At 41.9% G+C, this 115343-nt stretch carries 105 protein-coding genes, 1 tRNA gene, 1 pseudogene, 1 riboswitch and 1 other annotated feature (2 of these 109 running past the window's edge); of the genes and pseudogenes, 51 read left to right on the forward strand and 56 right to left on the reverse strand.

The window, feature by feature from the left end:
• Positions 1–236 carry the 3' end of a cob(I)yrinic acid a,c-diamide adenosyltransferase gene (gene cobO, locus H0913_RS10065; protein ID WP_154603742.1) on the forward strand. The gene continues 355 nt to the left of window position 1, outside the view, so the window shows 236 of its 591 coding nt (coding positions 356–591); its start codon lies beyond the left edge, outside the window; it ends in the stop codon at positions 234–236.
• 32 nt (positions 237–268) lie between these two features.
• Here the strand turns inward: cobO and H0913_RS10070 are convergent, their stop codons facing one another.
• From H0913_RS10070 to rnm, 4 genes are all read right to left on the reverse strand, one after another.
• Complete coding sequence (locus H0913_RS10070; protein ID WP_232368779.1) at positions 269–1189, reverse strand: hypothetical protein; 921 nt, start codon at positions 1187–1189, stop codon at positions 269–271.
• Positions 1190–1642: 453 nt separating this feature from the next.
• Positions 1643–2560, reverse strand: coding sequence for a 23S rRNA pseudouridine(2605) synthase RluB (gene rluB / locus H0913_RS10075; protein ID WP_036956541.1), 918 nt, complete (start codon positions 2558–2560; stop codon positions 1643–1645).
• A gap of 196 nt (positions 2561–2756) precedes the next feature.
• Complete coding sequence (locus H0913_RS10080) at positions 2757–3377, reverse strand: L-threonylcarbamoyladenylate synthase (protein ID WP_154638435.1); 621 nt, start codon at positions 3375–3377, stop codon at positions 2757–2759.
• 250 nt (positions 3378–3627) lie between these two features.
• A complete protein-coding gene (rnm, locus tag H0913_RS10085; RefSeq protein WP_154603740.1) occupies positions 3628–4500 on the reverse strand; it encodes an RNase RNM in 873 nt (290 codons plus the stop codon).
• 187 nt (positions 4501–4687) lie between these two features.
• Positions 4688–4789 (forward strand) — a sequence feature (Trp leader region).
• A 26-nt stretch (positions 4790–4815) separates the two neighbouring features.
• Here rnm and H0913_RS10090 point away from each other — a divergent pair.
• The 5 genes and pseudogenes from H0913_RS10090 (at position 4816) to trpA (ending at position 11449) form a co-directional block, all read left to right on the forward strand.
• Positions 4816–6390 carry an anthranilate synthase component 1 gene (locus H0913_RS10090; protein ID WP_181477200.1) on the forward strand — a complete coding sequence of 525 codons (1575 nt, stop codon included), beginning with the start codon at positions 4816–4818 and terminating at the stop codon, positions 6388–6390.
• Positions 6390–8020: pseudogene (trpD, locus tag H0913_RS18655) on the forward strand (bifunctional anthranilate synthase glutamate amidotransferase component TrpG/anthranilate phosphoribosyltransferase TrpD). The gene H0913_RS10090 and the pseudogene trpD overlap by 1 nt, the downstream one beginning before the upstream one ends.
• Before the next feature lies 1 nt (position 8021).
• Positions 8022–9398, forward strand: a complete 1377-nt coding sequence (trpCF, locus tag H0913_RS10105; protein WP_181477202.1) for a bifunctional indole-3-glycerol-phosphate synthase TrpC/phosphoribosylanthranilate isomerase TrpF — start codon at positions 8022–8024, stop codon at positions 9396–9398.
• A 54-nt stretch (positions 9399–9452) separates the two neighbouring features.
• Positions 9453–10643 (forward strand): tryptophan synthase subunit beta, encoded by a 1191-nt coding sequence (trpB, locus tag H0913_RS10110; RefSeq protein WP_154603735.1) that lies wholly within the window; start codon positions 9453–9455, stop codon positions 10641–10643.
• Positions 10643–11449 carry a tryptophan synthase subunit alpha gene (trpA, locus tag H0913_RS10115; protein ID WP_154603734.1) on the forward strand — a complete coding sequence of 269 codons (807 nt, stop codon included), beginning with the start codon at positions 10643–10645 and terminating at the stop codon, positions 11447–11449. Before trpB ends, trpA begins: the two co-directional genes overlap by 1 nt.
• A 397-nt stretch (positions 11450–11846) precedes the next feature.
• Here the strand turns inward: trpA and ompW are convergent, their stop codons facing one another.
• Positions 11847–12494, reverse strand: a complete 648-nt coding sequence (gene ompW / locus H0913_RS10120) for an outer membrane protein OmpW (protein WP_036956531.1) — start codon at positions 12492–12494, stop codon at positions 11847–11849.
• 407 nt (positions 12495–12901) lie between these two features.
• Here ompW and H0913_RS10125 point away from each other — a divergent pair, with 407 nt between their 5' ends.
• The gene (locus H0913_RS10125) at positions 12902–13657 is read left to right on the forward strand and encodes a YciC family protein (protein ID WP_154603733.1); all 756 of its coding nucleotides are present in this window, start codon (positions 12902–12904) and stop codon (positions 13655–13657) included.
• 90 nt (positions 13658–13747) lie between these two features.
• Here H0913_RS10125 and H0913_RS10130 read toward each other — a convergent pair whose 3' ends face one another.
• Positions 13748–15502, reverse strand: coding sequence for a SulP family inorganic anion transporter (locus H0913_RS10130; protein WP_181477203.1), 1755 nt, complete (start codon positions 15500–15502; stop codon positions 13748–13750).
• A 266-nt stretch (positions 15503–15768) separates the two neighbouring features.
• Between H0913_RS10130 and H0913_RS10135 the strand changes: the two genes are divergently transcribed.
• On the forward strand, positions 15769–16329 hold the full coding sequence (locus H0913_RS10135; RefSeq protein WP_154603731.1) for a septation protein A: 561 nt from the start codon (positions 15769–15771) through the stop codon (positions 16327–16329).
• A 189-nt stretch (positions 16330–16518) separates the two neighbouring features.
• Positions 16519–16944, forward strand: a complete 426-nt coding sequence (gene yciA / locus H0913_RS10140; RefSeq protein ID WP_181477204.1) for an acyl-CoA thioester hydrolase YciA — start codon at positions 16519–16521, stop codon at positions 16942–16944.
• Positions 16945–17007: 63 nt separating this feature from the next.
• On the opposite strand, the gene H0913_RS10145 is transcribed toward yciA, so the two are convergent.
• Both H0913_RS10145 and H0913_RS10150 read right to left on the reverse strand, forming a co-directional pair.
• Positions 17008–17745, reverse strand: coding sequence for a TonB family protein (locus H0913_RS10145; RefSeq protein WP_036956526.1), 738 nt, complete (start codon positions 17743–17745; stop codon positions 17008–17010).
• Between the two features lie 124 nt (positions 17746–17869).
• Positions 17870–18043, reverse strand: a complete 174-nt coding sequence (locus H0913_RS10150) for a YciY family protein (protein WP_132496008.1) — start codon at positions 18041–18043, stop codon at positions 17870–17872.
• A 281-nt stretch (positions 18044–18324) separates the two neighbouring features.
• Between H0913_RS10150 and cls the strand changes: the two genes are divergently transcribed.
• Both cls and H0913_RS10160 read left to right on the forward strand, forming a co-directional pair.
• A complete protein-coding gene (gene cls, locus H0913_RS10155) occupies positions 18325–19785 on the forward strand; it encodes a cardiolipin synthase (protein ID WP_036956524.1) in 1461 nt (486 codons plus the stop codon).
• A 45-nt stretch (positions 19786–19830) separates the two neighbouring features.
• Entirely contained in the window at positions 19831–20163 is a 333-nt protein-coding gene (locus H0913_RS10160) for an HI1450 family dsDNA-mimic protein (protein WP_154603729.1), read from the forward strand.
• Positions 20164–20210: 47 nt separating this feature from the next.
• Here H0913_RS10160 and H0913_RS10165 read toward each other — a convergent pair whose 3' ends face one another.
• The 8 genes from H0913_RS10165 to H0913_RS10200 all read right to left on the reverse strand — a co-directional run bounded on the left by H0913_RS10165 (position 20211) and on the right by H0913_RS10200 (position 30335).
• A complete protein-coding gene (locus H0913_RS10165; protein WP_181477205.1) occupies positions 20211–21578 on the reverse strand; it encodes an SMI1/KNR4 family protein in 1368 nt (455 codons plus the stop codon).
• Between the two features lie 204 nt (positions 21579–21782).
• Positions 21783–22781, reverse strand: coding sequence for a murein tripeptide/oligopeptide ABC transporter ATP binding protein OppF (gene oppF / locus H0913_RS10170; RefSeq protein WP_154603727.1), 999 nt, complete (start codon positions 22779–22781; stop codon positions 21783–21785).
• Positions 22778–23767 (reverse strand): ABC transporter ATP-binding protein, encoded by a 990-nt coding sequence (locus H0913_RS10175; protein ID WP_154603726.1) that lies wholly within the window; start codon positions 23765–23767, stop codon positions 22778–22780. Before H0913_RS10175 ends, oppF begins: the two co-directional genes overlap by 4 nt.
• An 11-nt stretch (positions 23768–23778) precedes the next feature.
• Entirely contained in the window at positions 23779–24687 is a 909-nt protein-coding gene (gene oppC, locus H0913_RS10180) for an oligopeptide ABC transporter permease OppC (RefSeq protein WP_154603725.1), read from the reverse strand.
• Positions 24688–24702: 15 nt separating this feature from the next.
• Entirely contained in the window at positions 24703–25623 is a 921-nt protein-coding gene (gene oppB, locus H0913_RS10185; protein WP_154603724.1) for an oligopeptide ABC transporter permease OppB, read from the reverse strand.
• Between the two features lie 82 nt (positions 25624–25705).
• A complete protein-coding gene (gene oppA / locus H0913_RS10190) occupies positions 25706–27292 on the reverse strand; it encodes an oligopeptide ABC transporter substrate-binding protein OppA (protein WP_420720245.1) in 1587 nt (528 codons plus the stop codon).
• Positions 27293–27440: 148 nt separating this feature from the next.
• Entirely contained in the window at positions 27441–29072 is a 1632-nt protein-coding gene (locus H0913_RS10195) for an ABC transporter substrate-binding protein (RefSeq protein WP_154603723.1), read from the reverse strand.
• A gap of 618 nt (positions 29073–29690) precedes the next feature.
• Complete coding sequence (locus H0913_RS10200) at positions 29691–30335, reverse strand: YchE family NAAT transporter (RefSeq protein WP_036956506.1); 645 nt, start codon at positions 30333–30335, stop codon at positions 29691–29693.
• 523 nt (positions 30336–30858) lie between these two features.
• Between H0913_RS10200 and adhE the strand changes: the two genes are divergently transcribed.
• From adhE to H0913_RS10240, 8 genes are all read left to right on the forward strand, one after another.
• Positions 30859–33519 carry a bifunctional acetaldehyde-CoA/alcohol dehydrogenase gene (adhE, locus tag H0913_RS10205; RefSeq protein WP_154603722.1) on the forward strand — a complete coding sequence of 887 codons (2661 nt, stop codon included), beginning with the start codon at positions 30859–30861 and terminating at the stop codon, positions 33517–33519.
• Between the two features lie 389 nt (positions 33520–33908).
• A complete protein-coding gene (locus tag H0913_RS10210; RefSeq protein ID WP_181477206.1) occupies positions 33909–34487 on the forward strand; it encodes a fimbrial protein in 579 nt (192 codons plus the stop codon).
• A 93-nt stretch (positions 34488–34580) separates the two neighbouring features.
• Positions 34581–35288, forward strand: coding sequence for a molecular chaperone (locus H0913_RS10215; protein WP_181477207.1), 708 nt, complete (start codon positions 34581–34583; stop codon positions 35286–35288).
• Positions 35263–35835 carry a fimbrial protein gene (locus tag H0913_RS18895; RefSeq protein ID WP_154603719.1) on the forward strand — a complete coding sequence of 191 codons (573 nt, stop codon included), beginning with the start codon at positions 35263–35265 and terminating at the stop codon, positions 35833–35835. The genes H0913_RS10215 and H0913_RS18895 overlap by 26 nt, the downstream gene beginning before the upstream one ends.
• Positions 35836–35877: 42 nt before the next feature.
• Entirely contained in the window at positions 35878–36405 is a 528-nt protein-coding gene (locus H0913_RS18900; RefSeq protein WP_181477208.1) for a fimbrial protein, read from the forward strand.
• 10 nt (positions 36406–36415) lie between these two features.
• Positions 36416–37117, forward strand: a complete 702-nt coding sequence (locus H0913_RS10230) for a molecular chaperone (protein WP_154603717.1) — start codon at positions 36416–36418, stop codon at positions 37115–37117.
• Between the two features lie 13 nt (positions 37118–37130).
• Positions 37131–37871 (forward strand): molecular chaperone, encoded by a 741-nt coding sequence (locus H0913_RS10235; RefSeq protein ID WP_181477209.1) that lies wholly within the window; start codon positions 37131–37133, stop codon positions 37869–37871.
• 43 nt (positions 37872–37914) lie between these two features.
• Positions 37915–40482 carry a fimbria/pilus outer membrane usher protein gene (locus H0913_RS10240; protein WP_232368780.1) on the forward strand — a complete coding sequence of 856 codons (2568 nt, stop codon included), beginning with the start codon at positions 37915–37917 and terminating at the stop codon, positions 40480–40482.
• Positions 40483–40493: 11 nt separating this feature from the next.
• Here H0913_RS10240 and H0913_RS10245 read toward each other — a convergent pair whose 3' ends face one another.
• A complete protein-coding gene (locus tag H0913_RS10245; protein ID WP_154603715.1) occupies positions 40494–41669 on the reverse strand; it encodes a hypothetical protein in 1176 nt (391 codons plus the stop codon).
• A 291-nt stretch (positions 41670–41960) separates the two neighbouring features.
• Positions 41961–42590, reverse strand: a complete 630-nt coding sequence (locus H0913_RS10250; RefSeq protein WP_154603714.1) for a thymidine kinase — start codon at positions 42588–42590, stop codon at positions 41961–41963.
• A 524-nt stretch (positions 42591–43114) separates the two neighbouring features.
• Here H0913_RS10250 and hns point away from each other — a divergent pair.
• Entirely contained in the window at positions 43115–43525 is a 411-nt protein-coding gene (gene hns, locus H0913_RS10255; RefSeq protein WP_006661675.1) for a histone-like nucleoid-structuring protein H-NS, read from the forward strand.
• Between the two features lie 377 nt (positions 43526–43902).
• On the opposite strand, the gene galU is transcribed toward hns, so the two are convergent.
• Together galU and rssB are read right to left on the reverse strand one after the other, a co-directional pair.
• Positions 43903–44832, reverse strand: coding sequence for a UTP--glucose-1-phosphate uridylyltransferase GalU (galU, locus tag H0913_RS10260; protein WP_154603713.1), 930 nt, complete (start codon positions 44830–44832; stop codon positions 43903–43905).
• Between the two features lie 157 nt (positions 44833–44989).
• Entirely contained in the window at positions 44990–46006 is a 1017-nt protein-coding gene (rssB, locus tag H0913_RS10265) for a two-component system response regulator RssB (protein WP_154603712.1), read from the reverse strand.
• Positions 46007–46122: 116 nt separating this feature from the next.
• On the opposite strand from rssB, the gene H0913_RS10270 reads away from it, so the two are divergent.
• The 3 genes from H0913_RS10270 to H0913_RS10280 all read left to right on the forward strand — a co-directional run bounded on the left by H0913_RS10270 (position 46123) and on the right by H0913_RS10280 (position 47784).
• Positions 46123–46602, forward strand: coding sequence for a YchJ family protein (locus H0913_RS10270; RefSeq protein ID WP_181477210.1), 480 nt, complete (start codon positions 46123–46125; stop codon positions 46600–46602).
• 89 nt (positions 46603–46691) lie between these two features.
• Positions 46692–47540 (forward strand): formyltetrahydrofolate deformylase, encoded by an 849-nt coding sequence (purU, locus tag H0913_RS10275; RefSeq protein WP_154603710.1) that lies wholly within the window; start codon positions 46692–46694, stop codon positions 47538–47540.
• 159 nt (positions 47541–47699) lie between these two features.
• Positions 47700–47784 (forward strand) — tRNA-Tyr (locus H0913_RS10280).
• Between the two features lies 1 nt (position 47785).
• Here H0913_RS10280 and H0913_RS10285 read toward each other — a convergent pair.
• Positions 47786–48661 (reverse strand): LysR family transcriptional regulator, encoded by an 876-nt coding sequence (locus H0913_RS10285; RefSeq protein WP_154603709.1) that lies wholly within the window; start codon positions 48659–48661, stop codon positions 47786–47788.
• A 455-nt stretch (positions 48662–49116) separates the two neighbouring features.
• Between H0913_RS10285 and xthA the strand changes: the two genes are divergently transcribed.
• A complete protein-coding gene (gene xthA / locus H0913_RS10290) occupies positions 49117–49929 on the forward strand; it encodes an exodeoxyribonuclease III (RefSeq protein ID WP_154603708.1) in 813 nt (270 codons plus the stop codon).
• 60 nt (positions 49930–49989) lie between these two features.
• Here xthA and H0913_RS10295 read toward each other — a convergent pair whose 3' ends face one another.
• Positions 49990–50592, reverse strand: coding sequence for a DJ-1/PfpI family protein (locus tag H0913_RS10295; RefSeq protein WP_154638424.1), 603 nt, complete (start codon positions 50590–50592; stop codon positions 49990–49992).
• A 96-nt stretch (positions 50593–50688) separates the two neighbouring features.
• Between H0913_RS10295 and H0913_RS18905 the strand changes: the two genes are divergently transcribed.
• Positions 50689–51234, forward strand: a complete 546-nt coding sequence (locus H0913_RS18905; RefSeq protein ID WP_181477211.1) for a TetR/AcrR family transcriptional regulator — start codon at positions 50689–50691, stop codon at positions 51232–51234.
• Here H0913_RS18905 and H0913_RS10305 read toward each other — a convergent pair.
• From H0913_RS10305 to H0913_RS10315, 3 genes are read right to left on the reverse strand one after another with little or no spacing between them, the layout of a single operon-like run.
• Entirely contained in the window at positions 51226–53166 is a 1941-nt protein-coding gene (locus H0913_RS10305; RefSeq protein WP_181477212.1) for a DNA topoisomerase III, read from the reverse strand. The two genes, H0913_RS18905 and H0913_RS10305, sit on opposite strands and share 9 nt — an antisense overlap.
• 3 nt (positions 53167–53169) lie before the next feature.
• The gene (gene selD / locus H0913_RS10310; RefSeq protein ID WP_154603703.1) at positions 53170–54213 is read right to left on the reverse strand and encodes a selenide, water dikinase SelD; all 1044 of its coding nucleotides are present in this window, start codon (positions 54211–54213) and stop codon (positions 53170–53172) included.
• A 30-nt stretch (positions 54214–54243) separates the two neighbouring features.
• Complete coding sequence (locus tag H0913_RS10315) at positions 54244–54795, reverse strand: NAD(P)H nitroreductase (RefSeq protein WP_154638422.1); 552 nt, start codon at positions 54793–54795, stop codon at positions 54244–54246.
• A 262-nt stretch (positions 54796–55057) separates the two neighbouring features.
• Between H0913_RS10315 and sppA the strand changes: the two genes are divergently transcribed.
• The 3 genes from sppA to pncA all read left to right on the forward strand — a co-directional run bounded on the left by sppA (position 55058) and on the right by pncA (position 58804).
• Positions 55058–56911 carry a signal peptide peptidase SppA gene (gene sppA, locus H0913_RS10320; RefSeq protein WP_154638421.1) on the forward strand — a complete coding sequence of 618 codons (1854 nt, stop codon included), beginning with the start codon at positions 55058–55060 and terminating at the stop codon, positions 56909–56911.
• 229 nt (positions 56912–57140) lie between these two features.
• Positions 57141–58160 (forward strand): asparaginase, encoded by a 1020-nt coding sequence (gene ansA, locus H0913_RS10325; RefSeq protein WP_154603699.1) that lies wholly within the window; start codon positions 57141–57143, stop codon positions 58158–58160.
• A gap of 23 nt (positions 58161–58183) precedes the next feature.
• On the forward strand, positions 58184–58804 hold the full coding sequence (pncA, locus tag H0913_RS10330; RefSeq protein ID WP_154638514.1) for a bifunctional nicotinamidase/pyrazinamidase: 621 nt from the start codon (positions 58184–58186) through the stop codon (positions 58802–58804).
• A 62-nt stretch (positions 58805–58866) separates the two neighbouring features.
• On the opposite strand, the gene H0913_RS10335 is transcribed toward pncA, so the two are convergent.
• Together H0913_RS10335 and msrB are read right to left on the reverse strand one after the other, a co-directional pair.
• On the reverse strand, positions 58867–59160 hold the full coding sequence (locus H0913_RS10335) for a YeaC family protein (protein ID WP_181478744.1): 294 nt from the start codon (positions 59158–59160) through the stop codon (positions 58867–58869).
• A gap of 148 nt (positions 59161–59308) precedes the next feature.
• The gene (gene msrB, locus H0913_RS10340; protein ID WP_154638420.1) at positions 59309–59722 is read right to left on the reverse strand and encodes a peptide-methionine (R)-S-oxide reductase MsrB; all 414 of its coding nucleotides are present in this window, start codon (positions 59720–59722) and stop codon (positions 59309–59311) included.
• A gap of 356 nt (positions 59723–60078) precedes the next feature.
• Here msrB and gapA point away from each other — a divergent pair, with 356 nt between their 5' ends.
• Together gapA and H0913_RS10350 are read left to right on the forward strand one after the other, a co-directional pair.
• Positions 60079–61074: a glyceraldehyde-3-phosphate dehydrogenase gene (gene gapA / locus H0913_RS10345; protein ID WP_006658762.1), complete on the forward strand. Its 996-nt coding sequence runs from the start codon at positions 60079–60081 to the stop codon at positions 61072–61074.
• Positions 61075–61321: 247 nt separating this feature from the next.
• Complete coding sequence (locus tag H0913_RS10350) at positions 61322–62212, forward strand: D-hexose-6-phosphate mutarotase (RefSeq protein WP_154638419.1); 891 nt, start codon at positions 61322–61324, stop codon at positions 62210–62212.
• 94 nt (positions 62213–62306) lie between these two features.
• Here H0913_RS10350 and H0913_RS10355 read toward each other — a convergent pair whose 3' ends face one another.
• The 4 genes from H0913_RS10355 to fadR all read right to left on the reverse strand — a co-directional run bounded on the left by H0913_RS10355 (position 62307) and on the right by fadR (position 66779).
• On the reverse strand, positions 62307–63059 hold the full coding sequence (locus H0913_RS10355; protein WP_154638418.1) for a MipA/OmpV family protein: 753 nt from the start codon (positions 63057–63059) through the stop codon (positions 62307–62309).
• Between the two features lie 166 nt (positions 63060–63225).
• On the reverse strand, positions 63226–64293 hold the full coding sequence (gene alr, locus H0913_RS10360; protein ID WP_154638417.1) for an alanine racemase: 1068 nt from the start codon (positions 64291–64293) through the stop codon (positions 63226–63228).
• Between the two features lie 38 nt (positions 64294–64331).
• Positions 64332–65633: a D-amino acid dehydrogenase gene (locus H0913_RS10365; RefSeq protein ID WP_154627039.1), complete on the reverse strand. Its 1302-nt coding sequence runs from the start codon at positions 65631–65633 to the stop codon at positions 64332–64334.
• A gap of 429 nt (positions 65634–66062) precedes the next feature.
• Positions 66063–66779, reverse strand: coding sequence for a fatty acid metabolism transcriptional regulator FadR (gene fadR / locus H0913_RS10370; protein ID WP_036956460.1), 717 nt, complete (start codon positions 66777–66779; stop codon positions 66063–66065).
• Positions 66780–66999: 220 nt separating this feature from the next.
• On the opposite strand from fadR, the gene nhaB reads away from it, so the two are divergent.
• Together nhaB and dsbB are read left to right on the forward strand one after the other, a co-directional pair.
• Positions 67000–68550, forward strand: a complete 1551-nt coding sequence (nhaB, locus tag H0913_RS10375) for a sodium/proton antiporter NhaB (RefSeq protein ID WP_036956457.1) — start codon at positions 67000–67002, stop codon at positions 68548–68550.
• 166 nt (positions 68551–68716) lie between these two features.
• Positions 68717–69232: a disulfide bond formation protein DsbB gene (gene dsbB, locus H0913_RS10380; RefSeq protein ID WP_036954894.1), complete on the forward strand. Its 516-nt coding sequence runs from the start codon at positions 68717–68719 to the stop codon at positions 69230–69232.
• Positions 69233–69297: 65 nt separating this feature from the next.
• On the opposite strand, the gene H0913_RS10385 is transcribed toward dsbB, so the two are convergent.
• The 3 genes from H0913_RS10385 to H0913_RS10395 all read right to left on the reverse strand — a co-directional run bounded on the left by H0913_RS10385 (position 69298) and on the right by H0913_RS10395 (position 71298).
• Positions 69298–69603: a DUF333 domain-containing protein gene (locus tag H0913_RS10385; RefSeq protein ID WP_154603691.1), complete on the reverse strand. Its 306-nt coding sequence runs from the start codon at positions 69601–69603 to the stop codon at positions 69298–69300.
• Between the two features lie 56 nt (positions 69604–69659).
• On the reverse strand, positions 69660–69992 hold the full coding sequence (locus H0913_RS10390) for a DMT family transporter (protein WP_154638416.1): 333 nt from the start codon (positions 69990–69992) through the stop codon (positions 69660–69662).
• A 106-nt stretch (positions 69993–70098) separates the two neighbouring features.
• Positions 70099–71298 (reverse strand): sugar transporter, encoded by a 1200-nt coding sequence (locus tag H0913_RS10395; RefSeq protein ID WP_154603689.1) that lies wholly within the window; start codon positions 71296–71298, stop codon positions 70099–70101.
• A 238-nt stretch (positions 71299–71536) separates the two neighbouring features.
• On the opposite strand from H0913_RS10395, the gene H0913_RS10400 reads away from it, so the two are divergent.
• Positions 71537–71758, forward strand: coding sequence for a DUF2594 family protein (locus H0913_RS10400; protein WP_036954881.1), 222 nt, complete (start codon positions 71537–71539; stop codon positions 71756–71758).
• A 272-nt stretch (positions 71759–72030) separates the two neighbouring features.
• On the opposite strand, the gene H0913_RS10405 is transcribed toward H0913_RS10400, so the two are convergent.
• From H0913_RS10405 to H0913_RS10435, 7 genes are all read right to left on the reverse strand, one after another.
• Positions 72031–73482 (reverse strand): YfcC family protein, encoded by a 1452-nt coding sequence (locus H0913_RS10405; protein ID WP_154638415.1) that lies wholly within the window; start codon positions 73480–73482, stop codon positions 72031–72033.
• A 42-nt stretch (positions 73483–73524) separates the two neighbouring features.
• Positions 73525–74655 carry a M20 family metallopeptidase gene (locus tag H0913_RS10410; protein WP_181477213.1) on the reverse strand — a complete coding sequence of 377 codons (1131 nt, stop codon included), beginning with the start codon at positions 74653–74655 and terminating at the stop codon, positions 73525–73527.
• 874 nt (positions 74656–75529) lie between these two features.
• Positions 75530–76414 carry a protease HtpX gene (gene htpX / locus H0913_RS10415; RefSeq protein WP_036954871.1) on the reverse strand — a complete coding sequence of 295 codons (885 nt, stop codon included), beginning with the start codon at positions 76412–76414 and terminating at the stop codon, positions 75530–75532.
• Between the two features lie 190 nt (positions 76415–76604).
• Positions 76605–77360: a cell envelope biogenesis protein TolA gene (locus H0913_RS10420; protein WP_154603686.1), complete on the reverse strand. Its 756-nt coding sequence runs from the start codon at positions 77358–77360 to the stop codon at positions 76605–76607.
• Between the two features lie 224 nt (positions 77361–77584).
• On the reverse strand, positions 77585–79630 hold the full coding sequence (gene prc, locus H0913_RS10425; RefSeq protein ID WP_154603685.1) for a carboxy terminal-processing peptidase: 2046 nt from the start codon (positions 79628–79630) through the stop codon (positions 77585–77587).
• Positions 79631–79649: 19 nt separating this feature from the next.
• Positions 79650–80336: an RNA chaperone ProQ gene (proQ, locus tag H0913_RS10430; RefSeq protein WP_154603684.1), complete on the reverse strand. Its 687-nt coding sequence runs from the start codon at positions 80334–80336 to the stop codon at positions 79650–79652.
• Positions 80337–80446: 110 nt separating this feature from the next.
• The gene (locus H0913_RS10435; RefSeq protein WP_154638411.1) at positions 80447–80929 is read right to left on the reverse strand and encodes a GAF domain-containing protein; all 483 of its coding nucleotides are present in this window, start codon (positions 80927–80929) and stop codon (positions 80447–80449) included.
• Positions 80930–81060: 131 nt separating this feature from the next.
• Between H0913_RS10435 and yebS the strand changes: the two genes are divergently transcribed.
• The 3 genes from yebS to H0913_RS10450 all read left to right on the forward strand — a co-directional run bounded on the left by yebS (position 81061) and on the right by H0913_RS10450 (position 84985).
• Positions 81061–82287 (forward strand): membrane integrity lipid transport subunit YebS, encoded by a 1227-nt coding sequence (gene yebS, locus H0913_RS10440; protein ID WP_154603682.1) that lies wholly within the window; start codon positions 81061–81063, stop codon positions 82285–82287.
• Positions 82262–84601 (forward strand): MlaD family protein, encoded by a 2340-nt coding sequence (locus tag H0913_RS10445; RefSeq protein WP_181477214.1) that lies wholly within the window; start codon positions 82262–82264, stop codon positions 84599–84601. Before yebS ends, H0913_RS10445 begins: the two co-directional genes overlap by 26 nt.
• 150 nt (positions 84602–84751) lie before the next feature.
• Positions 84752–84985 (forward strand): DUF1480 family protein, encoded by a 234-nt coding sequence (locus H0913_RS10450; protein ID WP_036954855.1) that lies wholly within the window; start codon positions 84752–84754, stop codon positions 84983–84985.
• Positions 84986–85319: 334 nt separating this feature from the next.
• Here the strand turns inward: H0913_RS10450 and H0913_RS10455 are convergent, their stop codons facing one another.
• From H0913_RS10455 to ftnA, 4 genes are all read right to left on the reverse strand, one after another.
• Positions 85320–85667 (reverse strand): DUF2511 domain-containing protein, encoded by a 348-nt coding sequence (locus H0913_RS10455; protein ID WP_181477215.1) that lies wholly within the window; start codon positions 85665–85667, stop codon positions 85320–85322.
• A 44-nt stretch (positions 85668–85711) separates the two neighbouring features.
• Positions 85712–86608 (reverse strand): copper homeostasis membrane protein CopD, encoded by an 897-nt coding sequence (copD, locus tag H0913_RS10460; RefSeq protein ID WP_181477216.1) that lies wholly within the window; start codon positions 86606–86608, stop codon positions 85712–85714.
• 1 nt (position 86609) lies between these two features.
• Positions 86610–86996, reverse strand: coding sequence for a copper homeostasis periplasmic binding protein CopC (gene copC, locus H0913_RS10465; RefSeq protein ID WP_181477217.1), 387 nt, complete (start codon positions 86994–86996; stop codon positions 86610–86612).
• Between the two features lie 217 nt (positions 86997–87213).
• Complete coding sequence (ftnA, locus tag H0913_RS10470; RefSeq protein WP_006658792.1) at positions 87214–87717, reverse strand: non-heme ferritin; 504 nt, start codon at positions 87715–87717, stop codon at positions 87214–87216.
• Positions 87718–88008: 291 nt separating this feature from the next.
• Here ftnA and H0913_RS10475 point away from each other — a divergent pair, with 291 nt between their 5' ends.
• Positions 88009–88239 (forward strand): DNA polymerase III subunit theta, encoded by a 231-nt coding sequence (locus H0913_RS10475; protein WP_154603677.1) that lies wholly within the window; start codon positions 88009–88011, stop codon positions 88237–88239.
• A 66-nt stretch (positions 88240–88305) separates the two neighbouring features.
• On the opposite strand, the gene yebF is transcribed toward H0913_RS10475, so the two are convergent.
• Together yebF and H0913_RS10485 are read right to left on the reverse strand one after the other, a co-directional pair.
• Positions 88306–88671: a protein YebF gene (gene yebF / locus H0913_RS10480; protein WP_036954829.1), complete on the reverse strand. Its 366-nt coding sequence runs from the start codon at positions 88669–88671 to the stop codon at positions 88306–88308.
• Positions 88672–88873: 202 nt separating this feature from the next.
• Positions 88874–89053 carry a YoaH family protein gene (locus H0913_RS10485; RefSeq protein WP_036954826.1) on the reverse strand — a complete coding sequence of 60 codons (180 nt, stop codon included), beginning with the start codon at positions 89051–89053 and terminating at the stop codon, positions 88874–88876.
• A 138-nt stretch (positions 89054–89191) separates the two neighbouring features.
• Between H0913_RS10485 and pabB the strand changes: the two genes are divergently transcribed.
• The 8 genes from pabB to mntP all read left to right on the forward strand — a co-directional run bounded on the left by pabB (position 89192) and on the right by mntP (position 97543).
• Positions 89192–90562 (forward strand): aminodeoxychorismate synthase component 1, encoded by a 1371-nt coding sequence (gene pabB, locus H0913_RS10490; RefSeq protein WP_181477218.1) that lies wholly within the window; start codon positions 89192–89194, stop codon positions 90560–90562.
• Positions 90555–91115, forward strand: a complete 561-nt coding sequence (locus H0913_RS10495; protein WP_154603675.1) for a CoA pyrophosphatase — start codon at positions 90555–90557, stop codon at positions 91113–91115. The genes pabB and H0913_RS10495 overlap by 8 nt, the downstream gene beginning before the upstream one ends.
• A gap of 204 nt (positions 91116–91319) precedes the next feature.
• On the forward strand, positions 91320–92684 hold the full coding sequence (locus H0913_RS10500; RefSeq protein ID WP_181477219.1) for an L-serine ammonia-lyase: 1365 nt from the start codon (positions 91320–91322) through the stop codon (positions 92682–92684).
• A 677-nt stretch (positions 92685–93361) separates the two neighbouring features.
• The gene (gene manX / locus H0913_RS10505; protein ID WP_220127906.1) at positions 93362–94327 is read left to right on the forward strand and encodes a PTS mannose transporter subunit IIAB; all 966 of its coding nucleotides are present in this window, start codon (positions 93362–93364) and stop codon (positions 94325–94327) included.
• A gap of 77 nt (positions 94328–94404) precedes the next feature.
• A complete protein-coding gene (locus tag H0913_RS10510) occupies positions 94405–95205 on the forward strand; it encodes a PTS mannose/fructose/sorbose transporter subunit IIC (protein ID WP_154603674.1) in 801 nt (266 codons plus the stop codon).
• 13 nt (positions 95206–95218) lie between these two features.
• Positions 95219–96070: a PTS mannose transporter subunit IID gene (locus H0913_RS10515; protein ID WP_036953376.1), complete on the forward strand. Its 852-nt coding sequence runs from the start codon at positions 95219–95221 to the stop codon at positions 96068–96070.
• Positions 96071–96159: 89 nt separating this feature from the next.
• A complete protein-coding gene (locus H0913_RS10520; RefSeq protein ID WP_154603673.1) occupies positions 96160–96618 on the forward strand; it encodes a DUF986 family protein in 459 nt (152 codons plus the stop codon).
• Between the two features lie 153 nt (positions 96619–96771).
• A riboswitch (yybP-ykoY riboswitch) is annotated at positions 96772–96877 on the forward strand.
• An 84-nt stretch (positions 96878–96961) separates the two neighbouring features.
• Positions 96962–97543: a manganese efflux pump MntP gene (gene mntP, locus H0913_RS10525; protein ID WP_154638513.1), complete on the forward strand. Its 582-nt coding sequence runs from the start codon at positions 96962–96964 to the stop codon at positions 97541–97543.
• Between the two features lie 56 nt (positions 97544–97599).
• Here mntP and rlmA read toward each other — a convergent pair whose 3' ends face one another.
• The gene (gene rlmA, locus H0913_RS10530) at positions 97600–98421 is read right to left on the reverse strand and encodes a 23S rRNA (guanine(745)-N(1))-methyltransferase (RefSeq protein WP_181477220.1); all 822 of its coding nucleotides are present in this window, start codon (positions 98419–98421) and stop codon (positions 97600–97602) included.
• 111 nt (positions 98422–98532) lie between these two features.
• Entirely contained in the window at positions 98533–98745 is a 213-nt protein-coding gene (locus H0913_RS10535; RefSeq protein WP_154599210.1) for an acid-shock protein, read from the reverse strand.
• A gap of 281 nt (positions 98746–99026) precedes the next feature.
• On the opposite strand from H0913_RS10535, the gene H0913_RS10540 reads away from it, so the two are divergent.
• Complete coding sequence (locus H0913_RS10540; RefSeq protein WP_000082736.1) at positions 99027–100007, forward strand: IS5-like element ISEc68 family transposase; 981 nt, start codon at positions 99027–99029, stop codon at positions 100005–100007.
• 693 nt (positions 100008–100700) lie between these two features.
• Here H0913_RS10540 and H0913_RS10545 read toward each other — a convergent pair.
• Positions 100701–101438 (reverse strand): phosphatase, encoded by a 738-nt coding sequence (locus H0913_RS10545; RefSeq protein WP_154638512.1) that lies wholly within the window; start codon positions 101436–101438, stop codon positions 100701–100703.
• Positions 101439–101651: 213 nt separating this feature from the next.
• Entirely contained in the window at positions 101652–102890 is a 1239-nt protein-coding gene (gene alr / locus H0913_RS10550) for an alanine racemase (RefSeq protein ID WP_181478748.1), read from the reverse strand.
• A 617-nt stretch (positions 102891–103507) separates the two neighbouring features.
• Between alr (H0913_RS10550) and H0913_RS10555 the strand changes: the two genes are divergently transcribed.
• The 4 genes from H0913_RS10555 to H0913_RS10570 all read left to right on the forward strand — a co-directional run bounded on the left by H0913_RS10555 (position 103508) and on the right by H0913_RS10570 (position 105964).
• Positions 103508–103840 carry a hypothetical protein gene (locus H0913_RS10555; protein ID WP_154638403.1) on the forward strand — a complete coding sequence of 111 codons (333 nt, stop codon included), beginning with the start codon at positions 103508–103510 and terminating at the stop codon, positions 103838–103840.
• Positions 103841–103992: 152 nt separating this feature from the next.
• Positions 103993–104328, forward strand: a complete 336-nt coding sequence (locus H0913_RS10560; RefSeq protein WP_154603668.1) for a helix-turn-helix transcriptional regulator — start codon at positions 103993–103995, stop codon at positions 104326–104328.
• Entirely contained in the window at positions 104322–105638 is a 1317-nt protein-coding gene (locus tag H0913_RS10565; RefSeq protein WP_181477221.1) for a type II toxin-antitoxin system HipA family toxin, read from the forward strand. The genes H0913_RS10560 and H0913_RS10565 overlap by 7 nt, the downstream gene beginning before the upstream one ends.
• Before the next feature lie 101 nt (positions 105639–105739).
• On the forward strand, positions 105740–105964 hold the full coding sequence (locus H0913_RS10570; RefSeq protein WP_154638401.1) for a hypothetical protein: 225 nt from the start codon (positions 105740–105742) through the stop codon (positions 105962–105964).
• 165 nt (positions 105965–106129) lie between these two features.
• Here H0913_RS10570 and guaA read toward each other — a convergent pair whose 3' ends face one another.
• Together guaA and guaB are read right to left on the reverse strand one after the other, a co-directional pair.
• Complete coding sequence (gene guaA, locus H0913_RS10575; protein ID WP_154603664.1) at positions 106130–107707, reverse strand: glutamine-hydrolyzing GMP synthase; 1578 nt, start codon at positions 107705–107707, stop codon at positions 106130–106132.
• Positions 107708–107843: 136 nt separating this feature from the next.
• Positions 107844–109310, reverse strand: a complete 1467-nt coding sequence (gene guaB, locus H0913_RS10580) for an IMP dehydrogenase (RefSeq protein WP_036953269.1) — start codon at positions 109308–109310, stop codon at positions 107844–107846.
• A gap of 170 nt (positions 109311–109480) precedes the next feature.
• On the opposite strand from guaB, the gene xseA reads away from it, so the two are divergent.
• Positions 109481–110848, forward strand: a complete 1368-nt coding sequence (xseA, locus tag H0913_RS10585) for an exodeoxyribonuclease VII large subunit (RefSeq protein WP_154603663.1) — start codon at positions 109481–109483, stop codon at positions 110846–110848.
• On the opposite strand, the gene aes is transcribed toward xseA, so the two are convergent.
• The 3 genes from aes to H0913_RS10600 all read right to left on the reverse strand — a co-directional run.
• Entirely contained in the window at positions 110837–111805 is a 969-nt protein-coding gene (gene aes / locus H0913_RS10590) for an acetyl esterase (protein WP_181477222.1), read from the reverse strand. The two genes, xseA and aes, sit on opposite strands and share 12 nt — an antisense overlap.
• Before the next feature lie 159 nt (positions 111806–111964).
• A complete protein-coding gene (locus tag H0913_RS10595) occupies positions 111965–114226 on the reverse strand; it encodes a TonB-dependent receptor domain-containing protein (RefSeq protein ID WP_181477223.1) in 2262 nt (753 codons plus the stop codon).
• A 152-nt stretch (positions 114227–114378) separates the two neighbouring features.
• Positions 114379–115343 carry the final stretch of a S9 family peptidase gene (locus H0913_RS10600; RefSeq protein WP_181478750.1) on the reverse strand. Its footprint extends 1168 nt past the window's final position, so the window shows 965 of its 2133 coding nt (coding positions 1169–2133); its start codon lies off the right edge, out of view — the gene reads right to left on this strand; it ends in the stop codon at positions 114379–114381.

Consider the following 115343-nt stretch of genomic DNA (forward strand, 5'->3'; position numbering starts at 1 on the left):
CTCAATATGACTTGGTGATCCTAGACGAGCTAACCTACATGGTCAGTTACCATTATCTTCCTCTTGCTGAAGTAATGAATGCATTAAGTTGCCGCCCTGAAAATCAATCCGTCATTATTACGGGTCGAGGATGCCACCGTGATCTATTAGATTTTGCCGATACGGTGACAGAAATGCGCCCTGTTAAACATGCCTTTGATGCGGGGATCAAAGCGCAAAAAGGGATTGATTGGTAGCCACTGGCAACATACTCGTTAGCTGCCACAGGCTATTTCGGTGCTACATCCAGTTTTAAAACCCCAGCACTAAAAATAGCGGCGGTTTGCGACAAGAATTGCAAATATTTTTGTCGCTCTTCAAGACAATTATCTCCAGTTTCCCATTGGCTATAGAGCTCAGCCATATTCGATACGGCTACATGATATTGATTATAAAAGTTCTGTTTTTTTTCTGGGTCAGAGGATGCTCGGTAATCTTGAATCAGTGTGTTCACTTTCATCGCGTACTGCTGGATTTGCTGATCTTCAAAAACAGGAAGTGTGACAAGATAGTCAAATGTTAAACTCACCGTATTGTTTTGTACGGGTTCATTTTGACGCACAACCAGTTGCGTCATTTGCTTATCATCCGAAGAAATCGCCGTAATTAATTCTGAATAAGAGAAACACTTTGTTTTTATTTTACTAACTGTCGTTAGCGAATTTAATTCATCAGGGATCCGTGTTCCGATCGGGTAATCACAGTTGAATACGTTATTATCAATAATGAAATCATCACTACTCTCAACTCTCCCTTTTACTCGATAATCACCCACAGTTAATTCCTGTATGATTTTATTATGAATAGAGGGAATTCCATTATTACCGTATACAAAGCCATAAGAATAATAAAGATGCTTTTGGGGATTTAATATCCCCCCTTTATTACCAGGGTAAACCATAAAATAAATGTGCTGGCCTTCTCCGGTTGTCATGGAATGTAAGCCTTGCTTTAAATACAAGCTACCCACTGACGCTTTCGGGATCACCATCAGTTTATTATCAATAAAAAAAGAATAATTTTCCGACGAGTCATTACTAAAAAAGAAGCGCCCACTCTCTGAAGTATGTGGTTGATAAACATCACAACTTGTTATGCCAAAACTCAATAGTGCTGCATATTTCGCCGACTTTGCACATAACATAAACATTAAAACCTTTTATTGTTTCATTATGATAAAAATAGATTAGATGGACGAGTTGTACAATATAAAAGCCTCATAATGTGACAGATACCTTATAAACTCTTGATTGGCGTATTTTAAGTTTTAAATATCAAAATAACAAAGAAGTAAAAGTAATAAGTGGAATAACCCAGCCTGTTTTTACTTTATCACTTTCTAGTCAAAAAAAGACAACCAATAAATAATAATTTAAGATTAGGATAGTTTATTTATATTATCGGAAATGATTGTTTGATTTTAAGTCAATTTTTCCATAACAAACCAATTGCTAGATAAATGAAAACTGAATGAATTAATAATTGAAGTATTCAAAAAGAGTAGCAGATTATTTCGCTATTCTATTTAACTGAAACAAAAATAAAAAAGGCTATGGCAAATACCATAACCTTTATTTTTAACCATTCGAATAACGTTATACGATTAGATTCGAGTACGACGTTTAGCCGTTGGGCGTGAAGTTTGGCGCTTCGCAGCTGGACGAGATGCCACTTGAGTGTGACGTTTCACAGCACGGCGAATTTGGTTAGCTTTGATGCGGCGCTGATCACGCTCAACAGACACTTTACTTTCTGTTTCAACATCCAGTTCAACTAACTCTCTTAAATAGTTAGTTTGCTCTAAACCTAATTCAGTCCAACCACCACGTGGTAAACCTTTCGGTAAATCAATATCTCCGTAACGAACACGGATCAGGCGGCTCACTTGCACACCAACAGATTCCCATAGACGACGAACTTCACGGTTACGACCTTCAGTTAAGGTGACGTTATACCATTGGTTCATTCCTTCACCACCGCGATACGACACAGTTTTAAAGGATGCCGGACCATCTTCTAATTGCACGCCAGTGGTTAACTGACGAATTTTTGCATCCGTGATTTCACCAAATACACGTACTGCGTATTCGCGTTCCACTTCACGGCTTGGGTGCATTAAGCGGTTAGCTAATTCACCATCGGTTGTAAATAACAATAAACCACTGGTGTTCACATCTAGACGCCCTACAGCAATCCAACGAGCCCCAGTCAGTTTTGGTAAACGGTTAAATACCGTTGGGCGACCTTCAGGATCATGGCGCGTGCACAATTCCCCTTCCGGTTTGTAGTACGCCATCACGCGGCAAATTTCTTTTTCTGGCTCTTTTATCGCTAAGACTCGACCATCAAGACGAATTTTTGTGGAGGCTTTGACTTCAACACGGTCACCCAATGTTGCCATTTTGCCATCAACACTAATGCGGCCTTCTTTCAATAGACCTTCGATTTCTCGGCGGGAGCCATGCCCTGAACGGGCAAGAATTTTTTGTAACTTTTCAGTTTGTTGCGGTTTAGAACTCATGAGATCCTCAGCTGTCGCCTTCACAGGCGTCAAATAGCTTTTTGCACGATTAAAACACGTCTCACTCAATTAACAAGTCTTGCGTCATCGGCAAAAAGTGATGAATTTGAAAACCTGCGCATTATACACAGGTTTATTGTGATCCCCTATGACTAATCGTCTTTCCTGAAAGAATGCACCTTCAAGGAAGACTGGCTTATTCAAATGGGGTTGGGTCGCCAGTTCCGACACGGGCGACAACTGGTGTGTCGTCGGTAAAATCAATTACCGTGGTTGGTTTTTGCCCGATGTAACCACCGTGGATCACTAAATCCACTTGTTTATCCAGTAAGTCGCGGATCTCTTCTGGATCAGATTGGGTAAAATCATCTCCCGGTAAAATCAAGCTAGTGGACATTAATGGCTCACCCACCGCTTCTAACAGGTCGCGGGCAATAGGGTTTGATGGTACGCGTAACCCAATGGTTTTACGCTTTTCGTTCATCAAGCGACGAGGCACTTCTTTGGTGGCTTTTAAAATAAAGGTGTAATTACCCGGTGTATTGTTTTTGATTAAACGAAATACGGTGTTATCCACATGGGCATAATTAGAGATTTCGGATAGATCACGGCACATCAAGGTAAAGTTATGGTTTGAATCCAATTTACGGATACGGCAAATACGTTCTAGGGCATTTTTTTCTTCTAAACGACAACCAATGGCATAGCCTGAATCTGTCGGGTAGACGACAACACCGCCTTTATTCAGGATCTCAACGCTTTGGCTTATCAGCCTTGCCTGAGGGTTGTCCGGATGGATATAAAAAAACTGGCTCATAGTGACCTCTATAGTTGAGTATCGACAGCATCATCCGGTGAACGACCTAAAAATGGCACTATCTATCTGTTCTTGCAAAACAAAACGGTTCTTACAAAACACAATGGTCACAATAATATCTTTATCAAATAATATTGTGACTCAATAAAATAATTCATATACAGACTATTTTACACCCAAACCGTGATCCATCAACGAATTAGGTAATATTCTTACAAACTAGGGGGTTTTAGCTGCCCGTCAATTCACTTTATCCCTCATTCACTTTATCCCAGAGGGTCCAAACGGCTTGGTCATCATCAGGGAGCCATAAATTCCGCCCTAACTCAATCCACGAACAAGGGCGATGGAAGTCTGATCCAACAGAGGTTTTCAAGTTTGCCTCTTGTGCCAACTCTCCTAAAAATCGCTTCTCATTTGCTGGTTGCTGGCAATGAGAAATTTCCATCGCATCCCCTTGGCAGGCTTTAAAGTGATCGATCAGGCGTCTCAACCATTTATTCGATAATTGATATTTTGATGGATGCGCCAGAACCGCGACACCGCCAGATTGATGAATGGCATCCACGGCTTCTTGAATGCTGCACCACTGAGCAGGTACATAGCCAGTTTTTCCTTTCGCCAGATAGCGCTTAAACACATTATTGATGGTTTTCTCTTTGCCAATTTTGACAATATACTGCGCAAAATGCGCACGTGTGACCTGTCCGCCACCTGAAATCGCTTGGGCATTTTCCCACGCATCCTCAATCCCCGCCTTTTGCAAGCGACGACCTATCTCAATCCCGCGTTCTAGACGGCGTTGTGATTGCTGCGTGAGTAACGTTTCCATTGCTGGATGACTCGGTGAAAAATTCAATCCAACAATATGAATTTCAATATTTTCCCACAAGGTGGATATTTCAACCCCGTTAACTAATGTTAATGGACGTGAATTATCAGCAAGATACGCTTTGGCAGCAATTAAGCCATCACAAGTATCATGATCCGTAATTGATAAAATATTCACACCCATTGCTATCGCACGTTCGACTAACTCAGCGGGAGGCAATTCTCCATCTGATGCATTCGTATGGCTATGTAAGTCATAGCGAGTCATTATTGGCGTCGAATCTTGCGACATAGTGTTACCTTCTCCCTTTCGACTTAACGAAAATTAAAAATAAATACAAACTGCTATTGACACAAATCACGCGATCTAGTTTACTAGTACGCAAGATTGCTTGTATTCAAAAGAATTAGTATTCAAAAGCATTTAAAACTTAATTTGTTTATCCAGTGAGGCATGTATGACTATTTTCAATTTATCAAATCGTTGGTGGCGCGACTTCCCAAATTGGGCGGAAGCCGCACGCGCATAAATTGTTAATGCCTCAGTGCCGAACCCGCCCTCAACCAGCGGGTTTTTTTACGTCTAAAATTAGCTTAAGGCAGCAAAATGAACAAACAAAACACCACATTAGCACATTTTAATCATCTGGATAGCCCAATTAACTATCAACCGGATCCTACGTTGTTATTTAATCACCTGTGCCAGAATAAAGCCGCTACCATGCTGTTAGAGTCGGCTGAAGTCAACAACAAAGCCAATTTACAAAGCCTGTTAATCATCGACAGCGCATTACGCATCCGTGCATTTGGTCAACGGGTTGAAATTGAAGCGTTAACTGAAAATGGCCAAGCCCTATTGCCTTTAATTAATGTGCAATTAGCCGAGAAAGCAATTTCTCGCGATTTAACCACAAACCATCTGACCGTCATCTTTGCTCAACCAGAAAGCCAATTAGATGAAGATAGCCGCTTAAAAAGCGCATCATGTTTGGATGTATTACGCGCATTGCCTGCAGTGGCGCAAGCCCACTTCCCGAAACCAGAAATCCTGTTTATGGGCGGATTATTTGCCTATGACTTAGTGGCAAATTTTGAAGCATTACCAGAAGTCGCAGCCACAAACCAATGCCCAGATTTCTGCTTTTTTGTCGCTGAACACTATTTAGTGATCGACCATCAGAACCAAGCTGCGCGCTTAAAAAGCCTGTTATTTACCGCAGACACCCACATCGTCGAACAAGTAAAACAACGCCACAGCGACATTATCGTTGCGTGCCGCCCTTACTTACCCGCATTACCTCTGGGTGAACAAGACAACTTCAGCGTCACTATCAATAAAAACGATGAAGAATATGGGCGTGTAGTTAATACATTAAAAGAAGCCATCTACCGCGGTGATATTTTCCAAGTCGTCCCATCACGCAAATTCAGTATGCCATGTGCACAACCGTTGATTGCCTATCAAAAACTTAAGGCGCAAAACCCAAGCCCGTACATGTTCTATATGCAAGACAACGATTTCACCCTGTTCGGTGCTTCCCCAGAAAGCGCGTTGAAATACAGCAAACAAACTCGCATGGTGGAAATCTACCCAATTGCAGGTACTCGTCCTCGTGGACGTAATGCGCAAGGAAACATCGACTTAGATTTAGACAGCCGTATTGAATTAGCCATGCGTACCGATGAAAAAGAGCTGGCCGAACACATTATGTTAGTGGACTTAGCCCGTAATGATTTAGCACGAATTTGTGAAGCGGGTAGCCGCTATGTTGCCAACCTGACCAAAGTTGACCGCTACTCTTTTGTCATGCACTTAGTTTCCCATGTTGTTGGCACGTTACGCAGCGATTTAGATGTTTTCCATGCTTATCAAGCCTGTATGAATATGGGGACATTAACCGGCGCGCCGAAAGTTAAAGCGATGCAACTGATCGCAGAATGTGAAAAAGAGCGCAGAGGCTCTTACGGCGGCGCTGTGGGTTACTTTAATGGTAAAGGCGACTTTGATACTTGCATCGTTATTCGTTCCGCGTATGTCGAAAACGGCATTGCCACCGTTCAAGCTGGCGGAGGCGTTGTCCTCGACTCGTCTCCACAAGGTGAAGCCGACGAAACTCGTAATAAAGCCCGCGCGGTGATCCGCGCCATTGCCCAAGCCCACCAAGTTGAGGAGTTATTTTAATGGCTAATATCTTACTACTCGATAATGTCGACTCCTTCACCTACAACTTGGTCGACCAATTACGCTCTGGTGGTCATCACGTGGTGATCTACCGCAACACCGTTAATGCGGCACATGTTTTATCTGTATTGAATCAGCTCGATGATGCGATTTTAGTCCTTTCACCGGGCCCTGGAAAACCCAGTGACGCGGGCTGTATGCCGGAAGTACTTAAATCAGTAATAGGCACCATTCCTGTCATTGGCATCTGCTTAGGGCATCAAGCCATTGTTGAAGCTTATGGCGGAACAGTCTCCCCTGCAGGTGAAATTTTACACGGCAAAGCATCAATGGCGACCCACGATGAACAAGCCATGTTTACCGGCTTAGAAAACCCTATTTCAGTGGCTCGCTATCACTCTTTAGTGGGTAGCCAAATCCCTGAATCATTAACTATTTGCGCACAATCCAATGGCATGGTCATGGCGGTGCGCAATGATGAACAGCGAGTGTGTGGATTCCAGTTTCACCCCGAATCCATCTTAACCACCCAAGGAAAATTGTTGTTAGAAAATACGGTGGTATGGGCGCTTTCTTCCCCCAACAAAACAACATCACATTCGCACTAATGGGACACAGAGAGCCAATCATGCAAAACATTTACGATAAATTATTTAAGGCGCAAGCGTTAACTCAACAAGAGAGCCAATATTTATTTAACGCAATTATTCAAGGTGAACTCACTGAGCCCCAACTTGCTGCCGTCTTGATCAGCATGAAAATGCGTGGCGAACAACCACAAGAAATTGCCGGTGCTGCATTGGCATGCTTAGAAAACGCCCAACCTTTCCCACGCCCTGACTATCAATTCAGTGATATTGTCGGCACAGGAGGAGACGGCGCCAACAGTATTAATATTTCCACCGCCAGCGCATTTGTGGCGGCAGAATGTGGGATCAAAGTCGCGAAACACGGCAACCGCAGCGTTTCCAGTCGTTCAGGTTCATCGGATCTACTCGCCGCCTTTGGCATTGCCTTAGATCTAAGCGCTCAAAGCGCCCGTGATGCGTTAGACGAGTTAGGCTTATGTTTCTTATTTGCGCCGCAATATCACAGTGGATTCCGCCATGCCGCGCCTGTGCGTAGCCAATTAAAAACCCGTACTTTATTTAATGTTCTGGGCCCATTAATTAACCCAGCTCGCCCACCGTTAGCTTTAGTGGGCGTCTATCAAGATTCATTGGTTGAACCGGTAGCAAAAACCATGCAAATGCTTGGGTTTACCCGCGCTGCTGTGGTACATAGTGGAGGGATGGATGAAGTTTCACTTCATGCACCAACCCATGTCGCCGAGTTAAAAAATGGTGAGGTTCAGCAATATACTCTGACAGCTGAAGATTTTGGCTTAGCCCCTTATCAGCTGAAAGATTTGGAAGGCGGTACCCCAGATGAAAACCGTTTTCTACTGACACAATTATTACAAGGTCATGGTCAAGCTGCTCATGAAGCTGCTGTCGCCGCAAATGTCGCCATGTTGTTACGTATTAATGGCTACGAAGATTTAAAAGAAAACAGCGAACACGCACTCAATATTATTCGTAGCGGTAAAGCATTTGACCGCGTTCTGGCACTAGCTGCAAGGGAGCACTAAGATGAAAGGCACTGTATTACAAAAGATTGTGGATGATAAATTTGCCTATTTAATAGAGCGCAAACAGCGTCAACCGCTGGCAAGTTTTCAATCTGAAGTGCAACCTGCTCAACGAAATTTCTACTCAGCCTTACAAGCGAAGCGCCCTGTGTTTATTTTAGAGTGCAAAAAAGCGTCTCCATCCAAGGGGCTTATCCGTGAAGATTTCGATCCTGCAGTGATTGCGGGCATGTATGCCCCTTATGCTTCTGCAATTTCAGTTTTGACTGACGAAAAATATTTTCAAGGCAAAATGGATTATTTGACCATCGTCAGCAATACCGTGAAACAACCCGTTCTGTGCAAAGATTTCATCGTTGACCCTTATCAGATATACCTTGCTCGCTATTACCAAGCGGATGCCATTTTATTAATGCTGTCCGTATTAAATGATGAACAATACCTTGCCCTTGCCGATGTTGCACACCAACTGAATATGGGCGTACTCACCGAAGTGAGCAACGACGAAGAGCTGGAACGTGCGATAACATTGAAAGCCAAGGTGGTTGGGATCAACAACCGCGATCTGCGCGATATGTCTATCGATTTAAATCGTACACGTCATCTCGCTCCGCGTTTACCGGCTGGAACCGTGGTGATCAGCGAGTCAGGTATTCTTCAACATCAACATATTCAAAGCCTTGCGGATGTCGCGAACGGCTTCTTAATTGGTAGTGCTCTGATGGAGCAAGCGGACTTACCTCAAGCACTGCGTAACCTGCTGATTGGTGAGCATAAAGTGTGTGGATTAACCCGTGAACAAGATGCTAAAGCCGCATTTGCTGCAGGCGCTAACTTTGGTGGACTGATTTTTGCTGAAAAATCCCCCCGTAAAGTGACACTGTCACAGGCAAGGCAAATTATTCATGCTGCACCACTTAAATTTGTGGGCGTTTTCCGTAATCAATCCGCAGATTTTGTGGCGCATATTGCCCAACAATTGGCGTTGCATGCGGTTCAGCTACACGGTGATGAAGATAATACCTACATGGCACAATTACGTGAAATGTTGCCAACTCACTGCCATATTTGGAAAGCGCTGAATATGGCTGATAGCCAAATCGTCGATTATGACCCTGCGTTAATTGATTTACTGCTATTAGATAACGGCGCGGGTGGTACAGGAAAAACCTTTGATTGGTCATCAATACCAACAAATAGTGGCCACAAACTGATGGTGGCTGGCGGACTTAGCCCTGAAAACTGCCAGCAAGCCGCCCAACTCGTCTGCAATGGGCTTGATTTTAACTCCGGCATTGAAATCGAACCGGGTATTAAATCCGAACAAAAATTAAACCAAGTCTTTGATGCATTGAAATCAGCCCGTATGGCGATTTAGCACAAAGCCATATTAATCATACTGAACATATAAACTTAAAATGGATAATAAATAATGAGCAAATTAGATCCCTATTTCGGTGAGTTTGGTGGGCAATATGTCCCAGAAATTTTGATCCCAGCATTGAACCAACTAGAAGATGCCTTTATTGACGCACAAAATGACCCTGCGTTCCTAACCGAATTCCATGACCTACTTAAAAACTATGCGGGTCGTCCAACTGCATTAACTCTGTGCCGCAACCTGACAGCAGGAACCAAAACTAAACTTTATTTAAAGCGCGAAGATTTACTTCACGGTGGCGCGCACAAAACCAACCAGGTGTTGGGTCAAGCATTACTCGCCAAACGTATGGGTAAAAATGAAATTATCGCTGAAACGGGTGCGGGTCAGCACGGTGTCGCTACCGCCCTTGCTTGCGCCTTATTAAATATGAAGTGCCGTATCTACATGGGTGCAAAGGACGTTGAACGCCAATCTCCGAACGTGTTTCGCATGAAGCTCATGGGCGCCGAAGTGATCCCTGTACATAGCGGCTCTGCAACCCTAAAAGATGCTTGTAATGAAGCGCTAAGAGACTGGTCTGGCAGTTATGAAACCGCACACTATTTATTAGGCACGGCGGCGGGTCCTCACCCATATCCGACCATTGTGCGTGAATTTCAGCGCATGATCGGTGATGAAGCCAAACAGCAAATTTTAGATAAGGAAGGTCGCCTACCGGATGCGGTGATCGCCTGTATCGGCGGCGGTTCCAATGCTATCGGTATGTTCGCGTCATTTATTCCTGAAGAAAGCGTCGGATTAATTGGTGTTGAGCCTGCCGGTCACGGTATTGAATCAGGGCAACACGGTGCTCCGTTAAAACATGGTCGTGTTGGGATTTATTTCGGTATGAAATCCCCAATGATGCAAACCTCTGAGGGGCAGATTGAAGAATCTTACTCCATTTCAGCGGGGTTAGATTTCCCATCAGTGGGGCCTCAACATGCACACTTAAACAGTATTGGTCGTGCTGAATATGTTTCGATTACCGATGATGAAGCGCTAAACGCCTTTAAATTACTGTCACGCAAAGAAGGGATTATTCCTGCATTAGAGTCATCTCATGCATTGGCGTATGCCCTCAAAATGGCAGAGCAAAATCCAAATAAAGAGCAGTTGTTAATTGTCAATTTATCCGGTCGTGGTGATAAAGACATTTTTACGGTACATGATATTTTGACCAGCAAAGGGGAAATCTAATGACGCGTTATACTCAACTTTTTCAGCGTTTAAACCAACAAAATCAAGGCGCTTTTGTTCCCTTTGTCACGTTAGGCGACCCTGATGCTGAGCTTTCTTTAAAAATTGTCGATGCGTTAATTGCCGGTGGTGCAGATGCCTTAGAGATAGGCATCCCCTTCTCTGACCCTTTAGCGGATGGCCCGACAATTCAAAATGCCAATTTACGTGCCTTTAAAAGCGATATCACACCGACGTTATGCTTTGAATTATTAGCGCGTATTCGAGCCAAACACCCTGATATGCCGATAGGCTTATTGGTGTACGCTAACTTAGTTTTCACCAATGGGATCGACCATTTTTATCAGCGTTGCCAACAGGCTGGCGTAGATTCCGTTTTAGTTGCCGATGTACCAATGCGTGAATCAAAGCCATTTCGTGAATCAGCCATCGCCCACGGCATCGCCCCTATCTTTATTTGTCCACCAAATGGGGATGACGCACTGCTAAAAGAGATTGGAGAACATAGCCAAGGTTATACGTATTTACTCTCTCGCGCAGGCGTCACTGGCACAGAGCAGCGAGCGCAAATGCCATTAACCCATTTAGTGAGCAAATTAACCCAATATGGCGCAGCGCCAGCGCTTCAAGGATTTGGTATTTCAGAGCCAGCTCAAGTGACTGAAGCCATTCGTAATGGCGCTGCGGGGGCAATATCGGGGTCTGCTGTGGTAAAAATCATTGAAAATAACCTACAGCAACCACAAGAGATGCTCAGTAAATTAACGGAGTTTGTGGCAAATATGAAAGCCGCCACGCAGAAATAGTCGCCTTAATTTATTTTCTTCATTGTGTCAGAAAGCCATCCATATTTTGATGGCTTTTTTATTTCAAATAGCCGTTAATGTATTCAATTGCTTTTGTCAAATTTCTACTTCGAGGATAATATTTAAAATATATTAGGTAAAGTCACTCAGTCTAATTTAGTTTAAATATCTATCTTGGTATTTAATTATAGAATTAAATTTCCACTCTGATTATTGGTCTTTCTTGAAGTTGTGAACTCAATGTTAAATAAAATATACATAATTTAACATTGAGTTCTCTACTCATTATATTCTTTATTCTCTAAAAACGAAAAATCCGGGAATATATTCCCGGATTTCTTTACTGCTTTCTAATCCATTAGCGAGCAAGAATAAACTTGCTTAAGTCCTTAAAAAATTAGAAGCGGTAACCCACGCCAAACATAAATACAAATGGGTCTAAACGAGTATCAACTTTAACGCGGTCTTCACCTGCTTTGAATTTAACGTCAGTGTCAATATTCATCCACCAAACAGAGGCGTTTAACATCCAGTTTTCATCAAGCATGTAGTCCATACCTGCTTGCGCTGCAAAGCCCCAAGAGCTTGACAGGTCTAGGTCAGACAGACCTGCTTCTTTACCAGTGCTATTAAATTTCTCATCAAAGAAGAAGGTATAGTTCAAACCTGCACCTAAATAAGGACGCAGTTTATCTTCTTTGCCACCGAAGTAATATTGAGCCATCAGAGTTGGTGGTAAGTGTTTAACTGTTGCGATATTTCCTGTCGGGCCTGTACCAACTTTATGCTCAAAAGGAGTCGCTGCTAATAATTCCACACCAATATTATCGGTGATCATATAACCGAAAGTTAAACCTAATTGGGTATTATTATTTGCATCAAAATGACCTAAATTTGCATTGCCTAATTTAACGTCATCGCCACCAACATTTGGTCTTACCGTAGCCGTACCTGCACGGAATAAAAAGTCGCCAGCTTCATGAGCAAATGAAGCCGCTGGAGCTAAAGTTGCAGCAGCCAATACAAGCGCAGTGAGTTTTTTCATTGTCAATCCCATTCCTATGTTTATTATTTAGCAAAAATATAGCCTATTCTTAAATTTAATATTCAAATCAAGATCACATCTTTTGCTAATTTATATATTTCGTAATAAAGCTGAGTTTATTATTCCATTACTGGTTTTTTCTATTTTGATTTGAATCAATTTTCATGAAATAACTATTAAAATAAGAAATGATTTTATATTAATGGCTAATTAAACTGCGATTTAAATATATATTTAAAATACACCTTTAGGATTATTCTTTATTAATAGAGATGCACTCATTTATTGAGTAGCGCACCTATTTAGGCTAACTCCCAGACTTTTCTTATCTTTCTCTACCTATACGTCCGATACTCAGTTACAATCACCGTCAAATTTTTATTCCGTTTGTAGATAGGAGCAGTTACATGTCCATTTCGGCCAACTCACTCTTTCGTGACAGCATCAACTTTTTTAAAAACCAGTTGAATGGCCTCTTCACCATTGTGTTAATCGCCACCGCAATCAGCGTGATTGTCTACGCAATGTTAATTCCTAATGAACGGATGATTGGCGTGTTACTTGAAGCGCAGAACCAGCTACTTGAAGCGGGTAATGCTGGGTTACAAAATTGGGTACTGAACTTACCTGAAGACGAGAAAAACAGCATTCTGCGTGTGTCTATGGGCTTGATTTTATCCGTAGCATTGGGAAGTTTGGTACTGATGTGCGGCGTGCTTTCTTATATCGCCAATTTATCTCGCGGTGAAGCCGTGAACGGGACTCAAGCATTGGTTTCATCATTACCTAAAGCCCCTGCGATGTTCCTGCTGCTGATTATCTGTTCCTTATTAATTCAGCTGGGTATCACCTTGATGGTACTTCCTGGTCTGATTTTGGCGATTGGCTTTTCTCTTGCTCCTGCCATTTTAATGAATGAAAAAGTGAATCCATTTAATGCCATGGGCAGAAGCTGGAAGCTGGCGTTTGCCAATTGGCGTATCGCTGCCCCAATGATTTTAATTTGGATGGCAACGCAAATGTTAGTGAGTATGCTGTTAAGCAGCCTGCAACTGAATCATATTGTGGTCAATGGCATTTCATTCCTAATCAACAACATGATTGCCGCTTTTGCCTTAATTTACTTTTTCCGTTTATATATGCTGAGCAGCAAAAACGCATAACGCATAACGCATAAATAGAAACAGATTTAATGATCAAAAAGGGCGTCTCTTCAAAGTGACGCCCTTTTGTTTTTCATCCTATCGATACCATTACTCTGACAACTTACTATCGACGCTTCCTTCCTCGCTCTCCTTGCGCTCTTCAACGCTTTTTTGCTGAATATGCTGTTTACTCTGGATCAAGCGGATAGCGAAATAGATATCTGGCACTACCAGTAAATCATCATCAGAACGACTAATTTTATTTTGTGATAACCAACGGTTTAGGGATGTTCTTCGCCCAGCCAACACCAGCGTTACCCCTTTCGCTTTTAATGACGTCACGAGCTCATTAAGTGCAGAGAAAACGCTCACGTCGTTATGGGTGAAGCTAACGGCAGCGTCCACAATGACCCACGCCGGACGTTTACGCTGGCTATCGATATGCTTATTTAAACGATCTTTAAAATAGTTAACATTGAAATAGGTCAACGGTGAGTTAAAGCGATAAATCAGCACCCCTTCAACCGCCTGAATATCATTATCAGGGTTCATAGAGTGCAACATGCCCTGTTCATCGACCCCTAATAATTGATCTGTTGGGCGGAATATCACCCGCAAAAATTGCAGCAAACCTAACAACACGGCAAAACCCACGCCGCTGATCAAGCCGACCACTAGCACTGCGCATAAAGTAAAAACGCATAAGAAAAAGGCTTGTCGGTTACGTTTACGCATAGAATAAATGCTGCGAAAGCTAATCAGTGAAAACGTGGATACTACCAGCACCATCCCTAATGCAGGCATCGGAATATAACCCAACAAATCCATCGAAAACAGCAACACCACCAAAATAGTAAGCGCGGCAATGACCGATACCATCTGCGTTTTACCGCCCATCATATCGTTTACAGCAGTTCGGCTACTGGCCGCACTCACCGCAAATCCTTGAGATAATGCAGACGCGATATTCGCCATGCCTAAGGCGCGCAACTCTTGGTCTGCATCCACGGTATAACCATTTTTGCTGGCAAAGCTTCGCGCCGTCATCATAAAGCTCACAAAGCTGATGACTGCCAAGTTTAAGGATGGCGTCACCAAGTCCCGCAATAAGCCGGGATTAAAATCCGGTGCCGCTATCGAGGGTAATCCATTACCCAGATTACCGACGGTACTAATGCCATATTGCTCAAGATTGAAAACAATGCTGGCGCTGGTTGCCAAGACCATCGCAATTAACAATGAAGGCCATTTACTGCGTACCCGTTTGATGACCATCGTCACCGTTAGCGTTAATACCGCCACCGTTAATGTCGGAATATGGGTTTCCGATAGCGCGAGCGGTAGCGCCACTAAACGCTCGATAAACCCAGAAGGCAGGGAATCAATACCAAAAATTTTGCCTAACTGGCTGACAATAATGGTCAGTGCGACCCCATTTAATAACCCTTGTAAAATCGGTCCGGATAAGAAATCGGCAAACATCCCCAGACGAAAACGTGCCGCAATCAGGCACCATATTCCCGTCATTAAGCTCATCACAATAATTAATTGCCAACGGGTGTTTTCATCCCCCATCGCCAAGGGCGCAACGGCAGCGGCGATCACCGCACAGGTTGCCGCATCCGGCCCAATGATTAATTGTTTAGAGGTTCCAAACAATGCATACATCAACATCGGTAAAATACAGGCATATAGCCCGACAATGGCATTGATCCCCATGAGTTCAGCATAAGCAATTGCCACAGGCAGCGCCACGGCGGCGACCGACAGCCCCGCTTTCACATCCGGTCCCAAGTTCGCCAACTGATATTGGCTAAAGGTTTGTAAACCGGGCATCAGATTAAATAATCGCGCCTTTATCATGGAAAAATCTCTAAAAATTAATCAGTTAATTTCTTGTGTAGACTATTTATATCCGAACTATTAAAGTTTATCTAGGACTAAGTCAAATAAGGGTAAAATAGTGCAAATTTGATTGGTTTACAGGCTTAATTCTTGGTAAAAGAGAGCAAACTTTTAACAATCTGCGCAAAATCAGTTAAACTACGCCACTACGTTTAAGTTGACTCTGTTTGAATTGACTCTATTTAAGCTGATTATGTTCACGTTAAGGATCTGAATCCACCGTTATGAAACAACTTATTGATTTTATTCCTTTGGTTATCTTTTTTCTCTTTTATAAGCAATACGATATTTATGTTGCTAGCCAATCATTACTGATAACCACCCCGATTTCCTTATTGGTCACTTACTTTATTTATAAAAAAGTGGAAAGAGTGGCAAAAATCACCTGTGCGATTGTGATGGTATTTGCAGGGTTAACGGTGTTATTTCATAGCGCTGACTTTATCAAATGGAAAGTCACCATCATTTATGCTCTGTTTGGTATTGCTCTGTTTGCGAGCCAATGGTTTACAGAAAAACCACTCATTCAAAGAATGCTGGGTAGCAACCAAGAAATTAAATTAGCAGACAGCTATTGGTTAAAATTAAATACCGCTTGGGGTATTTTCTTTATTGCTTGCGCTGTTATTAATATTTACGTGGCTTATTGGATGGCTGAGAGTGTCTGGGTCAATTTTAAAGTGTTTGGACTGACGGCTGGCACCTTAATTTTCACAATCCTTAGTGTGGTGTATATTTTCAAACACATGACTAAAGAGCCTCAGGCAGAAAAGCCAGAAGAGTAATTTATTTCTTCGAATTATTATGATGATAAATAAGCTGCGCACTTTCGCAGCTTTTTTATGCCTATCACAGTGATTTGTTACAATTATCTGTGACTGGATGTACTCTAGCGGTTTACTATACTTATGTTTGTTTGCTATAAATGAGCAACAAAATCATAGTGTTTAATTCCTTTTAATAAAGAGTTTGATATGCAATTACCTAACGGTGAACTCGTTTTACGTACTTTGGCAATGCCTTCAGATACCAATGCGAATGGCGATATTTTTGGTGGCTGGCTAATGTCTCAAATGGATATTGGCGGCGCGATTTTAGCAAAAGAAATTGCTCTGGGTCGCGTAGTAACAGTGGCAGTCAATGGCATTAAATTTCAAAAACCAGTTGCTGTTGGTGATGTTGTTTGTTGTTATGCTCGCTGCTTAAAAACAGGGAAAAGTTCCGTCACTATCAATATTGAAGTGTGGGTGAAAAAAGTGGCAACCCACCCTGTAGGTCAGCGTTATCAAGCTACTGATGCGGTATTTACTTATGTGGCGGTCAATGATGACAATACGCCTCGTGCATTACCTGAAGATAAGCAACATTTCGAGTTAGAAAGTTCACTACCTCAAACTTAATTATTCAGATACAGTAAGGGCGCTTCATAAGCGCCCTTTTTTGATCCCGATATTTCCTAGCATTTAAGCTTGGCTTACTGTGCCATCCACTTTGAAGTAAATTTCAGTGGTATAGCCTTTCGCTGGCAGCTTTTCATATTTCCAACGGTTCATTGCACGCTTCACATCACGCTCAAACATCCCTTTCGGTGACGCTTCGACAAACTCAATGTTCTGCACTCGCCCATCTTCATCGATGTCATAGCGTACTTTCACATAACCATTTTTTCCTAGGCGACGAGCGCGGTCTGGGTATTCTGGCGCTTGTTTACTTAATGCTTTTGGACCACGTTGCCCCGTAGATTGGTTAGATGCTGTTGCATTATTTTTGACGTTAGTATCAGTTCCGCGCGTGTTGGTGACTTCTTTTGGCGTAGTATCTGTATTTGTGGATGGCGTTTTGTTCATCGCCAGTTGTTTTTCAACGGGTTTAACTGGCTCTTGAACTTTTTTCGGTTCTTTTTTAGGTTCTTTCTTCGGTTCAGGTTTCTTTTTTACTTCTGGTTTTTTCTGCGGTAAGACTATCGCCGGTTCAACAATAGGCTCGGGTTCAATGATAGGTTCAGGTTCAACGACCGGCTCTGGCTCTGCCTGTGTTTCGGCTGGTGGAGTGGCGGCTGGTTCAGCAAACGAAAGCATTGCTATCGAGATTGGCTCCTCAGGTTGAGGAAATTTCGGTTGATTAAAAATCCACGCCATAGCCAAGCCCGCATGAATTGATAATGAAACAGCAATGATGACTAACAGTCTGATACCACGCATATGCAATTTTTACCCTACACCGTTTACTTATTGAATATGGCTAATAGTTTAAATGCAAATAGCAATCATATTCAATAAGGTTTAGCGAACAAAGTTAAAAATGTGAGTATAAACGTGAATACCCTTACTCAATCCACTGTGTAAATAACAGGGAATGACGACGTTTATAGATGTCCATTTTGCGGAGCGAATAAATGTGCATATTGCGGCGAGAGTGTCTTTCTAACCAACGGCGACGGCGGCGAACGACTTGTCTTAGCATTCTCCAGCGACCCACTTCTTGCCTACTGCGTCTCATCTTTTTAATCCTTATCAGGTGTGTGTTCGTAACAGCGAAATATTATATGCCTTTACTCACGAGAACCAAGAGGAAGTTATCAAGGAAAAAACAAAATCATCACGCAAAAAATGGAGTTGAACCAATTAATTTATCATTAATTGCACTTTTATCTATTTAACTCAGTTTTTATTCAGAACTTTTACTAAATTCTGGTATGTTTATTCTTAGTCTATATTTAATAAGACATATTTTCTTTTTTCGACTCTTTTTCTCTCTGTCAGTGAGGCTTGTTATCCATTATGGCAACCGTCTACACCTTAATGAGTTGGTTACTATTTTTTCTGTATTGGTTAATTGTGGCTGGGGTTACTGTTCGTATCCTCGTCACACGTCGCCCCGTCACCTCAGCGATGACATGGTTGCTGATCATTTATATCCTGCCACTGGTGGGGATCATCGCGTATGCTGCATTTGGTGAACTTCATTTAGGTCGACGTCGTATCGATAAAGCCCATCAAATGTGGCCTTCAGTTGCCACTTGGCTGGAAAATCTACGCCTCTCCAAACACATTTTTGCTAATGATAACAGCCCCGTTGCGGAGCCATTATTCCAACTGTGTGAGAAACGCCAAGGTATTGCAGGCGTCAAAGGCAACCGCATTCAATTACTGACCACCAGCGAAGACTCACTAAAAGCCATTGCCAATGATATTAATAATGCTAAGAACTCTATCGAAATGGTGTTCTATATTTGGCAACCAGGTGGGCTAGTCGATGAAGTCACTGAAGCCCTTCTCAATGCGGCAAAACGTGGTGTTAAATGCCGCATTATGGTGGACTCCGCAGGAAGCTGGCATTTTTTCCGCAGTGATTATCCCGATAAAATGCGTGCCGCAGGGATTGAGTTTGTCGAATCTCTAAAAGTCAACCTTATGCGTTTTTTCCTGCGCCGTATGGATTTACGCCAGCATCGTAAAATCGTTGTGATTGATAACTATATCTCCTACACCGGCAGTATGAACATGGTGGATCCGCGCTACTTTAAACAAGATGCGGGTGTCGGTGAATGGGTAGATATTTTAGTTCGTATGGAAGGCCCAGTGAGCACCACATTAGGAATTGTCTACGCCTTTGACTGGGAAATGGAAACAGGACAACGCATTTTACCGCCACCACCAGATAGCAATATCATGCCGTTCGAGCAAGATAACGGACATACTACCCAAATGATTGCTTCAGGCCCGGGTTTCCCTGAAGAACTTATCCAGCAATCATTAATGACGGCGATGTTCTCCGCTCGTAAGCAGCTGATCATGACCACCCCATACTTTGTACCAAGTGATGATTTGCTGCATGCAATTTGTACCGCAGCGATGCGCGGTGTTGATGTCAGTATCATCATGCCTCGCCATAATGACTCTTTCTTAGTTCGTTGGGCAAGCCGCTCTTTCTATACAGAATTATTGGAAGCTGGCGTGAAAATTTACCAGTTTGAAGATGGGTTGCTGCATACCAAGAGTGTCTGTGTTGATGGGGAATTAAGCTTAGTCGGTTCAGTAAACTTAGATATGCGCAGTTTATGGCTGAACTTTGAAATTACAGTCGTGATTGACGATAAAAGTTTTGGTAGCGATCTGACGCTGGTTCAGTATGATTATATGGCTCGCTCCACACGCTTAGATATTGAAGAATGGGAACAACGCCCGTTCTGGAACCGTGTAATTGAGCGCCTGTGCTACTTCTTTAGCCCATTATTGTAATTATAATAACTATCATCACCATTGCTTAACTGTTAGGAAAACGTCATGAGCCAGAACCCAAGTATTAACCTAATCGATGAAGATGAAATCATTGAAATTGCCTATGACCTTTTCCTTGAAGGTGCGATGGAGAACTTAGAGCCTGCCGACCAAGTGATTTTCGCTTTGCAGTTCGAAGAGTGTGGCGCGGCTGAAATTGTGCCATTCAGTCAAGATTGGCATATTCTCGCCACTCAAGGATTACCTTTAGCGCAAATGAGTGAAGTGGTGATCGGACTTGCTAAAAGCCCAGAGGATGAGATTGACGATATCTTTGCACGAATTCTTATCAGCCGGAACCCTAAGCACCCTTTCCAACATATCGAATGGAAACAGTAAGTAGAAATAAAAGATGGGGGAAATATTCCCTCATCTTTTATTAAACTTTATTCTGCTAAATCCAACGGCAAATAATGCTTCTTAATATAGAGACGCAGATTATTGCGAATATAATCACTCTTATCTAATGGGTATTTTTCCCACGCCGCCGCAATATACGGTTCCACCCCATCAGCAAATTCAGGTGAACGCGCGACAGCTTGGATAGCGGTTAATGCAACTTCACTCTTATCCGCAATCATATATTCAAAGTAATTAGCGACCTTTTGGCTAAAATTGACATCATGGGAAGCCGCATACAACGCACTGACGGCAATCTGACTATCAGCATGATTAAATAAGTGTTGGAAATCTTCCACTTTGATCGCTTGCAATTCCTTGAGGATATATCCCGCAAAGCTCACCGTATCTGCATGTTCGCACTGTGCTAATTTGGCTAAAATAGCCGATTGAAACTTCGCTAAATCCGCTTTTTGATACCAATAAATCAGCTGCAATCCACGATTAATTTGCGCAATATTTTGGCTCTCAAGCGTTTGGGCTAAATAGTCCGATGAAGCAGCAACGGAATATTTTGCTAATACTTCCAGTGCCTTCACATGGTAAACGTTGAGTATTTCGTTATCTAATATACGAGCGAGTTGCTCAATGCCCTTTTCCGATAATGACGGTAACTTTTTCAGTCCTTCTAGCGCCGCCAGCTTCGTTTTTTCATTATCTTCATGATGAAATAGGTTGAATAACGTAGTTTCATCACCGCCCATCCGATGTCCAAACCAACCAGTATCATATTGCTGAATAATTTCATCTAGCCAGCGTTCATACCAATCCAAGAAATGACTTTCATAAGCAAACTGATACGGTGTTGGCGAGTCACACCATTCGTGGGTATAAACCAGTCGCCCGGCATGTTTGCCCGTCACCACCAGCAGGATGTCATACGTACAGCCGCAAGTGCCAAGGTAAAACAGCCCTTGGTGAAGCAAACTTTCCCGTGAGTCGTACTCTTCATCACTGCAATCTTCCGCTAAGTGACTGAGTGTTTGCCACTCTTCATTGCTCATGGTTGGGCTAAGCACGCAAGGTAATGCCACCGCATCATAACGATTTTCACTGTCTTCAAAGCGCTCTATACCGTAGTAAGGGCCTGCGCCTCCATTACCCAATTGCGTCATAAATTGCACATATTCTTGGGGTAATTGCACACCAGTACGTCGCTGCCACTGTGCTATCTGTGCCATATCCAAAGGTGGATTGAGCTGGTAATGGTGGCTGTCCGCTCCGAACAACGCTTCATCGCTGTCCATTTGCTTAGCAAGGGGGAGTTTTTGTTGAATACGTTGGATTTGGTCATCTGCATAGCGCTGGTTGATGGCTTGCCATGCTTGATGGATCTGCTGCAAATGGTCACTCATTAATGGTTACTGCCCTATAAGTTTTAATTATTTATTTTTAATATTATCGTCTTTAATATCATTGCCTTTAATATCATAGCTAACTGATTATTTTAAGTAGCAATTAGGTTTGAATTCTCTGAAAATTGTTTAGCATAAAAAAGGCTCCGCTTTATAAATGATAAAGGGAGCCTTAATACAACAATAAAACGCAAATCTTATCGATTACAGTGGGTCAATTTTCAAACAAGACACTGCATGCTTGAAACTTCCTTCTAGTAATGGGCGGGTTTTAGCGCATTCAGCATCCGCACTTGGGCAGCGGGTTCTGAATACACAACCTGAAGGCGGGTTAATTGGTGATGGCAATTCCCCCTCAAGCAGCTCAATTTGCTTATTTTTTTCCTTATCTGGATCCGGTACTGGCACCGCAGACATCAATGCGCGCGTATAAGGGTGCAGCGGGTTGTTATACACTTCGTCGTAAGTTCCCAGCTCCACCGCATGTCCTAAATACATGACGAGTACGCGGTCTGAAATGTGTTTGACCACCGCGAGATCGTGGGCAATAAAGATTAAAGAAAGCTTCATTTCCCGCTGAAGTTCTTGCAGTAAGTTCACCACTTGCGCTTGAATGGAGACGTCCAGCGCAGACACTGGCTCATCACAAATCACCAATTTCGGCTCTAAAATCAGCGCCCGTGCAATCCCAATGCGTTGACATTGGCCACCAGAGAATTCATGAGGATAGCGGTTGATCAGATTGGGTAGTAACCCGACTCGCATCATCATTTTTTTCACTTTTTCAGTGATTTCTTTTTGTGGCATCTTCGGATGATAAGTTTTTAGTGGCTCCGCGATAATATCTCCAATCGTCATCCGTGGGTTTAAGGATGCTAGTGGATCTTGGAAAATCATTTGGATATCGCTACGCACATTACGCCACTGTTTGTCGTTCATGGTGAGCAAGTTTTGCCCTAGCCACGTCACCGTGCCACTGGTAGATTTCACCAAACCAATTAATGCACGTGCAAATGTGGATTTACCGCAGCCAGATTCCCCCACCACACCCAAGGTTTCCCCTTCGTATAAACGTAGTGTCACCCCATCGACGGCTTTTAAACTTTTATCCGGCTGCCAGAACCATTGTTGTTTATCTCTGATGGAAAAATGCACTTTTAAGTCATTGACTTCCAGCAGTACCTGCCTATTTTCTTGGCTCATACTAATTCCTCCACAGGCTTAAAGCAGGCACGTAAACGTGATTGTGCAAAACTGGCTAATTGAGGTTCTTGCTCTACACAGTGCTGGTTTGCATATTGGCAACGCGGTGAGAACGGACACCCTTTTGGTAAGCGTAATAAGTTTGGCGGGTTGCCTGGGATCGTGGCTAAGTTATCGTCATCACCATCTAAGCGCGGCACTGCCGCTAATAAACCCAGCGAATATGGATGAGATGGCTGATAGAAAATATCTCGTGCGCTGCCATACTCCATCGTGCGCCCCGCATACATTACGAGTACCTTGTCACACACACCAGCGACAACCCCTAAGTCGTGGGTAATTAAGATGATCGCGGTATCAAATTCCTGCTTCAGTTCATTCAGCAAGGTCATGATCTGCGCTTGTACCGTGACGTCCAAGGCGGTTGTCGGTTCATCGGCGATCAGCAATTTTGGTTGGCACAGTAGCGCCATCGCAATCATCACACGCTGGCGCATCCCACCAGAAAACTCATGCGGATACATATTCATGCGTTTACGAGCTTCTGGCATTTTTACCGCATCCAACATACGTACGGATTCTTCAAAGGCCTCTTTCTTACTCATCCCTTTGTGCAGCATCAACACTTCAGATAACTGCGTACCAATTTTCAGGTATGGGTTGAGGGAGGTCATGGGGTCTTGGAAAATCATGGAGATCTCTTCCGCGCGCATGCGGTTAAGCTCTTTCTCCTTGAGGTTTAAAATCTCACGGCCATTAAACATGGCGGAGCCACCTACTCGGCCATTTTTTGCCAGCAATCCCATCAAGGCAAAAGCGGTTTGGGATTTCCCCGAGCCGGATTCCCCCACAATTCCCAGAGTTTCCCCAGCACTCAATTCAAAATTGAGTTTATTCACCGCCGTCACATCCCCATCTTGGGTAGCAAATGTGACGTTTAAATCTTGCACCGATAATAAAGGGCTTTTGCGTGTTGAATGTTCCATAAATTAGCCCCTTAGCGATCTTTCGGGTCGAGGGCATCACGTAAGCCATCGCCGATAAAGTTAAAACAGAACAACGTGATAACTAAGAACCCAGCGGGGATCAGCAGTAACCACGGCGTGACTTCCATAGAGTTAGCGCCATCACTGAGTAAAGCACCCCAGCTACTGAGTGGCTCTTGCGTTCCTAAGCCAAGGAAGCTTAAGAATGACTCAAACAGGATCATACTTGGGACTAATAATGATGCGTAAACCACGACCACACCCAGTACGTTCGGTACGATATGACGCAGGATAATGTGGCGCGTGCTAACACCGCAGACTAACGCCGCTTCAATAAACTCTTTGCGTTTTAACCCTAATGTTTGCCCACGCACGATACGCGCCATATCCAGCCATGACACCATCCCAATGGCCACGAAGATCAATAGGATATTGGTACCGAATAACGTCACTAACAAAATAACGAAGAACATAAATGGGAAGGAGTTTAAAATCTCCAGTAAGCGCATCATGATGGAGTCGACTTTACCACCCACATAACCTGCCAGTGAGCCATATAAGGTGCCAACCACCACCGCGACTAATGCCGCCGCTACGCCGACCATTAACGAAATTCGTCCACCAATTGCCACGCGCACAAGTAGATCACGCCCTGAAGCATCGGTTCCAAAATAGTGTCCCGTCGCCCAATCAGGTGGCGTCGACATCATTTCCCAGTCGGTATCATCATATAAAAACGGCGATAACATCGGGGCAAAAATCACAAACAGCGTGATAAAAAATAGCACGCATAGGCTAACAATTGCCGCACGGTTATGCATAAAGCGTCGTCTTGCATCTTGCCAAAGACTGCGCCCTTCAATATCCAATTGCTCAGAAAAATTTTCCAGAGCTTCACTATTTTTGTTGTTTAATAACATAGTGTTTCTCCGGTTCTAGTAACGAATTTTCGGGTCGATGACGGCATATAGCACATCGACAATAGCATTAAAGGCAATGGTCAATACCCCAACTAAAATCGTTAAGCTGAGCACTAACGAGTAATCGCGGTTCAGTGCGCCATTGACGAACAACTGCCCAATTCCCGGTAAGCCGAAAATGGTTTCAATCACCATTGAGCCCGTGATGATCCCAACAAATGCAGGCCCCATATAAGAGAGCACTGGCAGTAATGCAGGTTTTAACGCATGGCGGAAAATAATGGTACGCAGCGGTAATCCTTTTGCTCGTGCAGTACGAATAAAGTTTGAGTGCATGATCTCAATCATCGAGCCACGGGTAATACGCGAAATACTGGCGATATACGCCAAAGAGAGCGCCACCATCGGCAAAATCATGTGCGTGACATTACCACCATCCCAGCCTCCACCGGGGAGCCATTTCAAGTGAATGGCAAAAATTAGCACCAAAAGTGGTGCCACAACAAAGCTTGGGATGACAACCCCCGTCATGGCGAATCCCATGACTGTAAAGTCCCATTTGGTATTTTGATTTAATGCGGCAATCACCCCCGCAGTAACACCAAATAACACCGCAACCACAAAGGCTGTGGCGCCTAATTTTGCAGACACAGGAAAGGCTTTCGCAACTAAGTCGTTGACACTGTAGTCTTTATATTTGAAAGAAGGACCGAAATCCCCTTGAGAAAGTTGGAATAAGTAGTTGAAATACTGCTTATACATAGGGTCATTAAGGTGATACTTCGCCTCAATGTTGGCCATAACTTCGGGTGGAAGTTTACGTTCGCCGGTAAACGGGCTACCCGGCGCGAGTCTCATCATGAAAAATGAGATGGTGATAAGAATCAGTAAAGTCGGAATTGCTTCAAGCAAACGACGCAAAATAAATTTAAACATTGCCCTTTCCTACTTCTATTGCCATTTAGGTAATATTGCCATTAGGCTTATAGCTGGCTCACAAGGAGCCAGCCTGTTGTGATTAGTGCTTGATGATATACAGATCTTTAGTATGTAAGTTATCTAATGGATCTTTACCCGTATATCCACCCACGTATGGCTTCACTAAGCGGGTGTTCACATAGTAGTAGAGAGGCACGATACCAGAGTCTTTATCTAACAGTTTTTCAGCTTGTTGGTACAACTCAGCACGCTCTTCATCCGTTTTCACCTGAAGTGTTTTCTTCATGATGGCATCGAAATCTTTGTTTTTATAATGCACGGTATTGTTACTGCTATAAGAAAGCAGCATGTTTAAGAAGGATGACGGTTCGTTATAATCCGCACACCAGCCCGCACGCGCTACGTCATAGTTACCTTGGTGACGGCTATCTAAGAAGGTTTTCCACTCTTGGTTTTCCAGTTTCACATCAGCGCCAATGTTTTTCTTCCACATGGATGATGCGGCTATCGCGATACGTTTATGTAAATCTGACGTGTTATACAGTAAGTTGAATTTCAATGGATTTGATTTGTTGTAACCCGCTTCTTCCAGCAGCTGTTTGGCTTTTTCGTTACGCTGCTCTTGAGTCATGTTCGCATACCAGTCTGGTTTTTCTGTTTTCATGCCACTGGTAAACGGTGGTGTGAAGCCATAAGCAGGAATATCACCTTGCGCTTTCACTTTGTAAGTAATGACATCTCTGTCCATTGAAAGCTTTAACGCTTCACGAACACGCGGGTCATTAAACGGCGGTTTTTCATTATTAATTTCGTAATAATAGATACAGAGATACGGGTTTACACGCAGCTCTTTTGGCATGTTTTCTTGCAGTGACTTGAATTGTTCGATTGGTAAATTGCTATAGGTCATATCAATTTCACCACTGCGGTAACGGTTAACATCAGTGACTTCAGAGGAGATAGGCAGGAAAGTCACTTGGTCAATCACTGTGTTCGCGTTATCCCAATAGGTTGGACTACGTTCTAAAACAATACGTTCGTTAACTGTCCAATCTTTTAATTTATAGGCGCCATTACCCACAAAATTGGCTGGTTGAGTCCACTTAGCACCATATTTTTCGATTGTTTTTTTATTCACTGGTGACATCGAGGAGTGTGCCAATAATTTGGGAATATAAGGGACGGCTTCACTCAAGCTAATCACTAAAGTTTTATCATCCAGCGCTTTAATGCCCAGCTCTTCTGGTTTTTTCTTACCGGCAATAACATCATCAATATTTTTGATATGTGCATACTGCAAATAACTCGCGTATGGGGATGCGGTATCAGGATCTGCGAGTCTGCGCCAGCTATAAACAAAGTCTTCCGCCGTGACAGGGTCACCATTTGACCACTTGGCGCCATCGCGAATTTTAAACGTCCACTCGGTAAAATCTTTATTTTCCCAGCTTGTAGCAGAGCCCGGTAAAATTTCACCATCAGGACCGACAATCGTAATCCCTTCAAAAAGGTCTCTTGCTAAAGCCGACTCTGGAACACCTTCAATTTTATGCGGGTCAAGGGATTGAGGTTCAGAACCATTGTTGCGAACCATATTTTGTTTTTCAGCCAGTTCGACACCTGCTGGCACCACTGCACCATAACTTGTCGCCATCGTCCCTGCCATTAACCCAGCAGCAACGCTTAAAGCAACAAATGTCTTATTCAGTAATTTGCTCATTATTTTGGTTACTCCCATACTATTGTTTTGGTTGTGTTGTTGATGCATCTGCCTACTGAGTCAGTAAGCAGTTATTTTGTTTATTACAAAATTATTAATTAGTAGAATTAATATATAACCGCTTAATATCCATGTGATCAAGAGGGTCTTCACCTTTAAATCCTCCGATTGTGGGCTTGATCATCCTTGCACTCACACGGTAATAAACGGGAACTAGCGCAGAGTCCTTATCCAGCAAGGTTTCTGCCTGTTGGTAAATCTGTTGACGAGCTTGGTCATTCGGTGCAGTTAAAGCCTCTAAAAGGAGTTGGTCATAAGCTTTATTTTTATAGGCAGCGGTATTGTTGCTGTTTTCTGACAGTAATGAATTCAAGAATGCAGACGGTTCATTGTAATCGGCGCACCATGTTGCTCTTGCAACCTGATAATTCCCTTCATGGCGATTTTGCAGTGTGGTTTTCCACTCTTGGTTTTGCAGCGTTACCTCTGCGCCAATATTTTTCTGCCACATGGATGCGGCCACAATTGCCTGCTGTTTATTTTGGTCTGAGGTGTTATATAGCAAGGTAAACTTAAGCGGATTTTTGGCGCTATATCCTGCCTCCGCAAGCAACGCTTTCGCACGTTGATAACGCTGTTCTGGCGTGAGCTTTGCCCATTCAGGCTCTGCAAAATTACCATTATGGATAAACGTTGGTGTAAAACCGTAAGCTACCGTCTGTCCTTGATCGATAATTTTATTGGTGATGGTTTCTCTGTCTAAACCTAATTTAATGGCTTCGCGTACCCGAGGGTCAGTGAATGGGGCTTTTTGGTTATTAATTTCATAATAAAACGTACACAGAAACGGACGTACATACAGTTCGTTCGGCTTTTCCGCTTTCATCTTTTTGAACAATGTTGGGGGAATAGCCGAATTACTAATATCAATTTCTCCACTGCGATAACGGTTGTTATCACTGACTTCAGAGGTAATGGCTAAAAAAGTCGCTTGATCGATCTGCGTTTTTGCGTCATTCCAATATAGCGGATTACGCTTGATGATAATTCGCTCGTTGACCGTCCACTCATCCAACACATAGGCACCATTGCCCACAAAAGATCCCGGTTGAGTCCACTTATCACCATATTTTTCAATGGCTTTACGGTTAACTGGTTTCATTGATGTATGGGAAAGCATATCGATAAAATACGGGACTGGATGGCTTAGGGTGACTTGCAAATGTTTGTCATCAAGGGCTTTGACACCCAACGATTCTTTGGGTTTTTGACCTTTTAAAATAGCGTCTGCATTTTCAATATAAGCATTTTGTAAATAACTGGAATAAGGCGAGCCTGTTTTAGGATCCGCTAAACGCTGCCAACTATATACAAAATCCTCTGCGACAACGGGGGTGCCATCGCTCCACTTGGCATCATCTCGCAAGGTAAATGTCCATGTGGTGTAGTTCTCATTCTGCCAGCTCGTTGCCATCCCGGGCACGGCCACACCATTAATATCGTCGTAAACCAGCCCTTCCAATAAATTTAAAATAATATTGCCTTCAGGCACCCCTTCGACCTTATGAGGATCGAGTGAAGTGACTTCTGAACCGTTATTGACCACTATTTTATTTATGGAAGTTTTATTTGATGAGGATTTATCGGGGATTGATGAGGCTTGAGCTGAAATTGCTAATGAGAAAATGAGACAGGAAAGTAAACTGTGCTTAGTAGTAAGTTTCATCGTTGCGCCTTCTCCATTTCATAGTTACGGTTTTACAGTTAACGTTTCAACGTATGTTGAACGACGTTTGGCACGCCTCCACATTGTTGACTTACTGCTGCTCTAGTCACTGTTTCCTAAGTTGTTTTCTAATTTAACCGCCAAAAGCTTTCCTTAAAGGTGCAATTTTGCTCAGAAAGCTTATAAAAAAAAGCTATAAAAAATTACATTTAGTTAACATTTCAAATTAAAGAGTCTATTTAAAAGGGGTAACACACTATCTCAACTTTTAAATACTCAAATAAAAACAACTAGATAATAAAAAACCTTAAGTAACTCTTAAAATCTTTATCAACAATAATCCAAACATATCATTAACAATCTCTGATGAGAATAGTGAATAAATTTACGCAGCTCACATTTCCTTACTTTTTATGCCTAATTTTGCAAAAAGTGCGACACATAATCACATTTCAAATTTATCGCGTAGAGGAATTATTTTGGTTGTAAAGGACAGCTTGGTTGCACAGAACACGCCAAAATAATTGAGTGAGTATTTTGAACTCGAAAGGAATAATGGAATGACGGGAAAAGCGGATGAGAATAGCCGTCTAGTAAGACGGCTAAATAATGCTCAAACTATAAAAGCCCTGGAAATATGGCTTTAACACCGGTTACAGCGATTTCGATGCCTAATGACATAAGTAGCAGGCCCATGATACGGGTGACAACGTTGATGCCCGTTTGCCCTAAGTAACGAACCAGTAAAGATGCAGAACGGAACAACAGCCAACAGCAAAAAGCGAACAAAATACTGGTTAACGCTAAACCAATAAAGTTCTGCCAGCCAGTCCAACGTGATGACCAGACAATACACGAACTGATTGCCCCGGGACCCGCCATTAACGGAAGCGCTAACGGCACCACCCCAATACTATCTCGCACTGCGGTTTCTGTTTTTTCTTGTTTGTTCTGTTTGTCCTCACCAATTTTACCGCTGATCATCGATAACGCGATGGTGACAATCAGAATTCCCCCCGCAATACGGAATGAGTCAATTGAAATACCAAACAGCTGTAATATCGAGTCCCCCACCAACAGTGATGTGCAGAGAATAATTGCGACTGATGAGTTGGCTATCGTATTAGTTCTATTGCGGCTCGCAACGGTTTGATAGTTTGTCATACTAATAAACACAGGCAGGATACCAACCGGGTTTACTAACGCAAATAGACCAATAAAAAATTTAATATAGCCTGATAAATCAAGTAATGTTGCGCTCACCCATTAATACCCTCATAAAATTCTTAAACAAGAAACGCTTACCTGAACTAATTTTATCACTGAAATCGCTAAAATCCTTAGTTAAAGAACAATTTTGTGCATCTTAATAGAATTATTTATTGCAGCTTATCTTAATGACTAAAAAAGGATGATTTATTCACCTCTTTTTAGCGATAAATTAATCATTTATTTGCAAATCAAGGAATCCCGTAAAAACGGCATGCTGAATGGAGTCAGCTTGCATATTTTGTGATTTAGATCACTTTATTAAATTCCCTTTTTGTTAATCTAGTCTCAACTGATAAACGCAGTGATCAATCAGTTAATTTTTACTTTTTGAGCTATTTATCTGAGATTTATAAGCCAATTAGCATGGGTGAAAAGCATTATTATTAAGTTTATCTATACTGTTGTTTTAGGTACTTATTTAGAATGGCCACTTTGGACGCTCTAGCCACAACAGCTTTTTTTAGATGCTTTGCTCATTGGCTTAAAAATTTTAACTTTATCAGGAGTAATCTATATGTCCGTAACAAACGTTACTGAACTCAATGAACTTGTTGCTCGTGTCAAAAAAGCTCAACGTGAATTTGCCAGCTTCTCTCAAGAGAAAGTTGATCGTATTTTCCGCGCCGCTGCCCTTGCTGCTGCTGATGCACGAATTCCATTAGCAAAACTCGCGGTTGAAGAGTCAGGCATGGGAATTGTTGAAGATAAAGTGATTAAAAACCACTTCGCTTCTGAGTATATCTACAACGCCTATAAAGATGAAAAAACCTGTGGTGTTCTATCTGAAGACCCAACTTTTGGTACCATCACCATTGCTGAGCCGATTGGTATTATCTGCGGTATCGTTCCAACTACTAACCCAACCTCTACCGCAATTTTTAAATCATTAATTAGTTTAAAAACCCGTAACGCAATTATTTTCTCTCCACACCCACGCGCTAAAATTGCGACCAACCGTGCAGCTGAAATTGTATTGAATGCGGCCATTGAAGCTGGCGCACCGAAAGATATTATTGGCTGGATTGACTCCCCTTCTGTTGAGCTATCCAATGCCCTGATGCACCACCCTGACATTAACCTGATCTTAGCGACAGGTGGCCCAGGCATGGTGAAAGCAGCTTACAGTTCCGGTAAACCTGCGATTGGTGTTGGTGCGGGTAACACGCCAGTTGTTATCGATGAAACTGCAGACATCAAACGTGCCGTTGCCTCTATCTTAATGTCAAAAACGTTTGATAACGGCGTGATTTGCGCATCTGAACAATCTGTTGTGGTAGTTGATGCGGTTTATGACCAAGTCCGTGAGCGTTTCTCTACCCACGGTGGCTACCTGCTGCAAGGTAAAGAGCTCAAAGCGGTACAAAATATTATTTTGAAAGATGGCAACTTAAATGCGGCTATCGTGGGTCAACCTGCATTTAAAATTGCAGAAATGGCTGGGGTTGTTGTTCCTGAAACGACTAAGATTTTAATCGGTGAAGTCAAACTTGTTGATGAGTCAGAACCATTCGCTCATGAAAAACTGTCCCCACTCTTAGCGATGTATCGCGCTAAAAACTTTGAAGATGCGGTAGAGAAAGCTGAACAGTTAGTGGAAATGGGTGGTATCGGTCACACATCTTGTCTCTATACTGACCAAGATAACCAGCATGACCGTGTCAGCTATTTTGGCGAAAAAATGAAAACGGCGCGTATTTTGATTAATACCCCTGCGTCTCAAGGCGGTATCGGTGACCTGTATAACTTTAAACTGGCGCCATCTTTAACCTTGGGTTGTGGTTCTTGGGGTGGTAACTCTATCTCTGAAAACGTAGGACCAAAACATTTAATCAATAAGAAAACCGTGGCAAAAAGAGCTGAAAATATGTTGTGGCATAAACTTCCTAGTTCAATCTATTTCCGCCGTGGATGTCTTCCAATCGCTTTAGAAGAGATAGCCACTGATGGTGCAAAACGCGTCTTTATCGTGACCGATAGCTACTTATTTAATAATGGCTATGTTGATGAAATTGTCGATGTTCTGAAAAAACACCATATTGAGACCGATGTTTTCTTTGAAGTTGAAGCTGATCCAACATTATCCGTTGTGCGTAAAGGTGCTGCGCAAATGCAAGCCTTCCAACCGGATGTAATCATTGCCTTAGGTGGTGGTTCCCCAATGGATGCCGCGAAAATCATGTGGGTGATGTACGAACATCCAGAAACACACTTTGAAGAATTAGCGTTACGTTTTATGGATATCCGTAAACGTATTCATAAGTTCCCGAAAATGGGAGTGAAAGCAAAACTGGTCGCTATCACCACCACTTCAGGTACAGGTTCAGAAGTGACACCATTTGCCGTTGTGACTGATGATAAAACAGGTCAAAAATACCCATTAGCGGACTACGCATTAACACCAAACATGGCGATTGTTGATGCTAACCTTGTGATGAATATGCCTAAATCCTTAACCGCGTTTGGTGGTTTGGATGCGGTGACTCACGCATTAGAATCTTATGTTTCTGTTCTGGCAAATGAGTTCTCTGATGGTCAAGCACTCAAAGCACTGACCCTGTTAAAAGATTATCTGCCAGCAAGCTACCATGAAGGGGCAAAAAACCCAGTAGCAAGAGAGCGCGTTCATAATGCGGCAACATTAGCGGGTATTGCTTTTGCTAACGCCTTCTTAGGGGTTTGTCACTCAATGGCACACAAACTAGGATCGGAATTCCATATTCCACACGGTTTAGCTAACGCCCTGTTGATTTGTAACGTAATTCGTTTCAACGCAAATGATAACCCAACTAAGCAAACAGCATTCAGCCAATATGACCGCCCTCAAGCACGTCGCCAATATGCTGAAATTGCAGACCACTTAGGGTTAACTAAAGCAGGCGACCGCACTGGTGCGAAAATTGAACGCTTACTGGCTTGGTTAGAAGAAATGAAAGCTGATTTAGGCATTCCTAAGTCTATCCGTGAAGCTGGCGTTGCAGAAGCAGACTTCTTAGCTCACTTAGATAAACTGTCTGAAGATGCATTTGATGACCAATGTACTGGCGCTAACCCACGTTATCCGCTGATTTCTGAAATTAAACAACTGTTACTGGATTCTTACTACGGTCGTGAATTTACTGAACAAAGTGCAGAGCCAGCGGCACCAAAAGCTGAAAAGAAAAGTAGCAAAAAATAGTTAACATACTGATGGCTTAGCCATTAATAGATAAAAAAGGCTTCAAAAGATTTAGGGTCTCCCTAACGCTTTTGGAGCCTTTCTCGTTATTGCACCATCATAAACCGATGAGAATATGTCAAAATATTTCCTCGTCAAAAGAGTAAATTATTGATTTGAAATATATTCACCTCACCATCACTCTTATGCAGTGTAAATTACTAACACTTTCACCCTGATTTGATACACAGTTCACATTTATTCCCTTCATTACCTCTTGTATTCTTATTTCATCGAAGCAAGGCGGGCAGTTAATTATCTTGCATTAATTCATTTTCATTAATGGCTCTCACTCACTGATTTTTATAAATACAAGAGTCACCACATTTAAACTTATTAAGAGAATAATTATGTCATTATTAAATAAAGCTACACCAGCAATCTTATTAGCCTCTGTTTTAGCAACACCAGCCGCATTTGCGGAAGAAAATACACCACAGGGTAATCACGCGGCCACGGTCACTTTTGAAGCCCACGTTCGTACTGCTAGCTGTAACGTCTCTTCTACCACTGAAGGCGGCATGGTTAATTGGGGCGTATTTACCTCTCAAAGTGTGAAAGATATTGAGAAAAATACAGCGATTGGCGAAACCAAAAACTTTAATTTAGTACTAACCGAGTGCTCTCAACCTCAAAAGGATGACAGTACCGTATTAGTTCATGCATCGGGTTCAGCATCACAATACAACCCAAATTTATTTGCAAACTCTGCTGCTAAATCCCTAGCGGTAGAATTAAAAGCCATCAGTGAAAATAGTGGAAAAGTCAGTGTATTACCAAATAAAGAATCAACTGTCGCGCTGGCAAATAATCTTTCAACGAGTGGCTTTGCTAATATTCCGATGGAAGCACGCTTAATAAAAATCAATGATACAAATGAAGGTGATAGCTTAAAAGTCCCTGTCACATTTACTGTTTCTTATAATTAATTCCCCATATCAAAATACAATCAATAAGTGTACATTATGGGCAGAGGTCGTTGTTTGTTTCTCTATTGGGACTCTGCTCATTAAGGTAACTCGATGAAACTACGTATTAGCAACCTATCTAGTCTATTTTGCAGCTTATTATTTGTTTTTTCTGCCAATGCTACCGCCAAAGGCGTCAGCTTAGATGCAACTCGTATTGTGTATGTGCAAGGCGAGAAAAGCGTCGCAATATCGGTTGTTAATAGTGAAGCAAAAACCACTTATTTAACTCGTGCATTTATTACCACTGAAAATAATGACCGTAATACGCCATTTGAAGTGACGCCCCCTGTATTTAAAGTTGCCCCAAATAGCCAACAAGAAGTCAGAATTTTAGCAAAAAATAATACACTCCCCACAGATCGGGAATCACTGTTTTTATTTCATGCAATGATGATTGCAGGTCAATCTGAAAAAGTCGATGGGGATGGTTTAAATATCGGTTATGACCATGTCATTAAACTATTCTATCGCCCAAAAAATCTGCCATTGACGTCTGATGACGCCCAAAAAAAATTAAAATTTACGGTTAAAGGTTCCCAATTAATCGCAACCAACGATACACCTTATTACATTAACCTAGCGCAAGTTAAAATTAATCAGCAGCGTCTTGATGTAAGTTTAGAAAAGAAAAATACCACCATCCCCCCATTTTCGTCATTGAGTTACCCTATTTCACCTAGCATGAACAAAGGTGCCATTATTTGGCGCACCATTACTGACTTAGGGGGTACCCATGAATTCAATGCGCAACTTCCTTAACGTTACCATTTGTTTTCTCAGCGCATTCTCTTTTTGCCCGACTGCACTTGCTCAATCAAACCAAGATGCAAGTGTCGACTTAGTGGTAAAAGGTCATGTATCTAAAGGCAGTTGCTCTTTTTCTTTTTCCAATAAAACGGTGACATTCTCGCAGCCTATTATTGCGCGAAATATACAACAAGATCTTAATGGTGATGCTGCGACAGAGCCTTTCTCTCTTGAATATGTTTGCCAAGATTATAATGGCGAAGAGCTACCTGATTTACAGGTTTCATTGGCTGCAGATAGTCAGTCATCTATTACGAATGGCAAGCTAGCACCGAAAGAAAACATCACTCATGCTGCATTTTCATTGCGCCAATGTAATAGCGTGAAAGGAAATTGCCAATCCATTGATTTTACAGGAGACACCTCAACCATTGCATTTCCTGTCACTAATGGCGATAACGAAAAACATTTCGAGGCAAAAGTGGTGAAATTAGATAATACGCCAGTTAGCGCAGGAAAACTTAGCGCGGCTGTGGTGTTCACGTTTTTGCAACCATGATCGTGTGTAGATATGACCGTTGCTAAATATGAGAAGAAAGCCATGAAATTATTATTCAGCACTGCATTATTATCTCTTTTATCCAATCTAGGATGGAGTGCGAATAACGCTGAATTCGATTTTAATGTCAAAGTTATCGAACAAATGTGTCGAATTTCAATTGAGGGCACTTCCCTGAATGAAGTGGATTTTGGCAATATTACTGTTTCAAATATTGAGACCAATCAAGTCCAACCTATTCCAATTACAGTTACGCTCTCTGATTGCACCACCAATAATTTTCACAATGCTGTCGTCAAAGTATCCCCAAAAAACTATATTGACCCGATTACCTTTATTGATGAGCCAAGCAAAAATTTTGGTGTCAGTTTTTCTGAAAGTAATAACGTTGCAGCTTCTGCAAACTTTAGCGATTTTATTGAAAAAGGCAGTAATGCTTGGCAAAACATCAGCCAGGATCAACTGCATAAAACCCTTTATACTTATATTCGGTGTCCGTCTGGAAAAACTTGTGATCCGCAAATTGGCCCTTTCCAATCGACAATTACTTTTTCCTTTATCGTGGATTAAATAAGCTGATATGAAAAAACTGGCTGGCGTTACCTACATAATTTTATTCATGATGAGCTTTCTTGCTTACAGCGCTGGCTTGCGTTTAGAACAAACGCGATTAATCTTAAATAGTACCAAACCCAATGCGACATTTACCGTTGTAAATGATGATTTGAATCCCTATTTAATTCAAACCGCCGTAACTGAACAATTTGAAGGTGCCAAATCCCCTTATTTTGTGGTGACGCCGCCGCTATTCAGATTAGATGCAAACAGTAAATTTAGCGCTCGTATATTATTAAAAAATAAAAGCGAACTACCAACAGATAGAGAATCTCTGTTCTTTTTAAATACACGGGCTATTCCAGCGGAAAAGCATCCTAATGAACAGACAAATGATGCTAAACTCACATTTGTGACAAATATCGTGATTAAAGTCTTTTATCGCCCGAGTCAACTGACCGTACCTAATAACGCTGTATTCCAGCAAGTAAGCCTAAAGCAACAGGGAAAACAGTGGATGCTAAATAACCCTACACCGTATTATCTGACGGTGGTGAATCTTAAATATAACCAGCAAAGCTACAAGAAAAGCCTGATCCTCCCGCCATTTAGTGATACGGAAATAGCTGATTTACAAGGTCATATTTCCCAAGCCCGTTGGCAGATGATTAATGATTTTGGTGGTCTTTCAGACGTTATTATTTATCCACCAGCTAAGAATAAATAAGGCAATAAATTCCATGAGACTGATGCGCTTTTCTCTGTTTTTGTTTTTATTGACGATGTTAGGATTTCCCGTAATCACACAAGCTATTGATGATAGTTTGAAATTCTCATTGCAGCGGCTCACATATATTGCTGGCGATAACAGCGTGTCGATGAGTTTGCGTAACACTAGTCAATCGCCGTATCTTATTCAAGCTAATATGTTGTGGCTTGATGAATCCACGGGCTTGAATACTCTTGATAAATCAGAAAAAATTCCGTTTACCGTGACGCCGCCATTATACAAATTATCTAGCGATGAGTATTACAGCTGGCGAGTGTTATTTACTGGGAAAACACCCAGTTTGCCCACAGATCGGGAAAGTGTATTTTTACTCCAATTAAAAGCCATTCCCTCTACAGAGCCACAGCATGATGAATCAATGCAATTTACGGTGACGCGTTCTCTGCTATTTAAAGTTTATTATCGTCCAGCCAATTTAAAGGGAATGACATTAGAACAAGTGTCCAATCAATTATCCTTTCGACGCGAAAACAATTATCTTGTTGTGAAAAACAACAGTCCTATTTATGCGACTTTCGATAATCTTTCAATCAATGGCATTCCCGCAGATAGCGACATACTATTTATGTCAGTCGCTCCTTATTCTGAACAGCGTTACCCTTTTAAGCAGTTAATCGCTGGAACCATTAGTTGGGCGTTAATGGATGAATATCTCCTACCCACAAAACAAAAAAACAGCCTCGTGCAATAACTAAAATAGTCTAAAAATACACACAACAGGCAGGCAGCAGCACGTGATAAAGTTACCGAGTTTTAAAATAAGTCTGTTATCTTCTTTGATTTTGTTTCCGTTTATTGGATACAGCGAAGATTACTTTGACCCTAATTTATTGGATGAGCACCTAGGATTAGATCCTGCACAGGTAGATCTCAGTCAATTCTCCCAAGAAAATTCCTTACCTCTGGGTCAATATACCTTGTGGGTGACAGTCAATCAGGAACCTCAAGGTGAATACTCCCTGAATTTTGTGAAGAATGACAATAACCAAGTTGTTCCTGAGCTATCCATAAAACAATTAGCTACATTCGGAATTGATGTAGATAAAATAAAATCGCTGCGTGATCTTCCCCCTGACACATTAATTACCGACCTTCCTCATTATATTGATGATGCCAAAGTGACTGTAGATCTTTCCAAGCTACGAGTGAATATTAGCGCTCCTCAAATCGCGATGAATAACCAGGTTGCCGGGTATATTCCCAAAGAATTATTGGATGACGGTATCCCTGCATTTACCACTAACTATATGATTTCGGGTAACCGCTCTAATAATAAGCTCTCTACGGGTAAGCAATCTTCCGACAATTTATTTATTAATTTAAACGGCGGATTAAATGCTGGTGCATGGCGGCTCAGAACAAATATGTCTTATGCCTACAACCGCTATTCCGGTATGGGCAATAACCGCACAAAATCCAGTACCGATTTTGCGAACACCGCAGTATCTCGCCATCTTTATGATATGGGTTCTGACCTTTTAATTGGTGAAAGTAGCACCCGCGGCGAACTGTTTGATTCGATCCCTTTTAAAGGGGTTCAATTAGCATCCAACGACCAAATGTTACCCAGTAGTTTACGCAGTTTTGCACCCAATGTGACGGGAATTGCTCAATCCAATGCCCAGATTACAATCCGGCAAAATGGCTATGTGGTTTATCAAAATTATGTACCGCCGGGCCCATTTAGTATTGACGATCTGGCTATCGGAAGTAACTCTGGCGCATTAGATGTCACCATCAAGGAAGAGGACGGAACAGAGAGAACATTCACCGTTGCCTTTGCCTCCCTGCCTATTATGCAGCGCCCTGGTGGATGGAAATATGAATTAACCGCGGGTCGTTACAATGGCGGGGTCACGGTCGGATCGAAAGAAGCCGACTTTGTCTTAGCTAACGCTATTTATGGACTTCCTTATGACATTACTCTGTATGGGGGCGGTATTGGCGCACAAGATTATTGGTCTGGCATTGCAGGTTTAGGGCTTTCAATGGGAAATCTTGGCGCTATTTCTACTGATGTGACTCACGCACAAGCGACTCTAGATAATCTTCCAACCCAGAAGGGTCAAGCTTACCGAGTGCGTTACGCTAAGAATTTCGTAACAACCAATACTTCAGTCGATATCTCAGGCACTCACTATTCATCACAAGATTATTACACCTTTAATAATTTCAATAACCATAATTATCGATATATTGATGATATCGCGCCATGGACAGGACTTCCTGAAAAACGTCAATATTCAATCTCAGTTTCACAACCACTCAATAATTTCGGTTCACTCTATTTTTCAGGAAGCCGTTATGAGTATTGGGATAATCAGCAAAATATTACCCAAGTTTCCGCAGGTTACAATAATAGTTATAAAGGTATTTCCTACGGGGTTAACTACAGTATTGACCGGACTAAAAATAGCGATCAATGGCCTGAAAACCGTCAAATAAGCTTTAATGTCAGTGTGCCTTTTAGCCTTTTCTCAAATGACCCTATGCTAACTAATATGAGTAGTACCTATTCGATTAGCCATGATAATAACGGTCGAACAACCCAGCAAGCAGGCCTAAATGGTAATTTATTAAATTCAAAACTCACTTATGGTATTTCACAGAGTTGGGGTAATCAGAATCAACGAAACTCGGGGAGCCTCTACACCAACTATGCTGGTAATAGAGGGACAGTTTCCGCCGGTTATAGCTATTCTCAAAATTATAATGCATTTAATGGTAGCTTAAATGGTGGTGCCATTATTTATTCTGGTGGATTATTACTTGGTAAAACCATGGGAAATAGTATGGCTATCATTGAAGCCGAAGGCGCTGAAGGTACGCGCTTAACAATTGCGAATACGCAAATAAACGCCCAAGGTCAGGCTATTTATCCCTATTTATCTGACTACAGTAAAAATACCGTTGGCTTAGATGTAAATACCTTACCTGAAAATGTCACCTTAAAGCAGACATCGAAAAATGTTTACCCAACCTCTGGTGCTATCGTCAAAGTTAAATTTGATACTCGAATGGGTTATCAGGCACTTATCAATTTAATTCATCACAATGGTGTCGTTCCATTTGGTGCTGTTGCGACATTATTGGATGATAATCAAGATGATGAAAATACGGGATTGGTCGGTGATGATGGTCAACTGTATATGAGTGGGCTGCCCAATCAAGGGACATTACGCATTCAATGGGGAGCCAGTAAACCACAATCCTGTTTGGCACATTTTACGGGTTTAGATGTGATAACCCCGACGGAAGACCATCCTATTCGGGGTATATCAGCAATATGTGTGAGTGAATAACCCCACCACGACTAGCTTTTAATAAAGAAAGCGAGATCCGCTTTTCCTTGATATTCGCCACCTTTCACCTCTGGGGTTCGGCATAATGCCCATGTCACGTTAAGTAATATGGGTTTTTGAGTATTCTTAATACCTAAATCGACCTCTTCGCCATTAAAACTCATTAATTGTGAATTTTTATCATCATTACAGTTTAATTTCAGCGATTTACCCAACTCACTCACGCCGCCTAATACCCACGGTAGTTTTCCAACTTTCATCCCTTCATCAACGGGTTTTAATAAAAGTTTTTTCGGGTTACTTGGGTCGAAATCGGTCTCTTTCGCTTTAGCCACCATACGAATGGTATCTTGCTTCGTTCCATTACAGCTAAGAGTAATGGATGAGTTGTACTGCGCTTCCATATCATCCACAAAAGTATGCTGGATATGATTATTGGTTACAGCAGTGACTTCACAAAATCGTAAAATAGTTAAATCTGCTTCAATGTTCAATAAAATGGTATCTCTTGCTTCAAGATCAAACCCACCCGTCATTAAGTAAAAGGGTTTAGTGCTATTAAATGCAATTTTTCCTGAAACCAAATCTTGGCTTAAATAAATAGTTTGTGGTTGATTAACTGAGAATCTCAATTGTTTACGCCCTTTCGAGGGAATATCACGGTAATTATCTTGAGGGTAAAGACAAACACCATTAACTCGTACTTGTGGAATTTCTATCAACTTACTACTAAAGTTTCGCGTAAAAAATGTCCCAGCATAAACGGGTTCTAAATTTGTTCCGTGATCCATTATATTGATTTGATAATCAATATTCGGAATCAAATACCCATCAACCTCACCAGAATCACGGTTAGTGAGTGGCACGCCATTTAAATGATAGAAATAGGGAATTTGGTGCAACCCTGACATATCACAGGAATTCTTAGCTTGGCTGAACCCGACTATGGGAATGGTAAAATTCCAGGATTTTTTCACTGTGTTTGAATAAACGGGAGTTACATCCAGAAAAACATCGCCCGTCAGCGTTGCTGGTATTTCTCTTGGCACTCGCTCAGCGATGGTAAGATCAACAACACCTTGTAATTTCAATGTTGCTGTTTTTGCTAACGCTGTGGACGTATTCCACAGTAAAGAAAACAATAATAAAAGCGTGCCATTTTTAAATGCTGAAATACTAAATTTCATTACACCCTACCGTTTCGAGCAGATTTGCATTTTTTGATTATATGATAATGTACCAAAGTGTGAAATTAAACTGCCATAAAAAGAAAGCCCCATGTTAAAAATATGAGGCTTATCAAATCTTATTCAATCCGTTTTTATTCTATGAGCGCTGAAAACTTATCTTCCATGCATCCTTTTTAAGAACTAGCAAACTGAGTATTTCATTAATTCATTTACTTTATTTGACAAAAATATCTTAATAATCTGATATTCCTATTTGTAACTATATGACCCTCTAATCTTAATTAATGCTTATTTGAAGTTAAACGGTATTTTTTCAATTGCACCACTATTCATTAATTGAGCTTGCTTAATGGCTTCAGAGTAATGCTTTCGGCAAACAGAGATATACTTTTCATTCCCACCAATATCCACTTGAGCCCCTTCATATACAGGGATGCCATCACCACCAATCCGTAAAACTTTATTTGCCTTACGTCCACAGTAACAAACGGTTTTTAACTCAACTAACTTATCTGCCCATGCTAATAAATACTGACTTCCAGCAAACAATTCTCCAGAAAAATCCGTTCGTAAACCATAACAGAGTACCGGAATGTCTAAATTATCGACAACATCACATAATTGCTCTACTTGCTGTTTTGTCAGAAATTGGCATTCATCAATAAGTACGCAATGTACTTTTTGTGCATCATTCTCGTTCTTGATAATTTCTGCCATATTCGTTATAGGCGAAAATAATAACGCATCCGCAGATAAACCTATCCGCGAAGATACCTTACCCTGACTGAAGCGGTTATCGATTTCAGCGGTAAAAATCAACGTACGCATCCCACGTTCGTGATAGTTATAAGAAGATTGTAATAATGAAGTCGATTTACCCGCGTTCATCGCAGAATAATAAAAATATAGCTGTGCCATTGGGCGGTTCCCTAAAAAATAATATTCGCAAATACTTTAGCATAAAGGCTTTTTAAGATTAACTTAAACCTATGTAGATAACTAAGTGTATGAATTTCCATCTATCACTATGTTAAATTAGTTCCTTTAGATCACACATCATCTGTGTTGTAGACAATTAATCTCAAACTGATATTAACTTTATCTGGTATAGCCATTGGCACATATTGCCAAATTGATTCTGTCAAAAAAAGAAAATTTACGTTAAAACATCCATTGATACATCGACAAACAAAAGGTAATGGTTATCACTAGGCTATTAATATAAAATTTAGTGGCATTTTCTAATTACCTTTTTTCATTAGTACTGTTATTGATAATAGAGCAATTTATAGCAACGAAAATTTTTATAATTCTTTTGTAAAAAAATTGCATTCGTTAAAGATAACTTTTAAACTACCAAAGTAATTTAGCTATTGCAGAATTTAAAATAGCACTCTATTATTACTGTACACATGCCAACATATAAAATTGAGACCAGGAAAATGAGCGAATCATTAAAAGCATTAAATAACATCCGTACGCTTCGTGCTCAAGCACGAGAAGTTACTTTAGAATCTTTAGAAGAAATGCTGGAAAAATTAACTGTCGTTGTTGATGAACGTCGTGAAGAAGAAAGCCAAGCTCGCGCTGAAGTCGAAGAACGTAATCGCAAACTGGAAAAAGTTCGCGAAATGATTTTAGAGCAAGGCGTAGATTTAAATGACCTTCTGCAAACTATGGATTCTGGTAAAAGCACCAGCACTCGCGCTAAGCGCGCTGCTCGCCCAGCAAAATATAAATATGTTGATGAGAACGGCGAAACTAAAACTTGGACAGGCCAAGGTCGTACTCCAGCAGTAATTAAAGTTGCAATCGAAGAACAAGGCAAATCTTTAGACGATTTCTTAATCTAATATTGATACCCCTTCAAATTCTAAACACCCTTTTTATAAGGGTGTTTTTATTTATAGCAGCCTTATTAATATCCACTTATCATCCCCTATGCTCCACTCCCTTCACCTATTTTTAATCAAAAAGAATGATACAAAATAAAATATACGTTAAAGTAAAGTTACGTAATTTAATCCAGTGATATTCTTTAAGTTCCCTCTAAGCACCCTACACTAATTATTTTACGCGCCATGCGGGTTATATTGATTTATATTATATAACTGACATTTAATGACACTTAAAATCTGAGTACTCCCTTTTACATATTCCCATATAAAGCATCTATAAAAAAAGCCAACCATAAAGGTTAGCTTTTATCTGTACAACAAAGATTAGTAATTTAATTAGATTTCGATGATGAATCTAAATTAGCCGCTAACTCTTTAATCCACACGGAAAAATCATTTCCTAGCGTATCGTGTTGCATGCCATATTCGACAAAGGCTTTCATGTAACCTAATTTATTTCCGCAGTCATGACTTTTACCACATAAGTGGTATGCTTCAACGGGTTCCTTATTTTCCATCATTAATGCGATTGCATCCGTTAATTGGATTTCATCGCCAGCACCCGGTGCTGTTTTCGCTAATGCATCCCAAATTTTTTCGGATAATACATAACGTCCTACGATAGATAAATTGGATGGCGCTTCATCACGTTTCGGTTTTTCAACCATACGAGAAATAGGTTTACTATCACCTGGGTGTAAAGTCACACCGTTGCAATCCACAATTCCGTAGTTAGAAACATCTTCTTCTGGTACTGGCTCAACTAAAATTTGGCTAGCCCCAGTAGTTTCGTAGTGTTCTAACATCTCTTTAAGGTTGAATTTCGTTAAATCGGTGCTGTAGCGGTCTAAAATAACATCCGGAAGGATCACGGCAAAAGGCTCATCACCGACTAATGGCTTAGCACACAGAATGGCGTGACCTAAGCCTTTAGCAATGCCTTGGCGTGTTTGCATGATAGTCACATGACTTGGGCAAATGGATTTAACTTCATCCAATAATTGGCGCTTAACTCGCGCCTCTAAAATGGCTTCAAGTTCAAAACTGGTATCAAAGTGGTTTTCAATAGAATTTTTAGATGAATGTGTCACTAGTACAATTTCATTAATCCCTGCGGCAATACACTCATTAACCACATACTGGATTAAAGGCTTATCAACAACCGGTAACATCTCTTTAGGAATGGCTTTCGTCGCTGGAAGCATACGTGTTCCTAAACCTGCTACTGGGATTACCGCTTTACGCACCTTGCGTTTGATCATCTCGAGAACTCCAAAAATTTAATAAGCACCGTTTATATCTTCAATAAACTATACTGGTGCGTTTTTAGTGCGCGCCAGTATATCAGGATTCATTATTGAATAAATAGAGATAGGCTCGTTTAGGATAAATAGAACCTATATTCATTAAATAAGTGCATTATTTTTGAGCATCGGGATTAAACATTAACTTAATTTTCTGATTAGAATTATGAATAAGACACTTCCAATTCTCGCCTTGAAAATCTAATCGATTTGAATGATATGTTTTTAGCGTACCTAATGGAACATTGCGCGCAAGATGATAATGATGGTGCTCCGTTGTAATATTGGCTTCCAGCCCTGCGCTCGCCAAAATCACACTTTTAGATTTGGTATTAAAGTAACCAAGTAACAATGGGAACTGGCCAGAAAAGCCAGAGTCTTCCAGTAAGTGATTTATTTGATTAATAATATTATCAATTTGCGGTAACTTTTTATCTCGGTTGTTCACCGCACTCTTTAACAAATCATTAAACACAACACGAATTAAAAAGGCCGCCATCACACCTTCTTGCGGGGAGCGTTCTATATCAATGCAATAAAATCCAATTTGATCTTCCGATATTGCAGCGATGTCCAACAGCAGTCCAAAACGATTCGCTTCGTTTAATTGTCTATAGTTTATCTTATAGCCATTTATAACTTGCGCCACGGGAGGCTGTAATTGTTTCAAAATGGCTAACATATCCAACTTGTCATTACTCAAAATGTTCGAAATATTTTGGATTTCATTTTCAATGAGTGTTTCAGAGTCATACTGTTCTGGATACAGGGCCGCATGAATCGTCACTTTCACTTCATCAAGGTTTTTTATTGGCTTTAATAACGCATCTTTCGCCCCAAGACGAAACATTCTATCTAATTGCGTGAAGTCTGTGGTTGCCGAAATAACAATCACAGGTACATTAATATTGCGCTCCACCAGCTCCGCCATAAATGATTCTCCATTCATGACAGGCATATTGAGGTCACAAAGAATGACATCGGGAGTCACCTTTTTCTGCGTGATCAGGTCAAGTGCAAGCGCACCGTTATCCGCGATGTAGACTTCTGTTTCTAAACTTTCGAGGTATTCACGAAGAATAGTACAAAAAATTTTTTCATCTTCAACTATGAGTATTTTTCTATTTTTCATATCATACCTACCACGACAACCCTGGTTTCATAAGTAATATATTCTGACGACAATAGTCATATTATAAAATCATTAACGACTATATTTTTAAGTATAGTTATTTTATCGAGAAAAGAATGAGCCAATCTTTAAAAAATAATTGTAGCTGTGGTCATCCTCTGCCGTTTGACCAATGCTGCTCTCCGCTGTTGCTTGGGCAGGCTATTGCTGAAACCCCAGAGCAATTAATGCGTTCACGATACAGCGCTTATATCCATCACAATGCGGATTACCTCATCAAAACATGGCATCCAGATTGCCAAGCACAAGAGTGGCGAGAGGCTATCTTAGATAGTTTTGAACAAACTGAATGGCTGGGCCTGCGTGTCATTAGTTCTTCTCATGCTAAAAATCCTGACGAAGCTTATGTCGAATTTTCGGCTTGCTTTATTGATGAAAAAGCTGATCATAAACAGCTTATTCACGAACGTTCCCGTTTTCTTCGCATTGATACACAGTGGTATTACATTGACGGAATAACACCAAAAGTTGGGCGCAATGATGATTGCCCATGCGGCTCAGGAAAAAAATTTAAGAAGTGCTGCGATAGTTATTAATTCTCTGTTTATCAATTCGTATATTCATTGCACAAATTACGATGAGCCTAAATTATTAGGCTTTAGTCAGTTAAGGATTAGACAGTTCCATGCAACACAAAAATGTACAGAAAAAAATTCTCAGAACCATTTGTCCAGATGCAAAAGGATTGATCGCTAAAATCACCAACATTTGCTACAAACACCAGCTGAACATTATCCAAAATAATGAGTTTGTTGATCACCGTACTGGTCGTTTCTTCATGAGAACGGAACTGGAAGGGATTTTTAACGATGAAACTTTACTGGCTGATTTAGATGATGCATTGCCGGAAGGATCTAAGCGTGAATTAAACACTGCAGGGCGTCGACGCATTGTTATTATGGTCACAAAAGAGGCGCACTGCCTTGGTGATCTTCTGATGAAAAGTGCTTACGATGGGTTAGATGTCGATATTGCTGCCGTTATCGGCAACCACGATACTTTGAAAAACCTGGTCGAGCAGTTTGGTATTCCATTCCACCATATTAGCCATGAAGGGTTAACCCGCGAACAGCACGATGAAAAGCTCACTGCGCAGATTGATCAATATCAGCCTGATTACGTTGTCCTTGCGAAATATATGCGAGTGTTAACCCCTGCTTTCGTTCAGCATTACCCTAATCAAATTATTAATATTCACCATTCATTCTTACCTGCATTCATTGGCGCACGTCCTTATCACCAAGCCTATGAGCGTGGTGTTAAGATCATTGGAGCAACCGCTCACTTTGTGAACGATAATTTGGATGAGGGCCCAATCATCACGCAAAACGTTATCAATGTGGACCACACATTTACTGCGGATGATATGATGCGTGCAGGTCGAGACGTTGAAAAGAACGTACTGAGCCACGCTTTATATTGGGTATTGGCACAGCGCGTCTTTGTTTATGGAAATCGAACAATTATTTTATAACATAGCGCATCAGTTATTAATTGTAGTAATTTGTTGATTTATCACGCATTGAGATTAAAAAATCAGCATTCAGACATTTTTTTTCAATTAATACTTTACAGGGGCGCGTCATTTGATATGATGCCGCCCGCTGTGAACGATTACAGCAATTCAAAATCTGGTGGGATACCCAAGCGGCCAAAGGGAGCAGACTGTAAATCTGCCGTCACAGACTTCGAAGGTTCGAATCCTTCTCCCACCACCATCTAAGCAGTCTCTTTTCCCAGTTTATCAACTACCCCAATAAATCGATTTAACACACTTGAATGTGATTTTGATTTATAAATATAACAGTCACTTTTATCCAAAATTCCATTTAATGAGACATAGATCAGTGACCTATCAATCAGCTCATCCTCAGGATAGTGATCTATAATCCCGATAAAATCACCGTCTTGAATGAAACTCTGGCAACACCCAATATTGTCCATCTGTCGTATACTGGATTTACTCTCTGCGGTTTCAACTTTAGCCAGTAAGTCACTCATTAGTGAGCTTTTATAAAATGAAGGGTCACATAGCCAAGTACTTTGCTGTAGCAATACGACAACATCATGATTAAATTTTTCATATAACTCTTTTCTGCAATAAATACCTAACGGAGCATTCTCTATTTTTTTTTGTAATGAAAATCTTTCACTGACGACTAATTCAGAACTTAAAATTAAAGTATTCCCATCATAATCGACAATTTCATCTACCTCATCATAGTTAAATCTTAATATATTAACCTGTACATTATTTTTGTGTGCTGCTTGATATAAATTAATTAGATGATTTTCTTTTCCCCAGTCATAATAAATATTGGCTTCATTGACGATATAACCAGAAAAATGTTTTTTCGTTATTTCTTTCTCCTGCAAGTAGAGATCTCTAAGATCATTATAAAGTTCTTGGCCGTCCTTAGTTAATGTCATTCCAAATTTTTCTCGTTTAAAAAGCCGTTTACCCAAACTCGTTTCAAAGTCTTTTATGGATTTTGCGATGGGGGGTGTCGTGCGGTTCATCACCCTTGCAGCCTTGCTTAGCGAGCCATTTTCAACAACTGCCATAAACGCCTCTAATTTTCTTGAAAAGAACATATCTATGACCCCATTCTATTTATTGAAATGTAAACCAACATGATTATTTTAAATAACAGCATATTGATTAACCCATAATCTTCCACATCAAATAAAAATTTAAATAAATTTTTTCATTTGATGGTTAACAATATTTCATAAAAGTATTTTTATAATTTCCAACATGGCAAAGCAATATATTATATTGTTTCATTTGATTATTTTTTATTGCCCCACCATTAAATCACATTAAAATATAAATAACCAACTGACTTTAAATGAACTTTTTAGTAGTTAATTATAAAACTAACAAACATTTTTTAATTAACAGTCATAGATATATTATTATTAAAAATTAAAGTTCCCTAATAAATTATGGGCAATTATATAAACAAAAAATATTTAATAGTTACACTATTGTTAGCATCTGATAGAATCCCCTCAGTCATGTTCAAAGCAATGGGTGATAAGTAACCATGAAATTTATTTCGTTCAACATTAATGGTCTAAGAGCACGTCCTCATCAACTGGAAGCGATTATTGAGAAGCATCAACCTGAAGTCATTGGGTTACAAGAAACAAAAGTCCACGATGATATGTTCCCTTACGAGGAAGTCAGTAAATTAGGCTACCATGTTTATTTTCACGGTCAAAAAGCCCACTATGGTGTAGCATTACTCCTGAAAAATGAACCACTTGCCGTTAGAAAAGGGTTTCCAACGGATGATGATGAAGCTCAGCGCCGCATCATCATGGCTGATATTCAAACCAGCGAAGGAATTTTGACCGTCGTTAATGGCTACTTCCCTCAAGGGGAAAGCCGTGACCACCCGACCAAATTCCCAGCAAAAGAAAAATTCTATCGTGATCTGCAAGATTACGTAACATCAACGCAAACCGCGGATTCCCAATTGCTGATTATGGGTGACATGAACATCAGCCATACGGATTTAGACATCGGCATTGGTGAAGTTAACCGTAAGCGTTGGTTGAAAACCGGAAAATGCTCATTCTTACCTGAAGAGCGTGAATGGCTGGATAAACTACTGAGTTGGGGACTTGTTGATACCTATCGTGAACAGCATCCAGATACCACCGATTGCTACTCATGGTTTGATTATCGCTCCAAAGGCTTTGACGATAACCGAGGTCTGCGTATTGACCTTCTGCTCGCCTCAAAGAAACTCGCCAGCCGTTGTAGCGCAACAGGTATTGATTACGACATCCGTGGCATGGAAAAACCGTCTGACCACGCACCTGTTTGGGCCGAGTTTGACCTTACTAAGTAATCCCAAGCCTCTCTTTATAGGGCATAATCATATGCCCTATGCTTTCCCCTAGATCCCTTCCTACATTCGTCCTTGGTGCACACTAAATTCAATCAATGAATTGAATAACTGTTGCTGGCCTGTTGGCAATACAGGTTGTAGCGTCGCGTCTCTTTTTTGTTTATCAAACAGCGATTCAATTAACCATCCCACCAAATACAGTGCAGATAAACAACCACCTGCCGTTGCTACATGACCATCGCACACTAAAGGTTGATTTACTGGCTCCACTGACAATGTCTTCAGCACAGCCATCGCTTCAGGATGTGTAGATGCTTGACGTTTAGGCAACAACCCTAACGCATTGAGAATAAATGCCCCAGCACAAATAGAACCAATATATTGACGAGATGAGTCCAAGTTAATAGAGGGTAAAAAACTCGAATCAGCTAAAGCTAGTGGAACCCCCTCTTTGCCGCTACAGAACAAAACAGCATCCGCTTGGCTTGCCTCACACAAAGCACCCTGTGGAGTAATTTCTAATCCATGGGCAGAGCGTAATGTTGATGCATTTCCCAAAATACGTACGCGCCAATCCTGTCGATTACGCCCCAAAATATCCCACATCAGAAACAGATCGATGTCCGTAAACTGGTCAAATGCAATAATGGCGATTTCTTTCATGATTTGTACCTTTATTATTCCCCAGAAAATAATTAGGCTTTAAAGATAACAATCACCCTACCACCATACACAGTCTGTATTGAGCAAGAAAATAGAATGAAGAAATTAACCCGTGAAAGCTGGATTAAGATGGGATTTGACGTGCTAGACAGTGAAGGGTACACGCAATTTTCTATCGAGCGCATCGCCCGCAAATTGAATGTCACGCGCGGCTCTTTTTACCACCATTTTAAAGGGCGAGAGGCATTTATACGTGCTCTACTAACCTGCTGGGAAACCGAATATACCGAGAATATGCTCAACTATGCCAGTAAAGGCGAAAGCCTTGATGATATTTTGAGTCACTATTTAGATATCGCCGCCAATAAGAAACCCGACCGGGAAATCGCAATCCGTGCATGGGCACTCAGCGATAAAATCGTGGCAGAATATCAGCAACGCGTAGATGATACTCGCTTGGCTTTTGTGGTAAACAAACTAAAAAACCGTTTTATTCCTGACAGTTATGCCCAAACGCTAGGGAATCTCATTCACCTGTGTTTGATTGGCGGACAAATGAGCGGCCAGCGCCATCAACCTCAAGAATTCAACCAATTACTGCTTAGTGCGCTCAAGTTTAGAAATCCACTGCGCCTATTCTGACGGTGAGGATTTTTTCCCTTTACTCGCACTTGCTTTTTTCGCGCCCTTCTTTGCCCCTTTGTTATTGGCAACAGGTGGCAACTCACGAAACGCGCGCAAGTTTGTATATTGACGAGCTTGCTGAATTAAGTTGATTAACGTCTGGCTTAACGGCTGCATAAAATCATCATAGCGAGTCTGTTTTTCACTGATCTGCGTTAGCCTTGATTCCCAGTGAGCCGTCATATCGGGCAAGGTCGCCATATCTGGTAAAACGTGGATCAGCGCTCGCCCAGCAGGTGAGGCGTGAATATAACGCCCTTTTTTAAACAGAAATTGACGTTTAAACAGCAAATCGATGATCCCCGCTCGCGTCGCTTCGGTGCCTAAACCATCCGTTTCACGCAATACTTTTTTTAATGCTTTATCCTGCACAAAACGGGCGATCCCCGTCATGGCCGAAAGTAACGTTGCATCGGTAAATGGACGTGGTGGCTGAGTTTGCCGTTCGACCACTTCACCTTTTTCACACAAAAGATCATCGCCTTTTTTCACGATAGGCAATGGCATACCGTCATTTTCCGCGTCACGCTCTTTCCCGCCTAACACGACGCGCCAGCCCACTTCTGCAAGAAAACGCGCTTTAGCGTTAAATTTGCCATTCTCAATGTCTAAATCGATGGTGCATTTACGGTAAACCGCATCCGCCATAAATTGGATAATGTACTGACGAGCAATTAACTGGTACACATTGCTTTCATTTTCAGTTAAACGCACAGCGGCTGTTTTAGCCGTCGGAATGATGGCATGGTGGGCATCTACTTTCTTATCATCCCAACAACGGTTTTTCTTATCCAGTTCAGGTAATTCAAATTCAGTTAATGCGGGTTGGTGTACCGCAATCGCATTTAATACCGCATGACGCCCTGCAAAATGCTCATCCGGCAAATACCGGCTATCCGAACGCGGGTAAGTGATAAGCTTATGGGTTTCATACAGTTTCTGGCAAATATCCAGCACCTCTTGAGCACTTAAACCGTATTTTTTGGCAGCTTCAATTTGCAAAGCGGATAATGAAAACGGCAATGGTGCAATCTCAGTTTCCTGTTTATCTTGGTATTGCGTGACAATTGCCGGTTTGCCTTCAATGCGAGAAACCACATGTTCCGCTAATGGGCGATGAATTAAACGCCCTTCTTCATCTTGAAAATCGATGCAAGATTCACTTGGCTGCCAAATTGCGACAAAGCGCTCATCCTTTGGTGTGACAATGTGCGCTTTAACTTCAAAAAAGTCTTTCGGTACAAAGTGTTCTATCTCTTCGTCGCGCCTAACGACCAACCCCAATACAGGAGTTTGTACGCGCCCAACAGAGAGAACCCCTTGGTAACCACCTCGCTGTCCTAATAAGGTATAGGCGCGAGTCATGTTGATTCCATACAGCCAATCTGCACGAGCGCGGGCTAATGCAGAAACACATAATGGAATAAATTCACGGTTTTCACGTAAACGATCAATCGCTCTCTCAACAGCTTGAGGGTTCAAGTCGTTGATTAAACAGCGCTTCACGCTTTTGCGTTTTTCGGGATCAAGCTTGAAGTAATCCAGCACCTCATCCACCAGCAGCTGCCCCTCTCTATCGGGGTCTCCTGCGTGGACAACGACGCTGGCTTGTTTAAGTAGCGTGTCGATAGTGTTTAATTGTTTGGTTACTGCGGAACGAGGCTTCAATTGCCACTTCTCAGGAATGATCGGCAAATCTTGCAAATTCCAACGGGCATAACGCGGATCATACGCATCCGGTTCAGCCTGTTCTAAAAGATGCCCAATGCACCACGTGACCATCTGGTCATCGCCACATTGAATAAAACCATCCCCTTTACGATGAGGTTTTGGCAGTACATCCGCAATGGCCCGTGCAAGACTGGGCTTTTCCGCAATAAACAAACGCATAGATTAGTCGATCACTTCAATTAAAGGCACACCGCTTTGTGCAGGTAATAAGGTACCGACAGACTGTAACAAAACACCTTGCTGCTGTGCAATCTCTTTAATTTTAGCGACTTCCGATGGTTTAATCGCGATGAGAAGCCCGCCTGACGTTTGTGGGTCACACAATAATTGGCGCTGCATATCGCTCATTGGTCCAATTAAGTGACCATAGCTATCAAAGTTGCGCTGAGTTCCACCCGGCACACAACCCGCTTCAATGTATTTTTCCACATCAGCAAGTTTTGGCACTTTGCTAAAGGAAATCTGAGCACGAACACCGGAGCCTTCACAGATTTCACTTAAATGACCAAGCAAACCAAAGCCCGTTACGTCCGTCATCGCCGTCACGCCGTCTAAAGGCGCAACAACCGCACCGAACTTGTTCATTTGGCACATAGTTTCAGCAGCCAGGTGCGCATGTTCTGGTGCTAACACGCCTTTTTTCTCAGCCGTGGTTAGCACACCAATACCCAACGGTTTGGTTAGGAACAGTTCGCAATCTGCACTCGCAGCACTGTTTTTCTTCACATAATCTGTGTTCACGACCCCAGTCACCGCTAAACCAAAGATAGGTTCTGGTGAGTCGATAGAGTGACCGCCTGCCAGTGAAATTCCTGCATCCGCACAAGCAGCACGTCCGCCTTCAATCACTTCGCGAGCCACTTCTGGTGGCAATTTAGCAATCGGCCAGCCAAGGATCGCAATCGCCATAATTGGCTTACCGCCCATCGCAAAAATATCGCTGATAGCGTTCGTTGCAGCAATACGTCCGAATTCAAATGGGTTATCCACGATAGGCATAAAGAAGTCAGTGGTACTGATAATGCCGATGCCATTACCTAAATCATAAACTGCGGCATCATCTTTGGTTTCATTGCCCACTAATAAGTGAGGATCATGAAATTTAGCTTGTTCCGTATGTAAGATTTGCTCTAACACTTTTGGTGCGATTTTGCATCCGCAACCAGCACCATGGCTATATTGGGTCAGTCTAATTTTTTCTGTCATTGTCTGTCTCTTTAGAAATTCGCTATCTATTTAAAAATAGGACACAAAGCCTGTCATATCAGGTTGTTGAGCTTTTGCAGGTGCTTTTAATTCTGGGGTGCCTAAATAAAGGAAACCGACAATATGGTCATTTTCTTCACAACCTAAACCGTCACGCACGATAGCGTCTTCCGTCCATGAACCTGAACGCCAAATACCGCCAAAACCTTGTGCTAATGCGGCCATTTGCATCGCTTGTACGGTGCAGCTTGCGGCAACAATTTGTTCCCACTGTGGCACTTTGGGATGATCTTTCACTTTCGCAATCACGGTAATGATGAGCGGCGCACGAAATGGTGCATTACGCGCTTTTTCTTCAACTTCCGCGCCTAACTTGCCTTCTACAGCCGCTTTTTCAAGCAGTTGGCTGAAGCGAGCGATACCATCTCCTTGCATGACAACAAAGTGCCATGGCTTCAATGCCCCGTGGTCTGGCGCTCTCATTCCTGCGGCAAGAATATTGTCGAGCTGTTCGCCTTGCGGCGCTGGAGTGGTTAAGCGTGAAGCTGAACGGCGGTTCAACAAAAGGGTTAATGCATCCATATTGATCTCCGATTAAGAGTAAGCTGATGTAGTGCTCAGCAAAATAGAAATACCATCGGGCTATTGTACAACGCTCACAATGGTTTTGTTATGAATAATCCTGTATTACATTATTTGGTATCTGTCATCGTTTGATACTGTATAGGATTAAATCTATTGATTAATCTATCTATTAATCATCTGTCAAATAGATGATATTCTAAATCATTCGCGCGTCATCTTATGCCGCCAACTTGATTGATATCCTCACACTGGAGAAAAAATGCGACAACTCTGGGATATTTTCGCCACCGTCTTTAAGTTTAGCTGGCGAGTCATTAATTTCATTCGACAATTTGTTTTCAACGCAATTTTCTTCGTGTTGCTATTTTTAGTGATCGGCGGTTATTCTCTCTTGCAATCCGACAGCGAGCCAGAAAAAAACTATTTTGGTGCGCTGGTTGTTGATCTACAAGGGGTTGTTGTCGACCAGGTCTCTTCCCCGGATCCTTTCGGACGCATGAGCCGCGAATTGCTGGGTACCTCGAACAACTTAATGCAGGAAAACTCGCTATTCGATATCGTCGATACCATTCGTACCGCCGCTGACGATGACCGCATTACAGGTCTAATACTACGTTTAGATAATCTGGTTGGTGCCGATCAACCCTCCATGGCATACATCGGTAAAGCGATTGAAGAGTTTAAAGCCTCTGGAAAATCAGTCTATGCAATGGGCGATAGCTATACACAAGCTCAATATTACTTAGCTAGCTTCGCAGATGAAATTTATCTCGCCCCCCATGGCGCCGTCGGAATTTACGGTTTCTCAACGGATACCCTGTATTACAAATCTTTATTAGAAAAACTCAAGGTAAGCACCCATATTTTCCGCGTTGGTACCTACAAATCTGCAGTTGAACCGATGATGCGCGATAATATGTCACCTGAAGCCCGTGAAGCTAACCTACTTTGGTTAAATACCTTATGGGGTAACTATTTAGGATCTATCGCGGAGAATCGCCAATCTAAAGCTGAACAAATCTTCCCAGGAGCGGATAAGCTCATTGCACAACTTCGCGCCGTCAAGGGTGATACTGCGCAGTATGCTTTGCAGCAAAAATTAGTGGATAAGATTTACACTCGCGAGCAAGCCGAAAATGTGTTCTCTAATCAGTTTGGTTGGAATAAAGAAGATAAAACATTCAATGGCATTAGCATCTATGATTACTCCACTAAAATTGCCGATACCAGCAACAGTGACGGTAATATTGCGGTTATCGTCGTTCAAGGTGCCATCATGGATGGACCACAAACTCCCGGTATTGCTGGTGGCGAAACCCTCGCAGCTCAAATCCGTGATGCGCGCTTAAATGAAAACATTAAAGCCATCGTATTACGCGTTAATAGTCCAGGGGGAAGTGTCAGTGCTTCTGACCTGATCCGCAGTGAATTAGCCGCTGCGCGTACCGCGAAGAAACCGGTCGTCGTATCCATGGGTGGCATGGCCGCATCAGGCGGTTACTGGATCTCAACGCCAGCTGACTACATCATTGCTAGCCCAAGCACTTTAACCGGCTCTATCGGTATTTTCGGTGTGATCAATACCTTTGAAAGCTCATTAGAATCTATCGGCGTTTATACTGACGGTGTTTCGACGTCCCCATTAGCAGGCGTTTCTGTCACTAAAGGGATTAGCCCACAATTTTCTGATATGATGCAAATCACCATCGAAAATGGCTACCAAACCTTTATTGGCTTAGTTGCTCAATCTCGCCATAAAACACCGGAAGAAATCGATAAGATTGCCCAAGGTCGCGTTTGGATTGGTAAGGATGCGCTGAAGATTGGTTTAGTCGATGAACTCGGTGATTTCGATGATGCCGTCGCAAAAGCCGCCGAATTAGCGAAAGTAAAATCTGTCGAGCTGGATTGGATGCAACCTGAACTGTCCTTTATGGATCAGTTGATCCTTGAATTGACTAGCAACGTTCAAGTCATGATGCCTGATGCATTGCAAACATTCCTACCACCAGCGGTCGCTACTGATATTCGCCGCCAAGCTCAGTTCTTCTTAAAAATGAACGATCCACAAAATCGTTACGCATTTTGCTTAAACTGCGCAGAAATTAACTAATTATTCATTTTCACCCATGGCTCCCCTCTCAAGGCAATCATAGAGGGGGCTGCCATTCACGGTGGATGACGCTGGCGTAAACTGAAGTTTCCATCACAACAATCTGCAATATCTTGTTTTATCCATAGATTATCTCCAGTAAATAAGCCAAAATCCTTATAATCCAAATTATTCACACACAGAATTTCTTATTCATACAGAACTTTGTCTGTCATCGTTAGGTAACAAAATGCAGAAGAAATCGATTTATGTCGTTTATACGGGTGGCACCATCGGCATGCGCCATTCTCCTCAAGGCTATATTCCTGTTTCTGGTCACCTACAGGCACAATTAGCCCAAATGCCTGAGTTTCATCGCCCTGAAATGCCAACATTTACGATCCGTGAACACCAGCCTTTAATCGACTCTTCTGACATTACACCGGAAGATTGGCAAAATATTGCCGATGACATCAGTGAAAATTACGATAAATATGATGGTTTTGTGATCCTACATGGCACTGACACCATGGCATTTACGGCTTCTGCACTCTCCTTTATGTTTGAAAACTTGAAGAAGCCGATTATTGTGACAGGGTCACAGATTCCACTGGAAGCCCTACGTTCCGATGGGCAAACCAACCTGCTTAATGCACTCTATTTAGCGGCAAACTACCCGATCAATGAAGTGGGGTTATTCTTCAATAATAAACTGTATCGCGGTAACCGCACTGTGAAAGCTCATGCGGATGGTTTTGAAGCTTTCACCTCGCCAAACTGTTCCCCACTGATGGAAGCCGGTATTCATATCCGTACATTCAATGCCTGCCCAGCACCGATTGGCGTTGGCGAATTAAAAACCCATCGCATTACCCCGCAGCCTATTGGAGTTGTCACGCTCTACCCGGGGTTATCGATAGAAATCGTACGAAATATTCTTCAGCAACCGGTTAAAGCGCTAATCTTGCGCTCTTACGGTGTAGGAAATGCCCCTCAGCAACCGGAACTTCTGCGTATTCTTCGTGAAGCAACTTCTCGCGGCATTATTGTCGTCAACCTTACCCAATGTATTTCTGGGCGGGTAAATATGGAAGGTTACGCCACCGGACACGCATTAGCAGAATCTGGAGTGATCAGTGGTTTTGATATGACTTTTGAAGCCGCATTGAGTAAATTACATTACTTACTAAGCCAAGATTATACCTCTGAGCTTATTCGAGAATTAATGCAAAATAATCTACGTGGTGAATTAAGCTACGCCGATGAATAAGCCATAACCTACTGAGAAGAATGATGAAATCAGCATTACTGTTAGTCGACTTACAAAATGATTTTTGTACTGGTGGTGCTCTCGCTGTAAAACAAAGCGAACAGGTTATTGAAACCGCAAACCACGTTATTAAGCAATGCCAAAAACAGGGTATCACGGTGATCGCCAGCCAAGATTGGCATCCAGAAAACCACCTCAGTTTTGCCGTCAATTCTAACCAGCCTGTTGGCACCCTTGGCGAACTGAATGGATTGCCACAGGTTTGGTGGCCGGTTCACTGTGTACAAGGCTCCCATGGTGCTGATTTCCATCCAGAGCTTCATCACCAAGCTATTCAGAAGGTATTTACTAAAGGTGAAAATCCGCAGGTAGATAGCTACAGTGCCTTTTTTGATAATGACAGAGTCAGTCAAACAGAGTTGCATGCGTGGCTTCAGCAGCAGCAAATCAGCCATTTAATGATTATGGGCATTGCGACCGACTATTGCGTGAAGTTTACTGTGCTGGACGCGCTGAGACTGGGCTACCGTGTCGATGTGCTAACGGATGGATGTCGCGGTGTTAATTTAGACCCTGAAGATAGCCAGAAGGCGTTAGCAGAAATGCAGAGTGCAGGTGCTAAGTTAGTAACATTGCCACTCTAGCGTTCCACCACCCTACTAATGGGTTTCAATTTTGGCCCTGCTAATTTGCAGGGCTAACTATCTTATTCGTCGTTTTCTTGCGGTTTCAATGTCGCAAGCCTATCCCCTTGAAAAAGCGCTTTCAATTCTTGCTTACTCTTCATGGTAATTTGGCCGTCTGTACCGACCGTCATATGCTCCGCATCATGGTTATGGCGAGATTGCCATAACATCACCATCTGCAAGGTATTTTCTTTTTGTTCTGGCGTTAATGCCACGCCATCCGGCCATTTACCTAACTCCACTGCCGTCACTAAACGCTGGTAAATTTCTGGGGTCATGACAGACAGCAATTGGTCTATTTGTTGTGCATCCATTTCTACGCTCACGTTATGCCTCATCACATCAAGTTAGTGGCAATCAAGATAATTATTTTTTATGGTTTTATGAATATATGGCATTTTGAATAATCAGCCGAGTCGTTATTGCTGAACATATTTTCATACTTCAGCAAGCTTCAGCACGCTATCCTGCGGTCTTTTCACCCGTTTGGTCATCTGTAAAACTTAGCGATGCTGAATTTATGCAGTAACGCTGTCCGGTTGGTTGTGGACCATCAGGAAATACATGTCCAAGATGCGCATTGCAATTACCACAGCGCACTTCTATACGGTGCATTCCATGAGAGAAATCTTCGATAAATTTTATCAAACTTTCATCAATTGGTTGAAAGAAACTCGGCCATCCGCAGCCCGCATCAAATTTGGTCTCAGAAAGGAATAAAGGGGTTCCACAACAGAGACATTCATACACGCCATCTTTACGGTTATGCAATAATTGGCCACTAAATGGGGGCTCTGTGCCAGCCTCTTGTGTAACATACAGCTGGACTTGGTTAAGCTTTGATAAATCAACAGCTTGCTTATCTTTATTCGACATCGATTACCTACTCTTTTTCAAAAAGATGCGTATTAAAGCGATTTCGCACCCATTTCAAGCAACAAAAACTTAACAACGCTCAGTGGAAAACTATTCTAGACTATTAAGGTTAGAACTTTACGGTTTGATTTGTGATGAGCCTCACATATATCACTGATGGATGGTTTCATTATGCTGAACAATCCCGATAATACGTGCGGCTGTATTTGCTGCTGAAGTGACTGACAAATATGCAGATAGTGGTATCAGAATTGATTTTTTTCAATAATTGACACGATTCCGCTTGACGGCTGGCAAGGTTTTGGTAACTTTAAGTACATCTTAATTCACGAAATAAAATAGCTGGTGGAAATACTATGACTATCAAAGTAGGTATTAATGGTTTTGGTCGTATCGGCCGTATCGTTTTCCGTGCTGCACAAGAGCGTTCTGACATCGAAATCGTTGCTATCAACGACCTGCTCGATGCAGAGTACATGGCATACATGTTGAAATACGACTCAACTCACGGTCGTTTCAACGGTACTGTTGAAGTTAAAGATGGTCACTTAGTTGTTAACGGTAAAAAAATCCGTGTTACAGCAGAGAAAGATCCTGCAAACCTGAAATGGAACGAAGTCGGTGTTGATGTTGTTGCTGAAGCAACTGGTATCTTCCTGACTGACGAGACTGCTCGTAAACACATCCAAGCAGGCGCGAAGAAAGTTGTGTTAACTGGTCCTTCTAAAGATGACACTCCAATGTTCGTTATGGGCGTTAACCACAAAGCTTACGCAGGTCAAGAAATCGTTTCTAACGCATCTTGTACAACTAACTGCTTAGCTCCACTGGCTAAAGTTATCAACGACAAATTTGGTATCGTTGAAGGTCTGATGACCACTGTTCACGCAACCACAGCAACACAAAAAACTGTTGATGGTCCATCTCACAAAGACTGGCGTGGTGGTCGTGGTGCTTCTCAAAACATCATCCCATCTTCAACTGGTGCTGCTAAAGCTGTAGGTAAAGTTATTCCTGAGCTGAACGGTAAACTGACTGGTATGTCTTTCCGTGTTCCAACTCCTAACGTTTCTGTTGTTGACCTGACTGCACGTCTGGCAAAACCAGCAACTTACGCACAAATCTGTGACGCTATCAAAGAAGCAGCAGAAGGCGAGCTGAAAGGCGTTCTGGGTTACACTGAAGACGACGTTGTATCTACCGATTTCAACGGCGAAAAACTGACTTCAGTATTCGATGCTAAAGCAGGTATCGCTCTGAACGACAACTTTGTGAAACTGGTTTCTTGGTATGACAACGAAACTGGTTACTCTAACAAAGTTCTAGACCTGATTGCTCACATCTCTAAATAAGAGCTGTTAAGCAACCAGTGTGACTGAGCCGCCTCTTGGCGGCTCTTTTGTATCTTTCATACATTCAAAATTAAAGCCCAGCTCAATATACTCCAAGCTGCGTCCCCCGCTTCATTCAATGCCACTTGCAGTATCGTGAGTTTGTTATATTGTTATTTCTAGTTACTGCCCTATTTATAGGCGCTGTTCTATTTATAGTCGCTGATTTAGGTCGTGATGATGGACCAACAACCACAGGCGCAAGACAATGCATGATAAAATTTTTGCTTTACCTGTTATCAAACAAATTTCTCCTTACATTACCCAACGTCAACTTGGCGATTTGCCGCTGATCGTCATTTCCCATCCAAAAGTGCGTGGTGCCGTGAGCCTACAAGGTGCCCACTTAATTGACTGGCAACCCGCAGGTCAAAAACCCTGCCTTTGGTTAAGTCCAGAAAGTGCGTTTAAAGAAGGGGTTGCCATTCGTGGCGGTATTCCTATTTGCTGGCCATGGTTTGGACCTGTAAATAGCCCTAGTCACGGATTTGCCCGTATTTTACCTTGGCAATTTACGGCTCATAATGAACATGATTGTGGTGTCATTCTCACCTTTACCCTGACAGACAACGAATACACCCGCAAACTCTGGCCTCATGAGTTCACGCTGATCCTACGTATGAAGCTCGGGGAAACTTGCGAACTTGAATTAGAAAGCTACGGTGACTTCGAGGCCACCGCTGCATTACACAGCTATTTCAATATCAGTGATATCCAGAAAGCCACCGTTTATGGACTTGGTGGGCATTACATCGATAAAGTCGCCGATAGAGAAGCCTATATTTCAGAACCGCTAAAATTTAATAAGCACACTGACCGCATATATACCGAGCCAGAAGAATACAGTTTATTGCGTGATGATGGCTGGAATCGCACTATTGAGCTGCATCACTATCATCATAGTGACGTGGTGTGCTGGAACCCTTGGGCGGAGTTATCGTGCAGCATGCAGGATATGCCTAATAATGGTTACAAACAGATGGTTTGTGTGGAAACGGCTCGCATTCATATGCCAATGAAATCTGAAGCGCAAAGCCCTTCTCGCCTTTCTCTCGTGATGGTATGCCGCGAAAATAAACCGCAGCCACGGCAAGAATAACCACGCGTAAAATAATCGTAAGAATAAATGCAAAAATAAAACCCCAAAACAGCCTAGCCATTTTGGGGTTTTTCATTCTATTCCAACGTATAAATTAGAAGGTGTAAGTTACACCGCTCCACATAATCGCTGAATAGGATTTATTGACCATTGGGCTGTCTTTTACTTCACTAGACAGTTTATCAACACGACCCAGTGCAAACAGCGACCAGCTGTCTGTCATGCGATAATTAGCTGATAACTCCACATACGGTGTCCAGCTTGAATTTGGTTCATAACGTTTTAATCCACTATTTGCAGATTCTTTGGATGTCACACCGAATTCATAACGGTTCAGTTTCGCGCTATCCCATTTAATACCCAAACCTGGCGTTAACGACCAGTTATCACCTTTAAAGGCATACAGGTAAGCCGCTTCAGCACGCATGCCTTCGCTTTCCCATAACATGTCGATAGAGCCATTGAAACGCAATGTACCCCAGTCAGCATTATGGCGGTAAGTAAAACCACCCATCACCGTATCACGACGACGATCCAGCTTACGCATGTCGGCATTATCATTATCTTTTGGCTTAAAGAAATGTGGGTAGTAATAAGCATCTAAAGACAACTGGTCAACTTTATCATTCCACAAGTAGTAACCTACAGCTAAAGTGCGGAAGTAAAAATTTTCACTTTCATAATTTACAACGGGAACTGGCGTAATATAGTCGCTCGTTTTGATGCCTTTATAAGGTGTTGATTGCGCTAATACAGAGCCACCAACAGACCAAGTTCCAGCAAACGCAGCAGTTGAAACCGCACTTAACGCAATGGCAAGTGTGGTCATTTTGATTATTTTAGACATTTTAAATTAAACCCAAATTATTCAGATGAAGTTAACAATAAACAATGAATAACGTGGGAAATTTCACCCACGTTAATGAGATGGTTCACATTTAAAGCTAAATTACTTTGATTGTCTATCTTTCTCAATCAAGAATATCAGCCAAGTGAATGAATGATGTGCTTTTTTATTGAAAATCAATAGGTACGCGACGTGCTAGCGCACATAATAATTCGTAACCGATTGTGCCCGCCGCCTGTGCCACATCATCAACAGGTAAATTTTCGCCCCACAGCTCCACTTTAGAACCAATAGTTGCTTCTGGACAGTCACTAATATCAATCGTTAGCATATCCATGGAAACCGTACCTAACAGCGCACAACGCTGTCCCTGACACCACACTGGCGTTCCTGTCGGCGCATGACGAGGGTATCCATCGGCATAACCACAGGCCACAGTCGCTATGCGCATCGGTTTTTCTGACGTAAATTTGCTACCGTAACCAATGGATTGACCCGCTTCAATATCATGGACTGCAATAATTTCCGATTGTAGCGTCATCGCCGCTTTTAAATCATATTCAGCAATATCGCCCCATTTGCCACTCGGAGACGCACCATACAGCACAATTCCAGCCCGCACCCAATCATAATGGGTGTTTTTATGCCATAAAACCGCCCCTGAATTCGCAATGCAGGTCGGCAGTGATAACTGAGCAAATTGTTGAATTTTCGCTAACGGCGCTTGTGTTCCCTCAACCCTATCTGAATTTGCAAAATGGCTCATTAATGTCACATCCGCAACATTTTCCATCTGGCTCAATTGAGAGACAATATCCGCATACTCATTCATCGAGAAACCTAAGCGATTCATTCCGCTATTAAGCTTAATGTAGACAGAAATAGGTTTATTCAGTAAAGCTTGCTCAATGGCGGCTAGCTGCCAGCGACTGTGTACGCTGGTTGTTAATTGATACTGGTCAATAACTACCAAATCATCAGCTTGGAAGAACCCTTCCAATAATAAAATTGGCCCCTTCCACCCTTCATTTCTCAATAAAATGGCTTCATGAAGATCTAAAACGGCAAAACCATCAGAATCTTTTAGTCCGCGCCAAATTCGTTTAATACCATGGCCATAACCATCCGCTTTCATCACTGACCAGACCTTCGCTTGACCAACTTTCTGGCGGATCACCGCTAAATTATGTTCTAAATTATGTTGATGAATGACAGCACGAATTGGGCGTGGCATTGCGATTCCTTATTATTATTGATATTTACGTCGCTCAATTAACGCGCAGGCGATAAGTGACCCGTACTGACTAATTTCGTATTAAAACCATCGGTATATCTGAATACCGATAAATCATCCGCAGCGATGTCCGGCGTATTCCCTGAAATTAAATCAGCCAACAATTTGCCAGAGCCGCAAGCCATTGTCCAACCTAAGGTTCCATGCCCCGTATTCAAATACAAGTTGCTGAATTCTGTCGGCCCAACTATCGGGGTTCCGTCTGGCGTCATTGGACGTAATCCTGTCCAAAACTGTGCTTGATTAATATCGCCGCCGCCTTGATAGAGATCTTGCACCACCATTTTTAGGGTTTCACAGCGTTTTTTCAGTACATCAAGATTAAAACCAACCACTTCTGCCATTCCCCCAACGCGAATACGTTGGTCAAACCGTGTTACAGCTATTTTGTAGGTTTCATCCAACACAGTCGAAACTGGCGCTCGAGATTCATCGATGATTGGCATCGTCAATGAGTAACCTTTCAGAGGATAAACAGGAATCTTCACCAATTGCTGCAACATCTGAGTGGAATATGACCCCATGGCAACGACATATTGATCCGCCAGCAAAATCTCACCATCGACCTTAATACCGCTGATGCGCTTGCCATCCGTTAAAATTTGCTCCACATGGCAGCCAAAGCGGAATGTAACTCCAGCTTGCTCTGCCATTTTCGCCAGTTTTTTGGTGAACTGCTGGCAATCCCCTGTTTCATCATTTGGTAAGCGTAAACCACCTGTCAGCTTATGTTTTACAAAAGCCAATGCAGGCTCAGCTGTAATGAGCTGATCTGAGGTCAGTAATTCGTATGGCACACCTTCTTGCTGCAAAACCGCGATATCATTGGCCGCATTATCAAACTGTTTTGCCGTTCTAAACAACTGTAACGTACCGCCTTGACGACCTTCATAGCCAATGCCGGTATCTGCTCTAAGTTGGCGAATGCAATCACGGCTATATTCTGCGATCCGCACCATGCGGCTTTTATTCATGGTGTAGTGCTGCATGTCGCAGTTTTTCAACATTTGCCACATCCAACGTAATTGGAACAGACTACCATCGGGTTTGATCGCTAAAGGGGCATGTTTTTCAAACATCCATTTTACGGCTTTAAGAGGGATCCCCGGCGCACCCCATGGGGTTGCATATCCCGGAGAAATTTGCCCTGCATTACCTGCGCTGGTTTCTTCAGCCACATCAAGCTGCCTATCAATGACGCAAACTTCATGCCCTTCTTGTGCTAGATACCACGCAGTGGTAACACCAATAACGCCAGCACCTAAAACGAGAACTTTCATAGAACCCCTCAAGAGAACAAAATGGAATTACTGTTAGCATAATATTCTAGTTTTTATTTTCCAATACAGTTAATTAACATTTTTAACAAAAAAGTTAAATCCTCTATCAAATTTAGGTTCTCTTAAATCCAGTGAAATTTTATTCTACCCATTGAAAAGAGAATAAATCAATTTAATATATATAAATCAACTTGTTAAAAATAAACCCCCAAAATTAACTCTGATTAAATAATGAGTTAAACAGAGTTTTATATTCATTCATCAAAAGATTATTCCATTTCAATATTTAGAAGCTAAATATCGAATAACTCACCACGCCAGATAATAACATTGATAAATTCAAATTAAGCAGATGATTACACTAATCAATCAATCGGAAACAAAAAAAGCCAGTGCAAGGCACTGGCTTTTTGTTTGAAAATGGTAGTGTTAAATATTATTCGCGAGGTCAGATGGCATATTACTTTGCATATTGTGCCAGATCACGCCGCTATCTTTACCGTAGTTTCTGACGCAATCCATAATACGGTCATAGGCTTGCTCACGGCATAAATTGCTCAGCTGTTGGTAAAAACTTAACGCTAAACGACGGGCTTCAGGATTAGAGAAATAATAACGCCCAACTCGCGTGTATAACCCTCGTAATCCATTAATAATCAAACCATAGATTGGGTTACCGGACGCAAAGGCCAGTCCACGGAAAATGTTGTAATCCAAATCACTAAATGCATCTGAGTTATCTTCAACTTTATCTTTACCCGATAACACTTCTAATGAGGCTTCTGGATCATTACGAAATGCGGTACGAATAAAAATAGCCGCAATATTAGTACGTACTGCCAATAAATTATCAATTAGCTGAGGTACACGGTCGTGATCGAGTTTCGCCAACGTTTCCAGAATGTTTAATCCTGACGTTTCCCAGTAGTTATTGACCTTGGTTGGCTTACCATGTTGAATGGTTAACCACCCATCACGGGCTAAACGCTGTAAAACTTCACGTAATGTCGTACGGGTTACGCCGATTAATTCAGATAGCTCACGCTCCGCGGGTAAGATAGATCCTGGAGGAAAACGATTGTTCCAAATACTCTCAATAATGTACTCTTCCGCAAAACCTGCCGGACTTTGAGCTTTAATAACCATATTTTTATTATTCCAAACATTTTTAGACGGACTACGCGGAAGCATACCAGATTGTCACAATCTGAGATAGTTAGCTTTCCAATAAACCGCAGGTGAATCGTAAAAACCCCATATAATTAATGGATTATCTATTAGCAAATAAGCTTAAATTCTATAAAAGATAAGAGTAGTATGTAACGCGCTGTCACACAACACCAGTTAAAGAGGATTAAAAATCATAATGGATTTTAGTTTAAGAAGAGCATTTTTGAAGAATTTTTTGGGAAATTCTCCAGATTGGTACAAACTTGCTATCATTTTGTTCTTAATAATAAACCCAATTGTTTTCTACTTTGTTAACCCATTTATCGCCGGTTGGTTACTCGTCATTGAATTCATTTTCACTTTGGCGATGGCACTAAAATGCTACCCATTACAACCTGGCGGGTTATTAGCCATTGAAGCCGTGCTAATTGGTATGACTTCCCCCGCACAGATTTCTCATGAAATCAGTAATAACCTTGAAGTGGTTCTGTTACTGATCTTTATGGTGGCTGGCATCTACTTTATGAAGCAACTTCTGTTATTTGTGTTTACAAAGCTGTTAATAAACGTCCGTTCTAAACGAATTTTAGCGTTGTCATTTTGCTTAGCAAGTGCGTTTTTATCCGCTTTTTTAGATGCTTTAACCGTCATTGCTGTGGTCATTAGCGTTTCTATTGGCTTCTACTCAATTTACCACCAATATGCCTCTAGCCAGCCGAGCAATACGGATCTACAAAACGATTCCTTCATTGATACGGTTGAAAAAAAGCAGACATTGGAACAGTTCCGTGCATTCTTACGTAGCTTAATGATGCATGCAGGTATCGGTACTGCCCTTGGCGGCGTAATGACTATGGTGGGTGAACCACAAAACCTGATCATCGCGAAACATGTTGAGTGGGATTTTATTACCTTCTATCTACGGATGGCGCCAGTCACTATCCCTGTTTTCTTATGTGGGCTCGTGGTCTGTTTCCTCGTTGAAAAGTTCAAAGTATTTGGCTACGGGGCTGAATTGCCAGACACCGTGCGCCAAGTATTAACTGAACACGACAAAAAAATGAGTGCTAAGCGCAGCAAGAAAGAGCAAGCACAGCTTATCGTCCAAGGCCTTATCGGTATTTGGTTAATTCTCGCGTTGGCATTTCACCTTGCTGAAGTGGGTCTGATTGGTCTGTCCGTAATCATTCTTGCCACGACATTCTGTGGGATCACTGAAGAACACGCGCTCGGAAAAGCCTTTGAAGAAGCCTTGCCGTTTACTGCCCTACTGACGGTCTTTTTCAGTGTTGTCGCCGTGATCATTGACCAACAGCTATTTACGCCATTTATTCAGTATGTGCTGCAATCCTCTGAATCATCGCAGCTATCCCTGTTCTATCTGTTTAACGGGTTGCTCTCTGCGGTATCAGATAACGTGTTTGTCGGCACCGTGTACATTACCGAAGCGCTGAAAGCCGCGAATGCGGGTTTAATTTCAGCTGAGCAGTACCAACACTTAGCGGTCGCAATTAACACCGGAACAAACTTGCCGTCGGTTGCAACGCCAAATGGACAAGCCGCCTTCTTATTCCTGTTAACCTCTGCACTGTCTCCGCTGATTCGTCTGTCTTACGGTCGAATGGTGTGGATGGCATTACCATTTACGGTTGTGATGACCATCGTTGGTCTGCTAGGTGTTGAGCTCTGGCTTATCCCATTAACTGATTGGATGGAAAGCTTAGGGTTAATTTCTATTCCACGTTGATCAATATTGATTAATCACATTCAGGATTTAAAGCCGCATATTTATGCGGCTTTTTTTGTAATAAAACGTAAAAACTAAGCTAATCTTATTCTAATCTGATTTTGCTGCTTTTTTTATCACCCAGATAGAGGCAAAATAAGCCGATTATTAATGAAGGGAATTTATTATGTTCAGATTTTTTAATTACTGTTCTCAAGGACGTTCAGCTTGGCTGCTTATGGCATTCACTGCTTTTATGCTTGAATGTGCTGCTCTGTATTTCCAACATATTATGAAACTGCAACCTTGTGTAATGTGTATCTATGAGCGCGTTGCATTGATGGGAATTATTGCGGCAGGTTTAATCGGAGCGATTGCACCGAAAAGCACCGTCGTTAAAGTGATTGCGATTGTGGTTTGGCTGTATGCGGGTTGGCGTGGATTAGACCTTTCATGGGAACATACCATGCTGCAACTTTACCCGTCTCCGTTTGCATCCTGTGATTTCTTTGTCAATTTCCCAGACTGGTTACCGCTGCAAGAATGGGTACCGTCTGTGTTTGAAGCGACAGGGGATTGTGCGGTTAGACAGTGGGCATTCTTAGGGTTAGACATGCCGCAGTGGTTAGTTGGTATTTTTGCAGCTTACATCTTAGTTGGCATCATCGTTGCGATCAGCCTCTTCTTCCCAAGTAAAAAATAGCCTTTCTTTTTTCGCCCATCAACTGTGCTTGATGGGCGATTCAAATCATTAGCTCACCAAAATACTTAGATGCAGGCCCCACTACGGATTGCCGAAACGGCACAACGACGCCCATTTGCAAACTGGCAAACTGGGGTCTTTTCACCATTGAGTTCTAAATTCAGTGAAGGTAACCCACCCGCTGAAGTACATGCTTCTTGCGCACCTGGGCCCAAATTCACCACTTGTTGAGCATATTGAGAACCGGACGTTTCTGCTCTTGTCATCTTACTGTTATCAGGGCTACTGCACGCTGAAAGTAAAATGGATAACACGGTAGCTGAGCCCATTGCCACGACTGTTTTTAACAGCGCCTGACTTTTCCTTTTCATTCTCTTTCTCCGATAGTATCAGCGCTGTTTCGAGTCCCACTATATTTTGAATCTCATTAATGGGTGCCGCTTTTAGAAAACAGGTTGATGACCAATACACCAATGATAATTAATAGCATACCAATAATTGCGGGTAAATCGAGTTTTTGGTTATAAATATAGATAGCCGCCACAGAAACCAGCACAATTCCCAATCCTGACCAAATGGCATACGCTATCCCCAGTGGCATCACTTTCACAACTTGGGAAAGCCCCCAGAAAGAGACTGCATAGCCAATGACAACCACTAAAGAGGGCCAAAAACGGCTAAAACCATCCGACGCTTTTAACGTTGTTGTCGCAATCACTTCCGCAATAATGGACATTAATAAGAAGCCCAATCCTTTCATTGTTCACCTTTCTCTGTTTTTAGCCTAAAATTTGGCAAAAATTTAACACACAAAAAAGCACCGCACTAACCTTTAATTAGCACAGTGCTAAATGAATAAATCTAGCTTAATGATTCGCAGCGGTTGGCTGTTTTTCTACAAAAGCTGAGCGATAACGGGTATAGATAAACACGCACCAAGCAAGTGCTAAAAGGCTGATAATCGCCCCCACATACCCAATATTGGTCATTCCCATATGGGTAATCACTTGGTTCCCTAATAATGCCCCAGCCCCAATGCCAATATTAAATAATCCAGAGAAAATCGACATCGCCACATCGGTCGCATCTGGCGCCAAGTCCAACACTTTCACTTGGATCCCGAGGCTAATACACATAATCGCCATACCCCAGAATATGCAGGTACCAATCAACGTCCAAACATCACCACTTAATGGCATAAATAACACTAAACAAAGTGTCAGTAATGCCATCGATACCGGTAAGAATGAGAGTGTAAAGCGGCTACTGTAGCGGCTAAACAAGACGCTACCAAAAATGCCAGCCCCTCCAAAAATTAATAATAAGAGTGTGGCAAAATTTTGACTCTGTAAGGCAATATCGCGTACAAACGGTTCAATATAACTATACGCGGTAAAATGAGCCGTAATGACGACGGTGATTAACACAAAGACACCCATCAATGCGGGGCGTTTAAACAGAACCGGTAGGCTTTTTAACGAACCGGAATGTTCGCTCGGTAAACGAGGTAAGAATCGCAATAACGCAATCAGGGTTAATAACGCCAGTACGCCGATACATAAAAATGTCACTCGCCAGCCCATCCATTGCCCAATCACTCGCCCTAACGGTAATCCTAACACGGTCGCCAGTGCCGTTCCCGTGGCGAGCAAGCCCAAAGCTTGCGCTTTTTTACCCGCAGGCGCGACGCGGATCGCCAATGATGCCGTTATCGACCAGAAAACTGCATGAGATAACGCAATACCGATACGCGCGATAATCAGCACTTCAAAGCTCCACGCAATCCCGCATAGAATATGGCTGAGAATAAAGACAACAAACAAAATTCCCAGTAATTTTCGCCGCTCAAATTTCCCCGTCATCAGCATTAATGGCAGCGACATTACCGCGACAACCCACGCATAAATGGTGATCATCAGCCCTGTATGGGCAACGGTCATATCAAAACTTTCAGCAATATCACTCAATAATGCGACAGGAACAAATTCGGTGGTATTAAAGACAAAAGCCGCAACGGAAAGCGCCAATACACGGATCCACGCAGTGCTTCGAGAAACCTGGGACATGGTTTACGACATCCTGTTGATGATAATTAAGGCCAATAACAGCCTTCAGTACATTTTTGTGAATAATATCACATTCGCCATTCATCTTTAAAGGATTGAAAATTATCATGTTCACACTATTTTTTCACAGAGAAACGGTCACTCCCCTTTAATTTTCATATCAGTTTGAAAAGCGACAGAATCATTTCTTCTATGCTACAATCTGCAAATTACTTTTTATTCTTACAGGAATTCCTAAATGAAAACCCATTTTCCAACTGAGCCAGACGTAAACGCATTAGCAGACGAAGTAACTTGTTTAAAAAATCTTGTTACTCATATGCTTAAAGCTATCGGTCAAGCTGATGCGGGTAAAATTCTAATCAAAATGCAACGCGAAGTCGCTTCAATGGAAGATGAGAAGCAAGCTGAAACTTACAAAAACATTTTAGAACAAATCAAGACTGGTTATCGTCAATAAGAGCTTTAGCGATAAATGCGATTCTAAGCGCTAACTAAAAACAGCGAACTAAAGTGCACAAAAACCTAAGTTTCGTTCACTAGGATCCTTTATCTTTGATCTCGAATTAAACCATTCTTTATTCATTTAGCTCCCCCTTCAGATCCCTATGAAGGGGGCTTTTTTTTGCCTAAAATCCTACCTTTTCACTCACTCAAAAAACAAAAAACGCCACTCTTTCGAGTAGCGCTTGGATAAATACCCTGTCTGTCTAAATAACGTAATACGTGGACTTAAATCGGACCTAAATTCGTCATGACAGCGTAAACAATCGAGATAATCGAAATAATGACCCAAGTTAATACCAGCGGCCAGATAAACTTCAGCCACTTGGTGTATGGGATTTTCGACGTCGCTAACACTGCCATCAGGATACCTGATGTTGGGTTAATACAGTTCACGACACCCTCGCCCATTAATACCGTTTGAACGGTAGTTTGACGGGTGATTTCTAACAGGTCACCCATTGGGGTGAAAATAGGCACTAAAACTGCCGCTTCACCGGAACCTGAAGAAATAAAGAAGTGCATAATAGCAGCGGTACCGAACATTGAAATCGCAGATAATGTTTTCGGTAATCCATCCATCAGAGAAATAATCGAGTTCACGATGGTGTCTAAGATCATGCCATCTGCTAATACAATCGCAATCGCACGGGCCATACCAACGATAAATGCCCCGCCAACCATGCCAGCACAGCCTTTCAGGAAGCCGGTTGCAATATCATTCGGTGACATTCTGTTCAGTACGCCTACCCCTACGCCTAAGATGATAAACATGGCCATCATCTCTTTCTCGCCCCAACCCCACTCAATCGCACCAAAAATAAAGCCAATTAAACAGAATGCGGCATAGGATAATGTAATGACGTGGCGTAAAGAGATTTTTGAGGTCTCAAATTGGCTGTCATCAATCTGCACTTCTGGACGCACCATCCCTTGGCGACGGCTTTTCTTCGCGTACAAGGTTAAAAAGATAATCCCTGCGATCACAAAGCTAATATAAACCACAGTACGGAAGCCAAATGCCGATAGCAGCGGAACATCGGCTAAACCTTGAGATAACCCGACGGTCATCGGTGCCATTACCGAGGCGTTAAAGCCGGAGTAAGCCGCAACATAGACAATTGCTGCGCCAAACTTGTCATCCATTCCAACGGACTTCGCCACCAATAAACCTATTGGAACGAATGCAATTATCGAGTTCACCACAATCCCAGTGGTACCCAAAATGGAGAACACCACAAAGAAGATAGTAATTAACAAAAAGTCATTGAGCTTTTTACTGCGTGAAATATTACTCAGAACTTTGTTGATTGCACCCGTCGTTTCAAGCAGATGTAACGCGCCGCCAGTAAAGATAATCAGGAAAATGATTGGTGCGGCCTTCACTAAGCCGTCAGCAATCGACGTGAAAACCTGCCCTGGTAAAACGCCATGCTGTTCAGGTAAACGCTCATAACTCCCCGGAATGGTATAGGAACTCTTGACTTGGGTTTCCACGCCATCTTTGATAGTCGTGATCACTTTCGTTTCAGAGGCATATTGCCCAGCCGGAACGATCCAAGTCGCAACCGCTGCCGCTACTAAGATGAAAAAGAGCAATACATACGGGTTTATCCCATCAGAACGCTTTTTTTGTGGTGGTGTTGTTGATGCTTTTGATGTTGATATGGATGTTGCCATAGATTTATCCTGTTGGATTATTATTTGTTTTGTTAGCCATAATTACTGCGTAATGCGTTTTAACACATTGAAAAATAACTGAGCGCGCTCAGTTAAAGAGGGAATTTCAAGATACTCTTTGTCACTATGTTGATAGCCGCCAATTGGGCCTAAACCGTCTACCGTTGGTGTCCCCACACCCGCGGTAAATGAAGCATCTGAGCCACCACCTGTAGAAACGTCTTCCAGAGTGATTGCCAGTTTGTCGGCTTCTTGTTTGATGATGTCGATAAGCGCGGCACTTTCTGACGTTTTTGCCATTGGTGGACGGTTGATCCCGCCTGTCAGTGAAAGCTGAATGCCTTCTAGAACAGGCTGGCTGCACACTTCACGTACTTTCTTGTCGATTTCAATACCTTGCTGCTCAGAAGAGATCCGCACATCAATTTCTGCACGCGCATTTGGCGCGACGGTATTAACGGATGTTCCACCTGTGATCAGACCCACGTTCACCGAAAGCCCTTTATCGTGCTGAGAAAGCGCATGTAAGCTTTGGATTTTAAAAGCAAGTTCTTGGATAGCGCTGATCCCAGCTTCAGGAGCAATACCTGAGTGAGAGGCTTTACCTTGAATAGTCAGAACATAGGTTCCCACACCACGACGCGCACTAACAATGGCACCATTCGCACGTGCTGGCTCCATCACTAACGCATAGCGTTTACCTTTTGCACATTGCTCGATGACCGGACGTGACGAAATAGAACCAATCTCTTCGTCGCAGTTCAGCAGCACTTCAATTTTTTTGTAGCGCTCATCGTTGGTGGCATAAAGCTGTTTGATCACCTGATGCACCATGACATGGCTGCCTTTCATATCGATAACACCGGGACCATAGGCTCTATCACCCTCAATGCTAAATGGTCTTTCTGCTACAGTACCTTTTGGAAATACGGTATCCAAATGCAGCAAAATCAAAATTTCAGGCGTGGTCGATGGGTGGAAAATACGATAATTATTGCCCAATTTTTCATTTGGGATTATTTCCACCTCAAAACCCATTGATTGATAGCGTTCACACCAGAATGCAGCATGATTATCAACACCCTCTTTATCGTATGAGCCGGATTCGGTATTAACTACTTGCTTTAATAAATCCAGCATCTCTGCTTCGTGTACTAAAAATTCATTGTGCATGTTGAGTTCCTATTATTTATTATTTTATGGCGAGATTTTTCAATGAGGAAATTGACCTCGCACGATAAGACTTTTATTCCAAACAAAATGAAATGTTTATTACTCATAGGCGATAATATTATCGATATATTCCATTTGACGCGTAAAAACACGCTGCTATCTATGCACTTTTAATGCATATACAACAATGGCGAGTAACTAGGAGCTTAACCCAAGGTGGAACAACCCTATGATAATCCGACATTTAGCTTGATTGAAAAGGATACTTTCGCACCATAGCATAATAGATAAATAAATTACAAATAATTATTAATGCATAACTATGCGTTATTTTTTGAATCTTTAAAAAAGTAATAGTTACAGATAGAAATTATAAAAACAGTCAAAATCAATATATTAATTATGGTGAATAATTTTCAAAAATTAATGGCATGCTATTAATTTTAGTTAACCATAAATATGTAGCATTACACGCGGTCTTTATTTTTTTATTTACATTATTTAACGCTAATAAAGCGTATTCATCGTTTAACTTTATTTAAATTAAAATAACCACAAAGGAGTATTTAGTCTATTTGTTCAACATTTATAAGATAAATAAACATCAGCGTCTAAAAAACATACGGGATTTTTAAACTGAGAGTTTAATGTCATTCAATTTAGGTGCGATTTTCTTTCAGTATGTTTATTTAGCTCTCTTCAGCATAAAATGCGATACGCCTTTCTTCTACTAGCGTACCACTTTGCTGGCACTATTCGCTGGAATAGTTAGATAAAATGATAAATCGAATACGGTGGGGATAGAGGTAGGATGAGCAAATAAAAAAGGGAAACATGACGTTTCCCTTTCATTTTATCGCATTAACATCGTAGGCTATTTCAGATATTGGCCTGAGCGTAATGCTTCAATACGTTTATCTAATGGTGGGTGAGATAAAAACAGTTCGCTAAATGCTTTACCACGGCCATTGATACAAAATGCCATCAAGCGCCCTTCTTCTTGCGGCTCATAGCTTGTTTTCAGGCGTTGCAGTGCAGCAATCATTTTCTCTCTACCGACTAATTTGGCAGAGCCTGCATCCGCGTGGAACTCACGGTAACGAGAGAACCACATCGTAATGATGCTCGCTAAAATACCAAACACGATTTCTAATACCATCGAAACGGCAAAATAAACCATTGGGTTACCATTGCTGCTTTCACTTTCATTGTCATTGTTGTTTGACATAAAGCCAGCCGCAACTTGCGCCAAAATACGTGAAATAAAGATAACGAAGGTATTCACAACACCTTGCAATAAGGTCATGGTAACCATATCACCGTTAGCGACATGGCTGATTTCATGAGCAATAACGGCTTCAGCTTCATCACGGCTCATGTTTTCCAATAAACCCGTACTTACCGCAACCAAAGAAGCATCACGGCGTGCACCCGTTGCAAATGCGTTGATATCCGGTGCATGGTAAATTGCCACTTGTGGCATTTTGATACCCACTTGCTGGGATTGACGGCTAACAGTGTTAACTAACCACTGTTCCATCTCATTACGTGGATGTTCGATAACTTCACCCCCAACGGACTTCAGCGCCATCCATTTGGACATGAGCAGCGACACAAACGCGCCACCAAAACCAAACAATGCCGCCATGATCAGCAGACCTTGAGCACTACTTCCACGTATCCCGGTTAAACTTAAAATAATCCCGAACACAAACATAACAGCTAAGTTTGTGAGCAAGAATAAAGCAATTCTCATCATTTTTTATAGGTTCCTTGGTCAAAACAAACATCACGACAAATTTACTTCATAAATAAGGTTTTTTCACACCATTTCAAGTCCATTAACAGGAAAAAGTCATAAAATAACATATCTTTACACACAGCAATAAAAAATGCCGTTTTAATAAACGGCATTTAAATGATAACGATAAGGCACTACGAGAAACTGATCAGCTCACTTTACCTTTAGTTGGCTTGCCTTTAGAAACTTTTGCGGTTGTTTTTGCTGCAGCTTTAGCTTTATCGGCTTTCACTTTATCCGCTTTTGCTTTGTCTGCTTTATCTTTTGCTGCTTTGGTTTTGTCTTTCTCTACCGCTTTAGCTTTGTCGGCTTTTTCCTTCACCGCTTTAGAGGTTTCCTTCTCTTTAGCCTTGGCTTTATCTGCTTTTTCTTTCACTGCTTTTGCAGATTCTTTGTCGGCAGTTTTAGCTTTATCTGCTTTCTCTTTTACAGCTTTAGAGGTTTCTTTATCAGCAGCTTTGGCTTTATCCGCTTTCTCTTTTACAGCTTTAGAGGTCTCTTTCTCTGTTGCTTTTGCCTTATCTTTCACAGCTTTCGATGTTTCCTTCTCAGCTGCTTTAGCCTTATCAGTTGCTTTTGATGCTTTATCTTTTGCAGTTTTACTCATGTTGTCACCTGTCTCTTTGATAGAATCTACCGCTGATGGTTTGCTGGACTGCTTTGCCACACCCGCCCCAATACCCGCACCAATACCTGCATTTTTATTGATTGAGTTTTTTAGTTCATTTGTACAGACTTGCTCCGAACGACTGGTTGTTCCGTCATTACAGATAAATTGCCCGCCATCACAACGAGCAATTCCGCCTTTAGCGCCTGAACAAGGGTAGTTACTTGCATTCGCAGAACCCATTGACGACATCATGACCGCCATGACAGTTAATAAACCTACAGATAATTTACGCATTGTTTTGCCTCATTAATAAGGGATATTACTAACTGAAGTGTAGGATACTTTTGAAAAAGCGAAAGAAAACCCAATAATTTTTTAAATAAAAATTTAAGTTTAGTTGAATTTAAGTCTGTAGATAAAATACCAAATAAAATAAATCACCTTAAAATCAATTAATTATGGTATTTTTAGATATAAAAAAGCCAGCTTGCGCTGGCTCTAGAAAATACTTTTTATTTTTACTGCTTGGCACCAGAAAGCATCTTAGTGTTTTGATTCGAAAGGTCTATTGCCATTTTCACCGTTTCATCTAAATACGGATCTGGCGCTTCGTAATCTTTCGGTAAATCATCAATCGACTTCAATAATGGCTTGCCAAGTTTTGCATTGCGCTCATTAATGCGTTTCAGTTTGGTCGCATCAATTTCATCATCTTCTTTCTGACGCTGAGCATAGTTCAGAGAAATTAGATTCTTAGTCGCTTTCAATGACTTGTAACGCGCAATATCTTCATCGATATATTTGAATTCAGGATCAACACTGATACGGGCTAAATGCTTGGTTTTAATCGGAGATAAATCAGCGTTAATGTCCCCAGATTTAGTGTAATTCGCAGCCGGGATGCTATCCCAAGGCAATGCGTTATCTTCAAAGCTTTCACCTGTTTCTGCTGGATCTTGCCCTGTTGGCATAACCACATCTGGCGTCACACCTTCACGCTGAGTACTTCCACCATTTACACGATAGAACTTCTGGATAGTGTATTGCACTGAACCTAATGATGGCCATTCTGGTTTAAGCATTTGATCATAAACGCGGCTTAAACTTCTGTGCTGCTGTACCGTTCCTTTACCAAAAGTCGGTTCACCGACAATTAAAGCGCGACCATAATCTTGCATTGCTGCAGCAAAAATTTCTGATGCGGAAGCACTAAAGCGATCAACCAGAACCACTAATGGACCTTTGTAATAGATAACATCATCGTCATCCGCATCTTGGCGAACTTGACCATTGTTATCACGAACTTGAACAACCGGCCCTTTGTTAATAAACAGTCCAGATAATGCAACCGCTTCTGTTAATGCCCCACCGCCATTACCGCGCAGGTCAATAACAAGAGCCGAAACATTCTCTTTCGCCATTTTTTGTAGTTCAGTTTTGACATCATTAGTCAAACCAACATAGAAACCTGGAATATCTAATACACCAACTTTCTCTTTACCTTGCTGTTTGATAGACAGTTTTACCGCTCTATCTTCCAGTCGGATCTGTTCGCGAACAATTGTCACAATACGTGGCTTAGCACCTTTCGTATCTGAAACAACTTCTAAACGAACTTGGCTACCTTTTGGCCCTTTGATTAACGCGACGACGTCATCTAAACGCCAACCCACGACATCAACAATAGGTTTACCAACTTGACCAACACCAATGATTTTGTCGCCGACTTTTAATTCTTTGCTTTTAGCCGCAGGGCCACCCGCAACTAAAGAATTAATTGTCGTATTATCATCATCTTGTTGTAATACAGCACCAATCCCTTCAAGGGATAAACTCATTTCTGAGTTAAATTGTTCAGTGCTACGAGGTGATAAATAACTGGTATGTGGGTCAATTTCGCGAGCAAACGCATTCATGATTAATTGGAATACGTCTTCGCTTTGTGCCTGAGATAAGCGTTTCAATGCAAAATTGTAACGCTTAGTCAGTTTGTCTTTGATCTCTTTGTCATCTTTGCCCGTTAATTTCAAACTCAACCAATCATAGCGGACTTTTTGATCCCATAAACGGTCTAGTTCTTCTTTATCTTTCGGCCAAGGTGCTTTAGTTCGATCAACTTCAATAGAATCCGTCGCGTTTAAATCAATCGGCTGATCTAAACGCGCGAGTGCATATTTGAAACGTTCAAAACGACGTTGCTGAGAAAGGTTATACAGGTCATAGAACTTATCTAACTTGCCATCTTCAAGCCATTCACCCGTTTTTGCTTTATCTTTTGCATACTGGTCAACATCGGATTGAAGTAAAACATTATGCCCGTAATCAATCATATTGAGATAACGGTCAAATATTTTCCCAGAAAACTCTTTGTCTAAATCGAATTGGCGATAGTGAGAACGCGTAAAACGCGATGTCACCCGCTCACTCACGGTACCGTGCTGTGTATTCTGCTTTAAAAGAGGTAACTGAGCAGCAGTGACCGGAGTCACTGCCTGAGTATTAGCTATTGCGGTGCCGAAAGTCGCGAGACTCACAACAAATGCAACTTTGAGTAATTTGTTCATGACCTGAGTGACCTCCGTATCAGAACTTTAAATGTTCCGCGCGCACAATCATTGCCAGACCAGATGGCAATTGAACCCTAACACCATCTTTGGCAATTTCCAGCACAGAGGCATCCATCATACTGCTACCCACTTTCACTTTCAGAGTCTGACCGACTTTCAGTGTGTTGATATCAGTAACTGATTTCAAATTCTCTTCAGCTGGGTTGCTACGAGGTTTTTTCGGAGCTGTATTTTGTGGGCGTTCTTTTTTGTCTGATGGACGGCGACGAGATGTGCTCTCTTTGTTCGCATCATTTTGACGAGGTGCTTTGTCACTAGGCTTTTTCGCAGCAGGACGCTTTTGCGTTTTTTGTTGCTCTGCGCGTTGCGCTTGGACTCTCGCTTTCGCTTCAGCTAATTGTTGACGCGCATGGGCGATGTGCTCTGCATCTAATTCACCGCAGTCATCTCCATTTAAGTCAACACGTTTTGCGCCTTCTTTAACACCGTAAAGGTAACGCCAGCTAGAGGTATACATGCGTAACGCAGAACGTAATTGCGTTTTGCTAATACCATCTTCTTCGGTCAAGTTCCCTACGATATCTTGAAAAATTCCGACTTTAAGCGGACGTGCTTCGCCTTCAGCGATAAAACAGCGTGGAAAACGCTCTGCCAAAAATGCGATAACTTCTTTACTACTATTCAACTTAGGTTGATTTTCCATGAAATTTCCTGATAACAACGATTTTGCCAACCTCACGGGCATGAACAAGCGGACATTATAATCGTGTTGCTGACAATTGCCACGTTCCTATTGATTTTACATACCAATAATTAATAATATTTTGGTATAGAACACATTGCCAAGTGCTGGCATAACTGGTCTGTAAGGTATTGAAGCCCTTTTTCATCTTCTTCATCGAATTGACCGATATTTGGGCTATCGATGTCTAAAACCCCAATTATCTTGCCATTTACACTCAGAGGGAAGACGATTTCCGAGTTACTTGCCGCATCACATGCGATGTGACCTGGGAAAGCATGCACATCTTCCACACGCTGAACTCGCGCTTCGGAAAATGCAGCACCACAGACGCCTTTATTGAACGGGATCCGTACACAAGCGACTTTGCCTTGGAAGGGTCCGAGAACCAGCTCCTTTCCATCACTCAAGTAAAAACCAACCCAGTTGATACCGGATAAACGTTCAAATAATAACGCACTGCTATTTGCCAAACTGGCAATTAAATCATACTCTCCAGCGAGAAGTGCAGATAAACTATCTGAAAGTTCGAGATAATACTTCTTTTTATCCATATTTATTTTCAGTTATACATAAACAAGTAAAAAATATTAGTAAGCGTAGACCGTAGGTTAGCAAGTTGTCACTTTTACGTAAATTTTTTTACACTAGATTACAAGCAAATTAATTCATACAATGAATATATATGACCCACATTAATCATACTGCCATGAATTTGCAACGTTGTTGCCATTGTAACCAAAAAATAGTGACTCCGCCTTTTCGACCACGGCAAGTCATTGTTTGCCCAAGATGTTCTAGTCAATTAAATGATGGGCGTTCATGGTCACTCCGTCGTCTTGCTCTATTATCTATCACTTTACTGCTTCTTGCGCCCATCGCTTTTTGGCAGCCATTGATTTCTATTCATCTATTTGGCACCCAAATCAATGCTAATGTGCTTGATGGTATCCGCTTAATTAGCGAGCAAGGTGACCCTTTTACCGCCAGCATTGTGGCTTTTTGTGCGATAGCAGCACCGCTACTTTTGCCTATTTCGATTTTATCTTTGGTATTAGCGCGTTACCTGTCCATCAACATGCGTCCCATTTTACTGATGATGAAGCATCTCAAAGAGTGGGTCATGCTGGATGTCTATCTTGTCGGTTTGGGTATCGCCGCGATTAAAATGCAAGATTACGCGACGGTTTCTGTCGGGCACGGGTTGATTGCGTTTAGCACAATGTCTGTGATTAGTATTATTATTTTAATCCATATTAATCTCGATGAACTGTGGCGACGGCTTTATCCTTTAGAGGAAAATGCAGATGCTCCTCATGCAGAAACCTGCCTAGCCTGCCATTTTACTGGCGAACCCAATAAGAAAGGCAAGTGCCAGCGCTGCCACCGTCCCCTTCACCATCGCGAACCTTTGAGCTTACAAAAAACATGGGCCGCACTGATTGCCGCCATGGTGTTGTTGATCCCTGCTAACCTACTGCCCATTTCGACGTTTTATTTAAATGGGCGACGCTTAGAAGACACGATTTACTCCGGTGTTGTTTCCTTAATTGACTCAGGAAACTGGCCGATTGCCATTATCGTTTTTATTGCCAGTATTTTGGTGCCCTTCGTGAAGATTATCATCATGATACTGTTACTATTTTCAATTCAACTTAAAAGCCATACAGACCCTGTGTTACGGATGAAATTGCTGAAATTCGTTTCATGGATTGGGCGCTGGTCGATGTTAGATTTATTCGTCATCGCCTTGATGATGACCTTAGTTAACCGCGATATGCTAATGTCATTTACGATGGGACCTGCGGCTTTATATTTTGGTACCGCTGTTATTTTAACTATCCTTGCTGTTGAGTGGTTGGACAGTCGATTAATTTGGGATTCTTATGGAAAATCAAAACCATCAAAGTGAAACTTCAGATGAAGTTTCGGAGGTTATCAGCCGTAAAAGGACGACAATTTCGCCCTTTTGGCTGCTTCCCATCATCGCGATCATGATCGCAGGCTGGCTGCTATTCCAACAATGGGTGGAGCGTGGCACGCAAATTACTATTCAATTTTCATCCGCCTCTGGCGTTGTTGCAGGTCGAACGCCAATTCGCTACCAAGGTGTGGATGTCGGCATGGTACAAACCGTCTCTATCAGTGATGATATGAAAAGCGTCATTGTTACTGCCAATGTGAATAAAGACATGCGCTCTGCACTCACTTCAGGAACGCGTTTTTGGCTGGTAACACCTAAAGCCTCTCTAGCCGGCGTATCAGGCTTAGATGCTCTGGTAGGTGGGAACTATATTGGTATGCAACCAAGCACTGGTTCGCCAAAATCCCAATTTGTGGCGCTTGATACACCACCTCAGCGAAACTTAAACGAAGGTGAGTTACTGATTTACCTCACCGCCAAAGATTTAGGTGCATTAAACGAAAACTCCCCCGTTTATTACCGTAAAGTTCCGGTCGGTTATATTTCTGATTACTCCTTATTACCTGAAAATAAAGGCGTCTCCATCGCGGTTATTATTAAAAAGCGCTACGTTAATCTCGTCCGGTCAGATAGCCAATTTTGGAATATCTCCGGTATTGAAGGTGGATTCGACCTGAATACCGGCGCCAGCATCAAAATGGAAAGCCTGTCGGCAGTGATCAATGGCGCTGTCGCATTTGATTCCCCAGAAAATAGCCTGCCAGCACAAACAGGGCAACAATATGAATTGCAGCCGAGTAAAGAGGATGTCAAACCGCTTGATCAGCAAGGCAATATAGACTTGCAACTGACCCTCACCGCATTGGATACCTTCGGGGTAAATGTGGGGCAACCTGTTATCTATCGCGGAATAAAAATCGGTGAAGTGTTACAACGTCACTTAACGGATGACAATGTTCAGTTCCAAATTGCCGTGTTTAATGAATTTAAACATTTGGTTAAACAGGACAGTAAATTTGTCGCCAATAGCCGTGTCGATGTGCAGTTAGGTATGAGCGGATTACAATTCCAAGGCGCAACGCCGCAAGAGTGGCTAGAAGGCGGCCTACATATCATTCCGGGGAAAGGTAAAGATACATTACCAGACTCATTCCCGTTATATCGTACCGATGAAAATGCCAAGGCGGGTATTTTAGGTTCCGCACCGCCGACCACCATTACGCTAAACACCAATACCCTTCCCGACATCCAACAAGGCTCAGTGGTGCTATATCGTCAATTTGAAGTCGGTAAAATTGTTTCGATTAAACCAAACAATGACGGCTTTGCAGTGAATGTGTATATCTCAGGGCAATACCGTAACTTATTGACCCCACAAAGCGTATTCTGGGCTGAAGGTGGTGCTAAAGTTCAGTTAAATGCTGGAGGTTTAACGGTTCAAGCTTCCCCACTCAGCCGTGCGTTTAGTGGTGCGATTAGTTTTGATAATATTCAAACTGGCTCATTAGATACTTCACGCCAACATACACTTTACCCATCAGAAACTGCGGCAAAAGCGATTGGTAGTGCGGTAACGTTGACAACCTTTGATGCGTCTAAGCTATCCGAAGGCATGCCTATTCGTTATTTAGGTATTAACATCGGGCAAATCGAATCACTGAAGCTGTCTGCGGATAATCGTGAAGTGAAAGCGAAAGCAATTTTGTATCCTGAATATGTGGAGAATTTCACCAAAATTGGCAGCCGTTTTGCCATTGTCACCCCTGAGCTTTCTCCATCGGGGGTTAACAACCTCGATACACTGATCCAACCGTATATCAGTGCAGAGCCAGGACGCAGTAATAAGAGCCGTTTCCAATTTGAATTGCAAACTGCCAACATCACAGATTCCCGTTATCTCGATGGTCTCACCATTATCCTTGATGCTAGTGAGGCAGGTTCTATTCAGGTAGGAACGCCAATTCTGTTTAGAGGATTAGAGATCGGAACCGTCACCGGGCTTTATTTGGGAGAGCTTTCCGATCGCGTTTATGTTGCAACGCGTATAGGTAAAGAATACCAATATCTGATCCGTGATAATACCCAGTTCTGGTTATCTTCAGGCTACAACCTCGCCTTTGGTTTAACAGGCGGCGTAGTGAAAAGCGGGACATTCAAGCAGTTTGTTCGTGGTGGAATTTCGCTGGCAACCCCGCCAACAGTGCCACTCGCACCTAAAGCTAAACCTGATCAGCATTTCATTCTGAAATTAGAGCCACCAGCGGACTGGTTAGACTGGGGAACCCCTATCCCCAAAAAATAATCCCTAACAAGGCGTCATGTTTCTCAGCATGACGCCTTTTTTATTATCCACTACTGAAAATATATTTTGGAAATGAATTCCATTTATACTATGCTTAATTTCGTTGGGCTGATTTTTTATTGTAAAAATAAAGAGTAAAGAGGAAATGTTATGAGCATAGTTAAATTGAAAATCTCTTCCTATGAAATCAATGATGCCGTTATGGCTGATAAGCGTAGTGATACTGTGAGTATTCCTTGCGATTCCGATTCTGAATTTTGTATGCAATTGGATGGTTGGGATGAACACACGAGTATCCCTGCGACACTGGACGAAAAACCGGTTCTGCTCTATCGTCAGCGTTATGATAAAGAAAATCATCATTGGCTAATGAGAATTGCTTGATGAAGATGGTGGTATTCAATAGAACGGTCAGATGGGAAATAATACAAAAAAAAGAGGCCTGGTAGATTCCGATTACCGGGCCTTGGGAAATGGCTCTGGCAGAGCCGTGCGCTAAAATTGCCATTGAGACGTAACAAAGTACTCCCTAATACTAGCGTTCAGCTTACGTTCTTACCACTTAAATTAGCAATTATTTTACATATTTTTAACACAATTTATTGCTTAATTTTCCAAGATTGAACTATTTGCATGATAAGTTAAACCTATCTAAGCAATCAGTAAAACCTTTCAATTGCCATCTCCTTGATCTTTCTAGCTAAAGGCTAACAACACCTTACTTATTGCCACACAGTTTCTCTGCGGCTTGCTTCAGCGGCAATACACGCTCTTCAACTGATTTAGTGGTCTCAATAGGCGCTAATAACACATCAATCGGTTGTGCTTGGATCTCTTTCTTTTCCATTTGTGCCGTTGCAATATCATTCAATGGATGCTGCATTAACGTAGAAGGGTTAATGACCACCAATGCGCCGTTAGCACGACACTCTAACATTACTTCTTCACGCTTTAGCGGCCAATCATCACCAAACTGTTTTTTACTGACGCTCGCCAATGGTGCAGCCATCGCCGTACTGAATGTTCCACCCAGTACGAACGCACAAATTATGAATTTAAATTTCATTTAAAATGACCTTGTCAAACAGGGTTATACAAAGATATGCGCCATTATACAGGTTGATAGGTAGCAAAAATAGCCACTGCAAGGATGGCAATAGTACCGAGCAGCAATTCAGCCCAACTATTTATTATCAAATAATTGATCCGCCCTTGCTGTTGAAGACGTGGTACCACCCAATAACGATTCGTTAATGCCAATAGCACCATCAGCCCAACCAATGCAATTTTTAGCCATAACCAAGATTGGTATTCGGATAGCGTTGAGGTGAATGGCCAGCCCGGCAATAAAATCAGGCTATTAATAATTCCCGTTATTAGCACACAAACCACGGCAATATGCCCTAGTTGCGAGTAACGTTTCATTGAGACAACAATTTGTTTTTCTAGCCCTGCTTTTAACTGTTCTTTGCTACGTAAAAATTGAATACAAATAAGGAAAGGCCACAAGCCCCCAAACCAATACGCGCAACTAATTAGATGAATGAATTGATTAGTTTGATGAGCAACTCCCAACCACCCTTCATGCATCGCCGCATGACCAATGAAAGCGTGTAGCCCCAGAATAATGACGGAGAAACCAAGAATGAGGTAAAGTTTTAGGGTGATCGGCCGTATAAATAGAACGGCAAACAAACCAACCGCACTGAGGATTTCCCATCGCCAGATTTGGCCAAAGGTAGTGCCCAGCACACCTTGCCAAATATCCATATTCAGCGCATCTTCCCAACCATCGCCCATTAAACCAGATTGTGCAATCATCCAGCAAAATGTGGTGATAATCGTGATAACTGCACTAAAGATAATGCTTTTTTTCAGCGCATCTTGGAGCAGTTCGCGAAATTGCCCATGGGAAACTATCACCGCAAACATTGACATTCCACACATCAACATTGCGGCGATAAAGTGAGCAAATCGCGTTAAGGTATAAAATGCTTCCAGTGACATATTATTTCACAGTGAAGCTATAGTTCCCTTTGGTTTTGTGTCCATCAACAGAGACTACGCTCCATTGAACATCATATTTACCTGCTGCTAATTTGCTTTCAACAGGAATAATGACTTTAGTGTTATTGCTAGGATCTAACGCGGCTTTACCCGTTTTGATAACTTGCTTGTTCTCATCCGTTACATTGACCTTAGTAAAGTTAACTTCAATGCCTTCAGAAAAGTTTAATGTGATAGCTTCTGGTGCCTGCTCTAATGCCGCGCCCTCAGCAGGTAATTGATCTTTTAGATGCGCATGAGCAAATGCTTGTTGGAATGACATACCTAAGAACAGTACAGCGACCGCGCTTAATTTACGCCAAGAAGATTTTATTTGGTTGATTGGCATAGTAACCTCTTAATTTGCAGGTGAATTTAGATATATTGCCAATCATTATACGGAAAATAATACGATACGCAGCGATAAAATCAGATTTTATCATTCAGCTTGTGAGGCTCGACACAAAATGCGAATAAAACTCACTCGCAAAAATAGAACAAGCGCCATTCATCTCTGAATTGGCGCTTGATAAGTAACACGATAATCGAGCTATTTAAAAGAATGATTAAACGTGCGCAGCCGCCGCTAAACCTTTCAGATCTTTATCCAGCAGGAATAGTGATTTACCAGACTCACCCACCATGCCCAGTTTATCCAGTACCGATTTGAACAGTTTCTCTTCTTCATGCTGCTCTGCAACATACCATTGCAGGAAGTTGAATGTTGAGTAATCTTGGGTTGTCATTGCTAAATGCGCAAGTTTATTGATTTCTGAAGTAATTAATTGCTCATGTTCGTACGTTTTATTGAACACATCAGCGATAGAATCAAAATTTTCTGGTGGTGCAGCAATCGCGCCTAAGCGTGGTAATGCCCCTGTATCGCTAAGGTAATTAAATAAACGCTGCATATGCTCCATTTCTTCTTGTGAGTGAGCTTTCAAAAATGCAGCTGCACCTTCAAAACCTTTATCACTACACCAAGCGCTCATTTGCAAATACAGATTAGCGGAGAAAAACTCAAGATTCAGTTGTTTATTTAACGCTTCAATCATGTCAGCTTTTAACATATCTTTACCTTAATGATGATGATTTTATGAAGTTATATCCCACAGTAACATAATAAATGCATTCAGAAAACATTCTTCCTATAAAAATTAATTTATTGATTAACAATGATTTTTTGTAAAAATAACACGAATCAGTCGCATTAGCTTTTATTTATCATAATAATCCTAATTGCTTACTATTATCATATTTGAATTTAATTTTATTCGCTAACCATCTCACTATTTCATCAAGATTTTTTGAACTTCAATTGCTACAATTCATGCTGATGTTGTTAACTGTTAGGATTTGAAATGAGCCACAATCTTGCCACCCTCCCAAAAGAAGAGATGGACAAAATTAACGTTGACCTGCTGGCTTCCGGCGTTGCTTTCAAGGAACGTTATAATATCCCCATTATTCCTGAGGCCGTCGAACGCGAACAGCCAGAACATTTACGGGATTATTTTCGTGAAAGGCTGGTTCACTATCGCCAGCTATCGATGAATTTCGCTCGTATGCCCTACGAGCCAAGAAATCGCTAAGAATCGAATTTTAGACACAAAAAAAGGAGAGTTACACTCTCCTTTTTCATTCTATAAAACCACAGATTATTTGCTGGTGTTATAGGTGATGGTATTGTTTTTACAATCCACAGCGACACGGTAATGCAGGTCGGACTTCGACCCTCTGACCACTAAAGGTAGCGAGTAGCCATCTTCCGTTTTCGTCACTTCACTGTCGTTGATCCATGCAACCGCTTTTTTACCCACGGCCGCTTTTTCATCTGCCCAACGTGGTAATCGGTTATTCATAAAATCATTTTTAACCTGCGCCGCAATTTGTGGCTCAGTCAGATTACCACAGCTCACAAATGCAGCTGCTTTACCTTCTTCCTTGTTAGCACTGAATGCAAACGAACTTAATACAAGCGCACAACTGCCTAAAACCATTGCTATTTTTTTATTAACATTCATACCATCCTCCGGCATCTACGAGATGTAGATGAAATTGAGATCCATTTTACTCACCAAAACTGCAGCATCATTAACAACACGCACATAGGCTGCCGTTGTCTATCTAGTGTAGTTGTAAAAATAAAACCTATGAGCAAAATGACTTAACTGATATGAATTTATCAGAAATATATTTAAATGTTAATAGGATGTTTATTAATTATTAATTTTCATCATCAAATCGAGCAACAATTTGCTCTTTACCTTGATGGTTTTCCCTGATTTCTTGAGCGACTAGCGCAATGGCTTCTCCGCTGCTCATGCCTTCTGCCATCAGTTGGTGAATGCGTTCAACCGCTTCTTGTTGCTCTGCGTGGGAAAGTGCTGGCATACCTGAAAACATAATCAACCTCTTTAAATTGCAGACTTATTTACTACGTTAAGATTTTCAGCAAATTTTAACAGCTCTTGCCTTAATAAGGTAAGATTATATGGTAATCTGACATTATTCACTTGTGGAACCTGATTTTAATTGATTGATATGGCTATTAATAAAATACAACTCCCTTACAGCCCCAATGCGGCATTAGATTATTTTGCACCGTTATCGCACCAACCCTGGGCTATGCTGCTTCATTCTGGTCAAGCTGAACACTCTCATAACCGTTACGATATCATCGTTGCTGACCCCACTGTCACCCTATTATCTCGTGGCTTGCAAACTGAAATTCAAGCGCAAAATCAGCCTGCTCAATATTCAGAAAAAGATCCCTTTGCCCTGTTACAACAATATATGGATCAATATCAAGTCACCGAATTTTCTGATGAAACTCTGCCATTCCAAGGTGGTGCAATGGGAATTTGGAGCTATGACTTAGGTCGCCGTATCGAAAAACTCCCTGAACTTGCCACCACTGAACTGCAATTTCCCGATATGGCGTTGGGCATCTATTTATGGGCTCTTATTGTTGACCACCATGAACAGCGTGTGACCTTGTTCAGCCATCAAGATGTCGAGCAGCGACTCACTTGGTTACAAGCTCAAAAAGCCTCTCGTAAAGGTACATTCTCACTAACTTCATCATGGCATGCCAACATGTCTGAAGCGCAATACCATGAAAATATTGCCCGTATCCATCAATATTTACGTGAGGGGGATTGCTACCAAATCAACCTTGCACAACGCTTTAAAGCCAAATATAAGGGCAATGAGTGGGATGCATTTTTAACGCTGAATGAAAGCAACCGCGCCCCATTCTCCTCGTTTATTCGCTTACCCGATAATGCGGTTATCAGCGTTTCTCCTGAACGCTTTATTTTATTAGAGAAAGGTGAAATTCAAACTCGCCCGATAAAAGGCACACTCCCTCGCTTAGACTCACCAGAGGAAGACCAACTTCAAGCAGAAAAATTAGCCAATTCGCCAAAAGATCGTGCCGAAAACTTAATGATTGTGGATTTACTGCGCAATGATATTGGACGTGTGGCAAAACCAGGTACAGTAAGGGTTCCTGAGCTCTTTAAAGTGGAACAATTTCCCGCAGTTCATCACCTCGTTAGCACCATCACCGCCACATTAGACAGCCAATACCAAGCTACCGACTTACTGCGTGCCTGTTTCCCTGGCGGTTCCATTACGGGCGCCCCGAAAATTCGTGCAATGCAGATCATTGAGGAATTAGAACCCAATCGTCGACATGGATATTGTGGCGCAATCGGCTATATTAGTTTCTGTGGCAATATGGATACGAACATCACAATCCGTACGCTGATAACTGACAAAAAACAGATTTATTGCTGGGCAGGCGGTGGTATTGTTGCCGATAGCCAAGCCGATAAAGAGTACCAAGAGACCTTTGACAAATTACGCCTGATTTTGCCAAAACTAGGAAAACTCGATAGCGATGACTGAGCTGAATAGCTTTATTAACCGTTTTCAATTTACACTCCCGCTTTCTCGTCAACCCGCCACATCGGCGGGTAAAGCGGCTGCAGTGCTATTGCCAATTATCAATAAATCCAATCCGACATTATTGCTCACACAACGATCACCGCTATTACGTTCTCATGCTGGTCAAGTGGCATTCCCAGGCGGTTCTCGCGATCCTGAAGATACAAACTTAATTGCGACCGCATTACGAGAAGCCTACGAAGAAGTCGCCATTCCACCAGAGAAAGTACAGGTCTTAGGGCAACTGGCACCTATCTCCAGCATTGGGGGTTATCAAGTCACCCCGATTGTCGGTCTTGTACCCGATAATATTCGCTATCAGGCGAACCCAAGCGAAGTTTCCTCTATTTTTGAAATTCCCCTGTTTGATGCATTATCCCTGCAAAAACATAAATATGTGGATATCAACCGCTCGGGTCGCGAAAAACGAGTCTTTTTTTACTGGTATAACAATCACTTAGTTTGGGGGCTCACCGCATCCATTCTTCATCAACTCGCCCTACAACTGGATTAGCTTTCATAGTCAATAATCCTTTTATTCAATCATTTTTCCACTCTCCAAAATACAATTAGTGCTATTTATAACCAATCCACCTTATGTAACTACCTTATTTCAAAAAATACTTTAAACTTACTGGTTAACACTACGAAATAACAGTAAAGTAGCGCCCTTTAAAATAAATCACTATATCTTCATCTTTTGTTTAAGGAGTCCTGCGTGATAAGCGTTTTCGACATGTTTAAAGTGGGCATTGGCCCTTCAAGCTCTCATACCGTCGGTCCGATGAAAGCTGGGAAAGAATTTGTCGATGATTTGGTCAATAAGCAATTATTGCCATCCGTCACCCGTGTCGCAGTAGACGTTTATGGCTCTTTATCCCTAACAGGTAAAGGTCACCATACCGATATCGCCATTATTATGGGTTTAGCAGGCAACCTCCCTGCTACCGTTGACATTGAATCAATCCCATCCTTTATCAAGAATGTGGAGGAGACAGAAAAGCTGCTATTAGCCAATGGCACTCATACTGTTGATTTCCCTCGTGATGGTGGCATGAATTTCCGTCAAGATAACTTACCGTTACATGAAAACGGGATGACTATCCACGCCTTCGCTGGCGACAAGGAAATTTACACTAAAACTTATTATTCCATCGGCGGTGGTTTCATTGTCGATGAAGAACATTTTGGCCAAACCTCTTCAGACAGCAAACCTGTTTCTTATCCATTTAACTCCGCGAGTGAGTTACTCTTAAAATGTAAAGAATCTGGCTTATCGATTTCTAGCCTGATGATGAAGAACGAGCTGGATTTGCACCCTCGTGAAGAAATTGACGCTTACTTTGCGGATGTATGGAAAACCATGCAAGCCTGTATTGAACGCGGTCTTAACACTGAAGGTGTCCTTCCAGGTCCATTGCGTGTTCCTCGTCGAGCACCAGCACTGAATCGCTTAGTGACCTCTGCGAGTAAACTGTCTAATGACCCGATGAACGTGGTTGATTTAATCAACATGTATGCATTGGCTGTTAACGAAGAAAACGCAGCGGGTGGTCGTGTTGTTACTGCACCAACTAACGGTGCTTGTGGTATCGTTCCAGCTGTTTTAGCGTACTACAACCATTGCGTTGAACCCGTCACGCCAGAACTTTACTTGCGCTATTTCTTAGCATCTGGAGCCGTAGGCATTCTATACAAAATGAATGCGTCTATCTCCGGAGCAGAAGTGGGTTGCCAAGGCGAAGTCGGCGTTGCCTGCTCAATGGCGGCGGCAGGTTTAGCAGAATTATTTGGCGCAAGCCCAGAGCAAGTCTGCATTGCTGCTGAAATTGGCATGGAGCACAACTTAGGTCTAACCTGCGACCCTGTTGCTGGACAAGTTCAAGTACCTTGTATTGAGCGTAACGCAATCGCCTCTGTTAAAGCTATCAATGCCGCACGCATGGCTTTACGTAGAACCAGCGAGCCTCGCGTGTCTCTCGATAAGGTTATCGAAACCATGTACGAAACGGGTAAAGACATGAATGCTAAATACCGCGAAACATCTCGTGGTGGATTAGCTATCAAAGTCCAGTGTGATTAATCCGTAATATTAAGCCTCCCTCTTCATTACCCATTTAAGTGATGAAGAGGGAATTTTATCCTCACTCTTTCTACGCTTATTTAATTTTTTTAATTAAGTCGATTGAACTCCAATACGTTCATCAAAATAACACCCCTCCTCCTTTTGCTTTTCTCGTTTCAGCTTTCGATTTTTATCGTCTATGATCGTTTTATTTCTTCAATTCTCTCACCCTACTTTCTATTTTTTGAATCACTATTTTGATCCTGTTATTCCTTTAAATTCTATTGCTCACACCTGTTTTTGCTCACTTTTTGCTCTTCTTGACGAATTTCTTATTAAATAAACCCATTTTTTGTTACCGATAACAGAATATTATTCTGTTAATTATTTATTTATAATAAATATATTTCGCATAATTTCATATATTTGGAGTTATAGGTTTATTTATCAGTAATATTTGGATCTGTTTTTATTTTTCTGACGCGAAACAAGTTTTTTGGATTAATCCTAGTGATATGATCAGGCTGACCATTCAGCTAATAATTGCACTTAACTAATTATTAGCTAGCCACTTAGTTTGAATTTATTCAGCTACTATTTAAGGTGCAGGGGAAACACATAGAGAAGGAGTCCAGTTTCTAACTTCTATTCTATCGTCGATGATGTTTCGATTTATCTGTTAAGAGGGAAAAATAGTGAGTATAGCTATTATGATTGGTACCCACGGAGTTGCTGCCGAACAGCTACTCCGAACCACCGAGATGTTAATAGGCGAGCAAGAAAACGTCTCGTTTATTGACTTTGTCCCTGGGGAAAATGCTGACACCCTATTTGAAAAATACACACAAAAGCTGACTTCGCTTGATACCTCAGCGGGTGTGCTATTTCTTGTTGATACATGGGGAGGTAGTCCATTTAATGCAGCTACACGCATTGCCAATGGGCATGACAATTACGAAATCATTACAGGCGTAAATGTCCCAATGCTCGTCGAGACCTTTATGTGCCGCGATGACAACCCATCCATGGATGAGCTGATCACCGTCGCACTCGAAACCGGTCGCGTTGGCATCCGTCCATTCAAGTTTAAAGAAGTTGTTGCAGAAACTCCTGCGCCCGCAGCAGTCAGTGCACCTGCTCCTCAACCTGTTATTGCAGGTCCGGGCGAACACATGATTATTGCTTTGGCGCGTGTTGATGACCGATTGATCCATGGTCAGGTGGCGACTCGCTGGACAAAAGAAATGCGTGTGAAACGTATTATCGTTGTCAGTGATGAAGTGTCTAAAGACACCGTTCGTTCTACCTTACTGAAACAAGTTGCTCCTCCTGGTGTTACCGCCCACGTTGTTGATGTAGACAAATGTGTCCGTGTTTACAACAACCCAAAATATTCCGGCGAGCGCGTAATGCTGTTATTCACTAATCCAACCGATGTGCAGCGCATTGTTGAGCAAGGCGTTGAGATTGACTCGGTCAATATTGGTGGAATGGCCTATACCGAAGGTAAAACCATGGTCACCAATGCCGTATCAATTAATCAAAAAGATATCGATGCATTCAATTATCTGAATGACAAAAATATTGAGTTAGAAGTTCGTAAAGTCGCTTCAGACAGTAAAGTCCACATGATGGATTTAATTAATAAACTCAAAAAATAATGTTTTATAAATTCGTTCTTATTGAACCGTTACTCAAAAACAGACTTAGAAACTTGTTGGTTACAGGAGATTAAACAATGGAACTTACCGTTGTTCAAATAGTAATGGTCTTCGTTGTGGCTTGTATCGCCGGTATGGGATCGATCCTCGATGAATTCCAGTTCCACCGCCCTCTCATTGCCTGTACGCTTATTGGTATTGTTCTGGGTGATATGAAAACCGGTATTATTATTGGTGGTACGCTGGAAATGATCGCGTTAGGTTGGATGAACATCGGTGCGGCCGTTGCACCCGATGCTGCATTAGCCTCCATCATTTCAACCATTCTGGTTATTGCAGGTGGTCAAAGCATTGGTGCGGGTATCGCGCTGGCTATCCCACTGGCAGCAGCCGGACAAGTACTGACCATTATCGTTCGTACTATCACCGTTGCATTCCAACACGCTGCTGACCGTGCTGCGGTCTCCGGCAATTTAACCTCCCTGAGCATCATCCACATTTCTGCGTTATTACTGCAGGCAATGCGTATCGCAATCCCTGCGCTGATCGTCGCAATTTCAGTGGGAACTTCAGAAGTCCAGCACTTACTGAACTCTATCCCTGAAGTCGTTACCAATGGTCTGAACATTGCAGGTGGTATGATTGTTGTGGTCGGTTATGCGATGGTTATCAACATGATGCGCGCTGGCTACCTGATGCCGTTCTTCTATTTAGGCTTCGTAACTGCGGCCTTTACTAACTTCAACCTTGTTGCACTTGGTGTGATTGGTGTTGTGATGGCAATTCTGTACATCCAACTGAGCCCGAAATACAACAAATCCCAAGTTGTTGTCAGCCAATCAAACAGTAACAACAATCTTGATAACGAATTAGACTAGAAGGAACGTGAAAATGGTTGAACAAACTCAATCTACTGAAAAACGGCTGACAAAAAGCGATATTCGTGGGGTTTTCTTGCGTTCTAACTTATTCCAAGGTTCTTGGAACTTCGAACGTATGCAGGCTCTGGGTTTCTGTTTCTCAATGGTTCCCGTGATCCGTCGCTTATACCCTGAAAACAATGATGACCGTAAACAAGCGATTAAACGTCACTTAGAGTTCTTCAATACCCACCCTTACGTTGCAGCGCCTATTTTGGGTGTAACGATGGCGATGGAAGAAGAACGTGCTAATGGCGCGGACATCGACGACGGTGCAATCAACGGTATCAAAGTCGGTCTGATGGGACCATTAGCCGGTGTGGGTGACCCAATTTTCTGGGGAACCGTGCGTCCAGTCTTTGCTGCACTGGGTGCAGGTATCGCGATGACAGGTAGCTTGTTAGGCCCTGTACTCTTCTTCGTTCTGTTTAACCTTGTACGTCTGTTAACTCGCTATTACGGCGTGGCTTATGGCTACAAGAAAGGGATTGATATCGTTCAAGATATGGGCGGTGGATTCCTGCAAAAACTGACCGAGGGGGCTTCAATTCTAGGTCTGTTTGTAATGGGGGCGTTAGTTAATAAATGGACTCACGTCAACATTCCACTCGAAGTTTCGCGGATCAAAAACCAAACAACTGGCGTTGAAGATATCACTACTGTTCAGATGATCCTCGACCAATTAATGCCGGGCTTGGTTCCACTGTTACTGACCTTCGCCTGTATGTGGCTGTTACGCCGTAAAGTGAACGCTTTATGGATCATTATCGGCTTCTTCGGTTTAGGTATTCTGGGTGCTTGGTTGAATTTCTTAGCGCCATAATTCCTGTTAAATATCAAAAAAGGGAGGTTGCAGCCTCCCTTTTTTACTTTTAAGCTTGGTAGCTCGTCCACTTAGTCATGGGTACTCAAATGACCTTAAATGATGCCGTTTTAGCCATTATCATTTTGATCATGCTTGTATACGCAATCTATGATGAATTTATTCAAGGAATTCTGAAAGGCAAAACTCTACTAAAAGTTAACTTAAAACGTAAACATCGAGTTGATGCCATCATTTTTATTGTGCTCTCTTGTATTGTCATTTATACAAATATTGTTCGACATGGTAATTTATTAACCACTTATTTATTAATGATTACTATTTTTATGGCTATTTATTTAGCTTTCATTCGTCGGCCAAAAGTATTTTTTAAACAAACCGGTTTTTATTTCGCCAATACTTTTATTTTATATGAGCGAATTAAGACAATGAATTTATCTGAAGATGGTATTTTAATGATTGGATTAGAGCAAAAGAAAATCCATGTTCAAGTTAACCATCTTGATGATTTACAAAAGATTTATGATTTCTTCATTAATCATAAATAACTACTTTATATATTGGTATAAATATTAAGGTTAATTAAATGTTTAATTAACCTTAACTTTGTTAATATCGAAAATGAAAATTATTCTCATTTAAAATGATATATTTATTAATAATTAATATTTTGCCTTTATTAAAATCTATGTTATCTTTCGTCCCACGTCATTGGGGAGTAGCCTGTTCTGGAATGTATTCTTTCCAGAAAATCCGTGTCAACATACTCGTTTGTTTTTAAACGTGGTGCGGATGCCATTTATTGGTTGGCAAGACCATAGACACATAAATACGCCTTTTGGTTGGGGGTAATTTATGTGTATATGGAAACACCCAACCGAGATTATTGTTATGAGCTTTTACGCAACTCTCATCCTCGCCCTCGCACTCTCTATGGATGCTTTCGCTGTCGCTATTTGTAAAGGTGCAGTGCTCCATAAACCCCGTTTTCGTGAAATTCTCCGCACTGGTTTTATCTTTGGTTTTATCGAAGCTATCACGCCGATCATTGGCTGGGGTATTGGTATTTTAGCCAGCCAGTATGTTATCCGTTGGGATCACTGGATTGCGTTTGCCCTACTGTTCATTCTTGGTGGTCGTATGATCTGGCAAAGTCTGACAACCAAAGATGAAGATTGTTGCGCTAAACCATCAAGTCACAGTGCAGGAAATTTAGTGTTATCTGCCATTGCCACCAGCCTTGACGCTATGGCAATTGGTTTAGGTCTGGCTTTCCTACAAGTGGATATCGTCCATACGGCCATGACTATTGGCTTAACCACAATGATAATGGCGACAATTGGCATGATGATTGGCCGTTACGTAGGCCCATTATTAGGAAAAAAAGCAGAGATTTTAGGCGGGCTGGTGCTTATTGCGATTGGATTTAATATCCTCTTTGAGCATCTCGAATTATTTATGTACGCGCCATAATCTTTCCGTTCCCCCTGAACCATTCGGGGGGAACTGTTTGAGATTTGATACGGATTTTAGACTTGATATTGATAAACACGGATCAGAAAATCAGCGGTATAACTCTTCACTTCAGCCTGCTTTAATTGCTGTTTCACCTCTTCAGAAGCACGCCATGCAAACGGTGTCATTTCTAACAAAGCAAATGCCTCTTCCCCTTCTAGATCCATCGCATAATTTAAGCGAGTTTCGTCAATCAACTTAAAGTCAGGAAGATCTTCGTCTTTTGCAGGGTGTAATTTTACTTCATCATAAATCAGAGCTTTTAATTCTTGCAGATGTTCTGCTGCCGGCGTTACTGTAATTAAAATCCCCGCAGGTGTTAATACTTGGCTTAATTCTTGCGCTTTACAGGGGGCATAAATACGAATAATTCCACTCAAATTCGAATCCGCAAATGGTAAACGATGGCTTGAAGCAACACAGAAATTGACGGATTTATAGCGCTTAGCAGCAAAACGGATCGCCACTTTCGACACATCCAATCCATATACACTAACAGATTTAGATGCAGCCTCTAATGACTGAGCAAAATGGTCAGTGTAATACCCTTCTCCACATCCGATATCGAGTATATTTTCGCTGTTTTCAGGCAGGTATTGAGCGAGTTTTTCAGCAACCTTATCACGCATTGGCTGATAATGCCCTGCATCTAAAAACTGACGACGGGACGTCATCATTTCTAGGCTATCACCCGGATCTTTAGAGCGCTTGTGTTGTACTGGCAGTAAATTAACATAACCCTCTTTGGCGCAATCAAACTGGTGGTTTGCGTCACAACGATAGCTACTGTTAATTAAATTGAGGGGTTTAAAACACAGGGGGCATTGATAATTCATATGGTTACACTGATTTAAAAATAATGCGCAGTATACCATATAAGCTGTCAAGCAGCGCCATGGAATTATACCCCATGGCACCGTGACGTAATCTAGAGGAGTATAGCGAACTTATTTACCTGCTTTAGCCGCTTCAGGTGCTTTGACTTCACCTGACTGTTTCACTTCACTCTTTTTAACTTCTTTTTTACCATGCTCTGCTTTGGCAACTTCGTGCGTTTTCACACCATGGTTTACATGTTCAGTTTTCGCAGTGGTATTTGCTAATGCAGCACCAGAAACAGCTAATGATAGAACAGTCGCGATTGCTAATAATTTTTTCATTTTGAACGCCTTATTTAAATTCAAACTAACGAGTCATTGATATAAAACTTATATTTTGGTGTAGCTAAAAATTTAAATGGCTTTTTCGGCACTTTTATCTTTAGTTGCACTCACTTTTTTCTCAGTTTTCACTTTTGCGTGATGAGCTTTCGCTGAGTGATGAGCTGCAGCAATTGGCGCTACTGGCTCAGTTTTAGTTGTTGTATTTGCTAAGGAAGGTGCGAATAAGTCCGAGATGTGAGATCATCGTATTGTAACCTGAACCCAGAATGAGTAACCGGATGAGCCAGCAACTGACTTTTGCCGATAGTGAGTTTTCCAGTAAACGCCGCCAGACCCGCAAAGAAGTTTTCCTTGGCAGAATGGATGACTTGCTTCCCTGGGACAAATTACTTGGCGTTATCGAGCCTGTGTATCCCAAGGCCGGTAATGGTCGCAGGCCCTATCCGCTGGAAACCATGCTGCGTATTCACTGCATGCAGCAATGGTACAACCTGAGCGATGAGGCCATGGAAGATGCCCTCTATGAAATCGCCTCCATGCGCCAATTTGCTCGCCTGTCACTGGATAAAGCCATTCCAGACCGCACTACCATCATGAATTTCCGGCATTTGCTGGAGCAGCATGAACTGGCCCGCAAAATCTTCAGTACCGTTAATCACTGGCTAGCAGAGTGTGGCGTTCTAATGACCCAGGGCACCTTGGTGGATGCCACCATCATTCAAGCCCCCAGCTCTACCAAAAACAAACACAACAGCCGTGATGAAGACATGCACCAGACCAAGAAAGGTAACCAGTGGTACTTCGGCATGAAAGCGCACATTGGCGTGGACGCCAAAAGTGGCCTGACCCACAGTCTGGTGACCACGGCGGCTAACGAGCACGACCTCAATCAGGTTGGCAAGTTACTGCATGGCGATGAAGAGTTTATCTCAGCCGATGCTGGTTATCAGGGGGCCGAAAAGCGCGATGAGCTCAGCGATGTCAGCGCAGACTGGCTTATCGCCAAGCGTCCCGGCAAAGTGAATGCATTGAAGCAACACCCGCGCAAGAACAAGCTGGCCATCCGTTACGAATACCTGAAAGCGAGTATCCGAGCGAAGGTTGAGCATCCATTTCGGATAGTAAAATGTCAGTTTGGTTTCGTCAAAGCCAGGTACAAGGGGCTGGCTAAAAATGACAGTCAACTGGCGATGTTATTCACCCTGGCGAACCTGGTTCGAGTTGACCAATTGATACGGGCACAGGCGAGATCTACCTGAAATGAGGAAATTGGCCTGAAACAGGGCCAAAATCAGCCACGAAGAGACGATTTTGGGCTGAAAATTGGAAAATTGAGCCACAGGACGTCGATAAAGGACGGTTTGGGGCGTCATATCGGGAGCTGCGGACCACTTAATCGCAGCTTCCCTAATGCAGCACCAGAAACAGCTAATGACAATACAGTTGCGATTGCTAATAACTTTTTCATACTAAGTACCTTAAGATTAATTTATTAAGCAAGGATGTTCTTGCCACACTAATAAATCATATCTGCAGATCATTTCGCAATAGGAGAATATTAAAGATTCTTAAATTTTTTATAGGTTATTTTAATGAAGAATTATTTTAATTTTGTTGATATTCCATTTACTTTAAAAGGTTAACTTTTAATCTTTTTTTGACTTACCGTAAAATTAATTTGTTTATAAATATCAATTAGATAAATTAAAAATAACTTTGATGTTAATTTTTTGATTTTAAAGATCATCTTCATTCCAATTTATTTGATATCTATTTTTTCTTCATTTTTCTTTTAAAAATTCACTTTTTATCTTGCCAATTTAATAAAGTTTCTTTTTTTTAAGATGCACTAACTTTTATTTTTATCTAAAGAGAAATTTTTCTGCTTACTTCAAGTAAAAAAGCCATTCAAATTTGAATGGCTTTTGACGTTACGATATTCGATTTGAAAATTAAAAATGAGCAAACTCAGGAATCGGTTTACGTCCATGAGCCTCTAAAAAATCTAAAACACGGCGTGGTGTGGTATTCAAAATTCGGGACTCTGGAAAATCAATGGATTTCAACATCTCAACCACTTCATCAAAACGCCCTAAATAACTGACATGATGTGAATCTGAGCCTAACGCAACCCAACCACCTGCTTCTTTCACCGCTTTCGCTATTTCTATGCAGTTCTTCTTACTACCCGCTCTAGAATGCAAGAAAGAGGAGTTATTCATCTCTAGTGCTACGTTGCACTCTTTAGCTGCTTGGGCAACGGCTTTTATATCAATGGGATATTTAGGGTTGCCGGGATGAGTAATAATTTGCACCTTTCCGCTACGAATAGTGGCGATCATCGCTTCCGTATTGTCTTCTAAACTCTGTGGTTCTAAAACAGGCTCATGGAAACCCGCTAAAATAATATCTAGATGACGAGCAATTTTTTCATTGCAGTCTGTCTCACCCTGCTTATTCTTAATGTTTGCTTCGATTCCATATAACAAGCCAACGCCATTAACAATGCGCGGCAATATCGGCATATTGCCAAAATGCCATTCATGTGGCGCATCTTGCATTTCAGGGCCATGATCGGTAATGGCAAATAGTTTCATTCCTCGAGCGGCAGCTTCCGCAAAGTATTCATTAACAGTACTAAATGCATGGGTGCTGGCGATGGTGTGCGCATGTAAATCAACTTGATACATAAAATATCCTTCTAATTCTTCTATTTGCCTTCTGACATTATTCAGATTGAAAAGGTTATCCCAAGCTAACATATCGCCATCAAGGATTCGATAACAATTCTGTTAAACCGCACTTATCGGATCTCTATTGTAGATTGCAGTTTATCTGACCCCCATTACACCAATAAAAAAACCCGCTTCATTTAAAGCGGGCTTCTATTAAAATGATATGGTTTAGTTCACTAAAATACGTTTATTGGTTGCGCCCCATAATATGGACATTTCAGTAAACAGCGCACCGCTAATATCTTCAACTTCTTCAGCGGTTATTTCCCCTTTCCCTTGCTTACCAAAGAAAACGACCTCATCCCCTGGCTGTACATTTTTAATATCCGTGACATCGACCATCACTGTGTTCATGGATGTTTTCCCAAGAACGGGGGCGCGCTGCCCATTAATTAAAACATGCCCTGCATTACTGAATACACGGCGGTAGCCATCCGCATAACCGACAGGGATGTTGGCTAATACAGAATCACGCTTCAACGTATACGTTCTGTCATAACCGACAGTGTTCCCTTTCGGGTAATGATTGACCGCCGCAATATTCGATTTAAACGTCATCACGCGCTTGTAATCTTTAGTGGCAACCGTATCACCATAAAAAATACCACCAACACGCACCATATCCAACCATGATTCTGGCACTGTTAATGTTGCATAAGTATTCGCAACGTGCAGAGTAACATCTTCACGTTTTAATCCTGTCACATTCAGAACTTGTTGAGACTCTTTTTTAAATTTGGCCAAATCTTTTCGGATTTGCGCCTCATCTTCTTCAGGATAATGAGACATAATCCCGACGATTTTTAAATTAGGTAGCTGCGAGATCAACTTAGCTTGCTGTAATCCTTCCGCGTTACTGACTTCCAAGCCATTTCGTGACATTCCCGCCGAGTTCAATGCAAGATGAATCGGAATAACTTTGCCCTGCTTCGCCGCTACAGCATTTAAGCGCTGCGCCATCTCCAAGTTACCAATCAACTCTTCTACATTGAATTCAGTTGCTTGAGCCATCTCTTTTTCCGTGGCGTTACGCACACGCATTAAACGACCTTTAAAACCTAAATCACGAACTTGCTTCAATTCTGTATTACTGGTGAGCCCTATACACTGGACATTATTTTCAATCATTACTGGGGTGACTAACGTCAGGTCATGCCCATATGCATCCCCTTTTAAAACAGCGCACATGCCCGCTTTATCACCCAATAATGCTTGCACTTTCTTGATGTTATAATCCAACGCACTGTGAGAAATTTCTATCCACGCATTGTTAACAAGCACAGGTTGAATTTGTGCTGATTGAGTTTGTGCAGATTGGGTTTCTATGATGTTAGTTTTCGCAGGTTGCTGACATGCAGTCGCCACCAGCAGAGGAAGAAGAGCAAGATATTTCAGACGAAATGCCACGTTGTTATCCTTAGCCATGGATCAGTGAGTTTCCCCTCACCTTTATTATTATGATTACGGGGAGTGAACATATACCTTGTATGTATATAGGCTATTGATAATAACAATCTGAATTAATTGAACAAGCAATAATTGCCAGAGTTTGAATAAAAAATCATTTTTAGTGAATTTATAGCAACCCCTGTACTACCCATCTTTTCCTGAAGGATGACTTACCGGAATACAAGTACTTCTAAACTGTCCTAATAATGTTTTTTACGAGGCTGCTCTCATAATCACTTTTTCTGCTTTAAATTACCTTGTTCGAGGTATGTTTTTCTTTTTGGATAATATTATTCTGGGTGCGTTTGTGTTTATGTGCTTGTGTTTTAATCATCAGCTTTGTTGGCTGTTCCGTTATCTCGTTTTTAACGCACGTTATTTTAACTAATAAATAAGGGAAACTATGAATTGGATAATTCAAAAGATAATGAATCCTCTTACGGGAGGCGTTGGCTCAGCGTTAGCACTCAATGGTGCGATATCACTTATCGTTCCATCATTGATTTTAACGACCACCAATATCTATATTCTATCGGCTATCCTCAGCCTTATTTTTATCTATATCTCGATAAAATATGATTGAGTTTTTTCACCCACAAACCACACAAGCACTCAGTATATTTTACTTTACGCTTATTCTTGGTTATTTAGTGATTCACCTTATTTGGGAGCATTTTGATAAGTTTGCCGAGGATTTTTCGTTAATTCGTTTACCTCAAAAGGTGGCAATTATCTACACCGCCGCCACCTTCGCGAGTAATTTATTCTTAATCGTGATTATGTTTAACCTAGATAACCCACTCAAGAATGATAGCGTTATGATTTTGCCATTGAGCCTCGCAGGGCTAACGGGTCTATGCTATTCGTTAGGGGCTATTGTTCCGAGGAAGAAAATTTATCACACTTAAAGTCCAATATTATGGACTTTAAGTGTGATAAATCATTATAACGTCCTTAATTTTGGACTTAATTCATGGTGATTTGACTATTAGAATATAAAGTCCTATATTTGGTACATTATTATGCATTTTTGCATATTAAGTCCATATTAGAGGACTCTATGAATAGAAAAAAATCACCATTGGCCTATGCAGAGCAAATCGGCGAACGGCTAAAACAAGCAAGACTTAATCAAAATTTAACCCAAACAGAGTTGGCCCAATTTGTGGGTGTTTCACGCAAAACGATCATGGCCGCTGAAAAAGGTCATACTCAGCTAGAAATGTTTATTGCCATTATGATGGCGCTAAACCTAACTGAGCAATTAGACCTATTTTTACCTCCGCAACCAATATCCCCTATTCAACTGATGAAATTACAAGGTAAAAAGCGGCAACGTGCATCTGGCCAACGTGCTGACCATACTGATACTAAAGAGGAAGAATTAGAATGGTAATGGAAGTTATCGATGTATGTTACAAAAGTGAAAGCATTGGGGCATTAAGTTTTGACTACTCTACAGGTCTTGGCGCCTTTGAGTATTCCACGAAGTTTATTAAAAAAGGTATACAGCTGTCTCCGTTAAAAATGCCACTATCAAAACATATTTATCGTTTTCCACAACTCAACTATCAAACATTTAAAGGGTTACCTGGACTAATTGCCGATTCTTTACCTGATGATTTTGGTAATGCTGTCATGAATGCTTGGGTCGCAAGCCAAGGTAAATCAATTGACAGCATTACGCCTTTACAGCGCCTGCAATACACTGGCAAACGAGGAATGGGGGCATTGGAATACATCCCTGCAACCAAACTTCATAACAACAATACAAAAACCGACATTCAAATTGAGTCTCTTGTTGCTATTGCACAGGAAGTTCTCGATTTGCGTAGCAACTTTAATGTGGAATTAAGTCGCAACCATCAAGATGATTCGGCTTCAATGATGGAGTTACTATCTGTAGGAATGAGTGCTGGTGGAGCAAGACCTAAAGCTGTTCTCGCCTTTAATCATGATTTTACCCAAGTTCGCTCTGGTCAATCCAATATACCAGATAGTTTCACTCACTATTTAATGAAATTTGATGGTGTAAGCGAGCACAATACAAACCAAGAAACGTTTGGAGATCCACTCGGTTATGGTGCCATGGAGTATGTCTATCACTTGATGGCGACACAGTGCGGAGTCGATATGATGCCATGCCACTTATTAGATGAAGGTGCTAGACGGCATTTCATCACTCAGCGTTTTGATCGTATCGGTAACCAAAAAGTTCACGTACAGACCTTAAATGGTTTAGCGCATGTGGATTATAAAAACCCTGGTTCATTTTCCTACGCTGAACTATTTGGTATCGCCCGTGACTTACGTTTACCCGCAGATGATGCATTTCAGCTATTAAAACGAATGGCTTTTAACATTATCGCTCGCAATCATGATGATCATTCCAAAAATTTTGCATTTATGCTGAAAGATAATAAATGGATTTTAGCTCCCGCTTACGATCTAGCTTATAGTTATAAACCCGGTAGTAAATGGGTAAACAGTCATTGGATGAGCTTAAATGGAAAAAGAGATGATTTTACCCGTGAGGATTTTTATTCTTTAATCAAGCTCAGCCCTGCATTTAGCAAACAGAAAATCGACAATATTATCGATGAAACTCTAGATGTAGTTTCCAAATGGAAAAAACTTGCCAAAGAGTGGGATGTTCCTGCTGAATTAGCCGATGAAATAAATAAAAATTTGAGATTAAATATCTAATTCTTAGTTAATAAATCAGTTAGCTATACACTAAATTTTTGCATGTTTACCCCGTCAACTCATTCATAATAGTAAGCATACAAGACAAGGAAGAAGGAAGAATGATGACTAAGCGATGGATAAAAACCGTTCTGTTCATCAAATTAGTATTGCTATGGATATTTTCGTGGATCCCCTTTCCTTGCGGCGGAGGCATTCTTAATAATGCTATCGATCGTGCATATAAACGCGCGCTTAATGATTTTCGCAATAGTAAAATTGATGAAAAGAATGCTGAAATGAAGAAAAATGGCGTTAACCTCAAAAATCTAAATAAAAAGCTTTAATTTATTGCTTATCCCATCATCAACATGCCAAACATTTCGGTTCATCATTAATCCTAAATATACCGAACAATCTCAGCCACTCCCCAAAAAACAAAAAGGCACCAGTAAGTAACTGATGCCTTTAATATTAATGATTTCTAAAAATCGCTATCGATTATAGCTAAATCATTCCCACTCAATGGTCGCTGGTGGCTTGCCGCTGATGTCATAAACTACGCGGGAAATGCCATTCACTTCATTGATAATGCGGTTAGACACACGGCCTAAGAAGTCATATGGCAAGTGAGCCCAATGAGCAGTCATAAAGTCGATGGTTTCAACTGCACGCAGAGAAACAACCCAGTCATACTTACGGCCATCGCCCATTACGCCAACAGAGCGCACTGGTAAGAATACGGTGAATGCTTGGCTAACTTTATTGTACAGATCAGCTTTGTGCAGCTCTTCGATAAAGATAGCATCTGCGCGACGCAGCAAGTCACAATACTCTTTCTTCACTTCACCCAGAACACGAACACCTAAACCTGGACCCGGGAATGGGTGGCGGTACAGCATATCGTATGGCAGGCCTAACTCCAGACCAATCTTACGCACTTCGTCTTTGAACAGCTCTTTCAAAGGTTCAACCAGACCCAGTTTCATATCTTCCGGTAAGCCACCCACGTTATGGTGAGATTTAATAACGTGCGCTTTACCTGTTGCTGATGCCGCAGATTCGATAATATCTGGGTAAATCGTTCCTTGTGCTAACCATTTGATATTTGGCAGCTTAGACGACTCTTCATCGAATACTTCGATAAATACGTGACCAATTTTCTTACGTTTCGCTTCTGGATCTGAAATGCCAGCCAGTGCGTTCATAAAGCGGTCTTCTGCTTTCGCGTGGATGATGTTCAGGTCAAATTTACCTTGGAACATTTCCATGACTTGATCAGCTTCATTTAAACGCAGTAAGCCGTTATCAACGAATACGCAAGTCAGGCGTTTACCAATCGCACGATTTAATAACAGCGCAGTGACAGAAGAATCTACACCGCCAGACAGTGCTAACAGAACATGGTCATCACCGATTTGTTCTTTCAGTCGAGCAACGGTATCTTCGATAATCGCCGCTGATGTCCACAACGCTTCACATTGGCACAGATCCAATACGAAACGTTTTAAAATATTTAAACCTTGATGAGTGTGAGTCACTTCTGGGTGGAACTGAACACCGTAGAAACGTTTCTCAACATCCGCCATGATGGCATACGGGCAGCTTGGGGTGCTTGCAATCGTTTTGAAGCTAGATGGAATAGCAGTTACTTTGTCGCCATGGCTCATCCACACATCTAAAACTGGCTTGCCATCTTCGTTCAGCGCATCTTGGATGTCGCGGAACAGGTCGCAATCTTCCAGAATCTCAACGTTCGCATAACCAAACTCACGTTCGCCAGACACTTCAACCGCGCCACCTAATTGCATGGACATAGTTTGCATGCCGTAGCAGATACCTAAAACAGGCACGCCCGCATTAAATACATACTCTGGTGCACGTGGGCTATCAGCCTCTGTCGTACTTTCTGGACCACCAGACAAGATAATCCCGTTAGGATTAAACTCTCTGATTTGCTCTTCGGTCACATCCCACGCCCACAGTTCACAGTAGACGCCAATTTCACGGATACGACGCGCAATCAGCTGAGTATACTGAGAGCCGAAATCAAGAATAAGAATGCGATGCTTATGGATATTTGTAGTCATTTGAGGAGAATTCCAGCAATTCAAGTCAAAATAAAAGGTGGTGACACCATCAACATGTGTGCCACCCTGAAACTTTTCGATTACTGTTTTAAAGGATAATAGCGCCCCGAAATGGCGTTATTATCCTAAACAATAATTACTGCCCTAAGCGATAGTTAGGAGACTCTTTAGTGATAGTCACATCATGAACGTGACTTTCTTGAATACCCGCACCACTGATACGCACAAATTCAGCTTTCGTTCTCAGCATATCAATAGTACCGCAGCCTGTCAGACCCATACATGAGCGTAAACCACCCATTTGTTGGTGAATGATCTCTTTTAAGCGACCTTTGTAAGCCACGCGACCTTCGATACCTTCTGGAACCAGTTTGTCTGCTGCGTTATCAGATTGGAAATAACGGTCTGAAGAACCTTTAGACATTGCGCCCAGAGAACCCATTCCACGGTACGCTTTATAGGTACGGCCTTGGAACAGGATAGTTTCACCAGGAGATTCTTCGGTACCTGCAAACATGGAACCGACCATCACACACGCAGCGCCAGCCGCGATAGCTTTAGAAATATCACCAGAGAAACGGATACCACCATCTGCAATAACAGGAATGCCAGTGCCTTCTAATGCGCCCGCTGCTTCAGCGATTGCCGTGATTTGAGGTACACCCACGCCAGTGACGATACGAGTTGTACAAATTGAACCTGGGCCGATACCCACTTTCACTGCGCTAACACCCGCGTCTGCTAACGCTTTCGCGCCTTCAGCTGTTGCAACGTTACCACCAATGATTTGTAAATCAGGGTATTTTTGGCGAGTTTCACGAATACGCTGTAAAACCCCTTCAGAATGACCGTGTGATGAGTCAATGAGCAGAACGTCAACGCCTGCTGCAACCAATGCATCAACACGTTCTTCGTTACCTGCGCCAGCACCAACAGCCGCACCTACACGCAGACGGCCTTGCTCGTCTTTACATGCGTTTGGTTTACGTTCTGCTTTTTGGAAATCTTTAACGGTGATCATACCTAACAGATGGAAGTTATCATCGATAACTAAAGCTTTCTCAACACGTTGCTCATGCATTTTTTGTAAAACGACTTCGCGTGCTTCGCCTTCTTTCACGGTCACTAAACGCTCTTTTGGCGTCATCACCGCAGTCACTGGTTGGTCTAAATCCGTTACGAAACGGACGTCACGACCTGTAATGATACCCACTAAAGAATTATCTTTAGAGACAACAGGATAACCTGCGAAACCATTGCGTTCAGCCATTTCTTGCACTTCACGAATTGTGGTTTCTGGGGTAACAGTGACAGGATCAGTCACCACGCCGCTTTCATGTTTTTTCACACGGCGGACTTCTTCAGCTTGACGCTCAATGGACATGTTTTTATGGATAAATCCAATACCACCTTCTTGAGCCAGTGCGATAGCCAGATCAGATTCGGTGACAGTATCCATCGCTGCGGAGAGCATAGGAATGTTCAGGCGGATTTTTGCGGTCAGTTGAGTGGACAGATCTGCCGTGTTTGGCAGTACAGTTGAGTGTGCAGGGACGAGTAAAACATCGTCGAAAGTTAGTGCTTCTTTTTTAATGCGTAACATAGGCAATATCCCACCAGGCAGCGTTATGAAAGGTATAAAATATTGCCGCGGCATTATACACACCGTAATCGGTTGCTTCCAGCACTTTTTTCAAAAAAAACTTGATAAGTCCGTCGGCTACGTTAGTATCAGTCAATTAAGTCATTGTTTTAAAATTTGATCTAGCTCACATGTCGACTCAACAAAATAGCGCAATTTACTCAGTCAGCAAGCTCAACCAAACGGTAAGAGAACTTCTTGATACCCAAATGGGACGAATTTGGTTAACGGCCGAAATTTCCAATTTTTCGCAGCCAAGTTCGGGACATTGGTACCTGACACTCAAAGATGATCGTGCCCAAGTTCGCGCGGCGATGTTCCGTGGGCAAAATACTCGCGTCACCTTCCGTCCACAAAATGGGCAGCAGGTGTTAGTCCGTGCCACTGTCACACTGTATGAGCCGCGTGGAGACTATCAGCTAATCATCGAAAGCATGCAACCCGCTGGTGAAGGTCTACTGCAACAGCGCTTCGAGCTACTCAAACAAACCCTTAATGCCCAAGGGTTATTTGATGTTATTCACAAGCAAGCCTTGCCATCTCCAGCAAAACGCGTGGGGATTATTACCTCTGCAACCGGTGCTGCCCTGCATGATATTTTAAATATCCTACATCGCCGTGACCCATCCCTACCCGTGGTTATCTACCCGACAGCTGTTCAAGGGGATTTAGCGCCTGCGCAAATCGCCAGAGCCATCGAACTCGCAAACCTACGTAATGAATGCGACGTTCTCATTGTGGGGCGTGGTGGCGGTTCACTGGAAGATTTATGGGCATTCAATGAAGAGATCGTGGCACGTGCCATTTTTGCTAGCCGATTACCGATCATTAGCGCCGTTGGGCATGAAACGGATGTGACCATCGCCGATTATGTTGCCGATGTACGTGCACCTACGCCATCGGCAGCCGCGGAGCTTGTCAGTCGCAATCAAACCGAGATGCTTCGCCAATTGAAATCAGGGCAACAGCACCTAGAGATGGCGATGGATTATTATTTGGCGGCACAGCAGCAACGTTTCGCACGTCTTCAGCACCGTTTACAACAGCAACACCCGCAATTACGCCTTGCTCGGCAACAAAATCAGCTTTCAGCCTTACGCCAAAAACTGACCAATGCCATCAGCCGCCAGCTACAATCGGCCACCTTTAAATTCGATAAAAACCAACGCCGCTTGATGCAAAATGACCTGCGCCCTCAATTACAACGCCAACAGCGCCAATTGCAGCAAACGCAGTATCATTTACAAAATATGCTGACTCAGTTAGTGAATAACTACCGCCAGCGTTTTGCTGTTGCCTGTTCCAAAATGGAGGCTGTTAGCCCGCTTGCTACCCTCGCCCGAGGTTTCAGCATCAGCGAAACCGCTGAAGGCGCTGTATTGAAAAAAACCAGCCAAGTGAAATTAGGCCAACAGCTCAAAACTCGCTTAAATGATGGTTGGGTTGAAAGCCAAGTGACCAATATTCAGAAGGTTCGAGCGAAAAGATCAACCAAATAGCTGTTTTTTCAAATATTCCGCACCATCTAGAATGGCATTATCCGCCGTTGGCATGATGCGGGAGTAATGTAAAAAGGCATGCAGTGTCCCCGGATACATTCGGTATTCACAAGGTATTTTATGCGATTGAAACGTTTGAAATAATGTCACGCTATCATCAAGTAACGGATCATATTCCGCACTCGCAATAAAACAAGGTGGAATATCTCGCGTAAGGTCATTATTAAACAAGCAATAGTAAGGCTCTTCACGGCTTCCTTGTTCGCCGAAGTAAGCATTGTCATACTCTTGGAGATCTTCTCGTCTTAACCCATCCCATTCACCGCCATACAAACGGCGACTGCTGGAATCTTGTAAGCCATACAATCCATACCACAGTAAAACTGCACAAACATCACCACAGTAGATTTGTTTATCCCGTAACCATAATACGGTAGCAAGGGATAACATCGCTCCAGCAGAGTCCCCCGCAAACCCAATGCGGTGCATATTCAACGAATATTTTTCAGCGTGTTGAGAATAAAATTGGCATACCGCTACCGCTTCCTCAATCGCTTGAGGATAACGAGCTTCAGGGGAAAGCGAATAATCAACACCTATCACAGTACAGCCTGAATACAATGCTAATAAACGCATAATTCGGTCATGGGTATCGAGGTTACCGAGGATAAACCCGCCACCATGCAAATAAAATAGTGTAGCAGGCGTATGTTCAATAGGATGATACACTCTCGTGACAACGTCACATTTAGCAGTTTTAACCGTCATGTCTTCAACACGAAAGAGCTCCGGAGCATTGGCATTCCAATAACGACGATCTTCATTATAAGCAAGGCGCTGAGCTTCATAACTTCCGTCGGTTGGCTCCACCGATGTCTGTTGCTCATAGTATTGAATTACTTTTTGCATCTCTGGCGAAATTAAATCAAGCACATTGATTTTATTGGTTGTTTTCATTGCAATCTCCACATTCTTATTCATTGATTGTAATGAATCCAAAGGGACAAACTGAGAGTGGCGTAGCCAATATTGAAAGCGTTTAGATAATCAGCCTATCAATCTTCCTTAGTGAGTAAGGCTAAAAATACTAAACGCTTTCCGTTAACTATCTATTGGTCAGAAGCGCACTTGACCGCCAATCATATAACTGCGCCCTCTTCCCGTTTCATTATTTCTGCCACGTTCTTCCATCACTGCGCCAGAGTTTGCACGGTTTAACACGTCGGTGTAGTTTTCATTAGTGAGGTTATTAATCGCCATCATTAACTTGAAGTGTTTATTGATTTCATAGTCTGCATACAGGTCAACTATAGTTGGCTGTTTTTCATACTTCTCCGTCATCGCATCCCCGTTCATGTCACCGTCAGGAATTGGGCTGATACGTTTAGATGGCCCCGTCCATGTCACTGTCGAGCCTACGGTCAGTTTTTCATCAAACAGGCGAACACCCGAATCTAAAGTCACATAATATTCAGGTAATTGGGTAAAGTCCCCTGCACTAAATACCGATGTACTGTTGATTGATACCGGTTGTTTGCCAGACTCTTTGGTGTAAGAAACCATGGAGTAAAATACCCCAGCATCGTAGTTCGCTTGCAACTCGTAGCCGCGCAAATTGACATCCCGAGGATCGTTCACATACATATCTGCACGTTGGAAAATATCTGGATTTTCTTTATCCCACACATCGTCGTTAATTAAGCACCAATCAAATTCTTCTTGAGAAGTTGCACGACATAGCATGAAGGATTTACTGGTAATGTAGTCCTTGATATGAGTGTGGAACCACAGCGCTTTCAGATTAAACTGGTCTCCTTCCACCACTAAATCTGGCTTAAAGCTATTAAAACCAATTTGCCAAGTTTGTGCTTTTTCCCCTTTTAGGAATGGGTTCATACTCTGACCGCCATTTTGAGAGAAAAAGGCTTCTTGAGAGTTCGGCGCACGCATTGAATGCGCATAACTCACAAATGGCTGAAATTCAGGAATAATTTGTGCAGAAACTAACACTCCGGGGTTAATGCCACTTTCTCGCAGATTTAACGTACTCGCTTCTTGAGGGAAGCATTTCTCGGTTTCATCACAAGCGGGTTTATATCCTTGAACGCGATAATTTAAATAATTGAGGTCGAATGTAGCAGTATAAATATCGTACTGCGCCTCAAATTGCGTATACAAGCTCGTAATATCTTGTGTACCACTCGGTGAGAATGGGTTGTAAGTAATTGTGTTTGGATCTTCTACCGGTTTTGTGATTTTTTGGTATTTAGTCTTCATTAATTTCGAACCAACCTGCCACTTAAAATCAGTGTCGCCATAAGAAAAACGGCTGGTATTGGAAATATTAATACTGTCAGATTTGTTTTCTGATTCTGCGTCTTTTAATGCACCGCCAATTGGCTCTCCTTGGAATTTTTGAGTATTAAATCCATGGCTCGCCAGCACTTCCACATCAATCAATTCATTGATTGGCGTGTATTTATATTTAAGGTAATAATCTTCGCTGTTAATCTTACGGCTAGTTAATTTGTTTTGTAAAAATCGGCCGCTGAATTCGACTTCATGACTATCATTCGGTTTATATTTTAATTTAGTTAATTGAGATTGCGGTTTTTGTTTGAATGTCGGGTCGGTTGCAAATTCATCCGTATCAAATCCATCACCATTTTTATAACTGCCTGGGATATTGTGCCCACTCACAGCAATTAAGCCGCCAAAATAACCGTCACCCTCATTTAATAACGTTTTTCCCGCAACCGAAACCATGCCGTTATAGCCGAGTCCATTATCTCCCCAGCTCCCTTTGCTACGTACTCCCCACAAATTATCTTTGAAAATCACATCATCAATAGATAAGGTCCGAAAGTTGGCGCTTCCCGCTAAGGCGTTAACACTGTTACTACCATTCAATTGCCCCTTTTCTACCTCAACTTCCACAATAAAGTTAGGGTCGATAAGTGAACCAAAGTCATTGCTCGGCTGCATGCCGTGAGTGAATTTACTCGGCGATATTCCGTAATAGCTCTGTGTGACACCATCCACCATCATGTTTACGCGCCCAAAGCCACTCAGCCCGCGAATATTCACGTTGATGGTGCCTTGGCTCGCATCCATTTGGGTATAGGTTCCGGGCATCGAACGGATAATTTTATCCATGGATTGTAATTTATTTTCGGTACCGACTGCGCTATAGGCCCCCGGTTTTTCCAAGGCTTTGACCAACGGCGTTTGTTTTTGTGCGCCCGACACTTTTAATTGGCTAAAATTAACCACATCATCTTTCTGCTTATTTGTCTGCTGTGTATTTTCAGACAAAGCGAAGCCGTGGAAGCTAGCGGAAATAGTCCCAGCTACCATGATTATTATTTTATTATTCATTAAACCATTCCTGTAAACGTACTGATAAAACAGCCGCTCACATTGCAAACGCAGAATAAATATGTTTTCTGCGAATAGGATTAGTTGTAAGTTTTTATAACTTCACAACTAATCCTTGGTAACCTTATTTTGGTTACTTATTATGGGTAACGCTATTTTAAATCTGGAAAATATTTCGCTTTATTTTCTAACATCAGAATAAAGCTATATTCTCTGGCAATATCATCCAAGGCATTAAAACGACCGGACTTTCCACCGTGTCCGGCATTCATATTGGTTTCTAATAACAATAAAGAATTGCCTTGTTTCAGATCACGCAGTTTTGCCACCCATTTTGCCGGTTCCCAATATTGTACTTGGGAATCATGTAACCCCGTGGTGACCAAAATATGCGGATAATGCTGAGCTTTGATATTGTCATACGGGCTATAAGCTTTAATACGCCAGTAATCTTCCTCATTTTCAGGATTGCCCCACTCATCGTATTCACCGGTGGTCAGCGGAATAGATGGGTCTAGCATCGTCGTTACGACATCCACGAATGGTACCGCAGAGACCACGCCTTCATACAAATCAGGTGTCATATTGACGACAGCACCCATCAGCAAGCCGCCAGCGCTACCGCCCATGGCATAGACATGGCCTTTTTCCCCATAGCCTTGTGCCAATAACGCGTTAGTCGCATCAATGAAGTCCGTAAAGGTATTCATTTTATGGACCGTTTTACCCTGAATATACCAATTCTTTCCTAAGTCCCCACCGCCACGAATATGGGCAATAGCATACACAAATCCACGGTCAAGCAAGGATAAGCGAGAAGAACTGAATGACGGGTCGATACCATATCCATATGCACCGTAGCCGTAGACCAGAAGTGGGTTTTTACCTTGTTTGAAACTATCTTTACGGTAAACCAATGAAACCGGTACTTTCACCCCATCTTGGGCAGTGATCCAAATACGTTCGCTTTGATAATTCGCTTTATTGAAATCCTTCACTTCCTCTTGTTTTAATAGCTGTTTCTCTTGAGTCAGCATATTAATTTCATACACCGAGGATGGTGTTGTCATGGAGGAGTAGCCGTAGCGTAATTTATCAGTATCTGGCTCTGGGTTGT

The sequence above is a fragment of the Providencia rettgeri genome (assembly GCF_013702265.1).
In the GTDB taxonomy this organism is placed as follows: domain Bacteria; phylum Pseudomonadota; class Gammaproteobacteria; order Enterobacterales; family Enterobacteriaceae; genus Providencia; species Providencia zhijiangensis.

Excerpts from the sequence above, each read along its gene's own strand:
- H0913_RS10070 (WP_232368779.1), bottom strand. The coding sequence starts at position 1,189 with ATGTTTATGTTATGTGCAAAGTCGGCGAAATATGCAGCACTATTGAGT.
- rluB (WP_036956541.1), bottom strand. The coding sequence starts at position 2,560 with ATGAGTTCTAAACCGCAACAAACTGAAAAGTTACAAAAAATTCTTGCC.
- H0913_RS10080 (WP_154638435.1), bottom strand. The coding sequence starts at position 3,377 with ATGAGCCAGTTTTTTTATATCCATCCGGACAACCCTCAGGCAAGGCTG.
- rnm (WP_154603740.1), bottom strand. The coding sequence starts at position 4,500 with ATGTCGCAAGATTCGACGCCAATAATGACTCGCTATGACTTACATAGC.
- H0913_RS10090 (WP_181477200.1), top strand. The coding sequence starts at position 4,816 with ATGAACAAACAAAACACCACATTAGCACATTTTAATCATCTGGATAGC.
- trpCF (WP_181477202.1), top strand. The coding sequence starts at position 8,022 with ATGAAAGGCACTGTATTACAAAAGATTGTGGATGATAAATTTGCCTAT.
- trpB (WP_154603735.1), top strand. The coding sequence starts at position 9,453 with ATGAGCAAATTAGATCCCTATTTCGGTGAGTTTGGTGGGCAATATGTC.
- trpA (WP_154603734.1), top strand. The coding sequence starts at position 10,643 with ATGACGCGTTATACTCAACTTTTTCAGCGTTTAAACCAACAAAATCAA.
- ompW (WP_036956531.1), bottom strand. The coding sequence starts at position 12,494 with ATGAAAAAACTCACTGCGCTTGTATTGGCTGCTGCAACTTTAGCTCCA.
- H0913_RS10125 (WP_154603733.1), top strand. The coding sequence starts at position 12,902 with ATGTCCATTTCGGCCAACTCACTCTTTCGTGACAGCATCAACTTTTTT.
- H0913_RS10130 (WP_181477203.1), bottom strand. The coding sequence starts at position 15,502 with ATGATAAAGGCGCGATTATTTAATCTGATGCCCGGTTTACAAACCTTT.
- H0913_RS10135 (WP_154603731.1), top strand. The coding sequence starts at position 15,769 with ATGAAACAACTTATTGATTTTATTCCTTTGGTTATCTTTTTTCTCTTT.
- yciA (WP_181477204.1), top strand. The coding sequence starts at position 16,519 with ATGCAATTACCTAACGGTGAACTCGTTTTACGTACTTTGGCAATGCCT.
- H0913_RS10145 (WP_036956526.1), bottom strand. The coding sequence starts at position 17,745 with ATGCGTGGTATCAGACTGTTAGTCATCATTGCTGTTTCATTATCAATT.
- H0913_RS10150 (WP_132496008.1), bottom strand. The coding sequence starts at position 18,043 with ATGAGACGCAGTAGGCAAGAAGTGGGTCGCTGGAGAATGCTAAGACAA.
- cls (WP_036956524.1), top strand. The coding sequence starts at position 18,325 with ATGGCAACCGTCTACACCTTAATGAGTTGGTTACTATTTTTTCTGTAT.
- H0913_RS10160 (WP_154603729.1), top strand. The coding sequence starts at position 19,831 with ATGAGCCAGAACCCAAGTATTAACCTAATCGATGAAGATGAAATCATT.
- H0913_RS10165 (WP_181477205.1), bottom strand. The coding sequence starts at position 21,578 with ATGAGTGACCATTTGCAGCAGATCCATCAAGCATGGCAAGCCATCAAC.
- oppF (WP_154603727.1), bottom strand. The coding sequence starts at position 22,781 with ATGAGCCAAGAAAATAGGCAGGTACTGCTGGAAGTCAATGACTTAAAA.
- H0913_RS10175 (WP_154603726.1), bottom strand. The coding sequence starts at position 23,767 with ATGGAACATTCAACACGCAAAAGCCCTTTATTATCGGTGCAAGATTTA.
- oppC (WP_154603725.1), bottom strand. The coding sequence starts at position 24,687 with ATGTTATTAAACAACAAAAATAGTGAAGCTCTGGAAAATTTTTCTGAG.
- oppB (WP_154603724.1), bottom strand. The coding sequence starts at position 25,623 with ATGTTTAAATTTATTTTGCGTCGTTTGCTTGAAGCAATTCCGACTTTA.
- oppA (WP_420720245.1), bottom strand. The coding sequence starts at position 27,292 with ATGGCAGGGACGATGGCGACAAGTTATGGTGCAGTGGTGCCAGCAGGT.
- H0913_RS10195 (WP_154603723.1), bottom strand. The coding sequence starts at position 29,072 with ATGAAACTTACTACTAAGCACAGTTTACTTTCCTGTCTCATTTTCTCA.
- adhE (WP_154603722.1), top strand. The coding sequence starts at position 30,859 with ATGTCCGTAACAAACGTTACTGAACTCAATGAACTTGTTGCTCGTGTC.
- H0913_RS10210 (WP_181477206.1), top strand. The coding sequence starts at position 33,909 with ATGTCATTATTAAATAAAGCTACACCAGCAATCTTATTAGCCTCTGTT.
- H0913_RS10215 (WP_181477207.1), top strand. The coding sequence starts at position 34,581 with ATGAAACTACGTATTAGCAACCTATCTAGTCTATTTTGCAGCTTATTA.
- H0913_RS18895 (WP_154603719.1), top strand. The coding sequence starts at position 35,263 with ATGAATTCAATGCGCAACTTCCTTAACGTTACCATTTGTTTTCTCAGC.
- H0913_RS18900 (WP_181477208.1), top strand. The coding sequence starts at position 35,878 with ATGAAATTATTATTCAGCACTGCATTATTATCTCTTTTATCCAATCTA.
- H0913_RS10230 (WP_154603717.1), top strand. The coding sequence starts at position 36,416 with ATGAAAAAACTGGCTGGCGTTACCTACATAATTTTATTCATGATGAGC.
- H0913_RS10235 (WP_181477209.1), top strand. The coding sequence starts at position 37,131 with ATGAGACTGATGCGCTTTTCTCTGTTTTTGTTTTTATTGACGATGTTA.
- H0913_RS10245 (WP_154603715.1), bottom strand. The coding sequence starts at position 41,669 with ATGAAATTTAGTATTTCAGCATTTAAAAATGGCACGCTTTTATTATTG.
- H0913_RS10250 (WP_154603714.1), bottom strand. The coding sequence starts at position 42,590 with ATGGCACAGCTATATTTTTATTATTCTGCGATGAACGCGGGTAAATCG.
- hns (WP_006661675.1), top strand. The coding sequence starts at position 43,115 with ATGAGCGAATCATTAAAAGCATTAAATAACATCCGTACGCTTCGTGCT.
- galU (WP_154603713.1), bottom strand. The coding sequence starts at position 44,832 with ATGATCAAACGCAAGGTGCGTAAAGCGGTAATCCCAGTAGCAGGTTTA.
- rssB (WP_154603712.1), bottom strand. The coding sequence starts at position 46,006 with ATGAAAAATAGAAAAATACTCATAGTTGAAGATGAAAAAATTTTTTGT.
- H0913_RS10270 (WP_181477210.1), top strand. The coding sequence starts at position 46,123 with ATGAGCCAATCTTTAAAAAATAATTGTAGCTGTGGTCATCCTCTGCCG.
- purU (WP_154603710.1), top strand. The coding sequence starts at position 46,692 with ATGCAACACAAAAATGTACAGAAAAAAATTCTCAGAACCATTTGTCCA.
- H0913_RS10285 (WP_154603709.1), bottom strand. The coding sequence starts at position 48,661 with ATGTTCTTTTCAAGAAAATTAGAGGCGTTTATGGCAGTTGTTGAAAAT.
- xthA (WP_154603708.1), top strand. The coding sequence starts at position 49,117 with ATGAAATTTATTTCGTTCAACATTAATGGTCTAAGAGCACGTCCTCAT.
- H0913_RS10295 (WP_154638424.1), bottom strand. The coding sequence starts at position 50,592 with ATGAAAGAAATCGCCATTATTGCATTTGACCAGTTTACGGACATCGAT.
- H0913_RS18905 (WP_181477211.1), top strand. The coding sequence starts at position 50,689 with ATGAAGAAATTAACCCGTGAAAGCTGGATTAAGATGGGATTTGACGTG.
- H0913_RS10305 (WP_181477212.1), bottom strand. The coding sequence starts at position 53,166 with ATGCGTTTGTTTATTGCGGAAAAGCCCAGTCTTGCACGGGCCATTGCG.
- selD (WP_154603703.1), bottom strand. The coding sequence starts at position 54,213 with ATGACAGAAAAAATTAGACTGACCCAATATAGCCATGGTGCTGGTTGC.
- H0913_RS10315 (WP_154638422.1), bottom strand. The coding sequence starts at position 54,795 with ATGGATGCATTAACCCTTTTGTTGAACCGCCGTTCAGCTTCACGCTTA.
- sppA (WP_154638421.1), top strand. The coding sequence starts at position 55,058 with ATGCGACAACTCTGGGATATTTTCGCCACCGTCTTTAAGTTTAGCTGG.
- ansA (WP_154603699.1), top strand. The coding sequence starts at position 57,141 with ATGCAGAAGAAATCGATTTATGTCGTTTATACGGGTGGCACCATCGGC.
- pncA (WP_154638514.1), top strand. The coding sequence starts at position 58,184 with ATGAAATCAGCATTACTGTTAGTCGACTTACAAAATGATTTTTGTACT.
- H0913_RS10335 (WP_181478744.1), bottom strand. The coding sequence starts at position 59,160 with ATGGATGCACAACAAATAGACCAATTGCTGTCTGTCATGACCCCAGAA.
- msrB (WP_154638420.1), bottom strand. The coding sequence starts at position 59,722 with ATGTCGAATAAAGATAAGCAAGCTGTTGATTTATCAAAGCTTAACCAA.
- gapA (WP_006658762.1), top strand. The coding sequence starts at position 60,079 with ATGACTATCAAAGTAGGTATTAATGGTTTTGGTCGTATCGGCCGTATC.
- H0913_RS10350 (WP_154638419.1), top strand. The coding sequence starts at position 61,322 with ATGCATGATAAAATTTTTGCTTTACCTGTTATCAAACAAATTTCTCCT.
- H0913_RS10355 (WP_154638418.1), bottom strand. The coding sequence starts at position 63,059 with ATGTCTAAAATAATCAAAATGACCACACTTGCCATTGCGTTAAGTGCG.
- alr (WP_154638417.1), bottom strand. The coding sequence starts at position 64,293 with ATGCCACGCCCAATTCGTGCTGTCATTCATCAACATAATTTAGAACAT.
- H0913_RS10365 (WP_154627039.1), bottom strand. The coding sequence starts at position 65,633 with ATGAAAGTTCTCGTTTTAGGTGCTGGCGTTATTGGTGTTACCACTGCG.
- fadR (WP_036956460.1), bottom strand. The coding sequence starts at position 66,779 with ATGGTTATTAAAGCTCAAAGTCCGGCAGGTTTTGCGGAAGAGTACATT.
- nhaB (WP_036956457.1), top strand. The coding sequence starts at position 67,000 with ATGGATTTTAGTTTAAGAAGAGCATTTTTGAAGAATTTTTTGGGAAAT.
- dsbB (WP_036954894.1), top strand. The coding sequence starts at position 68,717 with ATGTTCAGATTTTTTAATTACTGTTCTCAAGGACGTTCAGCTTGGCTG.
- H0913_RS10385 (WP_154603691.1), bottom strand. The coding sequence starts at position 69,603 with ATGAAAAGGAAAAGTCAGGCGCTGTTAAAAACAGTCGTGGCAATGGGC.
- H0913_RS10390 (WP_154638416.1), bottom strand. The coding sequence starts at position 69,992 with ATGAAAGGATTGGGCTTCTTATTAATGTCCATTATTGCGGAAGTGATT.
- H0913_RS10395 (WP_154603689.1), bottom strand. The coding sequence starts at position 71,298 with ATGTCCCAGGTTTCTCGAAGCACTGCGTGGATCCGTGTATTGGCGCTT.
- H0913_RS10400 (WP_036954881.1), top strand. The coding sequence starts at position 71,537 with ATGAAAACCCATTTTCCAACTGAGCCAGACGTAAACGCATTAGCAGAC.
- H0913_RS10405 (WP_154638415.1), bottom strand. The coding sequence starts at position 73,482 with ATGGCAACATCCATATCAACATCAAAAGCATCAACAACACCACCACAA.
- H0913_RS10410 (WP_181477213.1), bottom strand. The coding sequence starts at position 74,655 with ATGCACAATGAATTTTTAGTACACGAAGCAGAGATGCTGGATTTATTA.
- htpX (WP_036954871.1), bottom strand. The coding sequence starts at position 76,414 with ATGATGAGAATTGCTTTATTCTTGCTCACAAACTTAGCTGTTATGTTT.
- H0913_RS10420 (WP_154603686.1), bottom strand. The coding sequence starts at position 77,360 with ATGCGTAAATTATCTGTAGGTTTATTAACTGTCATGGCGGTCATGATG.
- prc (WP_154603685.1), bottom strand. The coding sequence starts at position 79,630 with ATGAACAAATTACTCAAAGTTGCATTTGTTGTGAGTCTCGCGACTTTC.
- proQ (WP_154603684.1), bottom strand. The coding sequence starts at position 80,336 with ATGGAAAATCAACCTAAGTTGAATAGTAGTAAAGAAGTTATCGCATTT.
- H0913_RS10435 (WP_154638411.1), bottom strand. The coding sequence starts at position 80,929 with ATGGATAAAAAGAAGTATTATCTCGAACTTTCAGATAGTTTATCTGCA.
- yebS (WP_154603682.1), top strand. The coding sequence starts at position 81,061 with ATGACCCACATTAATCATACTGCCATGAATTTGCAACGTTGTTGCCAT.
- H0913_RS10445 (WP_181477214.1), top strand. The coding sequence starts at position 82,262 with ATGGAAAATCAAAACCATCAAAGTGAAACTTCAGATGAAGTTTCGGAG.
- H0913_RS10450 (WP_036954855.1), top strand. The coding sequence starts at position 84,752 with ATGAGCATAGTTAAATTGAAAATCTCTTCCTATGAAATCAATGATGCC.
- H0913_RS10455 (WP_181477215.1), bottom strand. The coding sequence starts at position 85,667 with ATGAAATTTAAATTCATAATTTGTGCGTTCGTACTGGGTGGAACATTC.
- copD (WP_181477216.1), bottom strand. The coding sequence starts at position 86,608 with ATGTCACTGGAAGCATTTTATACCTTAACGCGATTTGCTCACTTTATC.
- copC (WP_181477217.1), bottom strand. The coding sequence starts at position 86,996 with ATGCCAATCAACCAAATAAAATCTTCTTGGCGTAAATTAAGCGCGGTC.
- ftnA (WP_006658792.1), bottom strand. The coding sequence starts at position 87,717 with ATGTTAAAAGCTGACATGATTGAAGCGTTAAATAAACAACTGAATCTT.
- H0913_RS10475 (WP_154603677.1), top strand. The coding sequence starts at position 88,009 with ATGAGCCACAATCTTGCCACCCTCCCAAAAGAAGAGATGGACAAAATT.
- yebF (WP_036954829.1), bottom strand. The coding sequence starts at position 88,671 with ATGAATGTTAATAAAAAAATAGCAATGGTTTTAGGCAGTTGTGCGCTT.
- H0913_RS10485 (WP_036954826.1), bottom strand. The coding sequence starts at position 89,053 with ATGTTTTCAGGTATGCCAGCACTTTCCCACGCAGAGCAACAAGAAGCG.
- pabB (WP_181477218.1), top strand. The coding sequence starts at position 89,192 with ATGGCTATTAATAAAATACAACTCCCTTACAGCCCCAATGCGGCATTA.
- H0913_RS10495 (WP_154603675.1), top strand. The coding sequence starts at position 90,555 with ATGACTGAGCTGAATAGCTTTATTAACCGTTTTCAATTTACACTCCCG.
- H0913_RS10510 (WP_154603674.1), top strand. The coding sequence starts at position 94,405 with ATGGAACTTACCGTTGTTCAAATAGTAATGGTCTTCGTTGTGGCTTGT.
- H0913_RS10515 (WP_036953376.1), top strand. The coding sequence starts at position 95,219 with ATGGTTGAACAAACTCAATCTACTGAAAAACGGCTGACAAAAAGCGAT.
- H0913_RS10520 (WP_154603673.1), top strand. The coding sequence starts at position 96,160 with ATGACCTTAAATGATGCCGTTTTAGCCATTATCATTTTGATCATGCTT.
- mntP (WP_154638513.1), top strand. The coding sequence starts at position 96,962 with ATGAGCTTTTACGCAACTCTCATCCTCGCCCTCGCACTCTCTATGGAT.
- rlmA (WP_181477220.1), bottom strand. The coding sequence starts at position 98,421 with ATGAATTATCAATGCCCCCTGTGTTTTAAACCCCTCAATTTAATTAAC.
- H0913_RS10535 (WP_154599210.1), bottom strand. The coding sequence starts at position 98,745 with ATGAAAAAATTATTAGCAATCGCGACTGTTCTATCATTAGCTGTTTCT.
- H0913_RS10540 (WP_000082736.1), top strand. The coding sequence starts at position 99,027 with ATGAGCCAGCAACTGACTTTTGCCGATAGTGAGTTTTCCAGTAAACGC.
- H0913_RS10545 (WP_154638512.1), bottom strand. The coding sequence starts at position 101,438 with ATGTATCAAGTTGATTTACATGCGCACACCATCGCCAGCACCCATGCA.
- H0913_RS10555 (WP_154638403.1), top strand. The coding sequence starts at position 103,508 with ATGATTGAGTTTTTTCACCCACAAACCACACAAGCACTCAGTATATTT.
- H0913_RS10560 (WP_154603668.1), top strand. The coding sequence starts at position 103,993 with ATGAATAGAAAAAAATCACCATTGGCCTATGCAGAGCAAATCGGCGAA.
- H0913_RS10565 (WP_181477221.1), top strand. The coding sequence starts at position 104,322 with ATGGTAATGGAAGTTATCGATGTATGTTACAAAAGTGAAAGCATTGGG.
- H0913_RS10570 (WP_154638401.1), top strand. The coding sequence starts at position 105,740 with ATGATGACTAAGCGATGGATAAAAACCGTTCTGTTCATCAAATTAGTA.
- guaA (WP_154603664.1), bottom strand. The coding sequence starts at position 107,707 with ATGACTACAAATATCCATAAGCATCGCATTCTTATTCTTGATTTCGGC.
- guaB (WP_036953269.1), bottom strand. The coding sequence starts at position 109,310 with ATGTTACGCATTAAAAAAGAAGCACTAACTTTCGACGATGTTTTACTC.
- xseA (WP_154603663.1), top strand. The coding sequence starts at position 109,481 with ATGTCGACTCAACAAAATAGCGCAATTTACTCAGTCAGCAAGCTCAAC.
- aes (WP_181477222.1), bottom strand. The coding sequence starts at position 111,805 with ATGAAAACAACCAATAAAATCAATGTGCTTGATTTAATTTCGCCAGAG.
- H0913_RS10595 (WP_181477223.1), bottom strand. The coding sequence starts at position 114,226 with ATGAATAATAAAATAATAATCATGGTAGCTGGGACTATTTCCGCTAGC.